A 115,343-nucleotide genomic window follows, 5' to 3' on the forward strand; every position below is an offset into this window, starting at 1 on the left:
AGGACCAGGTCGCGCAGGGTGCGTCCTGCCAGGTTGGTCCCGGCCACACCATGACCGACATAGCCACCAGCCCAGCCGAGTCCGGTCCTCCGGTCCAAGTGGACGCTCGCGCACCAGTTACGCGGCACCCCCAGCACACCCGACCAGGCATGATCGAGTTCGATCTTTCCCGCGGCCGGGAAATATCGGACAAGCAAGTCACGCAGTTGATGCTGCGTATCCGACGACGTCGCGCCGCGCACGTCGGTCCGAGAACCGAAGCGGTACGGGACACCTCGCCCACCGATGACGATCCGGCCGTCAGCTGTGTGCTGCATGTAGCCGAAGGAATGCGCGCCATCTCCCACCAGTTCGGCTGAGGCCCAGCCAATCTCGTCCCATATGGCCTCGGAGAGCGGCTCGGTGACCACCATGCTGCTGTTCATCGGCAGCCACACTCGCCGGTGCCCCTTGATACCGGCAGTGAATCCCTCTGTGGCGCGGATGACATAGTCCGCGTAAACACTCCCATGCTCGGTGACAGCCTGCTTGGGCCGGATCTCGGTGACCCGTGTCTGCTCGAAAATGTCGACTCCCAGCCCCTCGACAACCGCCGCGAGTCCGACGGCGAGCTTGGCCGGCTGGAGGCGTGCGCAGTGCGGGCTCCAGTGAGCGGCGACTGCACCCTGTATCCGGATGCGGTTCGACAGTTCGGAGCGATCGAGCTCGATTAGGTCCTCGGAACCCCATCCGGCGGCACGTAGCTGGGGAAGGTGGTCGCGCAGCCGGGCCTCCTGAGCGGGGTTGGTGGCGACGTGCAGCACACCCGCTTTGTGGATGTCGGCAGAGATCCCCTCGGTCGAGCAGACCTCAACGACCTCGTCGACGGCTTTGAACATCTGACGCTGGAGATCGGCTGCAGCCGGCCAGCCGCGCGCGGCGGCATACCTGCGGAGCTGGCCCGGGGGCTCGGCGCTGAGCCAGCCGCCGTTGCGGCCGGAAGCGCCAAATCCGGCGAAGTCGCCCTCCAGTACGGCGATCCGCAGGTCCGGCTGATCCCTCTTGAGGTAGTAGGCCGTCCACAACCCCGTATAGCCGGCGCCCACGATAGCGACGTCATACTGCCGGTCGCCTTGCAGTGCCGAACGAGGGGTCGGCATCCCGATCTGACGGTGCCAGAAGGAGACTTCGCCGTTGACGAAACCGCTGGTGGGGGGCGACTCCTCGCGGCGCGAGCCGATCCGAGACAAGAATGAGGACATCGTCAGTCCGCCAGTACCCAGAACTCCCGGAACCTGGTGTGGAAGGTCCAGGTGGACATGTGTCCGGCAGGCAGGAACGCGAAGTCACCTGCCTTGAGGTCCACGCGCGAGCCGTTTTCGATCTCGATGGTGGCCTCGCCCGCGAGCACATAGATGATCTCGTTGAACTCCAGTCGGTAGGTTGTCTTCGACGGCGCGCACTCGAAGATGCCCGTTCCGCGGGCTCCCTCAGCGAAGTCCTCGTGCAGTGTGAAGCCGCGGCCCGAGGGATCGCCTTCGAGTATGGTCACGCCCTCGGGTTGCCAGGTCTCGAGCGTCACTTCGGACGCCGTCGCGGACAGAATTTTTTCCACCATTGATCTGCTCCTTGGTACTGGGTTCGGTCAGGACGTGAGCTGGTCGGCCATCCAGTCGGCCATGCGCAATCGCGGGGCTGGCCCGAGGTTGTGGCAGCAGTGGTCGCCCTCAGGCTCTATGTCGAAAACGAGAGGTGCGTTGACGGCATACTGCTTGAGCTGGTCGATCTCGGACATCGGCAACTCATCCTTGGCGCCGTGCTGGAAGTAGGTCGGGCAGGTAAGTCCCGCGAGGACCGGACGAATGTCGATGGCGTCCCGGACGCGCACTTGCGCCTGCTCGAGAGTGTCGGAATTGGTGACGTACTTCCAGCTCTGCTTGGTCATCGGAGTCTCGAAATCCCAATCGTCCATCTGGACGAAACCGCCCCAGGACAAGCAGGCCCGGAACCGTGGATCGGTCGCTGCTGCCCGCAGCGCGTAGTGACCGCCGAGGCTGCGACCGAGCACGCCGATGCGCGCCGCGTCGATCGACGGCAGGGTCTTCAGGTGGTCCAACACCTTGCTGCTGTAGCGCTCGAAGTCGCCAGCCAATGCGACGTCGGTCAGCATCTCGCCCTGTCCCGGCCCATCGAATGTGATCGTCGCGAGCCCACGCTCCAGTAGCAGGTTCTCGAAGAGGTAGCTCTCTTCCTTGGTGCTTTCCAGGCCGCCTAGTAGTACGACGCATGGCACGGCGCGGCCGTTGGCGCTCTTGGGCAGGCGCAAGTAACTCACGATTGTGGTGTTGTCGATGGGCAGGTCGTATCGCTCGGCGGGCGGGTCAAGCAGCGGTGCGGCCCGGCGGTAGAGCTCTACTTTGCGGTCCTGCCCGATAGGACGGCGCTCGTCGAACCACAAGAACTGCGCGTACTGCGCAGCCATCGAACCCACCCAGAGCCAGTACCCCGCCGTCATCCGGTGACCGGTGGCGAGTGACTCGTCCGCCAGCTTCTCGTAGTGATCTGCGCGGGACATCCAGAAGTCGAACCAGTTCTCTTCCGGCCCGCGGTCCCGGGCTGCCAGCAGGTCGGCATACACGAGTCCGTCCATCAGGAGCCGTCCCCAGTTGAGCATCTCCTGTTCAGACGTGACCGTTTGCTGGCTGTCGGACATCGCTGTCTCCGTTTCGTCGATGGGTTCTCACAGGCATCCTTTCTGCTGAGTCCTTCGGCATCATCTACATGTTCCGCGAATAGTGGCTCAGTCCTTGGCAGAACCACAGCAACGCCTGGCCCGGTCGGCACTCAATACTGAGCGTCATGATTGACGAGAACGCGATGCCAGGCGCGGGTCTAAGCACACCCGGGGCATCCGGTGGCCTCGGGGCTTCAGCGAAGAGGTATGTCGGGCAACCCGTGAAACGCCGCGAGGACGCCAAGCTGCTGCGCGGAGAAGCTCGGTTCGTGGATGACATCGACCTGCACCAGCAGCTGCATCTGGTGGTGGTGCGCTCCAGCGAGGCACACGCGCGACTCGTGTCGGTGAACACCGAGGCAGCGCGCCGAACACCCGGGGTTCGCATGGTCATCACAGCGGCGGATCTGCCGGGCCGCATCCCCCTGGAACAGATCGGCTATCACGACGTCTATCCCTGGATCGAGGACCTCACACACCCGATCTTCGCCGCAGATCGCGTCCGGTACGTCGGCCAGCCAGTGGCGGCCATCGTGGCCGACTCGCCATACCTCGCCGAGGACGCGGCGGCCCGGATCGAGATCGCCTACGACTTGCTGTCGCCGGTTCTCGACCCGCAGGAAGCACTCGCGGACGACACGGTGCGGCTCTTCGACGACCACACCAACGAGGCCCTCAGGATCGAGAAGACGTACGGCGACACCCCCGGCGCGTTCGAAGGCGCCGCCCATGTGGTCACCGGCACCTACACCGTCGGACGGCACTCCGGGGTACCGATGGAAACTCGTGGCTGCGTGGCGCAACCGGAGCCCGGCTGCCGCGGCGTGAACATCTGGGGACCGGTCCACGCGCACGACTGCCAGCGAATCATCGCGAACGTTCTCCAGCTGTCGTTGGCCGACGTGCACATGCGGCATACGGCGATCGGCGGGAACTTCGGCGTCAAGGGCGGCGTGTTCCCCGAACACATCATGACCGCATGGGCAGCCCTGCAACTTGGCCGCCCCGTAAAGTGGACCGAGGATCGCCTTGAGCACATGGTTGCCACCTCACATGCTCGCGAGCAGGTTTACGAGATGTCAGCGGCGTTCGACGCCGACGGCCGATTGCTTGCCCTGACCGATGAGATCTGGGACAACCACGGGGCGTTCCTACGGCAGGCAGAACCGCTGGTAAGTGACATCACGGTCGGCATGGTGCCGGGCCCTTACCGCGTACCTGCCTATTCCGGTGTCCTGCACGTAGTGCTGTCCAACAAGACACCGTCGGCGGCTTACCGTGCGCCGGGGCGATACGAGGGAACGTTCGCCCGCGAACGGCTGCTGGATCAGGCCGCCCACCAAATTGGCCTGTCACCGGTGGAGATCCGCCGCCGCAATTTGCTGACCAGCGCGGACCTGCCGTACGAGCCCGGGATGGAGATCTGTTTCGAGCCGTACCATTTCGATTCCGGTGACGTCGTCGACCATCTAGACAAGGCGCTCGCCGCGGCGGATTTCGACCAGTGGGAGAAGGAAGCCGTCGAGCTGCGCGCCCAGGGCCGGCTCGTCGGAAATGGGGTCGGCATCCTGATGGACAAGGCTGGCCTAGGCCTATACGAGACCGGCGCGGTGGATGTCGACCCGTCCGGCCGCGTCCGCGTGCGCACCGGAGCCTCCTCAGTCGGCCAGGGCATCGAGACCGTGCTCGCCCAGATCGTCGCCGAAGAGTTCCAGGTCGATCCGGAACTCATCGACATCGTGCACGGCGACACCGACCTGATCCCCGACGGCGTCGGCTCCTGGTCCAGCCGGTCTACCGTCCTGGCGGGCGGAGCTGCCCGGCAAGCCGCGCTCGACACGATCGACAAAGCAAAGCGGCTCGCCGCCGACATGCTGGAGGCCAGCATCGACGATCTCGTGGTCAGCGACGGGTCGATCATGGTGGCTGGTAGCGCCGACTCGCGCCTATCGCTCGCCGAGATCGCCGGACGGTGGGACGGGTGGTCCGCCCGGCTCGCGGGTGACGAGCCAGGGCTCGGCGCGCAGGCCGTCTACGTCGACTCGCACATGAATTATCCCTACGGCGTCACCCTGGTACAGCTCGAGGTCGATCCGGCCACCGGCGGGCACACCATTCGCCGGTTTCTGACCACCACCGAAGCAGGCCGGGCGATCAACCCGATGACGACGCGAGGACAGGTGATTGGCGCAGCGATCCAGGGAATCGGCGGCGCCCTCTACGAGGAGTTCTTGTATGACGATTCCGGCCAGCCGATGTGCACGTCCTTCATGGACTACTTGCTGCCCGGCGCCCAGGAAATGCCGGACGTCGACTTCCTCATGACCGAGGACGCGCCGACACCGAACAACCCATTCGGCGCCAAGGGTCTGGGCGAGGTCGGCCTCATCGCCGTCGGTGCGTCGATCGCCAGCGCCGTCGATGACGCCTTCTCCGATGGACAAGTCGTGCGAAAGGTGCCGGTCGCACCGGAAACCCTGTGGCACCGGGCACTCGACCGGCGCCCGAACGTCGGCGTACCGCACCCTCGTGCGCTCGAAGTCGTGGCGGAAGGAAGTCACGGATGAGTCTCAGCCAATCCGACCCATTCCGGGATCCCGCATTGGTCAACCAGGACGACGCGATCGTGACCGTCTGGTCCGACATCGGGTGCCCGTGGGCAACCCTCGCACTGCAGACCTTGTCTGCACGCGCAGGCGAGCGCGGCGTCACCCTGCTGGTCGACCACCGGGCGTTTCCGCTGGAGTTGTTCAACGAACGGCCAACGCCGAAGGCAATCATCGACATGGAGGTGACCGCAATCGCCGGGCTGCGGCCCGAACTCGGCTGGCAGGACTGGTCCGGCCCAGAGTCGGAATATCCTGTGTCGACCACGCCGGCAATGGCCGCCGTGCAGGCGGCGAAGGACCCGTCGGTTGGTGGGCTTCCGGCGAGCGACCAGCTGGACGCGGCGCTGCGGCGCGCGTATTACGAACAGAGCCAATGCATCTCGGTGCACGCGCGAATCCTGCGGGTCGCCCAGACATGTCCATTGGTCGCGGTGTCTGCGTTGGACGCCGCTTTGCAGCGCGGCGCTGGACTCGCTGATGTCTTCAGCCAATGGGGTATGGCGCGTGACCTGCCTGTCCAGGGCAGCCCGCATTTCTTCGTCGGCGGCCGCTACGCCGAGCACAACCCGGGCGTCACCTATCACTGGACGGCGCCGCCGGGCACCGGCTTTCCCCGCCTTGACGAGTATGACCCGGCCTGGGCCGACGAGGTCCTTGACTTGATCGAGACTTCCCAGGTCCATGGAACAACTAAGTGAGCGGCTCCATACGAACTACATTGGCTATGTGGTGATCGAGCATGAGTTGGCGGCACTCGCGGCGGCTGTGCAGCAACGCATCCCCGACCTGGTGGCCCAGATCGAGCGGGAAGTGATCGAACAGGTCCCGGAGTTCCACAGCAGGGACGACCCGGTATTGCTGGAGTCGGAGCGACCCAGCATCGATGCCGCGCTGACCAGCATCGTGGACGGTCTGGCGAGCGGCCGACGGGTGCCTGAAGGCGCCTCGGATGCTGCGCTGCGCGAGGCGCGCGCGGTCGCACAGTCGGGCATCGAGCTGCAGGTCCTGCTGCGGACCTACCGACTGGGTCAGGCGATTACATGGAATGCCATCCTTGAGGAGGCGCTCGCTCTGGTCCCGGAGGAGCACCGGCTGACAGTGCTGCGGCAGGCGTCGGACTACCATTATGCGTGGAACGACGCAGTGATGGAGGGAGTCGTTGCGGCCTATCAGGCCGAGCACAAGGCCTACTTTTTTCGCAGTCAGGACCGCAAACGCCGCGCGATCGTGAACGATCTCTTGCGGGGGGTGCCGACTGAAACCGAAGAACTCGGGTACAACCTGCGGGTGGCACATCTGGGCTTGGTCGCGTGGGGCAGCTCGCCGGAGGCGAACATCCGCGCCATCGCTGCCACTCTGAAGTCGCGGGTCCTCACTGTCAGCGGTACCTCGGGCACCGTGCTCGGCTGGCTGGATGCCTCGGCCCTGCGCAACGCCCAGGAGGCTGAGCCGGAGGTCTTCACGACCCTGCCGAGCACACATGTGGCGGTCGGCGAGATTGCGTCCGGCATCGAAGGCTTTCGGCGCTCGCATCGTCAGGCATGGCAGGCCTACCGGGTCGGGCGTTTCCGACCGCGCGCCGTGGTGCGCTATCCCGATGTCGCGCTCGAGGCTCTGGTGCTGAAGGACCGGCAGATGATGCGTGACTTCGTGGCCCGTGAGCTGCGCGGGCTCGATGAGCCGGAAGCGCGGACCGAACTGCTCCGCGAAACGCTGAAGGCATACTTCGCGTCCGGCCAGAACGCCGCCTCGACTGCTGCGGCGATACACGTCCACGAACGCACCGTCGCCTACCGCCTTCGCTCGATCGAGCAACGCCTCGAGGTCTCGATCACTTCGCGGCGAGATGAGATCGCCGTCGCGCTTCGGTTGGCCGACCTGTTGGCGGCGATAGGGGCCAAGGAACGTGCCGAGAACCAGCCTCACGCACTGGATCTGAGCGACGACGCGTTGTAGTGAGTCCGCGGTCGGCCGCGTCACGTCGCGTCGGGAGTTCAGCCACCTTGCCCAACGCATCGTGGGCACAGGCTCCGAGGCTTTGCGATCAGGACACGTCTGCGTCGTCGGACGGACGATCGGGGCCTTCGCCCGACTCAGCCAGGTCAGCCGCTTCATCAAGCGCCATTTGCACGGACTCCACGATCTGCTGGTAACCGGTGCACCGGCACAGGTTGCCGGAGATGACCTCACGTATTTCTTCTGATTCCAGGCGTTTGCCCTCGTTGTAGACCGGAAGGAGCGTCATCAGGAAGCCAGGCGTACAGAAGCCACATTGCAGCCCGTGGCAGGCGGTGAAGGCGCGCTGCAGCCCGTGCATTTCGCCGTCGTTGCTCAGTCCTTCGACGGTGGTGATGCGGCGGCCGTCGGCCTGGACGGCCAACATGGTGCACGAGCGCACAGGTTCCCCGTCGAGAACGACGGTGCAGCTCCCGCAAACACCGTGCTCACAGCCGACGTTCGTCCCGGTGAGGCCGAGTTCGTGGCGGATGAAGTCCGACATCAGCATCCGTGGTTCCACGTCGCGCTCGTACATCTCACCGTTGACGACGACCCTGGTCTTCACGCTACTTCTCCTAGCTCGAACGCCGACGCTAGCGCGCGGCGCAACATCTCTCCGATGACGTCTTTGCGGTATCCCGCGCTGCCGTGCACGTTCTCGCCCGGTGCCAGCCGCGCAAGCGCTTCGTCGACAACGCCCGCAATCAGCTGACGGTCTACGACCCGCCCGGCAAAGGCATCAGCCAGACCCGGCGCCAGACACGGTGCCGGTCCGGCGGCAAGGAGGCCGGCGCGAACGCTGCGACACGAACCGTCAGCATCACGCTCGGCCTGCACCGCTGCGCCGCCGATTGCGTAATCCCCACGCCGACGCGCGAATTCGGCAAATCCCCATGTGCTACTCGAACGTGCGACAGGCAGCTCCACCGCTGCCAAGATCTCGCCAGGTTCGAGCGCGGTCGTGAAGTACGACAAGAAGAAGTCGGTTGCTGCGACCCGGCGCTCGCCAGCCCGCGATCGGGCGACCATCGTAGCGTCCAGTGCGAGCAATGCTGCTGGGAACTCGGCGGCTGAGTCGCCGTGCGCGACCGAACCGCCGAGGGTGCCTCGATTGCGGATCTGCGGGTGCGCCACCCAAGTGGCCGCTTCTGCCAGAAGTGGAGCAGCCGCACGGATCGCGGCGTTCCGCTCCACCTCACAATGGCGCGTAAGCGCGCCGATCCGCAGGACCGAGTCCGTCAGCTGGACACCCGTGAGTTCGCCGAGAGCGCCGAGATCGACGAGTAGCGACGGTGAGGCGAAGCGAAGACTGAGCAATGGGATCAAGCTCTGTCCACCGGCGATGACTTTCGCGTCCTCATCCGCGTCCAGGGCGTCCCAGACATCATCGAGGTTCGCTGCACGCACATAGTCGAATGGTGGTGGTTTCACGCTGCCCACTATCGTCGCCAACTGAGATGGCGTCCTTGACCTGAACCGTCATTTCGCCGTTCCGATCAACGCATCATGACAACAAACCTCGGCACCTAGCACGATGTGTCCGCCGAGCCCTTTGTGGGCTACCTCACAGTCCGCACCGCGACCTTGTCGACACGGTAGTAACGCTGCCGGCCGCGCCCCTTCTAGCGTCATGGCCGCGTCAACGCGACCCGCGATGACGAGCAGCCCACGACGCGGGCGCAAGCAAGAGAACGGAGTTGCCGTGACGACCACGAGCAATAGCGAAGAAGTTCAGTTGAAATCGGGTGCGCTCGGAGTACCAGGTTTGGTGGCCATCGCCGCAGGAGGTATCGCACCGGAGTATTCGATCCTGCTGACCGGGTCCGTGGTCGCCGGCATTGCCGGGGGGGCGACGCCGGCAGCGTTCGTGATTGCAGCGATCGGCATGTTCGCGTTCGGGATTGTGATGGCCGGACTGTCCCGTCACGTCTCCGCCGCCGGAGGATTGTACAGCTTCGTACGACGCGGGCTGGGCCGCGATGTCGGCTACCTGGTGGGCTGGTTCTACTTGGGCATCGGCGTCGTCGTGACACCGGCCACCTTCATCTCTTCGGCGTTCCTGCTGCAGAACTTCTTCGCCGCCGCCGCACCGGATGTGAACTGGCTTTCGTCGTCGTGGGTTCCGTGGGCGATCGTCCTAACACCTATCGTGCTCTTCGCGGCCTATCGCGGCGTAGAGATTTCGGCTCGACTGCTGCTGGTGCTGGCCGCGCTCGGCGTAAGTTCGGTCGTGTTGTTCGACCTGATCATCCTGATCAAAGGCGGAAAGGACGGCATCGCCTGGTCGTCGCTGTCACCGTTCTCGCTGCACGGAATATCCGTCGGCACGCTACTGCTCGCGGTCGGCCTCGCCATCACCTGCCTCGCGGGATCTGAGGGTGCGGTCTTCATGGCCGAGGAAGCGCATGACCCACGACGCACGGTTCCCCGAGCCATCATGGGCACGATGACACTGGTTGTCGTCTTCTACGTACTAACGTCATTGGCCGTGACCACTGGGCTGGGCACCACGAAGACGTCCGGCTGGGGCCTGCTCGGAGCGGACGTGGTCTCCGGACTTTCCAAGACCTACCTGGTGTCCTGGTACGGCACATACCTCCTCGCGATCGTCGCAATTGCCGGCATCACCGGAGCACTGGCTTTCACTAACTACCTCGCCCGATTGATCTTCGAGTGGGGCCGCGACGGCCATCTGCCTCGGATGCTCGGCCGCACCCATCGGGTCCACCAGACTCCTCACGCTGCGCTCGGTGCGATCGCGGTGATGTCGATAATCGGATACGCGTGCAGCTTCGTGCTCACCGGCGGGACCGCCGCAGACGGACTCGTCGCATTCAGCTGGATGTACACGGTCGACGCGGTCCTGATCGCTCTGGTCTATCCGACCGTCGCGATCGCAGGCGCCGTGGTCGGCCTGCGCGCCAAGGCCGGACTACTCACCAGCATCATTGCCCCTGTCGTCACCGTGGCGCTCATCGGGCTGTCGATCAAGTCACAGTTCTTTCCATTGCCCCCGAGCCCCTACCGCGGTGCCGTCCTTTTCGGACTCGGCTGGATAGTGGCCGGCGTGCTCGTGCGGCTCGCGACACGACGTAACGACACGGGAGATGACCCGACGGGCGAGGAACTTGCTCTCGAGCCCGACGATGGCATCGAACGGCTGCCTGCTTGAGTTCTGAGCAAGCTCAGCACCACCAGCTTCGGAATGCCCGGTCTTTCATATGCGAAGACCGGGCATCCGACGCTCAACGGCGCAGCGGTCACCCTTGCGGCTGGGCCATCTTGAGACACTGGGACGCCTCACAGGACGACAAATCTTCGGCCGTAGGCAAATCAGTGCGTGCCTCGAGGAACTTCGAAACCTCAGTGCTATTCGGCGCCGCGGCCGAGGACTTGCCCTCCAGCGAATCTGCAGCGTCCGAACGCGATGTGCAGGTTACACACCCTGACGAACCACCCACCGCTCTCGCGGGCGACGACTATCCGTAGTTGTCCCCCTGATTACAGGACCGTCAGGGACGACGACCCGGTGCGAATGAGTGATCATCCTTCCTGAATGGGCGTGAGAGAGCGACAGGTTCGAGCCTTCAGCGCGAAGGCCTCTACCCGGAAAGATCGGCCGAGTTCGCAGCCATGCTTGGTGACGGCGGTCAGGTCGAGGTGTGGATTCGATCGACTTGGCCAGTGTCGAGTGAGGTCCGGCGCGCAGTCGAGATGCTCGACGAATATGACGCGCAGTTGCTGCGACTCCCCGAGCAGATCGACGCGTCGTCCGTATGCCGCAGGGCACTCGTGATGCGCCCGAAGGATCCCCCGGTCGCATCCGGTCGTCGACAGTTCGGCGGCGTTCAACCCGGCTTCCGCCTTGAGCGTGGCGTTCCTAACGTCCCGGGTTGCCGTTCACGGACCAGGTCCTCACCACACCAGCCGATCGATGAAATTCATAACGGATGCCCCGGCCTTCGCGTGCGAAAGTCGGGGCATTCAGATCTGGATATCGCTCACACCTCTGGCGCGAGACCCGGCTGGGGTGCGGACATCGTGTAGTCATCGGCACCCGGCACGGCCGGTGCGTCCTCGCGCAAGTTGAGCGGCTGCCGGTCCTGCAACTTCTTGCGGATGACGAATGTGATCGGCCCAAAGGAGAGCAGCACCAGCGCGATGACGATGGAATCCGCATTGCCGTAACCGGTGATCTTCGGATTGAGGAAGCCGACGATGGTCACGACCGCGTCGATGACGACGATCCCGCAGGCGATGCCGACCCAGAAGGTGCGCAACTTCAGCGGCCGGGGCCAATCGGGCCGGTCTTTGCGCAGCAGCACGAAGCCGGCAACTGCGAATGTCGTGCACAACAGGTAGCCGAAGTTGCTGGCGAACAGCACCGCAATGGTGGAGCCCAAGAAGAACACCATCAGCAGGTTGATGACCAGATCGATCGTCATCTGCCGGACCGGCATCCCGTTGCGCTTGCTGACATGATCGAGCTGCTTGAGGGTCATACCTTCGCGCGCCAGGCCGTACAGCGCTCGACCAGCGTCACCGGTGGAAGCGGCCATGGACGCAAACATGGAGGCACAGATAATGACGGTGACCAATCCCGATGCTGGACCGACTATCTTTTCAAAGGCATCGATCGCGTAGCTGACCGGGTTCTTGCTCACATCTGCTTGCCCGACGGTTCCAGCAGCTCCGATCGGCGCCAGTGTGAACGCAACCAGAAGCATGATTCCACTGGAAATTGCTGCCTTCGGTACGTCCCGTCTGGTGTCCTCGAACTCGGGCGAGAAGGTCGCGATTATTTCCGTGGAGTAAACATTCCAGCCGGCGACATAAAGGAGCCCGATCGCCAGCTTCACACCACCCCAGTCGCCGCCGAACTGCATGGTGAAACTTGACGTGCTCCACTGGCCGGCCACGATAGGCGCGAAGATAAAAATGAGAAGCGTGACGACCGCGCCACTATTCAGGACCCACATCAGCCGGACGGTGAGTTTGATACCGAGCACATTCACCAACCACACGAGGATGATGCAGCCCGCGGCGACGAAATGCGGCACCCCCACGTGGACGCTGCCGAGCGTGAAAAACGTACCGGAATCGGGGAACCACTGCGCGGCGACAAGTTCGCCCAGGGTGAGGCCGACCGCGGATAGCGCAAGAGACCACGCCATCCAGTAGCCATAAACACAAAGAGGGCCGATCGGCGCAAAATACTTCCGCCATGCCTCGTGGGCGTACATACCGATGCCACCAGTCTTGTCCGGGAACATCAACGCCATCTCGGAGTACAACACCACTTGCAAAAGGCCGATCAATGCCGCGCCCGCCCAGATGAGCAACATTCCCCACAGCCCTACGGCGCCGATTGTGTAGCCGATGGACGTGAAGATGCCGGTGGTGATGATGCCGAGAGTCATCGCCATACCATCCGTCCACCGCAGCTTCTTCCGGATAAGGTCACTGTCGTCAGCAGAGTCGCTCATTTCCCCTTCTTCCTCTTTTCACGCTGGCCGGATGCACATTGGTCAAGCCACACCGACAACGGGTCGGCTATGAGCCAGGTCACACCGTAGGTTCGCGACTGTTTCCTGCCCACCCGGAACCAGATAAGTTTCCGAAGCAATACTGAAGGTTCCAACAGTTCGGCGGGCGGGCAAGGAAGAACTCAGAAGCTCCGACACCCACAAACAGGCAATACCGGAGCCCGTAGGCGAAATGTGTGATCCGGACAGGTCAGCGGTAGGCAGCCTCTCCTGTCAGTGCCTGCCCGATCATCAAGGTGTGCATCTCTACGGTGCCTTCGTACGTCAGCACCGACTCCAAGTTACTGGCGTGGCGCATGACCGGGAACTCCAGCGAGATGCCGTTGGCGCCGAGCACCGTCCGCGCGGTGCGACAAATTTCGATCGCCTTGCTCACATTGTTGTACTTGCCCAGGCTCACCTGCTCCGGCCGCAGCCCGCCGCGGTCTTTCAGCCGGCCCAGGTGTAGCGCGAGCAGCGTGCCGTTGATCAGCTCGCTGTTCATCGCCACCAGCTTGGCCTGCGTCAGCTGGTATGCCGCAATCGGCTTGCCGAACTGCACACGTTGTGTGCCGTACGTCAGTGCGGACTCGAAGGCCGATCGTGCCGAACCCATTGCTCCCCAAAGGATTCCGTACCGTGCCTCGTTCAGGCACGACAACGGGCCTTTCAGTCCGCGAACCTCCGGTAGCACCGCCGACTCCGGCAGCCGTACGTTGTCCAGCACCAGCTCGCTGGTGACCGAGGCACGCAGCGACAACTTGTGATGGATCTCCGGTGCGGAGAAGCCGGGGGTGTTCGTCGGCACCACGAATCCGCGGACGCCACCATGATCCTCCCCCGCCTGCGCCCAGACGATAGCGACATCGGCGATGGACCCGTTGGTGATCCACATCTTGGTGCCGTTCAGCACCCAGTCCCCGCGGTCCCGGCGGGCCGTGGTTCGCATGCTGCCCGGGTCGGACCCGTGATCCGGCTCGGTCAGCCCGAAGCAGCCGATCGCTTCGCCTGCTGCCAGCTGCGGCAGCCATTCCTGCTTTTGTTCCTCACTGCCCCAGCGCCAGATCGCGAACATTGCCAGCGATCCCTGCACCGACACCATCGATCGGATGCCGGAGTCCGACGCCTCCAGCTCCAGGCACGCCAGTCCGTAGTCGACCGCGCTCATCCCGGCGCAGCCGTAGCCCTCCAAGTGCATACCGAGCAGGCCGACTTCGCCGAGTTCCTTGGCGAGTTCCCGCGCGGCCGGCAACTCACCCTTCTCGAACCAGTCGGCGACGTAGGGGTCGATGCTGTGCTCGCACAGCTGCCGAACGGTGGCGCGGACGGCCAACTCGTCATCAGTCAGCATCGCGTCGATGTCGGCGAGATCGAGCGGGCGGGCAGTGCTGGTCTTCATTCGGTCACCTCGGTCGTGGGGGCGGTCTGTGCAGCGAGCCATGCATGCACCTGCGTGGCGTGGGCATCGTTGCTGGGTGGGGGTGTTGGACTGGTTGTGCGGTAGGCGGTCCACCTGATCGGATGCCGGATCTCACGGGTCCAGCCGTCCCCGACTTCGACCGTGGGATCGAGCCCGAGACTTTCGGCGAACTCGATCGCCTGTGGGATGGTGTTGACCTTGCCGGCCGGCACCCGCGCGGTCCGCAGCAGGTCGACCCAGTGCTCGACGTCGCGCGTCCTCAGCAGGTCCTCGAGCTGGGTCGCCAGCTGCTCACGATGCGCGACCCGGTCGGAGTTGGTGGCGTATTCGGCCCGTGCGGCGAGCCGGGCGTCACCGAGGGCGTCGGTCAGCCGACCGAACTGGGTGTCGTTGCCGCACGCGAGCGCGATTAGCCCGTCGCGACAGTGCAGCGTCTGGTAGGGAGCGATGCTCGGGTGTGCGTTGCCCATCGGATGACCCGGTGCGCCGGTCTCCAGACTGGCCTGACCCTGGTTGGCCAGCGAGCCGAGCAGGCTGGTCAGCAAGGTGACCTCCAAGTGATCGCCGCGGCCCGTGCGCTGCCGGGCGATCACTGCGGCCAATACGCCTATCACGGCATCCTTGCCGGTAAGCACGTCGACCAGGGCGACCCCGGCCTTGGTTGGTTCGCTGTCTGCGTCCCCGGTGATGCTCATGAGTCCGCCGACGGCTTGTACGATGAAGTCATAGCCGAGCAGATCCTTGCCGTCGTTGCCGCCGAAACCGTTAATGGTGCAGAAGATCGACCCTGGATTGACGGTGCTGATCGCGTCATACCCAAGGCCGAGCCGGTCCATCGTGCCGACGGCGAAATTCTCGATCACGATGTCGGCGTGGGTAGCGATGTCGAAAGCGGTGGCCCGGTCAGCCGGATCGGTCAGGTCCAGGGCGATCGACTGTTTGCTCCGGTTGACACTCTCGAAGTAGGTCGCGCCGTGTGCGGAGTATGGCGGACCCCACGCCCGCGTGTCATCGCCGGCCCCACGGCGCTCGATCTTGATCACCCGGGCACCGAGATCGGCCAGAGTCATCGTGGCGAGCGGGCCGGCGAGTACCCGGCTGAAATCCGCTACGACCAGTCCCTCCAATGGTGCCCCCAATTCACCAGTCACCACGACACCTCCCGCTCTGGCAGGAACCAGGGGTTCGCATCCTGCAGCGCCGGGGGCAGCGCTTCCTCGGGTATGTTCTGGAAGCACACCGGCCGGGTGAACCGCTCCAGGGCGGCTGCCCCGACGCTACTGGCGGTCGGGATGCTGGTCGCCGGCCATGGCCCACCGTGCTGTATGACGCTGTTGCACGCCACACCCGTCGGCCACTCGTCGACTGTCACGCGCCCGACCTGTGCCGCGAGCGTTTGCACCAGCCGGAGAACATCCGGATCGTCCGGTCCCCCGCTGAACACCGATCCAGCGAGCGAGGGTTGCAATACCTCCAGCAGCGACACTGCGTCGTCGACGTCCTGGTACGTCACCACGAGGGCCGCCGGGCCGAAACATTCCTCCCGCAGCCGCGAGTCGTTGTCGCGCAACGCCTCGGCCGGCACGGATAGCACGGCAGGCTGCGCGGCGTACCCCGCCGTCGGAAGCCAACCCTGGGCGAGCACCTCGGCTCCGGCCGCCCGCAGCTGCGCCAGCCCGACACGGTAACGGCTCGCGATGTCCTCAGTGAGCATCCACCCCCCGTCCCGCACCCGCACCAGCTCGGCCACCGCGTGCGGGATGGTGCTGCCCGCGGGCACCAGCAGCAGCCCGGGTTTCGTGCAGAACTGCCCGACACCGAGGGTGAACGAGTCGACGAACCCGGCGGCGACGAGCTCAGCTGCGGCCTCCGCTGCTGGTGTGACGACCGCTGGGTTGACAGTGCCCATTTCGGCATAGACCGGGATCGGCACAGGTCGCCGGCGAGCCGCTTCGACCAGCGCCATACCACCGGTCTGCGAGCCGGTGAAGGCGACCGCTGCGATCTGCGGCGAGCGAACCAGCACTGGCCCCGCATCGAAGCCGACCACGTTGCCGAAGATGCCCTTCGGTGCCCCGGCCTCATCCAGTGCCCGCATCACCAGGTTGGCGACCGTCGCGGCGAGCCGTGGGTGAGCGGGGTGCGCCTTGACAACCACGGGGCATCCGGCGGCGAGTGCTGAGCACGTGTCGTGACCGATCGTGCCGAACTGGAAGGGGAAGTTGCTGGCGCCGAAGACCGCCACCGGACCGATCGGCAGCTGGGCGCGGCGCAGTTCAGGTCCGTTCGGGAGGCGTTCGATGCGCGCTCGCAGCCACTCGCCGCGCTGACCAGCGCGTCCATAGAAGCGGGCGTTCTCGGCGGCCTTTGCCAGTTCGCCGGTCAGCCGGGGTACACCGAGCGCAGTCTCCTCGTCCGCAATGCCGACGAGGCGATCTGTCTCTTTCTCAAGGGCGTTCGCGACGGCATCGAGCCATTGTCTACGCTCCTCTGGCGTGGCATCGGCTGTGCGCCGGGCCGCGGCCGCGGCGCTATCCAGGATGGCCGCCAGCTGCGCGTCGGTCGAGTGCTCCGGCCCCGGTGCGGCCCTGCCGGTGCGCGGTGCGTACGTAGTGTCCATGTCGCGCTGCATCGTGCTCACGTTTCGTCCCAGATGGCGTCGGCCAGGACCTGCAGACCGTCGTCCAGCAGCGCCCCGTCGATGACGAGCGGCGGCAGCAGCCGGATTACGTTGCCGAAGGTGCCGCATACGAGAAGGAGCACTCCACGTTTGTGGCACGCCCGCGCGATCCGCACTGCGGCCTCCGGGTCCGGCTCCAACGTGCCCGGCCGGACCAACTCGATGGCCATCATCGCGCCATGTCCACGCAGCTCCGCGACCACACCGCTCGCTTCGATGACGGGCTGGAGGGCGGCGATCACGTGCTGCTCGATCGCCGCGGCACGCTCGACGAGCCCGTCGCGCTCGATGATTTCGAAGACGCCCAGTGCAGCGGCACAGGCGACGGGGTTCCCGGCATACGTTCCGCCAAGTCCGCCGACGCGTGCCGCGGCCATGATGTCGGCGCGACCGGTGACCGCCGCGAGCGGCAGGCCGCCGCCGAGCGCCTTGGCGGTCACCACCAGGTCGGGTTCCAGTCCGTCGTGCTCGCTGGCGAAAAGCCTTCCGGTACGGGCGATTCCGGCCTGTACCTCATCCGCCACGAGCACGATGCCGTGCTGCCGGGCGATGCTCTGGACACCACGCAGGAAACCTGGCGCAGGGACGATGAAGCCACCCTCACCCTGGACAGGCTCGATCACAATCGCAGCAACCGTCTCCGGGCCAACCCGGTTCAGCAGCGACTGCAGTTCGGCCAGTGCGTCCGGCGTCGCCTGTGCGGGGTCACCGGGCCAACGCAGCTGCTGGGCGTAGGGAGCGCGGTGGACGTGCGCGTCGAACGGTCCGAAACCGTCCTTGTAGGGCCTGTCCTTCGCGGTCATCGCCAGGGTGAAGAGGCTCCGACCGTGGTAGGCGTTGTCGAAGACGATCACTGCGGGGCGGCTGGTCGCCGCGCGGGCGATCTTCACGGCGTTCTCGACCGCCTCGGCACCGGTGCTGAACAATGCGGTGGTGGCTTCTCCGGGGACTGGCGCGTGCTCGTTGAGCCAGGTGGCGACGTCGACATACCCCTGGTATTCGGTGACCAGGAAGCACGTGTGCGTGAACTTCGCGACCTGTTCCTGGACCCGGGTCACCACCTCCGGCGCGCTCGCGCCGACACTGGTCACCGCGATACCTGAGGCGAGATCGACCAAGTGGTTGCCATCAACATCCACGATGATCCCGCCACCAGCACGCTCGACGAAGACCGGGACTACGTTGCTGAGCCCCGGTGGCAGCGCTGCGGCACGCTGCTCATGCAACACCCGGGAGCGGGGGCCGGGGATCGGGGTCACCAGCTTCCGCTGCTGATCGGGCAAGCCGGATGTGACCGGCGTGGCGGGCGGAAGTGCAGTCGTCTTCATCTCAGTCCCTTTGTCGTGCGTGCCAAGTCGCTCCAGGCTAGGTGTGAACATCGGATGCCGCATTAGATGTTCTGCTGCATCACTGGCTCTATACTGGATATAATGACCATATGATCAACCTGACCGACCTCACGTCGTCCCTAGGTGACGATCTGCGGCCGGAGGTGCCGCTGCCGGTCACCGCGGTGCAGATCACCGGGGTCCATGTCAGCGAACTCACCGACCCGACGCCTTACCTGGCCGGCGGCGAGTTGCTATTGAGCACCGGTATGAGTCTCACGGGGCACTTCGCTCAGGCACGCGCGTATGCCGCCCGCCTGGTCCGGGCCGAGGTGGCGGCGTTCGGTCTCGGCCTGGGGCCGATCCACGCGCAGGTGCCGGCCTCGCTGCGTCGGGCCTGCGAGATCGTGGGCCTGCCACTGCTGTCGGTGCCTGCGCCGACGCCCTTCCTCACCGTCAGCCGCGCGTTCTGGAATCAGTTGGCGAGCGGCGAGCACGAGCAGCTGAGCAGTTCACTGGGCGCCTACCACGATCTGGTGCGCTCGGCCATGCGCCGTGATCCGATGAGTCAGGTCGTGCGCACCCTCGGAGCCGCGGTGCATGGGTGGGCAGCACGACTGGACGCCACCGGCCGGGTGGTCGAGGTGTGGCCGCGGAACCGCCGCGATGCCGCCCGGGAGACCGCCCGCGAGCTGCGGCGAGTGCACGCCAGCGGCCCGCACTCGTCGGCGACCTTTCCGGTCGGAGACGAAGACGTGGTGGTACAGCCGCTCGCCCGTGGTGAGCGACTGGTCGGCCATATCGCGATGGGCTGTCCCAGGCCCGCGGCGGCGCTGGACCGCCAGCTGCAGCTGGCAGCGTGCTCGCTCCTCGCGCTGCAACTGCATCGGGACCACGAGGTGGTGGTGCAGGCCCGCACTCAACGTTCCTGCATCGCGCAGCTGCTGGTGGATGGCGCCGTCGACGCAGCACGTGCGCTCGGCGACTCGCTACATCAAAGCCGAATCCCGCTGCATGCCAGCTTGATTCGTATCAGGTGCACGGACATCTTCGGAGCTGTCGAGCTGCTGGACCGATGGGAGCAAGGTCGCCTTGACGATTCCCAACTCTGGCTGGCCGACGACAGGGATGAGGTCTGGGTGGTGGCCGACGCGGCGATCGCCGAAGGACTGCTGGACGACGTGCGCACCCTGCGACTGGCCGCCGTCGCTTCGCCTGTGATGCCGGTCGCAGCGATCTCCCGGTACGCCGGGTGGCTGCTTGGCGAGGTGCGACGGGCGCCCGACGGCCAGGTCGTGCAAGATCCGGGAGTTTCGCTCGGGCCTGCCGAAGCACAGCTGGAGCGCTTGCTCGCCGGCCATGACGACACACTCGTCAAGACAGTGGTGTCCTACCTGCAGCACCGCGGACGCTGGGAGGACACCGCACGGGCGCTGCAGGTGCACCGCAATACGGTGCGGCACCGCATCAACACGGTTGCACGGGTCGCCGACGTCGACCTCGATGACCCGGACGACGCGAGTCGCCTCTGGGTCGTGCTGCGGGCTCGCGGCCTGGCCTGACTGCGGATCCCGGTCCGCGGCGAGAAGCCCTTTCCACCTATCCGGCGTTCGTTTCAGGTGTGAAGGACGGTCCGCCTCCGATGCGGATCCGGCGGTCGGCCAGCACCGGGAAGCCGTGCCGGGTCTGCGCGACAAGGTCGAGGTCCAGATCCACCGTCAGGCTCCCTTCGTCGACACCGAGCTCAGCTACCACCTCGCCAGTAGGATCGATCACCTGGCTGTGCCCGCCCATGGTGGTCCCGCTGTGGGTGCCGGCGGTGTTGCACTGCAGCACCCATGCCTGGTTCTCGACGGCGCGCGCGCGGCCCAACAACCGCCAATGCTCGACCCGCGGAAGCGGCCAAGCTGCCGGCACGAGAAGCACCTCGGCGGATGCCTCGGTCAGCTGCCGGAAGAGCTCCGGGAAGCGCAGGTCGTAGCAGGTTGCCAGTCCCAGCCGCGTGTGCCTCGACCTCAGAACGGCATCGGTGGCGGCGATCTCTTGTCCCGCTTCGAGCAGTCGCGGCTCTCCCTCACCGAAGCCGAACCGGTGAATCTTGCGATACGTCAACTGCACGGCCCCAGCAGGATCCAGCAGCACCGAGGTGTTCCAGAGTCCCCGCCCGTCCGGGCCCTGATCTTCGTCGGCCGCAGCCCGCTCGATGATGGACCCGCCGTGCAGCCAAATCCCCTTCTGCGAGGCAACCCGCGACAGGCGCTGAATCGTTGTGCCATCTATGGACTCGGCTTGTGCGGCCCAGGTGCCAGACGCGAATCCGCCGTGTGCCCACAATTCGGGAAGTATCACGAGATCGGTGTCCGGCAGCGATCCGATCCACGCGCAAACCCGGTCGACGCGATCGGCAAGCGACTCGTCATCGCCATACCCCACTTGTAGCAGGGTTGCCCGGAAGAGCGACGTCATGAAGCTTCTCCTGCAGAAGATCCGTTCATCGCGCTGAAGACCTTCTCAGGGGTGAGCGGAAGCTCACGCAGCACGGCCCCGAAGGGGGTGAGCGCATCGTTGACGGCGTTGAGGACAGCGGCGGGCGCCGCGATCAGCCCAGATTCTCCCATGCCTTTCACCCCGGAGGCCGTGTGCGCGGACGGTGTCTCCAGATGACGGATCTCGAATGGCGGCGCCACGTCCATGGTCGGGAGCCCGTAGTCCAGGAACGTCGTGGACAGCAACTGCCCCGACGCGTCGTAGGACAGTTCTTCGAAGACCGCCGCTCCGATGCCCTGCACGACCCCGCCACGAATCTGGCCCTCGACGACGTTGGGGTTGATGACCGTTCCGCAGTCCTCCACCGAGAAGACCTTCTCGAACCGCACGAATCCGGTGTCCGGGTCCAGCTCGACGATCATCGCGTGCCCGCCGTTGCTGAACATTGGGCGTGCCGTGTCGTAGGCCAGCGTCGCCTCGAGGGTCGGATCGAAGCCCTCCGGCCATGCGGTCATGTCGAAGTAGATCGCGGCTGCTACGTCGGCGATCGCGACCTTCGCGTCCGGGGCCCCGGCGACCGAGGCGGTCCCGTCCGCCAGCTCGATATCGTTCTCCGACGCCTCCAGCATGTGCGCGGCCACCGCTCGCACCTTCTCCCGGATGATGCCGCCTGCCCGGGCCACCGCGCCGCTCGCGATCACTGCCCCGCGACTACCGACAGTGCCCGATCCGTAGGCCTGGCTGGTCGAGGTCGCCATGCGGACGGTGATGTCCTCAACGCGGATGCCCAGGGTGTCGGCGGCCATCTGGCCCATTGTGGTGGCCAGACCCTGGCCCTGCGCGGTCAGCCCGACCGTGACGGTCGCTGTGCCGTTCGGGTCCATGCGGACCGTGGCTGTGTCGTGGTAGACATCACCCAGGCCGTGCTCCTTACTGGTTGCGGTGGATTCGCCGCTGCTCTCGACGAAGCAGCTGAGCCCGAGCCCGAGGTACCGTCCCTGAAGCCGTAGCTCAGCCTGCCGCTGCAGGAAGGCCGTGTAGTCGACCATCTCCTCCAGCGCGTCGATCGTTTCCAGCCAGCTGCCCTCGTCGTACACGATGTTCTGTGGGTTGGTCCACGGGAATTCGCGCACAACATTGGACCGGCGAAAGTCGAACGGGGACATGCCGAGCGCCCGAGCCGCGTCGTCGGCCAGGCATTCTCGGGCCAGTGTGCCGGCCATATAGCCGACGCCTCGGTAGGCACCGATCGGCGTCTTGTTGGTCGCGACCGCGGTGTAGGAGTATTCGGCTGCCGGAACGTCGTAGATCCCGGTCGGCGTCATCACCACCGCACACCACGGCTCGACCGCCATCGACCACGGCGGAGCGTGGTAGGCGCCGCCGTCGCCGAGCGCGTCAGTCCGCACCGCGGTGATGCGTCCGGTGTCGTCCAGCGCGTACGCGATGTCGACATACTGCTCGTGAGCGTGAGTGCCGGCCATGAGGTTCTCCCGGCGGTCTTCGACCCATTTGACCGGACGATCCAGCTCCCGCGAAAGCAGCGGAAGAAGCATCTCCTCCACGTAAACATGTGCTTTTTGACCAAACCCACCACCAGTGTCGGGTGCGATGACCTCGACACACTGCTCCGGGAAGCCGAGGTACGCCGTGAGGCAATACCGCACGAAGTGCGGCATCTGCGAGCCGGACCACACCCGCAGCTGACCGGAAGCCCATTCGTAGCTTGCGATGACACCACGAGTCTCCATCGGTGCGGCGGAGACGCGACCGGTGTAGTAGCGCCCGCTCACAACCTGGTCGGCCTGCTCGAAGGCCAGCTCGACGTCGCCGTATGTCGCTCCCCCGGTGATGCCGATGTTGTCGGGCAGTTGACTGTTTGCGACGTCGCCACCTGCGAGGGCGGCATCCGCCGACACGACGACCGGCAATTCCTCGAAGTCCCATTCGATGAGTTCGGCCGCGTCCTCGGCCGCGTAACGGGATTCCGCGACGACAACAGCGACGGGCTCACCGACATACACCACCTCCCCCGTTGCCAACAGCGGCATGGTGGTGGCGTTGCATCCTGGGACGGCGAACTCGCCGACCAGACCCTCGCAATGCGGTAGCACGTCCGTGCCGGTCCACGCGAGAAAGACGCCCGGCAGAGCGAGTGCCGCCGACACGTCAATGCGGGTGATGCGTGCGTGCGCCACTGGGCTGCGGACGAAGGCCGCATGGAGTTCGCCCGGCAGGACCGTGTCGGCGAGAAATACGCCGCGGCCACTCAGGAGCCGGGGATCCTCCGAGCGGAGCACTCGGGTGCCGATGGCGCGCGCCGCGACGACCGGTGTCTTGATGTGTTGCAGCGTTTCGTCCATCAGGAGCGCTCCTCCGCCGGTGCCGCGGCCTCTTCGACTGCGGCGACGATGGTTTCGTAACCGGTGCACCGGCAGAGCGAGCCGGAGACCGTCTCGACGATCTCCGCACGCGTCGGAGTCGGATTCTGCTCCAGCAGCGCGGTCGCGGACATCAGAATTCCCGCCGTGCAGAACCCGCACTGGAGGGAGTGGTTGCGTTGGAACGCTTGCTGCAGGGAATTCAGTTCGGTGCCGTCGGCGAGGTTCTCGACGGTACGGACGTGGCGTCCGTCGGCCTGCACTGCCAGCATCAAGCACGAGCGCATCGGGGCGTCGTCCACCAGCACCGTGCACGCACCACAGACACCGTGCTCACAGCCGAGTTTGGTGCCGGTCAGCACGGCGTCCTCTCGGATGAAGTCCGCGAGCGTTTTTCGTGCGTCTACCTGCGCGCGGTACGTACGGCCGTTCACCGAGACGCTGACGTGCAGCGATTCCTGTGGAGTCGTGGTCATGTCATTGTCCGTTCGTGAGATCTGTGACGGCGCGGCGGACCAAGTTGCCGAGCAGCCGACGGCGATATTCACTGCTGCCGTGTATGTCGGAGATCGGTTGCACGCTGTCCCGGGCGACCGCCTCGGCACGTGCCGCGAGCGTCTCGCCGGGGACTGCTCCATCAATGGCGTCTTCGACGTCTCGCAATCGGGTCGTTGTGCCGACGCAGGCACCGACAGCGACCCGACAACCATGCAGTCGGCCGTCGGCATCGACGCCGGCGGTGACTGCAACGATCGCTAGGCCGTAGTCACCAGCCTTTCGTGCGGCTTCTTGGAATGCCCAGCGTCGGTCGGCGCGTGGGACACGCACTGCCACGAGGACCTCATCGAAGGCCATCGAGGATGTGAACGGTCCGGTGAAGAAGTCGTCCACCGCGATCGACCGGCCGCCCCTCGGGCCTACCACGTCAATCGTCGCGTCCATGGCCAAGAGGACCGTCGGCCACTCCGCCGAAGGATCGGAGTGCGCCACGCTCCCGCCCAGCGTTCCGCGCGACCGGATCTGTGGGTGGGCGATGAATCGTGCCACAAACGGCAACAGTGGCAGCGCGCTTGCCAGTTCGGCGGAACTCTCGATGTCGTGATGGGTGACCCGCGCGCCAATGGTGATCTCGGTTTCGCCAATCCCGATCCGGGCAAGGCCGTTGACCGCCTTGAGATCGACGAGCATGCTGGGACCTGCGAGCCGCATCGCGAGCAGCGGCATGAGGCTCTGCCCCCCGGAGATGATCTTGGCGTCCGGGTCGCTGGCCAGCAGTCGCGTCACTTCCTCGACGCTGCCCGGCGCAACATACGAGAATGTCGGTGGTTTCATCCTGCAACTCCTCTCGGCAGCCGTGGGCTGTCTGGCTCTAGTGCCCGCCCGAGCGGGCTCGCGCGGCGGCATACCCTGCGGCGAACACGCTGATCAGCGCTGCGGCGACCGAGACGACCGTCCCACCGGCGGGCAGCAGCTTCGACCAAGAGGCGCCGCCTGCGAGTGCCAGCACATCCAGCACCTCGTCGTCGCCGCCGATGCGCGGTGCTGGCACGGGGGCGGGCGTGGTGATTGTGGGTCCCGCGACCGGTGCGTCCTGTGGTGCGGCCGGGGCGGTCTGGGGTGCGATCGCGGTGCCCGGACCGCTCTCGGCGGCGACCATCTCCTGCAGTCGCTGCGCGAACAGGCCCATCAGTGCCCCGCTGACATCGGCCAGGACTCCGCGCCCGAACTGCGCCACCTTGCCGGTCAGCGCCAGGTCGGTCTCCACCGTGACCCGAGTGCCGGTCCCTGAAGGGTTCAGGTGCGCGGTCACGGTTGCGGTGGCATCACCTTGACCGCGGGAGTCCTTGCCGCGAGCGAGTAAGACGGCCCGCCGGGCCGACTCGTCGAGTTCGGTGAATTGGGCGACACCTTTGTACTGCGCGGTGATCGGCCCCACCTTGATCTTCGCCTGACCGTGAAACTCGTCGCCGTCAACGGAGGTGATCGACGCGCCGGGTAGGCATGGTGCCACCTTCTCCACGTCGGTCAGCAGGGTCCACGCCTGCTCCGGGGGGAGTTCGACCTCGAACTCATTCACCAGTTGCATTATTCACTCCTTGATCACACTCGGTCGCCGGTCGGCGACCCAAGCCCACACTCACAGTCCGGCCCGCGACACGTCGGGCAGCCCGAATCGGAACCGGCTGGCGCCGGGCGGGAAGTCGCCGCCGTGTTGCAGCGCCTGCCCCATTGCCTGAACCTTCGCAAGGTAGGCCCGCCCGACAGCGAGCCGCTCCGGCTCCCAGGCTCTCAGTGCGGCCGCGACGTCGCCATCGGCTTCGGTCAGGTGATCGGCGAGACGCCAGGCATCATCGGCAGCCTTGGCTGCTCCTGCCGCCGCGTGCGGTCGCGGTGTGAAGGCCGCATCGCCGATGAGCGCAACGTTGCCCACCGCCATCGTGTCGACCTGCGCGTCGGTCACGCTGGTCAAGAACGGCTCAGGCACCCGCTCAATTAGTTCGCGGAAGGGGCCCGATAGCTGCGCCCGGGCACGACCGCGCAGCTCTTGGAGAGTCTCGGCGGCCAGGTCCGTGTAGCGCACCGACACCGGTCGGCGGTGCCCGGAGGAATCGGTCATCAATGTGTCCAATTCCGGCCCGGCGGGCACGTTCCAGTACCACTGGAAATTCAACCGCGGTCGGCCGGTGAGCCGCCCCTCGGCCGTGACCTGCGGGATCGGGTAGGCGATGAGGTGGCTGTCGGGCAGCAGCCCGTAGGTGAACGCGTCGCTGAAGAATTCCCACGTGGCCTCGGACACGTCATTGTGGTCGACCATGCCGCGCCAGGTCAGGTAGCCGGCATACTCCGTTTGGACACCGAGCAGCTGGCTGCGTGCGACCGAGCCGCCTCCGTCCGCGCACACGATGAGGTCCGCGGTGACGCTGCTGCCGTCGGCGAACTGGCACCGGGTTTTGCCGGACTCGTCGGTGAGTCGGGTCAGCGCGTGACCCAGGTGGTAACGCTCGGATCCGAAAGCGTCGAGCAGCTTCTGGTAGATCGCGTTGTATGCGGTGAAGCGCCACGACGCATCGACTTGCCCGCGCAAGTGCGCGGTCGTCGCGTCGTAGTAATGCATGGCCGAACTCGGCACGCTCACATCGTCCAGCGTCCCGTCAGTGCGCTCCAGTAGGTAGCGCACCAGTTCGGGCTGCACCACGATGCCGGTGCCGAAGCCGGACAACGGCTGCGGCGTGCGTTCGTAGACGTTGACGTTACACCCGATGTCGCGCAGGACGTTGGCGGCGGTGAGGCCAGCGATCGATCCACCGACAACCGCGACGGTCGGCATACTCATGACACCCTCCTTCCGGGAGAATTCTGTTTTCAGTTGGTCCGCAGGGGCATCGCGAGCGGCCGGATCGGCGCACCGGAAGCACCCCGCAACCGGATCGGCGCCGCGACGAGGCAGAACTCGGTGACGCCGTCGCGTGCCAGCTCCTCCAGGTTCGCCAGCTCCAGCATGGGCACACCCGCCTCTGCCAGGAAGTGGCAATGTCCCGGTAGCCAGTTGTCGTCGTGCTCTGACGGGCCGACCTCGATGCATTCCTGGTCGGAGGCGATGATCGCGATGCCCTGGTCGGTGATCCAGCGGGCCGTGTCGAGGCTCAGCCCGGGAGGGTTCCCGAGCACCTTGGCGCCATCCGGCCAGTAACGCATCCGGCCAGTGCGGACGAACGCGACGTCTCCGTCGCCGAGGGTCAGCCCCGCCGCATCCAGCGCCCGCTGGCAGTCTTCGACGGTGATGGCGTAGGAGTCTGGCAAGCAGTCCACGCCCTTCAGCCCGGCGATGTCGAGCAACACCCCGCGGGTGATGATCGGCGGGATGACTTCCACCCCAGCCTTGGTCCAGGCACGTGAACCGAGGTTCTCCTCGACGGTGAAGTTGTTGTAGATCTTCCCGTCTACGCCGAAATGGTTGAGCGCGTCAATGTGCGTGCCGGTGTGCGTGTACATGAAGATGACGTCGCCCGAATAACACACGTGCCGGTTAGTCTCGTCGGGTTGTCCGTTGAGGTTGTCGACCGCCGTGCCCTGCGGCGTGTGGCTCATGTAGATCTGGTAAGAGGGATCACCGGCGGCCTGGAAGCTCGGCATACCGACGAAGTAGTCGATGCTCAGGTCATAGACAGTGGAGGCGTCAGCGCGGGCCAGCAGCGCGGCGCCGCGCACCGGGTCGAGCTTGTTCAGCGCGCCCTTCTCGTCATCCGGGCCGTATGGGCTCGTCGCGACCTCGATGCCGGCTCGCCGCGCCACCTGGGTCATCACGCCTCCCGCACGAAGTCGACGACAGCGCGCTCGGACAGCAGCGGCAGCAGGTCCCCCAGCAGTTCGACGTGCGCGGGATGGTCGGAGTAGGTGTCCAGATCCGCCCAGTCGTCGAAGTCGGTGATCAGCGCGCCGTCCCACGGGTCGCCGTTGTCGCCGGGATCCCCGGTGTGTGCGCCGATCTCGAAAGAGCGCACCACGTCGACTTTGGTGGAGAAGTCTTTCAGCAGCTCGATCGCGCGAGCGTTGTCGGCTCCCTCCGCGACTTTCCAGGCGAACACGTGTCGGATCATGGGGCACTCCTTGCTCGAAGTTCAGGGGACCGCCGCAGCGGTGCTGCCAGTCTCCGGTTCCGGGCTCCGGCACGCCACTTCATGCTCCGACAAGATCCGGCTGGGCTTTGCCGGAATGCTGAGAGTCCCGATCTGCACCCCAGCCCTAGCGTGTGGTTATGAGCACTGACCCCCGCCATGCACCGCTGTTCGAGCCGATCACGGTTGGCCCGAAGACATTTCGGAACCGGTTCTACGTCGCACCGCATTGCTCCGGGCTCGGCGTCGAATACCCGGGCGCGCAGGCCTACCTACGCGGCATGCGCGCCGAAGGTGGCTGGGCAGCCGTCAACACCGAGTATTGCGCCGTCGACGCCGAGAGCGACGACGCACCCTGGGTGCAGGCCCGACTGATCGACCGGCGCGATGAAGCCAACCTGAGTCTGATGGTCGACCGGGTCCACGAATTCGGCGCGTTGGCCGGCGTGCAGTTGGTCTATATGGGCCCTGATCACACTGGGTTCGTCACACGGCTACCCGCGGGGGGCCCTTCGCAAATGACCAGCGCAATGTCCGGTCACTCCTGCTACGCGCTGGACAAGAACGACATCCGGCGGATCCAGCGATCCTACGTCGACGCCGCGATCCGGGCTCGAGACCTCGGCTTCGACCTGGTACAGGTGGCGGCTCGAGAAGGGTTCTCCCTGCCGCTGCAATTCCTGTGGCGTTACTGGAACCATCGCACAGACGAATACGGCGGGTCGATCGAAAACCGCACCCGCTTCTGGCGGGAGACCATCGAGCAGGTCCGGGAGGCGGTAGGTACCGATTGCGCGATCGTCGCCGGGCTCTGCCTTGACCAGTTCAGCGACGATTCCGAGCAGGCGTTCAAGGTTGCCGATGACGGGGTGGCCGTCGTCGAACTGCTCGACGGGCTGGTCGACCTGTGGGACATGCAAGTGGGTCATCTGGAGGACGACGTCAGCTCCTCGCGCTTCTTCGAGCCGTTCTGGCAGCGCAGCTACATAGAACAGGTCCGGCCTTACGCCACCAAACCAATCGCTGCCGTCGGCCGGTTCACCGACCCGGAACTCATGGCCCGGGCTGTCAAGGACGGCGTGATCGACATTATCGGCGCGGCGCGGCCAGCCATCGCGGACCCGTTCATCCCGACCAAGATCCGGGAGGGCCGCGCCGACGACATCCGAGAATGCATCGGCTGCAATATCTGTGTGTCCCGTTTCAACAACGGCGGCGGGCGAATCGTGTGCACCCAGAACGCCACGGTTGGCGAGGAATACCGCCGCGGTTGGCACCCCGAGCGGTTCAACCCGTCGGAGCGCGCTGAGGACGCCATACTCATCGTCGGTGCCGGCCCGGCCGGGATGGAGTGCGCCCGGGTGCTGGGCGAGCGCGGCTTCGCGAACGTCCACCTGGTCGAGCGCGAGACCGGGATAGGCGGCCACGTCAATTGGGTGTCGCAATTGCCCGGCCTTCGCACTTGGCGGCGGCTGGTCGAGTATCGGGAGGCGCAGCTCGCGAAGCTGAACAACGTCACGGTCCTCACCGGCACGTCGATGGGCGTCGATGACGTCTTGGAGTATGGCGCCCAGACCGTGGTCGTCGCCACCGGAGCCGACTGGGACGGCAGCGGGACCAGCCCGGAAACGCACGCCCCGCTTCGAGGCGCGGCCGAGCACCCAGAGTTGGTGTTCACGCCCGAGGACCTGATGGTGCGCGCGTGCGAGGTGCCCGGCGATTCGGTACTGGTGTACGACTGCGACGGCTACTTCATGGGCTCCAGCATCGCCGAGAAGCTCGCAATGGACGGCAAGCAGGTCACGCTCGTGTCTCCCGCCGACCAGATCGGGTCCTACCTGTTCTTCACCGACGAAGGCGGTCACGCAATGCACGCACTGCTCGAGCTCGGAGTAACACTGGTGCCCAGTCACGTCGTCACCTCCGTCCGGCCGGGCATGATCACGGGACACCACAGCTACCACCCGGGTCGCGAGATGAGCTGGTCCGCGGACAGCATCGTCCTGGTCACTCAACGTCGCTCACGCAACGATCTCTACGAACGACTCACAGCGGACCCCGAAGCGCTGCGAGCCCACGACGTCGAGCGTGTACTGCGAATCGGTGACTGCGTCGAGCCGCGGGTGATCGCCGAGTCGGTATTCGACGGTCACCGGCTGGCGCGGGAGATCGACTCACCGAACCCTGCCGAGCCGCTGCCGTTCATCCGCGAGCAGCGGATCCTCGGCTGGCACGAGGAGGACTACGACGGCGAACTGCGTGGCCTCATCCCACTGACCCCGGTGTCACGCCCACGGCCGGAGGTGGCTCCCCGATGACACGACCGACAACGGTCGGGTTCTCCCGGACGCAGGTGCGCCAGCTGACCGCGACCCCCGCTGCCTGTCGGTCCTACTGGCTGCAAGACGCGCTCCGCACCGAACCGCAGCTTCTGGCGCGGCCCACGCTTCGGGGAGACGTCCGCGCAGACGTGTGCATCGTGGGCGGCGGCTACACCGGGCTCTGGACCGCCCTGGAGCTGCTGCGCCGCGACCCGTCGATGAGCGTCGTCCTTCTCGAGGCCTCCGTGTGCGGTGCCGGCGCGAGCGGCACGAACGCCGGCTTCGCCATGAACCTGTGGCCGAAGCTGCCCGCACTGATCGCCCATGGCGGAACTGACGAAGGTCCCACGGTGGCGCGCGCCTCGAAGGAAGCCGTCGACTACCTCGTCAGCTTCTGCGCCGACCACGACATCGACGCGCAGTCGCGTCAGACCGGCTGGCTGTGGGCATCCACGAACTCCAGCCAGGATGCCTCCTGGGACGAATCCGTCGAAGCTGCAACCAAATTCGACGGCTCACCGTTCACGGTCGTCGGCGCGCAGGACGCAACCACAAAGGCTGGCTCCCCCCTGCGGGGCGGCGTGCTGGACGACACCTGTTATCAGGTGCATCCCGGCCGGCTGGTGCGCGGGCTCGCTCGCGTCGCCCAAGAGTTGGGTGTCGTCATACACGAGCAGTCACCGATGGTGGAACTCGAGCGCCGCCCTGGAGGCACCCGGGTGCGCACCGCCTCAGGATCGGTGGATGCCGAGACCGTGGTGCTTGCTGTCAATGCCTGGGCGGCGAGGATGCCGCAGTACCGACCGCACCTGTTGATGACCGCATCGGACAACGTTGTGGTGCGGCCCCGGGCTCCGTGGCCGACGACGACCATGGTTTCCGACTCCGGCCGGCTGCTGAACTACTGGCGCACGATGCACGACGGAAACGTGCTCTTCGGCAAGGGCGGCACTGGCTTGGGATATGGCGTGCGAAGCGCCAGCACACTCTTCGGCCCGGTGCCGCAGCTGAGCCGACTGCGCAGCCAACTGGCCGCAGCCGTGCCCGCGTTGGCCGACGCTGAGATTCTATCGAATTGGCGTGCTCCTGTTGAGTATTCGCTGTCCTCGTTGCCGTTCTTCACACAGGTGGACGACCACCCGGGAGTCTATTGCGGCACGGGCTATTCCGGCGACGGCGTTGGGCCCTCGGTCCTCGGCGGGCGCATCCTGGCCAGCCTTGCCACTGGCACTACCGACGAACTGTCGACGTCGTTCTTGACCCGCCCACCCGCAGGCCGAGGCCTGCCGCCTGAACCAGCCCGTTTTCTCGGTGGTCAACTCGTCAAGACCGCATACCTGCGTCGTGATCGTCTCGAGGCAGCTGACCGCGCCTGCGATCCGTTGACCGGCCTGCTCACGCGCGTGGATCCAACGTCTTTCGTCGGCTGACTGGTCTGCTCATGGACGTCCGCCACTTGCGATATTTCGTCGCCGTCGCCGAGGAACAACACTTCACGCGCGCCGCAAAACGACTGACGATCGCACAGGCCACGCTCTCGGCGGGGATTCAACGACTCGAGACTGAACTCAACGTGCAACTGCTGCAGCGCAGCACCAGGACCGTCACACTCACCCCGGCTGGTCGGTTCTATCTCGAACGGGCGCACCTCATCCTCCGCGACATCGACGATGCCTCTGACAACGCGCGTCGTGTTGCGGCTGGGTCGGTAGGGCGCCTCGTTGTTGGTTGCGTCGAGTCCGTCACGTATGCGCTGTTGCCAACGCTGTCGCGTGCCCTGGCAAGTCAACTGCCTGCAGTGGACTTTGCATACCGGGGTGAAATGCTGGCATCCGACCAGGCCGTAGCGCTGCGCGACGGAGCCATCGACATCGCCGTCCTGCGACCGCCAGTGGATGACTTTGGCCTGACGGTGATCCCCGTCCGACGAGACCGGCTGCTGGTCGCACTCCCCCGCGGGCACCACCTCGCTTCAGCCCCACGCGTGCGCTGGAAGCAGCTCGCCGGGAGTGACCTGATCGTGCACTCCGCCGACCGCCGATCAGTGATCTTCGACGTGGTAACCGGGCTGATGCACGATTCTGGGATCGAGCCGGACATTAGCCACGAAGTTGGCGAGATATCTACCCTCATAACGCTCGTCGCCGGAGGTCTCGGCATTGCTGTGGTGCCCGAGCCCGCCACCACGTTGAAGGTCGACGGCGTCGTCTATCGTCCACTCGTCGCCCCGGCGGCAACGGTTGACCTTGCTATCGCCCATCAGAATGACCGCCGTGAGGCGTACCTCACCCGTGCCGTTGAGACGATTCGCCGCATCGTTTGAACCCGAGTCCAGCCCACACGGTCGTAGGTGAAGACACTCGAGGCCCTTCCTGAGTTGGGGCGCACGACAGCCCGACCATGCGGAGCTCATAAAGCGTACGAACAGCCGGCCCGCGGCCTGCCTATCGACAAGAAGCCGGAGTACTTGTGCGCCCGATGCGGCGTCATCCGTGAAGTCGGTTACGACCAAACCACGACACGAGTTGGCAGACCAGTGCGTTAGGTCATACCCAGTCGACGGACAAGTACTTCGTCTCCAGGAACGCCTCGAGTCCAGCCCGGCCACCCTCTCGCCCAACTCCGCTCTGCTTCGTTCCACCGAACGGCGCAGCCGGGTCGGAGATCATGCCACGGTTGATCGCGACCATGCCGGCATGGATACGTTCGCCAAGTCGTACGGCCTGCCCCAGCTCGCCGAAAACGTATGCGGCCAAACCAAACTCGCTCCCGTTCACGAGACTGAGCACGGCGTCGATGTCACGCCACAGGACGATCGGGGCGACCGGCCCGAAGATCTCCTCCTGCACCAACGCCGCATCCGGCGAAACGCCGGTCACGACTGTCGGCGGGTAGAAGTAGCCACCGCTGCGCAACTCATCGCGGAGTGGTGCACGATGCGCCACACGCGCGCCGTGGCTCAGCGCATCGGCGACCAGGCCCTCGACTTTCTCCACCGCTTCACGTGACACCAACGGTCCGATCTCCGCGCCGTCTGCTGCCGAACCGACGACCAATGCCTCTACCGCCGCACCAAGGCGAGCCGTGAATTCCTCTGCCACTGACTCATGCACAAAGAAGCCGTTGGCAGCGGTGCATGCCTGCCCTCCGTTGCGGAACTTGGCAATCATCGCTCCCTCAACGGCCGCGTCAAGGTTCGCGGACTCGGTGATGACGAACGGTGCGTTGCCGCCGAGCTCCATGGACGTATTCACAACCCTGTCGGCCGCCCGGCGAAGCAACTCGCGTCCCACACGGGTCGAACCCGTGAAGGAGATCTTGCGCACGCGGGGGTCACTCAGCCAGGTCTCGACAACGCCTGCCGCATCCGTACTTGGCACCAGATTCACGACGCCCGCGGGCACGCCAGCCTCAGCGATGAGCCGCGTCACCGCGATCGCAGTCAGCGGCGTCTCGGCGGCGGGCTTCAACACCACCGTGCAGCCAGCCGCAAGAGCCGGTGCAATCTTCCGAGTCGCCATCGCCGCCGGAAAGTTCCACGGCGTCACCAATGCAGCGACCCCGACAGGCTCGTGCGTGACGATCGTCCGTGACCCGCCGGCTGGTGCTGCGCCGAAGCCACCGCCGGGACGAACAGCCTCCTCGGCGTACCAGCGGAAGAACTCCGCTGCATAGCCGACCTCAGCACGAGCGTCCGCACGAGACTTACCATTCTCCAAGCTGATCAGTTCCGCGAGCTGGTCGCTATCGCGCAGCATCAGGTCGCGGACCTTGCTCAGCATCGCGCTGCGCACCCGTGGCGGGGTCGAAGCCCACGATATGAACGATGCTGCGGCGGAATCGACAGCAGCAGTGGCGTCACTCGAGCTACCGTCGGCGACCTGGGCGATCACCTCCGAAGTCGCGGGGTCATCGACCGCGAACGTCCCCGATGCACCAGCAACCCACTCGCCATTGACGAATACTCCCTTCTTCGCGTGTAGTTCTTCTACGACAGGGGACGCGTAACCAGGCGCTGGTTTGCTCACGGGACTCACTCTCAGGCAAGACGGCAGATGGCCTACCGGGTCTTAGGTAGCTCGGACCCTACGACGTCAACTATGTGAAAAGTGATCGATGCTGTCCAACGCCTATATGGCACTATTCTCATGCCCCATGGACATGAAAGAACACGGACAGTCCCGTGACACCTGAGCTGCGCCGCCTTCGTTACTTCGTCGCAACCGTGGATGCCGGCTCGGCCACCCAGGCTGCGCGACTCCTGCACGTCACCCAGCCCGTACTATCCCGGCAGCTCCAACTGCTACAGAAGGAAATCGGGCTACGCCTATTCACTCGAGACGGCCGCAGGTTCCGACTGACGCATGCCGGCGAGACCTACCTGTTCGGCGTTCGCCAGTTGCTTCAGCAGGCAGACCGGCTCGATAGCAGCGCCGCATCACTGGCTTCTGGAAGGCTCCAAGACCTTCATCTCGCCGTTCCGGCGACCACGCTCACGGACGTCATCGCGCCGTTTATCGCAACACTCGACTCCACAGATCCTGTTCCGATGCTGCGCTCCCTCGACCCCCGAGGCGCAACAGCCGCGATCGCTGATGGCGCAGACCTCGCCATCGTGCACAGGCCACCACCACGCAGTCTCGCCTCGCGGCAAATCGCGGCACTACCGATATGGGCACAAGTGCCGTCCCAGGATCCACTCGCAACGCACGAGTCTGTGGATCTTAAGACACTCGCAGAGCGCACGCTTGTGCTCCTGACCGAGGACTTTCGACCGCGCACACTCCTGAACCAAGCCATGGAGTCGGTCGAGATCGCATACTCGGACTTCATCGAATGCACGAATGCCCAAGTTGCACAGGCCCTTTCGGCGGCCGGCCGTGGGGTTGCCGTGGTCTCCGACGATACACGCTTCGAGTTGGTCGCCCGGCCGATCGCAGGCCTACACGGTCCGGTCACCCTCCGGCTCTACGCAGCGTGGGATCGCCGCCACCACGCAGCCGAAACGATCGCTGCGCTGGTGGACCGGATCGCCGAGTTCTGCATCGAACGTTACGACCCGACCACCGGGCCCGCTTGACCATCATTGAGCGTCGGATGGAATGAGGCTTCCACGGTCGGCGGGCTGCCGGTATGTCCTCCTGGTGCGGTGACAGGATCGCATCGATAACGCCGCCCGCGAATTCCCCACTGTCGTGGATCCTGCGGAACGCCAATAGGACTTCGACGCCATCGAGATCGACGACTCGGCCGCTGTAGAGCCCGGGTCCGATTGGGTTGACCGCTACATTGATGCGGATGTCCCGATCTGCCGGGGCGATCCAGGTGCCGGACTTCCCTCCGCCGCCCTGCGTCCGACATGCTGTGAGTGTCGCGACATGGGCCGAGAACATGACGAATTCCTGCCTGTCCAGGACGATGCGCTGGAGCACCTCCAGTTTCCGAACCGCGCACCGGGTGATGTCAGCGGCGGCCGAACCGACCAGTGGAGGTCGCACGGCCAACGACTCCTCGATCGAAGAGTTCACCGGTCTTGGCGCGCGGTGATGAAAATGTGTCAGATGTCGCCGTCGTGGTAGACCCAGGGGTCACACCGGACTTCCACCGGCCAGTCGGAGTCACCGAGCTTCTCGTGCCAGCGGGCGTCGGCACGGATCTCGATCGACGGCTCTTTCCGCCAGGTGAACAAGTCGTCCGTCACCTGCGCCGTGATCACTTCGACATTGGCGACTTCGCCCTCTGCGAGAACCCTGGTGCGGCGTAGAACACTACGATCCGCCCTCTCCCGCTGACAACGGACCCGGTCCACGTCGCCGTCGCGTCAAGAGCGCAATGACCACCGGGCGCCAGCACCGTGCCGTGTTCGGTCCAGTCGCGCAGGTCGCTCGAAGTAGCTGGGCGATGGTCGCAGCCGGTGGCGAAGCTCGGGGTCCCCGAGCGACTTCGGCGTCTGCAGGTAGAAGAGGCTGATGTAGGTCGCTGGCGCGCACGTGCCAGACCCAGCGGCCGGTGGGGTCGCGCATGCTGGTGGCCAGTTGCACGGCCTCGTGCTTCCACTCAACGCCGAGCTGCGCTGGACCGGCCGAGGCGATCATGGCAGCGTCCACGGACCAGCGGTCCGTTGTCCGCATCCAGCACCGAATGACCCATGAAGGGAAAGATGCGCGATGGTCGGGGTAACGGAAGATATCGCCCACATCCGTGGTGCCAGTCCCGGGTCGGCCCCCTAGGAACCGGACATGACCAACCACCAACGGCGCGCCTTCGGCAACCTGATCCTGCTGTGGTAGCGCCCACCACGAGACAGTCGACGGACGCCACGCGCAGAATTTCCTGCGGAGACCCTTCATCCAGTGGAAGAAAACGAACGAACCTTCTGACGGCATCGAGGCGCCAGTTCTAGGCCGGCCCGCGGTGAGGAGCGTCCTCACTCGGTCCGAAGCGATCTCGCACTGCGCGCAGAACTTCTCGAACGCGTAAGCGTCGCCACGATGGTGTCGCCTGACGCTGTCATGAGCACGAGAGGCACAACTCGACCTTCAGATGCTTGGAAGGGGAAACCACCATGTCAACGCATCCCACTGCACGCCGCCAGTACGAGTCACTCGCCGAAGCTGCAGAGCGCACGGGCCTGAGCACTCGGACGCTCCGCCGACGAATCGCCGCGGGCCAACTCCCCGCGTACCACAGCGGCCCACGAGTTCTCCGCGTCGACCCAGCTGACGTCGACCGATTGATGCACCTCGTCCCAACAGTTCAGCAGGTGGCTTTGTAGGTGAGCCCCGAGAGCGTTTGCCGGTCAGTTCTGAGAGCAGTGCACCCCCGGGTCGGCGTGCAAATGTAGATAAGTTTCGGCAGCACCTGTGACCGAGCCACGAGATGGCGGCCAGTGTCCGCGCCACCGCAGCTGTCGGCAAGATTGATCCTGGGTCATCACCGTTTGACGATCCATCACCGGTGACGCCGCAGGTCACAGCTCCATCCAGATGCGAGCTGACGTTCGTCGTCCCGTGGGAGTTGTCCGGCTGCCGCAACCGGGACAGGGACGTCCTACGGCACGCGCGGTGCACATCTCGAAACAGTCCTCGCCGGTCACCTTGCTCTGAGCTTGCGGGGGGAACACCTGGTCAGCGGGAGCCGCCCACTGACATCCAATCGGCGACATACCCAGGTGCTGTCGAAACTCATCGGCAAACGCTCTCAGGTCTCACCTACAAAGCCAAGCAGGTCTAGACCAGATCTAGACCTGGCGCCGACCACGTCGCACATTGCCGGTACTCGCCGAGAACGTAACGCCCACTAGCTCGCATCCGCGAACAAACGACACGCGGTCGAATCGGTCGATCTCGGCGCAGAACCTGACGATGAGTCAGTACGAGGACACAAGCGTGGTCGCCAGCGAGGTCAAAGATATGCGCCGCAGCTACGTCACCCGCGCGACGCAGGATGTACATGTAGGCATCGGCTCCTGACCACGCTCTTAAGTGCGAAGCCGTCGGTAACCACCATGATCTGGTTTCCCGGAGTCAAGTTTCGACTCACACACACCGGCAGGGACGCTTGGTGCTGCATGGCCGCCGCAGGGCCGGCCACACGGGAGCGAAAGGTGACGTACCCAATATCGCCAGACCGGTATGCGATGGCGGGCAGGTTTGTGCCTGCCAGGCGCTCTCAGTTCGACGCCGTGACGTACTCGACGTCGACCCCGCGTTTTAAGCTAGACAAAGCGTGTGTGCGACCGCGAGAGACGTTCGGAGCCGCGTAACGTCCGCGCGTACGGCGGCGTTCTCCCGCCCGGAACTCGTGTCACCCCCGGGACTCGCAACCGAGCTGACGGTCAACTTGGGCGACCCCGTCCCGAAGTCTCCGCCGGCGCGAGTTCATACGAATCGCCGTAGTGTGCTGCCTCTCTCGTTGTCGTCATCAGCTCGCGGGCTGCGGGCCAACGCAGTGCGGCGTCTTCGTGGTGCTTCCTGCGCAAGCTACGGCGAAGGGCTGCCCTGTAATCGGCCGCGGGCCGCCACGTGACCTCACCGCCGCCAGTGACCCCGTGGGTGACCTCGACAGCTATACAAACAGCCCCTGACCTCGCGTTACCGCAGGTCAGAGGCTGTTTCGTGCTGGTGGACGATACTGGGATCGAACCAGTGACCTCTTCCGTGTCAGGGAAGCGCGCTACCGCTGCGCCAATCGTCCAGAGCGATATGACTAACCGCAGAGCGGACAACCGGGCTCGAACCGGCGACCTCAACCTTGGCAAGGTTGCGCTCTACCAACTGAGCTATGTCCGCCTGTAAACCCTGACCTCGTCAGCCGGGGCAACGGATCAAAACTCTATCCGACACCCTCCCCAACAACCAAAACGGCCCTCTCGGAACGCTTCGGCAGCCATGGTTTTGCGAGGTGGAGACGGGATTTGAACCCGTGTAGACGGCTTTGCAGGCCGTTGCCTCGCCTCTCGGCCACTCCACCGCGTGATCGGGATCGGCGGAGCCTCGAATGAGGCCCCGGATCCATCGACCAGAGCGGACAACCGGGCTCGAACCGGCGACCTCAACCTTGGCAAGGTTGCGCTCTACCAACTGAGCTATGTCCGCCTGCTGACGACGTGGAAACCACATCGGCACGCGCCGAAACATTAGCCGATCGCGCGCCGGGAATCCAAACGGGCTTCGTCCGGCGTCGTCTTCCCCGCGCCCGCACCCGGTATGACGCGGACTCGTCGCTTCGGCGCCCGGTCCGGACGTGTCGCCGCAGCCCTCGGCCGGGCGATCTCTCCGGGAGCGGCCACCCGGAGCTTGGTGACGCCGTCACCGATCCACTCGATAGCGCGCTCGCGCACCGGCATACGCTCCGGAGCACGCCACAGCCGCACCGATGCGGCGTTCATCGCCGCTCCGATGAGCACGGCGATGCCGAGGAAGTACAGCCAGGTCATCACCACGATCGCGGCGGCGAGCGGGCCGTAGATGCTCGCGCTGTGGTCGCCGATCGACCGGCCGAGGAACCACCGCAACAGCATCGAGGCGACCACCCAGATGACCAGCGTGAGGACCGCGCCCGGCAGGTGTCGCAGCCAGGGCAGCCGCCCCGGCGTCGCGATGTGGAAGAACGTCGCCAGGGTCAAGATCGTCAGACCACCCACGAGCGGCCAGTAGAGCACCATCACGAAACGCAGCCCGGTCGGCAGCCAGCTGCCCAGAACGTCGGGGCCGATGACGATGAGCGGCACCACCGCGGCGCCGAAGATCAGCCCGCCGAAGTAGAGCGACAGGCTCAGCAGCCGCGCCTTCACGACGCCCCGGTGTCCACCGTGCCCGTAGATGATCGACGCGGTGTCCAGCATCACGTTGAGGGCGCGCGAACCGGACCACAGGGACAGCAGGAAGCCGACGGAGATCACGTCCGGCCGGCCCGCGCTGAGGGCCGACTTGATCGTCGGCATGATGACGTCGCGCAGGCTCTGCTCGGTGAGAAAGCCGGACGCGTAGTGCTCGATATTGGCCGTCACCTGCCGGACGATGTGCGGCCCGAGCCAGTGGCCGAGGTAGCCGACCGCGCCCAGCAGACCGAAGATCAGCGGCGGCAGTGACAGCAGCGCGAAGAAGCCGGCCTCCGCTGCGAGACCGGTGACGCGATATTTCATGCAGACGCGGAACGTGCCGACGACCAATCGAGCCACTGCCAACAGACCTGGCACCCGGGACAATTCGCGCCGTAGCGTGTTTTTCACGCCCATCGGCATCCCTGGGGCGACACGGTCTTTCGGAGCACTTGACCAAGGTAGCTGGGTTGCGCGGAAAAGCCGTGCACCACAATGCCGTGTATGGAAATTTGGCCGGGCAAGCCCTACCCCCTCGGTTCGACGTATGACGGCTCCGGGGTCAACTTCGCACTGTTCTCCGAAATCGCTGACGGCGTCGAGCTGTGCCTGGTCAGCGAAACGCTGGAGGAGACACGCGTTCCGCTGACGGAGGTCGACGGTCACGTCTGGCACGGCTATGTGCCCGGCATACAACCCGGACAGCGGTACGGCTACCGCGTGCACGGGCCCTACAACCCCGCCGAGGGCGACCGGTGCAACCCGGCGAAGCTGCTGCTCGACCCCTACGCCAAGGCGTTCGACGGGCAGGTCGACGGCGACGAGTCGCTCTTCAGCTACCGGTTCGACGACCCGGACGCGTTCAACGAGGAGGACTCCCTCGGCCACACCATGTTGTCCGTGGTCGTCAACCCGTTCTTCGACTGGGGGCACGACCGGCCGCCGCAGCACGAATACCACGAGAGCGTCATCTACGAGACCCACGTCAAGGGGCTCTCCATGACGCACCCGGACGTGCCGGAGGAGATTCGCGGCACGTATGCCGCCCTGGCGCACCCGGCGATCATCGACCACCTGGTGCAGCTCGGTGTGACCGCGGTCGAGCTGCTGCCTGTGCACCAGTTCGTCCAGGACAGCAGCCTCGCCGACAAGGGACTGCGCAACTACTGGGGCTACAACACGATCGGCTTCCTCGCACCGCACAACGAATATGCCGCGGCCGGCACCGACGGCCAGCAGGTCGGCGAGTTCAAGGCGATGGTCAAGGCGCTGCACGAAGCGAACATCGAGGTCATCCTCGACGTCGTCTACAACCACACCGCCGAGGGCAGCGACCTCGGGCCGACGCTCGCCTTCCGCGGCATCGACAACGCGGCCTACTACCGGCTGGTCGACGACGACAAGTCCCATTACTACGACACGACCGGCACCGGCAACAGCCTCTTGATGCGCCATCCGCATGTGCTGCAACTGATCATGGACTCGCTGCGCTACTGGGTGCAGGAGATGCACGTCGACGGATTCCGCTTCGACCTGGCCGCGACCCTCGCCCGGCAGTTCCACGAGGTCGACAAGCTGTCCGCGTTCTTCGACATCATCCAGCAGGACCCGGTGATCTCCCAGGTGAAGCTGATCGCCGAGCCCTGGGACCTCGGCGACGGCGGCTACCAGGTGGGCAACTTCCCGCCGTTGTGGACCGAGTGGAACGGCAAATACCGCGACACCGTGCGCGACTTCTGGCGCGGCGAGCCGTCCACTCTCGGTGAATTTGCCTCTCGCATCACGGGGTCGAGCGATCTCTATGCGCACTCAGGCCGCCGCCCGATCGCGTCGATCAACTTCGTCACCGCCCACGACGGCTTCACACTGTGTGACCTGGTCTCCTACAACGAGAAGCACAACGAGGCCAACGGCGAGGGCAACCAGGACGGCGAGAGCCACAACCGCTCCTGGAACTGCGGGGTCGAGGGCCCGACCGACGACGCCGACGTCAACGCCCTTCGCGCCCGCCAGGAGCGCAACTTCATCGCCACCCTGCTGCTCAGCCAGGGCGTGCCGATGCTCTCGCACGGCGACGAGTTGTGCCGCACCCAGCAGGGCAACAACAACGCCTACTGTCAGGACAACGAGATCTCCTGGATCGACTGGCAATTGGACGAATCCCAACTGTCGCTGCTGGATTTCACCCGCAAGGTGATCGCGCTGCGCGCCGACCACCCGAACTTCCGGCGGCGACGCTTCTTCGAGGGCGACGCACACCACGGCGGCGCGAGCGAGCAGGGCGACATCGGCTGGTACTCCCCCGCCGGCACCGCGATGAACGAGCTGGACTGGCGCAACGGCTACGCGCGGACGCTCATGGTCTTCCTCAACGGGCGAGCGATCAGCGCACCGGACGCGCGGGGCCAGGAGGTCATCGACGACCACTTCCTGCTGCTCTTCAACGGTCACCACGAGCCGGTCGAGTTCACCGTCCCGGCCGAGCTGTATGACGGGAAATGGCAGATCGCCCTTTCGACGGCCGACGACGAGCCGGACGAGGAGGCGTCATACGACTCGGGCGCGACCATCGACGTCCCGAGCCGGGCGATGATCGTGTTGCAGGCGAAGCTGACCGACTGACCTGGAGGCGGCGCTCGGCCGGCGCTCAGGTCGTGGCGAGCCGGCGCTGTTGCTCGGCGACGTCGAAGTCGGCCGGCGGCCACGAGAGGTCCAACTGGCGCAGCGTGTCCAGCAACAGCTGGTGCACGGCCAGTCTGGCATACCACTTGTGGTCGGCCGGCACGACATACCAGGGGTGCTCGGACGTCGACGTCTTGTCGAGCACTGCCTGGTAAGCCGCTTGGTAGTCGTCCCAGAGCCGGCGTTCGTCGATGTCCCCCGGGTTGAACTTCCAGTACTTGTCCGGCCGGTCCAGACGTTCGGCGAGCCGCTGCTTCTGCTCCGCGCCGGAGATGTGCAGCATCACCTTGATCAGCTGAATTCCCTTGTCATGGCACGACTTCTCGAAGTCGTTGAGTTGGGAGTAGCGGCGGCGCCATACCTTCGACGGGACGAGGTCATGGACTCGCACGACGAGCACGTCCTCGTAGTGGGACCGGTCGAAGACCCCGATGTAACCGGGCCTCGGCAGCTGGTTGCGGATGCGCCACAGGAAGGGGTGTTCACGCTCCTCCTTGGTCGGCGCCTTGAACGAGTGGATCGAAACGCCTTGTGGATCAACGCTGCCCACCACGTGCCGCAGAATGCCGCCCTTGCCGGAGGTGTCCATGCCCTGCAGCACGAGCAGCACCGCCGGCCCGTCGCCGTCGCGGCCGTTCGCGAACAACCGCTCCTGCAGGTCGTCGATCTCGTCGCGGGTCGCCTGCATGAGGCGCTTCGCGTCCTTCTTCGAGCCGGAGTATGCCGGGGTCGATCCCGGATCAACCTCTGTGAGAAGGAAGTCCGGTCCCACGCGGAGCGCTTCGCCGATCCCTTCAGCGGACAATTCGGCGTGCTTGCCCTTCGTCTTCTGCTTCGCGCCGTGCTTCTTCGACATCCTGCATGATGGCACGACAGAGCCGCGTTGTCTCGACCTCAGCGAGCGCAGAAATCCCTGACGACGCGCTCCCAGCGAGCCGAGTCGACGTTCCATTCGCGGCAGTGGCGCGCAACGTCCCAGGTCTCCAGCTGCACCAGATCGGGCCGTGCGGCGGCAAGGGCGGCGGACGGCGCGTAGGGCACGAATTCGTCGACAGCGGAATGGATCAGCAACATCGGGCGGGTCAACTCATCTGCCCGGCGCAGCCAGTCGGTGGCCCGGATGTCGACCGGCTCCCCGAGTCCGGCGAGCGCGCGCCGCAATGGGCTCCGGAGCAGCCGGCCCCCGAGCTGGGAGATCAGCCGCGGCAGCCGGTGCTCGCCAGCATGGAAGTCGAGGACGGGCGCCCAGTCGACCACCGGGGAGTCGAGCACCACCCTGCTCACCAGATCGGCGGTACACGAGCGGTCCAGCAGTTGCAGCACGGTCGCGCCGCCCATCGACCAGCCGAAGAGCAGGACCTCACGTGCGCCATGCGCGGCGGCATACACCACCGCGCCCTCGACGTCCTCCCACTCGGTCAGGCCGAGGTGGTAGCGGTGATCGGCGGACCGCGGCGCGCCGATGTCGTTGCGGTAGCTCGGTATGACGCTGTTGATGCCGAGCTCGTGCAGGACCGGCACGGCACGCAGCGCTTCCCCGCGCTGTGCACCGCGGCCGTGGACCAGCACCGCCCAGCGGTCGCCGCCGGGCGCGGCATCGAGCCATGCCGGCGCCGGCCCGAGCGGCGTGTCGAGGGTCATCTCCTCGAGCGGGACGGGCAGCGAGGTGGCCGGCGGCCCGCAGAAGTAGTAGCCGCTCAGCCGTGCCGCACCGCTCTCGAGTGACCCGAAGTCGATGCCCTCCAGGCGTCGCGTCACCCGATCACCGTCGATGTCGAGGACCTCGCCGAGCCGGGCGTGCGTCTGGAAACCGTTCTGCCAGAGGCTGTATCGGCCGGGCGCGATCGACTCGGCATTGCTGTCGAGCACCAGGTGGTCGGTGCCGACCTCGTGCAGCGGGAGGTCGTCGACCGGCGTTTCCGGCGTCACGACCTGCCGGACGAAATAACCGGACACCCCGACCGTGCCGCCGCCCACCGCGGCCGTCAGGCCCGCCGTGACGCCAGTGGTCGGCACGATCGCGCGACGGACGACACGGCTGTTCATGGCTCCATCGTCGCAGGTGGCGGGCACAATGGCGGGATGGACCTGCCGCTGGAGTTGCCCATCACCCCGATGCTCGCAAAGGCGACGCCCGCCGTGCCGCCCGCGGACAGCGTGTCCGGCGGCCTGCTCTACGAGCCGAAGTGGGACGGCTTCCGGTGCATCGTGCTCAAGGACGGTGACGGCATCGAGCTGGCGTCCCGCGGCTCGAAGCCGCTGACCCGCTACTTCCCGGAGCTCGTCGAGGCAGCGCGAGAACAGTTGCCGGACAAGTGCGCGCTCGACGGCGAGGTCGTGGTCCGCGCCGGCGAAAAGGGGGCTGCCAGACTGGACTTCGAGGCTCTGGGCCAGCGCATCCACCCCGCCGAGTCGCGGATCCGCAAGCTGTCGGTGGAGACGCCGGCCGAGGTGATCTTCTTCGACGCGCTGGTGGTCGACGGCGAGTCACTGCTGCAGCGACCCTTCGAGGAGCGACGCCGCGCGCTCGAAGAGGCGATGCGGTCGGTCGGCGCACCGTTCCACTTGACGCGGGTGACCGACGACCCCTCGGTCGCCCAGGACTGGTTCAACCGGTTCGAGGGCGCCGGGCTGGACGGTGTGGTCGCCAAGGCGAAGCGGTCGCCATACGATCCCGGCAAGCGGACCATGCTCAAGATCAAGCACACGCGGACCGCCGACGCAGTGTTGATCGGTTACCGAATCCACAAGAGCGGCAACGGAGTCGGCTCCCTACTGCTCGGCATGTATGACGACAACGGCAACCTGCACAACGTCGGCGGCATCGTCGCGTTCACCGCGAAGCGACGGCTCGAGCTCCTCGACGAGCTCGCGCCGCTCGTCGAACGTGACGACGAGGGCGACGCGGTCCACGGTGAGACCGATCGCTCCCGCTTCAGCAGCAACAAGGACGTGTCGTTCGTGCGGTTGCGACCGGAGCGTGTGGTCGAGGTGAAGTTCGACCAGCTGGAAGGACACCGCTTCCGGCACGGCGTGACGTTTGTGCGCTGGCGTCCCGACCGCGATCCCGAGTCGTGCCTGTTGTCGCAGGTGGACCGGGCCGCGGCATACGACCTCGACGACGTGCTGACGACGATCGACTGACGGTTCGACGCGTGGTCGAGTCCACCGGCTGGCAGGAGCAAGCTCACGCAGTGGCTGGACTGTGCCGACGCTTCCTACCTGACCTCGTCGGTGTCTATGTGCACGGCTCGGCCGCGTTGGGCGGAATGAATCCAGCTTCCGATCTCGACGTTCTTGTCATCGCCGAGTCTGCAGCGGGCGCGGACTCCTTGGCGCCACAGCTGCTGTCCGGCGCCGGTGAGCCACGCGCTCTCGAGTTGTCCGTCGTCACCGGGGCCGCCGCGAGGAAGCCGTAATCTCCCTGGCCTTTCGTGCTGCACGTCAACAGTGGCCAGAACCGCATGCAGTTGGAGACTCGCGGTGGAGATCCGGACCTCCTCGCGCATTACGCCGTCACTCGAGAAGCGGGCATCGCTTTGATCGGTCCAGAGGCGAAACAGGTTATCGGCGTGACCGATTCGGGCTGGCTGCTCCGTTATCTGTGTTCCGAGCTTCAGTGGGGCGTGGATCACGCCGATCAGCGGTATGCCGTGTTGAACGCATGCCGCGCCTGCGCCTATGCGAGCACCGGACGGCTCATGTCAAAGATCGACGGCGCGATCTGGTGGACCCGAATGCGCGGCCCGAGCGAGGTCGTGACGCAGGCACGTGACGCGCAAGCGATGGGACTCGACCTTGGTTTCTCGACACCTGATGCGAGGCACTTCGTGATGGATCGCATCGCCGAGCTGCACTCGGCTCTATAGGACTCGTCAAGCGTTCCGGCGGGCGATGCTGCGTACCACCTTGGCGCGACGTGCTCCGTCGACGAGCAGCTTGGTGGTGGCGCTGATCTGCTCGATGCTGCCGATCCCGTACGGCAGAGCGCGGACCTCGGCATCGGTGATCTCGTCGTGCAGGGCCTGCGGGATGCTTGCCAGACCACGAAAGGGCCGGTCGAAGAATGGGAGCGTGACCGGATCCGCGGAAGGCAGCCCGATTTACGCCTGAAGCCGCCCCAGCACATCCAGGGCGTCGGCCAGTCCGGCTTCCCGCTCCTGCCATGTCTCAGCGGCCAGCGCCGCCCTCAGGCCGTGCGTCGCTGCGGATGCGTGCGGGAGTTGCGCGAAGGCGGTGCCGAACCACTTGCTGTATGGCGGCCAACGACGCTCGAGCAGGAATCCGAGGTGCATCGCAACATGGACCAATCGAGCTGCAGTCACTCGGGATCCGACATCATCACCCCGTGCGCCGGATCGTCCTACAAACGGCAACTCCTCGCCCAATTGCGTCCAGTCGCAGGCGAGGAGATGCAGCCAGAGGTCCCGCGGGTACCAGTCGAGCCGCCGTCGTACGTCGGTCAACAAACCTGCCGTGTCCGCGAAAACGGGGCCCGCAACGACCTCCAGCACGGACTGCCCGGTCAGCGACAACCAATCGGTGATCGAGAGGTCGGTCGTGGCGTCAACCCCCAACCGGGAGCAGGTGAACTCACGGACCGTGCTGACCTCGATGTGTGGCGTCGGTTCGGGTGCCCAGGTCGTGGCAAACCGGGTAGGCCAGCCACGGTATGCGGTCGGTAGCTCGGCATCCAGGAACGTCGTGACTGCGTCGACGTGGTCGGTGTGCACGAGCAGCGTGAGTCGAAGGCCGAAGTCGTGGTCCTGGCTCGTGTCATCGTCCAAGCCCAGAACATCGGACCCGCTGCCGAGTCGCGCAGCCGCGTAGTCAAGCCCCGGGAATCGGCGTGCGAGCAGTGGCTCGACAACATCCTGGAAATACGCACGCGACAACGCCTGCCCGTTCATCTCGTCACGCTAGCAATCCCGCTATCGGGCTGGAGGCGGGCGAGTGGGCATCGACAGAGCGACGGGGCATACCGGCGCCGGTCACGCGGCGTTGATGGTGTGTCCGGGCATGCGGCCGGGGATCAGGTGCCAGGTGACGCCGGTGCTGGAAACCGTTGCCAGGTAACCGCGCCGGTGCACGGTGTGGTGGTGGCGGGTGCACAACAACGCCGAATTGAGCAACGAGGTGTCGCCGCCGGCCCACCACGGAGTGACGTGATGCACTTCGCAAAACCCCGGCGGCCGATCGCAACCGGGGAAGGTGCATCCGCCATCGCGAAGCAGCACCGCGGCCCGCAGCCCACCGGTGACCAAGCGCACCTCCCGTCCGACGTCCAACGGCTCACTCGGTCCGCCTAGGACGACCGGGATCAGGGTGGCGTTGCACGCCAACCGGCGCGCCGCGCCCGCATCCAGCACGTCCCCGGTCGGGCTGGTGGCGCCGCCGACACCGGCGGTCAAGGCGTCCAACCCCATCGTCACCAGCACGGTCGCCGCCCCGGACGGGCAGCCTTTCCCGGTGAGCGCTTTCGCGCCCGCATTGATCAGGTCCAGCAACGCGTCCGCTCGGCGTTTGCCGGGGGTGCGCTGATCACGGGTGCAATCCGGCTCCTCGTCGGCGTCGCGGCTGTGGCGATCGTGGTCGGCGCACCCACCCGTCGACGGCTTCGGCGCCGACCCCGCGCTGATCGCCGCCGTGACGATCGCGGCGTTGGCCGGGGACAGTTCGGCCACCAGCCGCAGCATACCCGCCGGGGTGCGTGACCAGGTCAGCGACTCCACCTCCTCCAACTCCGCGTCCTCATCAGATAACTTCTCCGGGCCGTAGGTGGCCAGGATCTTCCGGGTCAACGCATCCACCCCGGCCGTCCCCAGGGCCGGGTCCAATTGCAGATACCAGCCCAGGATCTCGCCACGGTCCGCGTCCGGCAGCACCGGCGCCACCTTCCTTGCCGCGTTCAGTGCCGTCTTGGCCACCGCCAACGTGTACCCACCATCAGCGACCGCGGCGGCAAGAACCTCGTTACGCCGCTCGCGGCACGCTTCGGCCACCACCGCGATCGTGTGCGCCTCCCGCGGCTCCAACACACACCCCGCCGCGGCCGCCGCACCCAACACCCACTGCTGCGTGCTGGCCGCATCAGACTCAGCCACCGTGCCCCGCTGGACCGCATCACACGTCACCAACGCCGCGACCTGCGCCGACCGCGCATGCACCCGCAGCAAGACCTGCGCCAACTCGGTCAACTCGGACCCGCCGAGCTGATGCACCGTGCCCGGCACCTCCTCCAACAACCCCACCATGGCGCGCAACTGCGCCAGCACCTCCGGCCCCCGACCGGGCACCGGACGCGCGGAATCGTCTACGTCTTCGACCGACACGTTCTGTCTTGGTTGCTCCGGCAACACCATCTTCGAATCGACCGACATAACGCCTCACCTCCTCTCATTACCACTGTTTCGGCTGCCCTCAGCCTAACCGCGACCACCGACAACCGGCCGAGAACGGATTCGGAAGTGTGTATGTATGACAACGCGCCGACGTTCGCCGGCTTGCGCCGCTACGCCGCAGTCTTCGATGAAAAGCGCGTAGCGCTACTTCTCGATCCGGTTGCCGTCGGCGTCCCAGTGCTCGGCCACCTTCTTCGACGGCTGCACGCGCGGCGGCTCGCCCGGCATCTTCGGGTAGTCCGGCGGGAAGTTGAGCTCGCCACCGGGCAGCGTCTCCCACAGCTGCAGCAGCGGCTCGAGCGAGTATGCCGTGTCGTCCATCTCCGCCCACGGATCGCCGTCGCCGAGCAGGTCCGGGACGGTCACCAGGTTGAAGTCGCGCGGGTCGGACACCTCGGCCAGCTGCGACCAGGTCATCGGCGTGCTCACCGGTGCCCCAGGCCGGGCGCGCAACGACCACGCCGACGCGATCGTGCGGTCCCGGTTGTTCTGGTTGAAGTCCACGAAGATCCGCTCGCCGCGCTCCTCCTTCCACCAACTGGTGGTCACTCCCCCATCGCGCCGCTCCAGCTCGCGGCCGAAACCGATTGCGGCGTGGCGCAGTTCCTCGAACGACCAGCGCGGCTGGATGCGCACGTAGATGTGAACGCCGCGGTTGCCGCTCGTCTTCGGGAACCCGCGGATACCCAGCTCCTCGAGCAATTCGCGCGCCACATCGGCGACCCGCTGCGCGTCCGTGAAGCCGGTGCCCGGCTGCGGGTCCAGGTCGATCCGAAGCTCATCCGGCCGGTCGACGTCGGGCCGGCGCACCGGCCACGGATGGAAGGTCAGCGTTCCCATCTGCGCCGCCCAGACGAAGGACGCCGGCTCGGTCGGGCACAACTCCGCCGCGGTCCGCCCACTCGGGAACGTCACGGACACGGTCTCGATGAAACCCGGTGCCCCGCGGGGCAATCGCTTCTGATAGAAACCGTCGCCGTCATCGCCATACCCGGTGGACAGGCGCATGCCCTCGCGGTATCCGTCGGGCCAGCGCTCCATCGCCGTCGGTCGCTCACCCGCCGCGCGCATCAGCGCGTCGCCGACCGTCGCGAAGTATTCGCACACCTGCTGCTTGGTGATCTCCGGTGTGCGGTCGGTCGCCTCGTAGATCAGCCGGTCCGGACTGGAGACGCGCACCTCTCGGTCTCCGGCGGTGACGAAGGCGGCGGGAGTCTTGGCCATGATCCTCAACCTAGGGCTTGGCGACGAATTCAACAGTTCGCCACTCGATTTCCGCACAACAGCCCGGCCGATTCCCTACAGTCCGAAGACCCGTGCATCGCGACGCCGATGCGTGGCACCGTCACCGTTACATCCCCGGAAGGTCCCCATGCCACAACGCCACACCCGCGTGCGTCTGGTCACGCTCCTCGCCACCTCGGCTCTCGCGGCCGGAGGTTCCGTCAGCCTCGCCGCCGCACCCGCCCACGCCGCGTCCAGCTCCGTGCTGATCTCCGCCGTCTACGGCGGAGGCGGCAACAGCGGCGCGCCGTACCAGAACGACTACATCGAGCTCTACAACAGCAGTTCCAGCGCCGTCGACCTCAGCGGCTGGACGCTCACCTACTACTCGTCGACCGGCAACAGCGGAGGTCAGACGACCCTGTCCGGGTCGGTCTCCGCCGGCGGCCACTTCCTGGTTCAGGAGGCGGCGGGCGGCGGCTCCGGCGCACCGCTGCCCACGCCGGACGCGACCGGCGCACTCAACATGTCGGCCACCAAGGGCAGCGTCGTGCTGCGTCAGGGTGACGCCACCGTCGACACCATCGGGTATGGCGCCGTCGACTCCTCGTATGTCGAGGGCTCCGCCGCTCCGGCACCGTCCAACACGATGGCCGACAGCCGCACCACGGGCTGCACCGACACCGACGACAACGCCACGGATTTCGTTGCTGTCGCTCCCAATCCGCTGAACTACACCGCACCGGCCGGCGTGTGCGGGACGAACGGAGGCACCACCCCGCCGCCCACCGGCACACCCGCGACCATCGAGCAGGTCCAGGGCACCAGCTTCGAGTCACCCCTCGCCGGCCAACAGGTCAAGGACGTGCAGGGCATCGTGACGGTGCTCGACGGCACTGCCGGTTTCTGGATCCAGTCCGCTGCCCCCGACGACGACCCACGCACCAGCGAGGGCCTCTACGTCTTCGGCGGAGCAAGCCCCGTCCACGTCGGCGACGCCGTCACGGTCGCCGGCAAGGTGAGCGAATACCGCCCGGGCGGTGTCGACAACGGCAACCTGACCACCACCGAACTCGGCAGCCCCACCATCCAGGTCACGAGCAGCGGCAACCCGCTCCCGGACGCGGTCGTCATCGGCTCCGCCGGACACGTCCCACCGGCGCAGACCGTGGAGACCGGAGACCCGGGCAACGTCGAGACCGCCGGCCTCACCCTCGACCCCAGCACGAACGGTCTGGACTTCTGGGAATCACTGGAAGGCATGCGCGTCCAGGAGAACGACGCCAAGGCGGTCGGCCCCACCGCCACGAAGTATGGCGAGACGCCGATCGTGCCCGGCAATACCACCGATGTCACGTGGACTCCGAACGGCGGTGTGCTCTACCGCAGTTACGACACCCCGAACGCGATGCGGCTGATCCTCTCGGACGCCCTGCTGCCCAAGAACACCGTTGCACCCGCGAACACCGGCGACACCTACCTCGGGGCGACCGTCGGTGTCCTGGACTACAACTTCGGCAACTTCTACCTGATGGCCACCCAGGCCGGTGAGTTGCAGCGGGGTGGCACCGTCCGGGACGTCGCGGCGCCGGCCGGCGAGAAGCAGGCGGCCGTCGCCACCTTCAACGTCGAGAACCTGTCACCCAACGACCCGCAGACGAAGTTCGACCGGCTCGCCGGTCAGATCGTCACCAACCTCGCGGCACCGGATGTCGTGGCGCTGGAGGAGATCCAGGACAACGACGGAGCCACCGACGACGGTGTCGTCGACTCCACCCAGACGACGAACAAGCTGATCGCTGCGATCCAGGCCGCGGGCGGCCCGGCATACCAGGCGGCGTGGATCAACCCGGTCAACGACCAGGACGGCGGGCAGCCGGGCGGCAACATCCGCTCGGTCTTCCTCTACCGGACGGACCGGGGAATGTCGTTCGTCAGCAAGCCGGGCGGCACCTCGACCAACTCGGTCGCGGTGACCGGCACGGGACCGTGGGCGTCGATCAACTACTCCCCCGGACGGATCGACCCGACCAACGCCGCATGGGACGACTCCCGCAAGCCGCTGGTCGGCGAATTCCTCTGGCAGGGAAAGCCGTTGTTCGTCATCGCCAACCACTTCAACTCCAAGGGCGGCGACGACCCGCTGATGGGCCGCTACCAGCAGCCGGAGCGTTCCTCGGAGGTGCAGCGGCACGCGCAGGCCACCGCCGTCCGCAGCTTCGTCGACGACCTGCTCACGGCGAACAAGCACGCCAACATCGTGGTGCTGGGTGACCTGAACGACTTCAACTTCAGCCAGACCGCGAACATCCTCAAGGCATCGGGCAAGACCGCGCTCACCGACCTCATCGACACCCTGCCGGTGAACGAGCGCTACACCTACGACTACGAGGGCAACAGCCAGGTGCTCGACCAGATCCTGGTGAGCGACGCGCTCGCCAAGAACTACGACTACCAGGTCGTGCACACCAACTCGCAGTTCTACGACCAGGACTCCGACCACGACCCGCAGCTGGTCAAGCTCGCCGTCCACTGACGCACGACCACAGCGGCTCCGCGGGAACGTCCCGCGGGGCCGCTGTGTTGTGCTGTATGACGAAAGACCGACTTCGACGGAAGGACCCGCGACGTGAGCGACCAGTCGACCTACAAGGTGACCAAGAGCGACGAGGAGTGGCGGTCGGAGCTGTCCCCGGCGGAGTATGCCGTGCTGCGCGAGGCAGCCACCGAGCGTCCCTTCACCGGCGAATACACCGACACCGAGACCGAGGGTGTCTACTCGTGCCGCGCGTGCGGCGCGGAGCTTTTCCGCAGCGCCACGAAGTTCCACAGCCACTGCGGCTGGCCGTCGTTCTACGCACCGTCCGCCGACGACAACGTCGAGCTGATCCACGACAACTCGATGGGCATGGTGCGCACCGAAGTACGTTGCGCCAGTTGCGGATCCCACCTCGGGCACGTCTTCGAGGGAGAGGGTTATCCGACCCCCACCGACCAGCGCTACTGCATCAACTCGGTGTCGCTGAAGCTCGCTCCGAAGGACGCGTCGGGCTGACCGTTCGTCGTCGCGCCTCCTCGACAGCGACCGGATCCAGTGCCACGCTGGCCCGGTTCGTCACAGGAGGAGGATTGCGATGGCGGTTGAAAGTGGGGTCGGCAAGCCACCCCAGACCACCGGGATCTTTCGGCGGAAGCCGATCGAGGCGGCCGAAGACAGTGGCCTCGAGCGCAGCATCGGTCTCTGGCAGCTGACGGCCATCGGCCTCGGTGCGATCATCGGCGCCGGCATCTTCGCGCTCGCCGGCCCGGTGGCCAAGACCGACGCCGGTCCCGCGGTGTCGATCTCGTTCATCATCGCCGGCATCGCCAGCGCCTGTGCCGCCCTGTCGTATGCCGAGTTCGGTGGCCTGATCCCGCGAGCCGGCTCGGCATACACCTACGGCTATGCCGTCCTCGGCGAGGCTGTCGGCTGGTTCATCGGCTGGGACCTGTTGCTCGAATACACCGCGATCGTGGCGGTCGTCGCGATCGGTGTCTCCCAGTACTTCACCTTCCTGCTCAGCGCCGTCGGCATCCATCTGCCGGCCTGGATGCTCGGCGCTCCGGGCACCGGAAGCGGACACCACATCGACCTGTTCGCGGTGCTGCTGTGCCTGTTCGTCGCCTGGCTGCTCAACCGGGGTATCCACACGAGCGCGAAGGTCGAGACCTGGCTGGTGTTCGTGAAGATCGCCATCGTGCTCGCCGTCATCGTGGTCGGCGCCTTTTACATCAAGTCGGACAACCTCACGCCCTACTTCCCCTACGGCATGTCCGGTGCCGCGACCGGAGCGGCGACCGTGTTCTTCGCGGTCTTCGGGTATGACGCGATGAGCACCGCCGCCGAGGAATCGAAGGACGCCGAGCGCAACCTGCCCAAGGCGATCATCCTGTCGCTGGCGATCGCCATGGTGCTCTACCTGCTCGCCGCGACCGTGCTGACCGGCATGGTCGACTACAAGCACCTCTCCGACACGGCCGCCTTCGCCGAGGCATTCAACGGCGCCGGGCTGACGGTCTTCGCCAAGATCGTCTCGATCGGCGCGATCGTCGGCATCATCACCGTGCTGTTCTCCTTCACCCTGGGTGCGTCGCGCGTCTGGTTCGCGATCAGCCGCGACGGCCTGCTGCCCGGCTGGTTCGCCAAGACCAACAAGCACCAGTCGCCGTCCCGGCCGACCTGGATCGTCGGCATCGTGGCGGCGGGGATCGCCGGGTTCGTCAAGATCGGCGACGCCGCGGAGCTGACCAACATCGGCATCCTGCTGGCTTTTGTCGTCGTCTCCGCCGCGGTCATCGTGCTGCGCTACCGGTCACCGGAGCTGCCGCGCACCTTCCGCACACCCTTCATGCCGGTGACGCCACTGCTCGGCATCGCGTTCTCGATCTGGCTGGTCACCAAACTGCAGGAAGCAACCTGGATCCGGTTCGTGGTGTGGTTCCTCATCGGTGCCGTCGTCTACGCGACCTACGGCTACCGGCACGCCAAGCTCGGCCACGGCGAGGTCGTGCAGACCAAGGACGGGTAGACCTAGCGCAGGCGGCGGGCGAGGTCCCCGATCGGCGTGAGCGGCCCGGTGAAGAACGGGATCTCGACGCGCGTGTGCAGCCGTGCCTCGGCGGCGCGCAGGTCGCGCATCAGGTCGACGATGCGGTGCAGTTCGTTCGCCTCGAACGCGAGGATCCACTCGTAGTCGCCGAGCGCGAACGCGGGCACCGTGTTGGCCCGCACGTCCGGGTAGCCGCGGGCCAGCAGGCCGTGGTCCTTGAGCATGGTCCGCCGCTCGGCGTCCGGCAGGAGATACCACTCGTAGGACCGCACGAACGGGTAGACGCAGACGTACTTCTTCGGCTCCGGGTCGACCAGGAAGTCCGGCACGTGCGACTTGTTGAACTCGGCCGGACGGTGCACCGCGACGCTGGACCAGACCGGGTCGAAACTGCGTCCCAGCTCGGTCAGCTGGAATCGGTGGTAGGCGTCCTGCAGCGGCTCGATGTCCGCGCTGTGCCACCAGATCAGCAGGTCGGCGTCCGCCCGGAGCCCGCCTACGTCATACGTGCCCCGCACCACGACGTCCTGCGACTCGAGCTCCTTGAGGAAGCGCTCCGCCTCGGCGACCGCCTCCTCGCGATCCTTCGGCAGCGGGCGGGTCGCCTTGAACGCGGAGTACATCGTGTAGCGGATGGTGTCGTTGATCTCGTTGATCGTCTTGGCACCGGGTCGCAGTCTGGCGTCGCTCATGCCCTCATTGTCGCGCGCACTGTTCAGTGCTCCGCGAGGAGGGTGAGCGCCCGCGCGGCGGCAGCGCGCCCGGTGCCGATGCAGGCCGGTATGCCGACTCCCTCGTATGCCGCTCCCGCGACCTCCAGCCCCGGCAGCTCGTCGACGGCGGCACGGATCTCAGCGATCCGGGCGACGTGACCCACGGCGTACTGCGGGAGGGCTCCACCCCAGCGCTGCACGTGCGCGGCGACCGGCCTGGGCACGGCGCCGTCCAGGGCGTCTCGCAGGTCGTGCATGCCGGCGGCGGCGAGCTCGGCGTCGCTGCGCTGGAGACTCGCCTCCTCGCCGTGCCGGCCGATCGACACCCGCGCGAAGACGAACTCCGGGGCTGCCTCCGCAAGCCACGGCCACTTGCTGGAGCTGAACGTCGACGCCTTGATGGCGTGCCCGTCGACGGGTGGGACGAGAAAGCCGGAACTGCCGGCGAAGGCACGAGACTCGGACCTCCTGAACGCGAAGGTGACGATGGCCATCGACGCATAGTCGATCTCACCGAGCGCCCGGGCGGCGGCCGCGGCGAAGGGCATGAGCAGCCGGGACGTGGCCCGGGCGGGAGCGGCGATCACCACCGCGTCGGCGTCGACGGACTCGGGCGACCGCGTCTCCCCCACGGTGACCTGCCAACCCGTCGGTATGCGGCGCAGCTCGCGCACCGTCGCCCCGGTACGCACGGTGACCCCACGGTCGAGCAGCAGCCGGACCAGGTGCTTGGGCAGTGCGCCGAGGCCGCCGCGCAGCCCGGCGAAGACCGGTGTGTCCGGCGTCGGTCTCGTCGCCGCGGCGCGGGCCGCCTCACTGAGCAGCCGTCCCTGGCGCGCGGCCGCCAGCAGTGCTGGCGCGGTCACGGCGGCGGAGAGCCGGCGCGCATGCCCGGCATACACACCACCGAGCAGCGGCTCGACCAAGCGGTCGACCACCGCGGAACCCATTGCGGTTTCGACCAGTTGGCCGATCGAGGTGTCCTCGGACACCGTCACGGGCTGCTCCGCACGGACCTTCCGCAGTTCGTCCTCGGTCAGCAGGGACGCGACCGACGACGGGTCACCCGGGACGCCGAGCAGGGTGCCGCGCGGCATCGGGGTCAGCCGGCCGCGCGTCCAGATGGCTGCGGGAACGGCCGCGGGATGGACCGGCGCGACGTCGAGATCGGCCAACAGGTCCAGGCCCTCCGGCCGCCGCGCGAGCATCGACTCCGCGCCCACGTCGACCTGTTGCCCGGCGATGGTGGCCAGCCGCAACTTGCCGCCCACCTGGGGCGAACCCTCCAGCACGACAACCTCGTGGCGTGAGGCGGACGCCTCCAGCGCCGCCGCCAGTCCGCTGATGCCGGCTCCCACGATGACGATCCGTGCCATGAACCCAGCTTCTCAGTCCAGGCAGAATTCGTTGCCCTCCGGGTCCGCCATCACGATGAAGCCCTGGGACATCGGCGGGTCAGGTTCGAAGCGGCGCAGGCGTCGTGCGCCGAGGGCGGTCAGCCGGTGCAACGTCACCTGGAATGCACGACTCATCGTTGCTGCACCTTCCGATCGGCCGACGTCGGGACGACGTCCGCCCAGCTGCGGGCGATGGCGTCGACTGCGCGCCGGAGGGTCACCTCGTCCAGAGCGTATGGCGTGCGGATCCACCGCTCCAGCCCGCGACCGTCGACCGCGAAGAGCGATCCCGGCGCGAGCAGCACGCCGTGGCGTTCGGCGGCGGCGACCAGCGCCGTGGAGCTCTCGCTCGGCAGATGCCACCACAGGCTGAGCCCGCCGGTCGGCACGTCCACCTGCCAGCCGGCGCACCGGTCGGCGAGTGAGAGCAGCGCCCGGCGCGAGGCCCGGATGCGCTCGCGTGACTCGTCGCTCAGCGCGACCTGGGTGCGCAACAGCCGGGCGACGACGAGTTGCTCCAGCACCGGAGCCCCGAGGTCCATCGACAGCCGGGCCCGCGCGATCGCCCCGGTGAGCGCGTGCGGTGCCCGGATCCACCCGATTCGCAGGCCACCCCAGAACGTCTTGGCCGCGCTGCCCACCGTCACGCACTCAGGTGCGTGTGCCGGCATCGGCCGCGCCTCGATCGGCCGGTCCAGCCAGGTGTCGGCCATCGTCTCGTCGACGACACCGACCACGCCGCTCGCCCGCCATTTGCGGGCGACGCGAGCCCGCTGCTCGTCGGACCAGACGCCACCGGTCGGGTTGTGGAAGTCGGGCATCGCCAACATGATTCGGGCATTCGAGCGCCGTATGACGCCGGCGGCCCCGTCCGGGTCGCCTGTGACCAACGGCGCCCCGACCACCCGTGCACCGGCGTGCTGCAGAGCACGCACCGAGTTGGGATAGCTCGGGCTCTCCACCACGGCCACGTCGCCGCGGTTGAGGCAGGCCCGGAACACCGCTGCCAGGCCGGCGAGCGCGCCGGTGGTGACGATGATCTGGTCGGGGTCGGTGGGAACGCCGCGCTCGGTATACCGTTCGGCGATCGCCACCCGCAGCTCCGGCACGCCGAGCGGAAAATAGCCGGCCGCCGCGATGAACGACGGCATTCGTTCGACCGCCCACTCGTAGGCACGGTTGAGTCCCGGCGTCGCGGCGGGCGCGGCGCAGGTCAGATCGACGACGTCGTCACCTGCCGGCTGCAGCGAGGACAACTCCAACGGCTCGCCGCCGCCGGCCACCGGGCCGCCGGGCACCTGCACCACGGTGCCCGAGCCCTGCACGGCCGATGCGTAGCCGCGGTCACGCAGCACGCCATACGCGCGGGTGACGGTGGTCCGGCTCACGCCGAGTTGCGCCACCAGCTCCCGCTCGCTCGGCAACCGGGTGCCGTGGAGCAGCCGGCCGTCGGCGACCAGCCGCCGGATGCCGTCCGCCAGCCACTGATAGGCCGGCACTCCCGGGGCGTGCGGCTCGAGCAGCACCGCCAACCGACGCCCGGACACCCGACTCTCCATCCGGTCATCCTCACGACAATGGCGTCGCCTGGCAAGGCCAGCTTGCCCACGGGTCCGCCAGAACACGCCACTTGCGCTGAAGTGGCTCTTTCTCAGAGCGCCACTCACCGGCATGCTGGACCTCGTGACGCCGACCCTCGCCTCCCTCACGCCTCGCCAACAGCTGCGCGCGGGGCAGCTGCCTGCCCGGCTCGCCCGGCTCTTCGTCGGCCTGAGCCTCTACGGACTCGCGATGGCGCTCTTCGTGCGCGCCGGCCTCGGCCTGGACCCGTGGGACGTCTTCCACTACGGCGTCGCGCAGCACCTCGGACTGGACCTCGGCACGACGGTGATTCTGGTCAGCATCCCGGTGCTGCTGCTGTGGGTCCCGCTGCGTCAGTGGCCGGGCTTCGGCACCGTCTGCAACGCGATCTGGATCGGCGTCGCGATCAACGTCGCGCTGGCGGTCATTCCGACCGCGCACGCCCTGCCGCTGCGGGTGGCCATGCTGGGAATCGCGTTGGTGGTCAACGCACTCGGTGGAGCGCTGTACATCGGCAGTCAGCTGGGGCCGGGACCGCGTGACGGCCTGATGACCGGGCTGCACCGGCGCACCGGATTGAGCCTGCGGCTGGTCCGCACGTCGCTCGAACTCACCGTGCTCGTCGTCGGCTGGCTGCTCGGCGGCGTCGTGGGCATCGGGACCGTGCTGTATGCCGTGTCGATCGGCCCGCTCGTGCAGTTCTTCCTGCGGTTCCTGATCGTGCCGTTGGATGCACCGGTCAGGACGACGCCGAGTGCACCAGGTCCACGACCCGCGTCAGCGCGTCCGGATCCGTGCTCGGCAACACCCCGTGCCCGAGGTTGAAGATGTGTCCGCGCGCAGCCTCTCCCTGGAGCAGGATCTCGCGGACCTTGGCCTCCAACGGCTCCCACGGCGCGAAGAGGAGCGCCGGGTCGAGGTTCCCCTGCAGGCTGTATGACGCCCCGACGCGCCGACTTGCCTCGTCGAGCGGCACGCGGTAGTCGACGCCCACCACATCGGCGCCGGCCTCCCCCATGGCCGCCAGCAGCTCGCCGGTCCCGACCCCGAAGTGGATCCGCGGCACGTCGAGGTCGGCCACCGCCGCGAGCGCGGCCGCCGAATGCTGTTGCACGAAACGCCGGTAATCCGCCAGCGGCAGCGCACCCACCCACGAGTCGAAGAGCTGTACGGCGCTCGCGCCCGCCTCGACCTGCACCCGCAGGAACGTGCCGGAGATCCGAGAGAGCTTTGCACACAACGCATTCCAGACATCGGGCGCGCCATACATGAGCGCCTTGGTGTGCTCGTGGTTCTTGGACGGACCACCTTCGATCAGGTAGCTGGCGAGGGTGAACGGTGCGCCGGCGAAGCCGATCAGCGGCGTCCCGCCGAGCTCGGCGGTGAGCAGGCGCACGGACTGGTCGATGTCCGCCAGTTGCGCCGCGTCCAGCTCGGGCAGGGCCTCGACGTCGGCAGCGGTGCGCACCGGGTGTGCCACGACCGGCCCGATCCCGGGCTTGATCTCCACGTCGATGCCCGCGGCCGCGAGCGGGACGACGATGTCGCTGAAGAAGATGGCTGCATCGACACCGTGCCGGCGGACCGGCTGCATGGTGATCTCGCAGACCAGCTCCGGGGTCCGGCAGGCCTGCAGCATCGGTATGTCGGCACGCGCCGCGCGGTATTCCGGGAGCGACCGCCCCGCCTGACGCATGAACCACACCGGTGTGTGAGTGACGGGCAGGCCGCGGGCGGCACGCACCAGGTTGCTGTCGCGGGGATCAGGGTGGTTCACGGGACAGATCCTCGCACGGAGCGCAGGTCAGGCGACCACGAGCACGACACCGAGCAAGGCGACGGCGACGCCCACGCCCTGCACCGGCCGCATCCGTTCGTGCAACACGAAGCGCGCGAGCAGCAAGGTGGCCACCGGATAGAGCGAGGCCAGCACACTGGCCAGACTCACCTCCGCGTGCTGGGAGGAGAGTGCGAAAAGGGCCGTGGCGCAGAGGTCGCCGCACCCCACGAGGAAGAGTGCCGGTAGGTCACGCCGGTGTGGAGAGGTGCCGGCGGCAAGGCGCGGCACCAGCCGGCAGAGCAGGCCGAGCTCGGCGACGCCGACCAGCCGCATCACCCACAGCGTCGTGACGACACCGCCGTCGGCTGCGCGATGGACGCAGTAGAGCGACGTCCCCAGACCGGCTGCGGCGCACACCGCGAGCAGCACCGGCAGTCTCGACACCACGCCGGAGAACTCCGGCCCGGCGGCGAGCACCGCGCCGCCGAGGGCGAGCAGGAGGCCGACGCCGACGACCACGGTCACCGAGTCACCCGTGAGCAACCCGATGGTCACCGGCAGCACGGCACCGAGGGACGCGATCGGCGACACGACGCCCATGGTGCCGACCGAAAGACCGGCATACAGGCACGTGAGCCCGAGGGCGTTGGCGACACCTGCGGCGACGCCCCAGAGCCACAGCGTGCCGGACGGGCCACCACCGACCACCAGGTGCGCGGCAAAGACGACCGACATGACGAGCAGTGCTCCGACTTGGGAGATGGCGACCACTCGAAGCGGTGCGAGGCGCTTGCTGAACAGCCCGCCGCCGAAGTCCGCGGACCCCCACACTGCGCTCGACGCGATCGCGAGCAGCGCGCCGGTCACCACCTCGCTCCGCCCGCCATCCCGGCATCGTCGCACGCTCGGTCCCCTCTGTCCGGGTCGGTATGGCGACCCGCCGCACGAAGATCCAGCAATCGAAGTCTTGTACGACCTAGGCTTGTCTGCCGTGGGCACACAAGACCTTGGCGGGGCAACCGCACCCGAGTTCCAGCAAGCGGTCCGCGCGTTGCAGAGCGTGCGGCTGCGGCCGGAGATCCGGCTGACCGAGGTGCCTGCACCCGGCCGGATCGCTCCCTATTCGCTGGCGATGACCGCCGACGTCTGCAGCACCATCGAGGCCGACGAGTCCGAGCTGGCCACCGGCCGCTTCGTGGTGCTGCACGACCCGGACTTTCCTGAGCCGTGGGAAGGTTCGTGGCGCGTGGTCACCTTCGCCCGCGCCGAACTCGAGGCGGAGACCGGCGCGGACCCGTTGCTGGGTCAGGTGGGCTGGAGCTGGTTGATGGACTCGCTGCGCGACGGCGGAGCCGAGTTCCGCGCCGAGGCCGGCACGGTGACCCGGGTCCTCTCGGAGGGCTTCGGCTCACTGACCGAGGACGGCGGCACCGTCGAGATCGAGATCCGGGCGTCCTGGACCCCGACCGGCCCCGACCTGGGCACGCATCTCGCGGCGTGGACCGACCTGTTGTCGACGGTCGCCGGCCTGCCGCCGCTGCCGGAGGGCGTGGTGGCCCTGCCGGGTCAGCGCCGATGACCGATATTCCGGAGGAATCGCCCGACTACCCGGTCCTGGCAGCACCGGCCGACGGCATACCCGAGGTCATTGCGGACGAGCGCGCCCTGCAGCGCGCCGCGGACGCCGTCGCCGCCGGCCACGGTCCGGTGGCGCTCGACGCGGAGCGCGCGGCCGGTTATCGGTATGGCGGCCGCGCCTACCTGGTGCAGCTGCGGCGCGCCGACGCGGGCACCTTTCTGATCGACCCCGTCGCGCTGCCCGACCTCACGCCGTTGCAGGACGCGATCGGCGACGCTGAGTGGGTCTTGCACGCCGCCACCCAGGACCTGCCGTGCCTGGCCGAGGTCGGCATGCGGCCGCGGGCGCTGTTCGACACCGAGCTCGGCTCCCGACTGGCCGGACTCCCCCGCGTCGGACTCGCCACGGTCGTCGAGCACTACCTGGGCATCACCCTGGCCAAGGAGCACTCCGCGGTCGACTGGTCGACCCGTCCGCTCCCGGAGCCGTGGCTCACCTATGCCGCCCTCGATGTCGAGGTCCTGGTCGAGGTCCGCGACCGGCTGCGCGCCGACCTCGAACAGCAGGGCAAGCTCGACTGGGCGTTGCAGGACTTCGCGGCCCTCACCGACTTCACCGGCCCGCCGCACCGCACCGATCCGTGGCGCCGCACCTCAGGCATGCACCGCATCAAGGACAAGCGCGCGATCGCGCGGGTCCGCGAGTTGTGGTCGACGCGTGACGCGATCGCGCAGGAGCAGGACATCGCACCGGGGCGGATCCTGCCCGATGCCACGATCGTCGAGCTCGCCAACACCGCTCCCCGCGACGCCGAGGCACTCCGGCGGGCGAGCTCCACGCTGCGCAGCACATCCCGCAGCCGCGCGCGCGTGGCCGAACGCGGCCTGACCCGCTACACCGATCGCTGGCTCGACGCCCTTGGCCGGGTGGCGCAACTGCGCGACACCGAGCTACCGCCGGCGACCGTCCGCAGCGATGCCCCGCCACCGCAGCGCACCTGGGCCGACCGCAACCCCCAGGCGGCCGCGCGGCTCACCTTCGTGCGTGCGGAGCTGACCCGGTTCTCCACCGAGCGGCAGGTGCCGCTCGAAAACCTGGTGACGCCCGACACGTTGCGCCGGGTGCTGTGGGACCCGCCGAAGCCCTTCGAGGAGAAGGGGATTCGTGATCGGCTCGCCGAGCTGGGCGCACGCGACTGGCAGATCGACATCGTCACTCCGCTGATTCTCGAAGCGCCGACCGAACTCCCGGCGGAGGCCGCCGTTACTGACGAGTAACAAACCGGTTAGAGTCGGCGGGTCAACTCGTCTCATCCTCGGGAGGCACCGTGCCCCGCACGCTCTCTGAGGTCGTCTTCGTCGACGGTGTCCGCACACCGTTCGGCAAGGCCGAGGAGAAGGGCATCTACGCCCAGACCCGCGCCGACGACCTGGTCATCAAATGCATTCGTGAACTTCTCCGCCGTCAGCCCGAGCTCGACCCGGCGAAGGTCGAGGAGGTGGCGATCGCGGCCACCACCCAGATCGGCGACCAGGGTCTGACCCTCGGCCGGGTGGCCGGGCTGCTCGCCGGACTGCCGAAGTCCACGCCTGGTTACTCGATCGACCGCATGTGCGCGGGCGCGATGACCGCGGTCACCAACACCGCGTCGAGCATCGCCTTCGGCGCCTACGACATCGCGATCGCCGGCGGCGTGGAGCACATGGGCCGGCACCCGATGGGCGAGGGCGTGGACCCGAACCCCCGGATCATCGCCGAGAAGCTCGTCGATCCGTCCGCGCTCGTCATGGGCGAGACGGCCGAGAACCTGCACGACCGCTTCCCGGAGATCACCAAGGAGCGCTGCGACGCGTTCGCGGTGGGCAGCCAGGAGAAGCTCGCCAAGGCGTATGCCGACGGCAAGATCCAGCCCGACCTGGTGCCCGTCGCGACCCGGCACGCCGAGAAGGGCTGGGGTCTGGCCACGACCGACGAGCCGCCGCGCCCCGGCACCACGGTCGAGGACCTGGCGCAGCTCAAGACGCCGTTCCGTCCGCACGGCAACGTCACCGCCGGCAACGCCGCAGGCCTCAACGACGGCGCGACCGCCTGCCTGCTCGCCTCCGAACGCGCTGCCACCGAGCTCGGGCTGCCGGTTGCCATGCGACTGGTCAACTACGCATTCGTCGGCGTCGAGCCGGAGGTCATGGGCATCGGCCCGGTCCCGGCCACCGAAAAGGCTCTGGACCATGCGGGCTTGGACATCAGCGACATCGGCCTCTTCGAGCTCAACGAGGCGTTCGCGGTCCAGGTGCTCGCCTTCCTGGACCACTTCGGCATCGCCGAAGACGACCCGCGGGTCAACCTGTACGGCGGCGCCATCGCCACTGGCCACCCGCTCGCCTCCTCGGGCGTCCGCCTGATGACGCAGCTGGCCCGGCAGTTCGCCGAGCACCCGGAGGTGCGTTACGGCCTGACTGCGATGTGCATCGGCATCGGCATGGGCGGCGCGGTCATCTGGGAGAACCCGCATCACCAGGACTACGTCAGCAGCGTCAGCGAAGGAGCCGCGTGATGACCGACACCGCAGCACTGCCCCAGGTGGACGAGGTGGTCACCCACGCCCACGTGCAGGACGTGCAACTGCCCGGCGGCGCAGCCACTTTCGCGCTCATCACGCTGGACAACGGGTTCGACCACACCAAGCCCAACTCGTTCGGGCCGGCCGGGTTGGCCGAGCTGAGTGCCGTGCTCGACACGCTGACATCACGTGCTGAGAAGGGCGAGATCGTCGGCGTCGGCATCACCGGCAAGCCGTTCATCTTCGCCGTCGGCGCCGACATCACCGGCATCCCCTCCATCACCAGTCGCGAGCAGGCGCTGCAGATCGCGCGTGCCGGTCACGACACGTTCAGCAAGATCAGCGCGCTTCCGGTGCCTACGTTCGCGTTCATCAACGGCGCGTCGATGGGAGGCGGCGTCGAGATCGCCTTGTATGCCGATTACCGCACCATCTCCTCGGATGTGCCGGCCTACGCGTTGCCGGAGTGCTTCCTCGGGCTGGTCCCGGGCTGGGGCGGCACCTACCTGGTGCCGCACCTGATCGGCACCGAGAAGGCCGCGCAACTGATCATCAAGAACCCGCTGTCGCAGAACCGGATGATCAAGGGCACCAACGCTTTCGAGTTCGGACTGGCCGACCGGCTGCTGCAGCCGGTGACCTTCCTGGAGGACTCGCTGGCCTTCGCCGCCCGCGTCATCACGGGCCAGGAGAAGGTCGAGCGGGCTGCCGTGGACACCTCCGAGGAGGGCTGGAACGGTCCGCTGGACAAGGCCCAGGCGGAAGCCGATGCGAAGACGGGCACGGCGGCGCCGGCGCCATACAAGGCAATCGAGCTGATGCGCGCCGCGCGCACTGCGACCCGCGAGGAAGCGTTCGAGGCCGAGAACCAGGCCCTGGCCGGCCTGATCATGAGTGACGAGCTGCGCGCGGGGCTCTACGCCTTCAACCTGGTGCAGAAGCGTGCCAAGCGGCCTGCCGGGGCACCTGACAAGTCGCTGGCCCGGAAGGTGGCCAAGGTCGGCATTGTCGGCGCGGGACTGATGGCCAGCCAGATGGCGTTGCTGTTCGCGCGCAAGCTGAAGGTGCCGGTGATCCTCACCGACATCGACCAGGAGCGCGTCGACAAGGGAGTCGCCTACACGCACGGCGAGATCGACAAGCTGCTGGGGAAGGGCCGCGTGTCCTCGGACGGCGCCAACAGGCTGAAGGCCCTGGTCACTGGATCCACCGGCAAGGACGGCTTCGCCGACGCCGACTTCGTCATCGAGGCGGTCTTCGAGGAGATGTCGGTCAAGAAGCAGGTCTTCGCCGAGGTGGAAGCCGTCGTCACCGATGAGTGCGTGCTGGCGACCAACACCTCGTCCCTGGACATCACCGAGATGGCGTCGGAGCTGAAGCACCCCGAGCGCGTCGTCGGCTTCCACTTCTTCAACCCGGTCGCGATCATGCCGCTGCTCGAGATCATCCGCGGTGACGAGACCGACGACGCCACTCTGGCAACGGCTTTCGCGACGTCACGGGGACTGGGCAAGACCAGCATCATGGTCAAGAACTCGCCCTCGTTCGTGGTCAACCGGCTGCTCGGCCGGTTCATGGGCGACGCCGGCAGGATGGTCGACGAGGGCACGCCGATCGAGGTGGTGGAGCGGGCGTTCGCCGGATTGACGCCCATGCCGCCGTTCATGCTGATCAGCCTCGTGGGCCCGGCGATCGCACTGCACAACAGCGAGACGCTGGCGGCCGCGTTCCCGGACCGGTTCTACGTCTCCCCCAACCTGGCGAAGATCGTCGACGCCAAGATCGGCAGCTTCTACGGCAGCGACGGTGCTCTGGACCCGAAGGTGCTGGAGCTCTTCGAGCCACCGGCGTCCCCGGTGACGCTCACCGCCGAGCAGGTGCGTGAGCGCGCACTGGAGTCCCTGGCCGACGAGGTGCGCCGGATGCTCGACGAGGGTGTCGTGCAGGCGGCCGAGGACATCGACCTGGCGATGATCAGCGGCGCCGGCTTCCCGTTCTGGAACGGCGGCGTCACCCCGCTGCTGGACCGGACCGGCATCAGCGAGAAAGTCACCGGCAAGCGGTTCCTCGAGCCGGGGGTTGCCTCGGTGCGGTCCACGGACTGAACCCGACATACCACGAGACGTCGTAGATCGACGGAAAACAGGGTTCTGTGACACGCATCGCGTGTCGCAGAACCCTGTTCCATCTCATATGTGAGCTACACTCGCCGCATGACCGATGACTACCTCTCCCGGGTCGGCACGCTGATCCGCGATGCCCGGCGGCACAAGAAGCTCACCCAGAGCGAGCTGGCCGAGGCGCTCCAGACGTCACAGAGCGCGGTCGCTCGCATCGAGCAGGGCAAGCAGAACCTCAGCCTGGAGACCCTGGCGCGCATCAGCGAGGCGCTGGACACCGAGGTCGTGGCGGTCGCGTCCTCCACCCCGCTCAACCTGCGCATCAAGGGCGGCCGCAAGCTGTCCGGCGAGATCGACGTGCGCACCTCCAAGAACGCCGCGGTCGCCTGCCTGTGCGCGGCACTGCTCAACAAGGGCCGGACCACACTCCGCAACCTGGCCCGCATCGAGGAGGTCAACCGCATCACCGAGGTGCTGACCTCGATCGGCGTCAAGACCCGCTGGCTGCCGGACAGCAGTGACCTGGAGATCGTCCCGCCGGCGCAGCTCGACCTCGCCGCGATGGATGAGACGGCGGCGCGGCGCACCCGCACCATCCTGATGTTCCTCGGTCCGCTGCTGCACCAGTTCGACGAGTTCCAGCTGCCCAACGCCGGTGGTTGCGATCTCGGCTCGCGCACGGTCGAGCCGCACCTCTTCGCTCTTCGCGCCTTCGGCCTCGACGTGGTCGCCTCGCACGGCTACTACCACGCCAAGGTCGACCCGTCGGTCCGGCCGCACAAGCCGATCATCCTCACCGAGCGCGGCGACACCGTCACCGAAAACGCTTTGTTCGCAGCGGCTTTGTATGACGGGGAGACCGTCATACACAACGCCAGCCCCAACTACATGGTGCAGGACCTGTGCTTCATGCTGGAGAAGTTCGGCGTGCGCATCGATGGCGTCGGCACCACCACGCTGCGGGTGCACGGCGTCCGCGAGATCAACCAGGACGTCGAATACCACCCGTCGGAGGACCCGATCGAGGCGATGACCCTGGTCGCGGCCGCGGTCGTCACCGAGTCGTCGATCACCATCCGCCGGGTGCCGATCGAGTTCATGGAGATCGAGCTGACCCTGCTCGAGGGCATGGGCATGAAATACGACATCGAGGGCGAGGAATACGTCTCGGCCAACGGCAAGACGCGGTTGGTCGACATCACCACCCGGCCGGGCCCGCTGCGGGCGCCGAAGGACAAGATCCACCCGATGCCGTTCCCGGGCCTCAACATCGACAACCTGCCGTTCTTCGCGGTGATCGCCGCTTACGCGCAGGGCACCACGACGTTGCACGACTGGGTCTACGAGAACCGCGCGATCTACCTCACCGAGCTCAACGCGCTCGGCGGCAAGGTGCACCTGATGGACCCGCACCGGGTCATGATCGAGGGCCCGACCAAGTGGCGTGCCGCCGAGGTCATCTCTCCCCCGGCGCTGCGACCGGCGGTCGTCGTGCTGCTGGCGATGCTCGCCGCGCCCGGCGTCTCGGTGCTGCGCAACATCTACGTCATCGACCGTGGCTACGAGGAGCTCGACACCCGGCTCAACAAGCTGGGTGCCGACATCCAGACTTTCCGCGACATCTGAGCCGATGGCCAGGACGGCCTTCTTCGATCATCCCGGCGTCATCGCGATGGCGCACCGCGGATTCTGCAGCGGTCTCGGGGCGCCCGAAAACTCGCTCGCGGCGTTCGGTGCTGCGGTCGCCCTGGGTTATCGGTATGTCGAGACCGACGTGCACGCGACCCGCGACGGCACGCTGATCGCCTTCCACGACGACCGGCTCGACCGCGTCACCGACCGGACGGGGGTGGTCGCCAAGCTGCCGTGGAGCGTGGTGCGTCAGGCCAGGATCGCTGGCAGTCAAGAGATCCCGACGCTCGACGCGGTGCTGGAATCGTGGCCGCAGCTGCGGCTCAACGTCGACTGCAAGTCGACGGCCGCTGCCGCACCGCTCGCCGAGGTGATCGAACGCCATGCCGCACACGACCGGGTGTGCATCGCCTCGTTCTCGGATGCCCGCCGGCGGGCAGTGCTGCGCCGCTTGACCCGGCCGGTGGCGACCTCCGGCGGCCAGTCGGTGATCGCACGGTTCGTGCTCGGCGGTCACCGCGCGCTTCGCGACGTCGACTGCCTTCAGGTGCCGATGTCCGCGGGCCGCGTGCGGGTGGTGACGGCCGGGTCGCTGGAGCGCGCACACCGGGCCGGCGTGCAGGTCCACGTCTGGACGATCGACGAGGCCGAGCAGATGCATGCATTGCTCGACCTCGGCGTCGACGGCATCATGACCGACCGCGCCGACACGTTGCGGGACGTGCTCGTCGAGCGCGGTCAGTGGATCGGCTGACGATCCTCAGCGACGACCGCTGCTGAACGACGCGGCGGAATGGCCCGCGCTGGCGGCGCGGCTTCCGTTGCGTCGGTTCTGGTTCCGATTGCGCCCGGGCCGGTTGCTGCTGCGAGACTTCCCGCCGGCCGGCTGCCCCGGCTTCGCGGCGGGCTTCGACGCCTTCGCGGCCTTCGCCGGCTGTGGCGCCGCCGGCGCGACGCCATACCCGCCGTCGACCAGCACACGCTCCCCCGGGGCCAGCTCTCGCAACACCGGATGGTCAGTGTCCGGCACCTTCGTGGTCGTGGGCGTGATGCCGGCGGCCTTGGTGAGACTGCGGACGTCGCCGCGCTGCTCGTCCGTCATCAGGGTCACCACGGTGCCTTCGGCACCCGCTCGAGCGGTTCGGCCGGAGCGGTGCAGGTAGGCCTTGTGTTCGGCCGGCGGGTCGGCGTGCACGACCAGTGCCACGTCGTCGACGTGGATGCCGCGAGCGGCGACGTCCGTGGCGACGAGCGTGCTCGCCGCACCGGAGTGGAACGCCGCGAGGTTGCGGGTGCGGGCGTTCTGCCCCAGGTTGCCGTGCAATTCGACCGCGGGCACCCCTCGCTTGTTGAGCTGGCGCGCGAGCGCCTTGGCGCCGTGCTTGGTGCGGGTGAACACCACCGTGCGACCTGGCGCCGCGGCCAGGTCGGCGACCACCGGGATCCGCAGCTCACGGGTCAGATGCAGGACGTGGTGGCTCATCTTCGCCACCGGCGCCTGGACCGAATCGGCTTCATGCGTCACCGGATTGCGCAGGAACTCACGCACGAGGACATCGATGGCCTTGTCGAGCGTGGCGGAGAAGAGCAACCGCTGGCCGCCCTTCGGCGTCTGCTTGAGGAGTCGGCGCACGCCGGGGAGGAAGCCCATGTCGGCCATGTGATCGGCTTCGTCGAGCACAGTGACCTCGACTCCCGCCAGCGAGCAGTGGCCCTGACCGATCAGGTCCTCCAACCGGCCCGGGCAGGCGATGAGAATGTCGACGCCGGCACGTAATCCGCGCACCTGCGGGTTCTGGCCCACGCCACCGATGACGCGCAGCGTGCGCAGGCCGGCGGACTCGGCCAGCGGCTGCAACGCTTCGTCTATCTGCGCGACGAGCTCGCGGGTCGGGGCGAGGATCAACGCACGCGGCCGGTTCGCCGCCCGCTTGCTCGCGCTCTGCTGCAGACGCGCAACAAGAGGCAACGCGAAGGCATAGGTCTTGCCGCTGCCGGTGCGGCCGCGGCCGAGCACGTCCCGACCGGTGAGCGAGTCGGGCAGCGTCGCGGCCTGGATGGGGGTGGGCGTCGAAATGCCTTTGGCCGCAAGGATGTCGACGAGGCGTGCAGGCACGCCGAGATCAGAGAATGAACTGGTCACGGAACTTCGTTCTGTCGGTTGCCCCACCTCATCAGCCGTTCATCCTGGGTTCAGGGGCTGCGCACGGAGCAAACTCGACATGCGGATCAACTCGTGGCGAGGACTGTGACGAGCCGATGGCACCAGGCTATCGGTCCGCGTGCCGATGTGACGAATCGGCGGCGGTGAGTCCCGTCACCTGTCGGTGGTTGCCTCTAGCGTCGCGAGGGTGACGAAAACCATTGACCGCCATCCTGACGACTTGGCTGAAGTTCGCGCCTCGTACGACCGCGTTGCCGACAACTACGCGCGGATGGTCGTCGACGACGGTCTCGGGAACATTCGGCAACAGCCGTGGCTGCGTGCGGCGGTCGACGTGTTCGCCGATGCTGTCGGCGACATCGGTCCAGTGCTCGATGTGGGCTGCGGACCGGGCACGGTCACGGCATACCTCCAGGAGCGTGGTCTCGACGTTGCCGGCGTCGACCTCTCGCCACGAATGATCGCCAACGCGCGCCGGCTGCACCCGGAGTGCAGTTTCGCCGTCGGGTCGTGGACCGAACTGGACCTTTCGCCTGCGTCGCTCGGCGGCATCCTCGGCTGGTGGTCGCTGTTCAACCTGCCACGCGACCTCATACCCTCCGTCTTTCGCACGTGTGCCGCCGCGCTCCGGCGCGGCGGTCAGCTGATCATCGCGACGCATGCCGGTGATGAGGACGTCTCACGCACCGAGGCCTATGGCGGGGTGCCGGTTCAGTGGACGACGCATCGCTGGCGCGCTCCGCAGCTGACGTCCCTCCTGCGTGCCGCCGGACTGCGGGTCACCGCCGAGCTGCGGTTCGCTCCTGATCAAGTGCCCGGCGAGGCGATTGTTGTCGTCGCGCAACGCGACGACTGAATACGTATGGCGGCGGCGATCGCCGTCTCGCGCTGCTGGCCGGCCGTCGCAACGGTCACCGACGCGCTCTGATTCACGACGCCGCCCCGTTGATCTGTCGCCCGCGCCATCTGTTCGGGTGATGCATCGAATCGTCCCCATTACGAACAATTAAGAATGGTGATGGGACTCATCAGGGCCGTGAGTCGCAGCCGACGCGCCGTGATGGATCTCTCTGCGCCACGCGTAGAGCATGCGGAACAGAAGGTTGAGAAATGATCAGTAGATCGTTGAACACCTGGATAGAAGGCGGTATAATCGAACACATGAGCGAGATCTCGGATGCGTCGGCAGCTGGCGGCACAGCTGTCATCGATGTGTCCGTGGTGCGTGCCTTCCAGGACCGCTTGGATGCACCGGTCATCAGCACGGGGGACGACCTGGCCGGCGAGCTCCGCGCCCTCGAGGAGTTGAAGAACGCGATCACCGCCCGGCAAGCCCACGTGGCAGTGGCGATGCACGAGCACCAAACCCGCCTCGATCAGCCGCGAGGCATCAAACGCGCAGTGACCGCTCGGAAGGTCGGCTCCGATGTCGCACTCGCGCGCCGCTGCGCCCAGCACCTGGGGTCTCGACTCCTCGGCTTTGCTCACGCCGTGGTCGAGGAGATGCCGCACACGCACCATGCTCTGGCGGCCGGCGTGATCGGCGAGCTCGAGGCCATGCTGCTGGTGCGCGAGACCGCCTGCCTGTCGCGTGAGGACCGTGGTGTGGTCGACGCCGCTGTCGCCGACCAGCTCGGCACGGTGTCGCGCCGGCAGCTCGAGGCGGCCGCCCAAGCTGCCGCCTACGAAACAGATCCGGCTGCGATTGTGGTCCGCCGAGCCCGGGCCGAAGCCGAGCGACGCGTCAGCCTCCGCCCGGCACCGGACTGCATGACGTGGCTGAGTGCGCTCCTACCGGTGAAGGACGGAGTCGCGTGCTACGCCGCCTTGTCGGCGGTCGCGAACGCCACCGCGACGCCCGACCATCCACGTGGCCAGGTCATGGCCGACACCCTCGTCGAGCGCATCACCGGCCGCGCGCCTGCCGACGGCCCGGATGTCCAGGTCAACCTGATCATGCCGCTGGACACCCTGATCGGCGACAGCCCTGCGCACGTGCCCGACTACGGACCCGTGCCCGCGGACCTGGCGCGCGAGTGGGTCCAACGGGCAGACACCCAAGAAGGCCGCGGCCGAGTGCGCGTGCGGCGACTCTTCAGCTATCCGGGCACCGGGGACCTGATCGGCATGGAGTCCCGTGCTCGCGCCTATCGGGGACTACTCGCCCAGCTGATCGCATTCCGCGACCAGGTGTGCCGCACTCCGTTCTGCGGTGCCCCGATTCGGCATACCGATCACATTCAGTCGCATGCCGAGGGTGGCCAGACCAGCGAACGCAACGCGGAAGGCCTGTGCGAACGCTGCAATTACACGAAAGAACACCCGGATCGCGAGGTCACCGGTGACGCGACGGCCGTCATCACGTGCACGGCCGGCCTGACCGCAGTCAGTCACCCGCCACGACCACCGGGACAACCGCCACCCACCAAGTCCAGCCATGAACGCCGATTCATCGACCTGATCTGGCTCCTCGAGCGGCCGTCGGGCGCCAGCCAGGGCAATTAGGCTGGATCAGTGACGGAGCCGACCTCGTGGACAGTGACTACACATGACTGGTCGCAAGCAGTGGATGCTGTCCATCTGCACAACATTCGTCGACACTCGCACAGCTATGGCGCAGGTGGAATCCGGCATCTAATCCTCGAAGTGCTTGCCTACGCAAATGACGAGGCCGAGGCGCTGGGTCGTGTCGGAAGGGCGTGGGTGCACGTTACCCCGAACGGATGGATCTCCGTCCGTGACGATGGCCGGGGGACCGACACCCGCCTCGATGCCGCGGGGCGTCCGGTTCGTAAGCCTGTCATGGCGACGCGGGACCTGCGATTCTTCGACTCCACCAGTCCCCCACGACTCCCCGATGGTCTTCCTCGCCGAGGGATATCAGTTGTTGCGGCGCTGAGTCGCGTTCTCATCCATGAGAACTGGCGTTCAGGCGCCGCTTGGTCTCAGACCTATCGGCACGGCATACCGGAAGATGAGTTGCGGCGTCCGCACGCGTCGCCGGACGCACACCGTACGGGAACCATCGTGAAGTTCCTCCCCGACGCATCGGTCGCGACGGAGGACAGGCTGACGCCAGAAGACCTGTCAGCATTCGCCTGGCTCGAATTCTCGTCACACCTCGCGCCATGACTGACGGCCGAACCAGCGGCTGACCCCGCAGCTGCGCCGTCAATCAGCGTGCGACCGCCAATCGCGGTGTGCAGCGTCACACAGGGTTTGGACCGTCACTCGGCCGCGCGACCCCGGTCGCTTCAAGCACCTGCCGGACCGTCGGATCGATCACCCGCGGCGACCACTCGGCGCGCTCAGCATGGGTGGCGTGCTCGAGTGCTCGCTCCATGGCGAAGATCCGGGCGAGGGAGGCAATGACCTTCGCATCGGGGAGCAGCGGCAGCAGCCGGCTGCTCGGCGCCACGTCCGACCACACCGACGCATAGGCTCGCACCAGCCGGGCGTCGCGGTCGGGATCGACCGGCAGGCCGAAGTGGAAGGTCGGTCCGGCCAAGGCGATCATCAAGCAACACAAGGGGTTTCCGACATACGCGTCGCCCCAGTCGAAGAACCGGGCGTCGTGCACCGCGCTCGCCGACCCGTCGGCGCAGAAGACGTTGCCGGCGTGCAGGTCGTTGTGCTCGATCGTGCTCGGCAGCCCGGATGCGTCCAGCCGATCAGCTGCCGCTCGCAGCGGACCTTCGGTGCCGGGCCACTGCCGGCCCCGGTCCGCCAGCCACTGCGTGACCAATGTGTGCGGCTCCCACCGCGGGACGCCGGCCGCGACCAGCTCCTCGGCGACCTCGGCCGACGCACGCTGCAGCCGTGCATAGCGGCGCAGCACACCGGACCACAGGCCGACGATGGAGCCGGCGTCGGCCACCTCTCGCAGCTCCGGCCCCTGGTCGGGCATCAGCAGCCAACCGCGTTCCTCGTCCGAGGCCCACACCGGCGGCAGCCGATCCGGCGCGATCCGGGTCAGCAGCCGGTAGATCGCGGGCTCCGGCGAGGTGCTCGGTGAGCACGCCTTGAACCACGCCCGTCCGGCGGAGGTGTCCACCACGAGTTGGGTCGACCACGCACGCACCCGTGGCTGGCGCGGGGTCACCGGCACACGGGACAGGCCCCGCCGTTCGAGCGACTCGTCGATCCACCGCGTCGCGTCCTGGCGCCACGCATCGCTCTGCCAGAGCTGCGAGGTTGAGGAAGAGGTCACGGGTGCGACGACAGCCGCGCGATCAGTTGCGTGCCGATGACGTCCGGCGTCAACCCGATCGCCTCGAGCACCTGCCCGCGCGACGCGTGCTCCAGATATTCCTTCGGTATGCCGAAGGTGTGCACCCGGGCGGACACCTCGGCGGCGGACAGCGCGTGGGCGACCGCCACCCCGATGCCCGAGGTGACCAGGTTGTCCTCGATGACCACCACGTGTCGGACCGAGCGGGCAAGCCGCACGACGTCGTCCGACACGGGCAGGACCCATCGCGGGTCGACGACAAGCGCCGAATGACCTTGAGCTTCCAGCTTTTCGGCGACCTGCAGCGCGGTCGGGCACATGGCTCCGACGCCGACGATCAGCACCTCCGGATCGGAAGCGTCGTGCAGCACGTCGATCGAACCGTCGACCCGCACGGCGGCCAGCGGCTCGGCCACATCGCCCTTCGGGAAGCGGATCACGGTCGGCGCATCGTCGACCCAAACCGCCTCGCGCAGCTGCGTCTTCACCTGCTCACCGTCACGCGGCGCGGCGAGCCGCAGACCCGGCACGATCGAGCAGATGGACATGTCCCACATGCCGTTGTGCGACGGGCCGTCCGAACCCGTGACACCGGCCCGGTCGAGCACGAAAGTCACTCCGGCGTGGTGCAGTCCGGCGTCCATCAGCATCTGGTCGAACGCCCGGTTGAGGAACGTCGCATAGACCGCCACCACCGGGTGCATCCCGCCGTACGCCAGCCCTGACGCCATGGTGACCGCGTGCTGCTCGGCGATGCCCACGTCGATCACCCGCTCGGGGTAGGCCTCGGCGAACTTGTCGAGACCGACCGGGATCATCATCGCCGCGGTGATCGCGACCAGGTCCGGCCGTTCGGCCCCCAACCGGACCATCTCGTCGCTGAACTCGTCGGTCCAGATGCGCCCGGCCACCTCGAAAGGAAGCCCGGTCTCGGGGTTGATCTTGCCGATGCCGTGCATCCGGTCGGCCTCGTCGTCCAGAGCCGGTTGGTAACCGCGGCCCTTCTCGGTGATCACGTGCACGATGCAGGGGCCGCCGAAGGCGCGCGCCCGCCGGAGCGCCTGCTCGACCGCGGGCTCGTCGTGGCCGTCGACCGGCCCGACATACTTGATCCCGAGATCCTCGAACATGCCCTGCTGCGGATAGACGATGTCCTTGATGCCCCGCTTCACGCCGTGCAGCGTCTCGTAGACGATGTCGCCGACGACCGGCGTGCCCTTGATCGTCGTCTTGCCCCAGTCGAGCATCCGCTCGTAGTGGCGGGTGGTGCGCAACGCGGCCAAGTGGTCGGCAAGTCCGCCGATCGTCGGGGCGTAACTGCGCTCGTTGTCGTTGACCACGATCACCAGCGGCAGGTCGCGCTCGACCGCGATGTTGTTGATCGCCTCCCACGACATACCGCCGGTGAGCGCGCCGTCCCCGATGACCGCGACGGTATGACGATGAGGCTCCCCCGACAGCACCCGTGCCTTGGCGATGCCCTCCGCCCAGGACAGCGACGACGACGCATGCGAACTCTCCACGATGTCGTGCTCGGACTCCGCGCGGGACGGGTAACCCGACAGCCCGCCCTGCTTCTTCAACTTGGAGAAGTCGTGCCGTCCGGTCACCAGCTTGTGCACGTAGGACTGGTGGCCGGTGTCGAAAACGATTGCGTCCTTGGGCGACTCGAAGACCCGGTGCAGCGCGATGGTGAGCTCCACGACCCCCAGGTTGGGACCGAGATGTCCGCCGGTGCGGGACACCGAATCCACGAGGAACTCCCGGATCTCCACCGCCAGCTCGTCGAGGCGATCGGCGGGCAGCCGCCGCAGGTCCTCGGGTGACGAGATGGTCTCGAGCAATCCCACGTCGTTGGCGCCTTTCGTCGGGTACGCGTCGATCGAGTCTACGCGTCGGTAGATGGAACCTCTGGCAGGACGCACGCGGCTGCCGGTCGGTTGCCTCGAAAAGGACTGCTACCGTGGAAGGACAACATCACCGACAGGGGAGCGCTTCGGCGCTGAGAGTGCGGCCCCCCGCCGCAGACCCTTGAACCTGCTCCGGTTAGCACCGGCGAAGGGAGTCATCATGGCTACTGTCAGCGCGCCCGGCGAACGGGCGCCCATCGCTTCTTTGCTCCGCTACCGCACCATCGACCTGGTGACGGTGGCAACGCTGGGCGTTGCGTCCGGCGTCATCTTCTGGGCCTGGGACCAGGCGTGGAACGGCATCAGCACACTCGCCCTCTTCACCGCCCCGCCGTTGCTCGGGCTGCTTTCCGGCCCGTGGCTGATCGGGGGCGTGCTCGGCGGACTGATCGTGCGCAAGCCCGGCGCCGCGCTGGCCGCCGAGTTCATCGGCTCGGTCGTCGAGATGCTGATCGGCAACCAGTGGGGATCCAGCACGATGATCTCCGGCCTGCTGCAGGGCCTCGGCGTCGAGGTCGTCCTGGCGCTGGTCCTCTACAAGCGTTTCGGCGTCGTCGTGGCGGCGCTCGGCGGAGCACTCGCCGCGGCCTTCGAGATCTTCTACGAGTGGCACGCCTACTACGCCGCCTGGACCTGGAACTACAAGCTGGCCTACCTCGGCTGCACGATGCTCTCCGGCGCCGTGCTGGCCGGCGTGCTCGGCTGGCTGCTGGTGCGGGCCCTCGCCGGCACCGGTGTGCTGGACGCTTTCGGCGCGGGTCGTGAGCACCACGCCCGCCACGCGGTGTGAGCGCACTCCGCGGCTTCGGCTGGCGCCCGCTGGGGCGGCGCGAGGAGGTCATCAGTGACCTCGACCTGAGCTTCGCCCCCGGCGAGATCACCCTGCTCGCCGGCGGGAGCGGGGCGGGCAAATCGACCGTGTTGCGCGCGCTCGCCGGGCTGCTCGGGGAGGCCGTGCCCGGGGAGCAGCGCGGCTCGGTCGAGGTCGACGGCGCGTGTGGATTGCTGCTGCAGAACCCAGCCGATGCGGTAGTGGCCACGACGATCGGGCGCGAGGTCGCGTTCGGCCCGGAGAATCTGGCGGTCCCCCGCGACGAGATCTGGCGACGCGTGCGCGACGGCCTCGCCCAGGTCGGATTGTCGTATGACGTCAGTCGGCCCATCTCCGCGCTCTCCGGCGGCGAGTTGCAGCGTGTCGCGCTGGCCGGTGTGCTCGCGATCCGGCCCGGCCTGCTGCTGCTCGACGAACCGACCTCGATGCTGGACGACGAGACGGCCGACCAGGTGCGACGCTGCGTGCTCGACGCCGCGCGCACGACCGGCGCAACGACGGTCATCGTGGAGCACCGGATCGGCCCGTGGCTCCCGGACTGTGACCGGGTGGTCGTGCTGGAGCGCGGGCAGATCATCGCCGACACCACCCCCGCAGCATTCGTCACCGAGCACCACGAACGAATGCTCCGCGCCGGCGTCTGGATGCCGGAAGCGCCCGACCCGCAACCGATCTCGCTCGATCCGTCCTGGGTGACACCGGTCTGCCCGGCTCCGACCTTGAAGGCCGATGCGCTGAGCGTCGAGCTGACCCTGCGGACTTTGCAGGGCACGAGGCGTCATACCGCTCTCACCGAGGTGAACGCCCGCCTCGGGGACGGCGAACTCACCGCGCTGGTCGGCCCCTCCGGCGCCGGGAAGTCGACCCTCCTGGCCGCCTTCGCCGGCGTCCTGCAGCCCAGTGCCGGCGTCATCCAGGGCGCGACACCACCGCTGCACCGCCGTCGGTCCAGAGATCTGGCCGCTGTCGCCGGGTTCGTACCGCAGAACCCGGAGCATGGCTTCCTGCGCAGCACGGTGCGTGACGAAGTGGCCTGCACCGCAACCCGACTCGGTCGTACCGTGGCGGTCGACGACCTCCTCGAACTCATGCGGCTGGATCAGCTGTCTGCCGCCAACCCACACCATCTTTCCGGCGGTGAACAGCGGCGGCTCGCGGTCCTGGCAGCGCTGGCGCACCGACCCGGCGTGGTGCTGCTCGACGAGCCGACGGTGGGCCAGGACCGTCATACCTGGGCAGCCGTCGCCGGCTGGGCCACCGCCGCGCGCGACGCCGGCGCCACCGTCGGCGTCGCCACCCATGACGACTCGCTGACCGCGCACTCCTCGTCGATCGTTCGTCTCGAGAACGGACGAGTGGCATGAAAAGCGTCATGTTCCAGGCGAATCCGCTCGCGCTGCTGTGCTTCGGTCTCACCGCTGTCCTCGGTTCGTTCTTCGTGCGTGCCGCATCGACCGCGGTCGTGGTCGTGGCGGCCTACGTCATGCTGGCCGTGTTGTTCGTGCCCAGCTGGCGACGGCTGCTGTGGCGTCTCGTGGCGGTGGGATTCGCGGCCGTCTCGCTCTGGTGGTCCAGCTGGCTGCTCGGCGGGCACGACACCGGCGCCGCGACGATCGCCGGCGGCAAGATCCTCGTGCTCGCCATACCGGGCGTGATCGTGGCAGCGTTCATCGACCCCGCACGATTCGGTGACGCGCTCGCCCAGAACCTCCGATTGCCAGCGCGATTCGTCGGTGCGTTCACCGCATCGCTGACCCGTTTCGACCAGCTCGGCGACACCTGGGGTCAACTGCAGCGCACCCGCCGGATCCGCGGCTTCGGCCCGTCCCGCGACCCGCTCGCCCGCGCGGCGTCGGTGGCGCCTCTCACCTTCGGGCTGCTCGTCACCGCCATGCGCGGTGCCACCCAGCTGTCGCTCGCAATGGACTCACGGGGCTTCGCCACCGCACGGCACCGCACCTGGGCGATGCCGTCGACCTGGCGGCGCAGCGACACGGCGATCGTGGTCGTGGCGCTGCTGGTGACGATCGTGCTTCCGCTGGCGCTGCAGTCGGCCTGAGGGGCTTACCAGTTGGCCTCGCGCGGGGGCCGTGGCAGCCGGACGGACGCCGGGTGGTTGACGTAGACCGTCCCACCGCTGTGCGGTACCCAGACGTTCTCGAACTGCTCGCGCTGGTAGGTGACGCGTACCTGCTTGTCGTCCGGGATCAGGTGCGACGCGGGGTCGTTCATCACCGGGTCGCCGTCGGCGGTGAAGCCGACCAGCACCATGAGGTGGCCGTTGGTGGAGTAGCCGGCGCCGTCCAGCTCGGAACTCTTGAACGAGACGGACGTGATCACCGGCATCCCTGCGGCGATGAACGGCTCCGCCTCGGCGAGGTTGCGCAGCCGGGTGACGAAGCCTCCCAGCCCGAACCGCGAGGTGTATGCCGTGTTGAACGGCCAGTTGCCGCACCCCTCGTAGACGTAGTCGTAGGTGTTGCGCGCCGCGTAGTCCACCTGCGGGTCGCTGTATGACGGATCGACCCAGGACAGGTCGGCCGCGCTCGGCCCCCGCTTCCACCAGGCCAGCACCATCGCCGAGGACGTCGGCGAGCACCACGCCTCTCCCCCGTTGTCCCACTGCGGGTACTGCCCGACATGGGTCTCCTGGGAGAAGGTCGGCACGTCCAGGATCACTTCCCGACCGAGGGTGAAGGCGCTCACCGGCACCTTCGGGTCGTCCGGGAGCGCCGACGAAACCGCGCCGAGGAACCGCACGGTCGGGGTCGACGAGGTGCCGTGCAACCGCAGCAGCTGCACCCGCAACTGGAAGTCGGTGAAGGTGTGGTCGCCGTACAGGTGCAGCGTGTCGGTCCACACGGTCGCGTAGTCCGTGCCCTGCCCGTCCAGGGACTGCCGCTGGATGGCGCCACCCTGCGCGACGTCGTTGCTGCACCACCGGCCGAGCACGAACCAGTCGGTGAGCGTGCCGTCCTCGGCGTGGCCGCGGACGTTGACCTCGATCCAGGTGCCGTTCGGCGTGTCGGCGTTCCAGGACGAGATGAGCTCGGTCAGCCCGAAGCCGTTGGTCCGCCAGGGAGCGGTCCACGTGCTGACGTCATACAGCTTGGTCGGGGCGTTTTCGATGGTGGGATCTGCGAATGCGCGGGTGCCGGCCGGTCGTAAGATCCGCAGCCCGTGCTCATCGAAGTGGATGCCCTCGCCGTGACCGTGCGCCCACGCCCGCGCGCCGGAGAAGCGGTGGTAGCGGATGTGCCGGTCGGCCGCGTCCGCGGCTCCGGCGGTGGCCGCGGACGCAACCGGTGCCCCGAAGAGCAGCGTGCCGCTCACCGCCGCACTACCCAGCAGCACCTGGCGACGGTTCGGCGTTGGCAGATGTTCGGTGCTGATCAACCCGGAACGGTCGGACATGGGACGGACTCCTTCGAGCCGCGGGTGGACGGATGGGTCCTTACCAGTGTGGCGTAAACGAAGTGCGTAGTTGGCGAATCCGCGCGAATTGTTTTCATCGGCGGTGGCAACGGAAGAGCCCCACGCACCGGAAGTGCGTGGGGCTCTTCGTCAGAGGCGAACCGTCAGTCCACCAGGGACCGCAGGACGTACTGCAGGATGCCGCCGTTGCGGTAGTAGTCGGCCTCACCGGGTGTGTCGATGCGGACCACCGCGTCGAACTCCGCCTTCGTGCCGTCCTCCTTGGTGGCGGTGACGTGAATCGTCGACGGGATGCCCTCGTTGAGGGCCGTGACGCCGTCGAAGTCGAACGTCTCGGTGCCGTCCAGCCCGAGCGACTCGACGCTCTCCCCCTCGGGGAACTGCAGCGGGAGCACGCCCATGCCGATCAGGTTGGAGCGGTGGATCCGCTCGAACGACTCGGCGATCACCGCACGCACGCCGAGCAGCACGGTGCCCTTGGCGGCCCAGTCACGCGAGCTGCCGGTGCCGTATTCCTTGCCGGCGAGCACGACCAGCGGGATGCCGGCCTTCTCGTAGTTCTGCGCGGCATCGAAGATCGTCGTCTGCTCGCCACCGCGCGTGAAGTCGCGGGTGAAGCCGCCCTCGACGTCGTCCAGCAGCTGGTTGCGCAGCCTGATGTTGGCGAAGGTGCCGCGCACCATCACCTCGTGGTTGCCACGGCGCGACCCGTAGGAGTTGAAGTCCTTGCGCTCGATGCCGTGCTCGCCGAGGTACTTGCCTGCCGGGCTGTCCGCCTTGATCGACCCCGCGGGGCTGATGTGGTCGGTCGTGACCGAGTCGCCGAGCTTGGCGAGCACGCGGGCACCGTGGATGTCCTCGACCGGCTCGGGAGTCTTGCCCATGCCCTCGAAGTACGGAGGCTTGCGGACGTATGTCGACTCGGCGTCCCACTCGAAGATGTCTCCCTCGGGTGTCGGCAGTGACTGCCACCGCTCGTCACCGGCGAAGACGTCCGCGTAGTCCTTGATGAACATGTCGCGATCCATCGAGGTGGCGATCGTCGCCTCGACGTCCGCCGCGTTGGGCCAGATGTCCCGGAGGAAGACGTCGTTGCCCTCCTGATCCTGACCGAGCGGGTCGCTCTCGAAGTCGAAGTCCATCGTGCCCGCGAGCGCGTAGGCGATGACGAGCGGCGGCGACGCGAGGTAGTTCATCTTCACGTCGGGGCTGATCCGGCCCTCGAAGTTGCGGTTGCCCGACAACACCGCGGTGACCGCCAGATCGTTGTCCTGCACGGCCTGCGAGATCTCCTCGTCCAGCGGGCCGGAGTTGCCGATGCAGGTGGTGCAGCCGTAACCGACCAGGTAGAAGCCGAGCTTCTCCAGGTAGGGCCACACCCCGGCCTTGTCGAAGTAGCCGGTCACGACCTGCGAACCGGGCGCCACCGAGGTCTTGACCCACGGCGGCACCGTCAGGCCCTTCTCGACGGCGTTCTTGGCCAGCAGGCCCGCGGCCATCATCACCGAAGGGTTCGAGGTGTTGGTGCAGCTGGTGATGGAGGCGATCGCCACGATGCCGTGGTCGATCTCGAAAGTGCGCCCGTCGGCCAGGGTGACCGGCACCTTCCGGCTCGGGCGGTCGATACCCGTGCCCTCGTCCGCCGGCCGGCTGCCACCGTTCTGCCCCTCGCGGGTGCCCTCGGGGGTCGGGTCGCTGGCCGGGAAGCTGGAGGCGGTGCCGGCGTCGCCCTCGTGATGAGACACGTAAGTGGGCAGCACCTTGCGGAACGAGTCCTTGGACGCCGACAACGCGATGCGGTCCTGCGGCCGCTTCGGCCCGGCTATCGACGGCACGACGGTGGAGAGGTCCAGCTCGAGCTTCTCGGAGAAGCGCGGCTCGACGCTCGGGTCGTGCCAGAGGCCCTGCTCCTTGGCGTAGGCCTCGACGAGCGCGACTTGATCGTCCGGGCGACCGGTGAGGCGCAGGTAGTCGAGCGTCACGTCGTCGACCGGGAAGATCGCGCAGGTGGAGCCGAACTCCGGGCTCATGTTGCCGATGGTCGCGCGGTTCGCGAGCGGCACGGATGCGACGCCGTCGCCGTAGAACTCCACGAACTTGCCGACCACACCGTGCTCACGCAGCATCTCGGTGATGGTCAGCACGACGTCGGTTGCCGTCGCGCCCGAGGGGATTTCGCCGGTCAGCTTGAAGCCGACGACGCGTGGGATGAGCATCGAGACCGGCTGACCGAGCATCGCGGCCTCGGCCTCGATGCCGCCCACGCCCCAGCCGAGCACGCCCAGGCCGTTGACCATGGTGGTGTGGCTGTCGGTGCCGACACAGCTGTCCGGGTAGGCCTGCACGACGCCGTCCGCCGTCTCGCGCGTCATCACGCCGCGCGCCAGGTGCTCGATGTTGACCTGGTGCACGATGCCGGTGCCCGGCGGCACGACCTTGAAGTCGTCGAACGCCGTCTGGCCCCAGCGCAGGAACTGGTAGCGCTCGCGGTTGCGGCCGTATTCGATCTCGACGTTCTTCTGGAACGCGTCCGGACGGCCGAACACGTCGATGATGACCGAGTGGTCGATGACCAGCTCGGCGGGTGCCAGCGGGTTGATCTTGCTGGCGTCGCCGCCCAGGTCTCGCACGGCTTCGCGCATGGTCGCCAGGTCGACGACGCACGGCACACCGGTGAAGTCCTGCATGATCACGCGCGCGGGGGTGAACTGGATCTCGGTGCTCGGCGTCGCGGTCTCGTCCCACTGGCCGAGTGCGTTGATGTGGTCCTGGGTGATGTTGGCGCCGTCCTCGGTGCGCAGGAGGCACTCGAGCAGCACCTTCAGGCTGAACGGCAGGTTCTGACTGCCCTCGACCGTGTCCAGACGGTAGATCTCGTAGGACTTCTCGCCCACGGCGAGCGTGTCCTTCGCTCCGAAACTATTGCTGCTGCCCACGCCGACTCCTTCGTCTCTGTTCACTCACGGACGGCTTTATCTTGACGTCAAGATAAGCTAACCACAGCCGTCGCCGCCGTGACAGCGAAGGTGCGCCTAACCCGGTCCGCTCGCAGGTTCCAGTATCGCCACGCACTCCACGTGGTGGGTCATCGGGAAAGCGTCGAACGCGCGGATCGACGCCGGACGGTACCCCGCCTTGGCCGCGTAGGAGAGGTCACGCGCCAGCGCCGCCGGGTCACACGCGATGTATGCCGCCTGCCGCGGCTGCCGGGCCAGCACCTGGCCGATCACCGCACGCCCGGCTCCGGACCGTGGCGGGTCGAGCACGACGAGATCGACGCGATCCAGCTGCTCGTCCACCACGGCGGTCCAATCGCCGCGCCCGATGGCGGAGCGTACGAGCGACGCCGGCGGGAGGTCGGCGAGATTGGCCTGGCCGTCGGCGACGGCACGGGCGTCACCCTCCAGCCCGAGAACCCGCCCGGTCGGACCGACCGCATCGGCGAGGAAGGCGGTGAAGACGCCGACCCCGGCATACAGATCCAGCACCTGCTCCCCGGGCCGCGGCTGCAGACCGTCCAGCGCCGCGCCCACGAATGTCGCCGCGGCGCCCGGGTGCACCTGCCAGAAACCGCGTGCCGACACCTCGAAATCGCGCGCGCCGTACGCCGCAACCGCCACCCGTTCCACGACATTCGGCACCTCGGGACCGGCGGGGAGGTCCACCGCGAGCACCTCCGCGTCGCTCCCGACCGCGACGTCCACGCCTCTGACGCCGGCATCGACCCGCTCGGTCAGCAGACCGGTCGCAGCCACCTCGGGCACGGCGATCAGGCAGTCGTCGATCGGGACGACGTCGTGCGAGCGGTGCTTGCGCAACCCGAGCCGTCCGTCGGGCGTGACGGAGAACTCCACTCGGGTGCGCCACCGGAGCCCCTCCTCGTCGCCCGGCACCGGCTCGACCACGCCGGACCAATCGAGCCCGGCGAGCCGACGCAGCTGCTCGCGCACCACGCGGCCCTTCAGCTCCCGGCCGAACGCTGCCGACGTGTGCTGCCAGTCGCACCCACCGCACGCACCGGGACCGGCGAATCGGCACGGCGCAGAATGGCGTTCGGGGGAAGGCTGCAGGACCTTGATCGCGTCCGCGCGCAGGAAGCGCGAGTCGGTGCCGCCGTCGGTCACTCGGACCACGACCCGCTCCCCCGGCAGCGCATGCCGGACGAACACGACCCGGCCCTCGTGCCGGGCCACGCAGTGCCCGCCGTGCGCGACGTCGCCGACGGTGACCTCGAACTCGTCGCCGACCAGCGAGTCGCCGCGCTGCTTGCGGTCGGCGCTCATTGACCCCGCCGCACAGAGCCGGGCGCCGGCCCTTCGTACCGCAGCTCGTGACCCTCACTGGACCGCAGTTGCCACGGGACGCTGGCGACCATGACGCCGGGCGTGAACAGCAGACGCGACTTCAGCCGGAGCGCCGACTGGTTGTGCAGCAGCTGCTCGTACCACTTGCCGACGACGTATTCGGGGATGTAGACCATCACCACGTCGCGCGGGCTGTCCCGCCGGATCGTCTTGACGTACTTGATGATCGGCCGGGTGATCTCCCGGTAGGGCGAGGCGATGATCTTCAGCGTCACCGGGATCTCGCGTCGGTCCCACTCCGCCTGGAGGGCCTTCGTCTCCTCCGGGTCGACCTCGACCGTGACGGCCTCGAGCACCGACGGCCGGGTGGCACGCGCGTAGGCGAGCGCCCGCATCGCCGGTTTGTGCAGCTTGGACACCAGCACGATCGCATGAACCCGCGACGGCAGCAGCTGGTCGTCGTCCGTCTCCGCGATCCGCAGCTCCTCGCTGACCCGGCTGTAGTGCCGCCGGATCTGCACCATCAGCGCGAAGAGCACCACCATGGCGGCGACGGCATACCCGGCGCCGTGGAGGAACTTGGTCAGCAGCACCACCACGAGCACCGTGCCGGACATCGCCGCGCCGATCGCGTTGATGACACGAGCGCGCTTCATCCGGGCCGGCGTGGTGGACGGGTCGTCCGACTTCAGGTTGCGGTTCCAGTGCCGGATCATGCCGATCTGACTGGTGGTGAAGGACACGAAGACGCCGACGATGTAGAGCTGGATCAGCCGGGTCGGCTCCGCCTTGTACACGACGACCAGCAGGACGGCGACCCCGGCGAGAATGATGATGCCGTTGGAGTAGGCCAGCCGGTCACCACGGGTGTGCAGCTGACGGGGCAGCCAGCCGTCGCGCGCGAGGATCGACGCGAGCACGGGGAAACCGTTGAACGCGGTGTTGGCCGCCAGCACCAGGATGATGCCGGTGACGATCGAGACGAAGACGATGCCGGGCAGGAAGCCGTGGAAGACGGCGTGCGCGAGTTGCCCGAGCACGGTGTCCTCGTTGTAGCCGGTCACCGGTCTGCCGTGCAGCAACAGGTTGCCCGGATGGTCGGGGTCCTGGATGTGTATGCCGGTCCAGTTGGCCAGCGTCACGATCGACACGAGCATGACCACCGAGATCGAGCCCATCAGCAGCAGCGTCGTCGCGGCGTTCTTGCTCTTCGGCTTCTTGAAGGCCGGCACGCCGTTGGAGATCGCCTCCACACCGGTGAGGGCCGCACAGCCGCTGGAGAACGCGCGCAGCAACAGGAAGATGAGCGCGATCTGGGACAGCGTGTCCATGTGCGGCTGCGGCGCGAGCGTGAATTTCGCGCTCTCCGACATCGGCAGGTCACCGGCGAGCTTGCGGGCCACGCCGACGATGGCGAGCCCGATGACGCCGAGCATGAAGAGATAGACGGGTATGGCGAAGAACGTGCCCGACTCCCGCACGCCGCGCAGGTTCATGGCGGTGAGGGCAACGATCAGCGCCACGGCCACGATCACCTCGTGGCCGTGCAGGAACGGGATGGCGGAGGCGGCGTTCTGCACACCGGACGAGATCGACACCGCCACGGTCAGCGTGTAGTCGACGAGCAATGCGGACGCCACCGTGAGTCCGGCCTTGGGGCCGAGGTTGGTGGTGGCGACCTCGTAGTCGCCGCCGCCGGACGGGTAGGCGTGCACGTTCTGCCGGTATGACGCGACGACCACCGCCATCACACAAACGACGGCGAGGGTGATCTGCCAGGAATGGGTGAAGGCGAAGGAGCCGCCCGCCGTGCCGAGCGTCAGCAGGATCTCGTCGGGCGCGTAGGCGACGGACGACAGCGCGTCGCTGGCAAAGATCGGGAGCGCCAGCTTCTTGGGCAACAACGTCTCGCCCAGTTTGTCGCTGCGCATGGCGCGACCCACGACGAGGCGCTTGACTGCGCGACCGGTCCCAGACACAACGCGCAAGTGTAGGGGCGCGTAGCACGGTCCCGAACCTCCGGTAGCGTTTCGCCTTGTGTACTTCGTGATCATGGGTTGTGGTCGAGTCGGCGCCATGCTCGCGCTGAGCCTGGAGAAGCACGGCCAGGAGGTCGCGGTCATCGACCAGGACGAGGCCGCCTTCCGGCGGCTCGGGCCGACCTTCGAGGGGCGCCGGGTCTCGGGCATCGGTTTCGACCGCGAAACCCTGATCCGCGCCGGCATCAAGGGCGCGGATGCGTTCGCCGCCGTGAGCAGCGGTGACAACTCCAACATCCTGGCCGCTCGGGTCGCGCGGGAGACGTTCGACATACAGAACGTCGTGGCGCGCATCTACGACCCGGGCCGCGCGGAGGTCTACGAGCGGCTCGGCATACCGACCGTGGCCACGGTGCGCTGGACCAGCGACCAGATCCTGCGCAAGATCCTGCCGATGGGCGCGCTCCCGGTGCACACGGACAGCAGCGGCAAGGTGGTCATCGCCGAGATCCCGCCGCACCCGACGTGGATCGGCACGCCGTTGCGCCGGATCGAGGAGGAGACCGGTGCCCGCGTCGCCTACCTCACGCGGCTCGGTGACGGCATGATGCCGGAGACCGACTCGGTCTATCAGGAGGGCGATCTGCTGCACCTCACCATGCCGAGTGAGCGAGTGCAGCGGATCGAGGCACTCCTCAAATCCGCCAAGCCGGCCGACTGACCTTCGAAACAACTGCAGCCACAAGGAGATTCGTCAGATGCGAGTTGTTGTCGTCGGTGCGGGAAGTGTCGGCCGCTCGATCGCGCGGGAGCTGATCCTGCGCGATCATCAGGTGCTGATCATCGACAAGTATGCCGAGGAGTCCCGCTCCAGCTCGGTCCCGGAGGCGTCCTGGCTGCTGGCCGACGCGTGCGAGATGGCGACCCTGCGCGAGGCCGACCTGCAGTCCTGCGAGGTGGTCGTGTGCGCGACCGGCGACGACAAGGTGAACCTGGTCGTGTCGCTGCTCGCCAAGACCGAGTTCGGCATCAACCGCACCGTCGCCCGGGTCAACAACCCCAAGAACGAGTGGATGTTCGACGAGGCGTGGGGCGTCGACGTCGCGGTGTCGACGCCTCGGCTGATGACGGCACTGGTCGAGGAGGCGGTGAGCGTCGGCGACCTGGTGCGTCTCTTCCAGTTCCAGCAGGGCAAGGCGACGATGGTCGAGATCACGGTGCCGGTCGACAGCCCCAACGTCGGCGTCGCGGTCAGCCAGCTCCAGCTGCCCGCTGAGTGTGTCCTGGTCGGCATCATCCGCGACAATGTCCCGATCCCTCCCACGCCGTACGACGCGATCGAGGCGCTCGACGAGCTGCTGCTGCTCGCGACCCCGGAGGCCGAGCAGCAGCTCGGCGCCGTGCTGACCGGGCGCCCGGCGGAGGAGATCCGCACGCACTCCCCCGCCGGAGAATGAGGTAGCTCTCCTCGGACGGGACCGCCTCTTCGTCATTGCCACCCTCCCGCCCGGATCCGGGGACGCTGCTGAGCTGAGTTTGTCCTCCGACCGAACTGGCTATAACAACTCCCGTCGGGGGACGTGCTTACATTCCACGAGTTGCCGGAGGCGGCCATGTCCCTGACGGACTTAGACGACGTGGTCGTCACGATCGTCGTCTTCCTTGTGGTGATCGGAGGCCTGCCGTTTCTGATGGCATGGCTCGAGAGCACTTTGGACACGCCCCGCGACACCCCTCAGTGGCGAAAGCGGAGGCACCACCGCGCCAAGCCACCGTCCGGTGACCACCTCGTCAAGCGAGGGTGAGGAAGAGCTTCTCCATGGTCGCCTGGTCATCGGCACTGATGCCACCGGGCGATGCGAGGCACTCGCGCATACCGGAAGAGACGATGGCGAAACCCGCCCGGTCCAGTGCGCGGTTGACGGCAGCGAGCTGCGTGACGACGTCCTTACAGTCGCGTCCTTCCTCGATGAGACGGATGACTCCGCCGAGTTGACCTTGGGCGCGCCGCAGCCGGTTGAGTACCGGGGCCATGTCGGCGTCGTTGAGGTTGACCATGCGTGGTCCTTCGTGGTCAGGCGGGTCGGCGACCCGGGCGGGATGAGGATCCTTGCCTGAGGTGACAGGAATACCCATCAGGGTATATATGTTGAAGCGGTTACGATACCCCCCTGGGTATCCGTCCCGAAGTTGAGACACCGGCTTCCGGCCCCTATCGAGGAAATGATCGCGATGACTGACACCCCGAACCCTGCCACGGTGCTGACCCTGGACACACCGACGCTTGGCAACCGGTCTTACCTGGCTCACGACGGGCAGGTCGCGCTGGTCATCGACCCGCAACGCGACATCGATCGGGTGCTCGACCTCGCCCGCGAGGCCGGCGTTTGGATCACGCACGTGTTCGAGACGCACCTGCACAACGACTACCTGACCGGCGGTCTGGCGCTGGCCGAGGCGACCGGCGCGGCATACCCACGTCAACGCGGCGGACCAGGTGAGCTACGACCGCGTTCCGGTGCGCGACGGCGACCTCATCGAGGTGTCGCCGGTGATGCGCCTGCGGGTCATCGCCACCCCTGGGCCACACGTTCACCCACCTGTCCTACGCCCTGGAGACGGGCAGTGCCGATGCCGCCGAGGTCGTCGGGGTCTTCACCGGCGGATCACTGCTGTATGGCGCAACGGGCCGGCCGGACCTACTCGGCGCCGAGCACACCCACGAGCTGCTGCACCACCAGTTCGATTCCGTGCACCGGCTGGCAGCTGAACTGCCCGACGACACTGCGGTGTTGCCCACGCACGGTTTCGGGTCGTTCTGCTCGTCCGGATCGACCGGTGACGCCACGTCTTCGACGATCGGTGCGGAGAAGAGCGTCAACCCGGCCCTCACCGAGGATGAGCACGAATGGGCCGATGCGACTCTCGCCGGCCTGGACGACTACCCGGCCTACTACGTGCACATGATGCCGGGCAACGCTGGTGGCCCCGACGCTGTCGATCTGGCGACGCCCCAGCAGGCGGACGCGCAGGCCATCGCCTCCCGGATCGCGAACCGTGAGTGGGTCGTCGACCTGCGCACCCGGACCGCGTTCGCGGCAGGTCACGTGACCGGCACCCTGAACTTCGGCCTCGACGGCCAGTTCGCCACCTACCTCGGTTGGTTGATCCCGTGGGGCACGCCACTGACGTTGCTCGGCGACTCCCCCGAGCAGGTCGCCGAGGCGCAACGCGAACTGACCCGGATCGGCATCGACCGCCTCGAGGGCGCCGCCACCGGGGATCCGGCAGGCTGGACCGACCGCGCGCTCGAGTCCTTCCCGCGGGCGGTGTTCGCCGATCTGGCGCAGGTCCGCCACCACCGCAACGTCGCCGTTCTCGACGTCCGTCGGACGAAGGAGTATGCCGCCGCCCACATTGCAGGGTCGGTGAACATCCCGCTGCACGAGTTGCTCGGTCGGCTCGACGATGTCCCGGAGGGCGAGGTCTGGGTGCACTGTGCCGGAGGTTACCGCGCCTCGATCGCAGCTTCCGTGCTGGCGGCGCACCACAAGCCCGTCATCGCCGTCGACGACGGATTCGAGAACGCCGCCGCCAGCGGCTTGCCGATCGCCTGACCCGCACACGCACCACGACCCCCTCCGCCAAAAAAGGAGCATTCACCATGTGTCGTCCGGTTACCTGCAAGAGGTGCGGCAAGACCAGCTGGGCCGGCTGTGGCCGCCACGTCGACCAAGTCATGGAGCGCGTCCCCCGCGCGGATCGGTGCCCCGGTCACGCCGAGCAGGCGCCGGATCTGCAGGGGTCGTTCCTGCGCCGGCTGCTCGGCCGCGGCTGAGCGTCCTCATCTGACGCTGATGCAGATCGCCGCACTGGCACTGGGCCTGCTCATCGGCGCCGGTCTCGGAGCCCTCGGTGGCGGGGGTTCCATTCTGACCGTGCCGGCACTGGTCTACCTGCTGGGTGAACCCGCGCAGGCAGCCACCACCGGCAGCCTGGTCATCGTCGGCCTCACGTCGCTCATCGCCGCGGTCGGGCACGCGCGATCGTCGGAGGCCGCCATCGGGAAGATCTTCCTGCGGGTCGCCAGGTTCGTGGCGGCCGGGCTGCACGACCCGAGTCCCTCACCCCTGTCTTCTGGAGACCCACTGTGACCGCTGAACCCACTACATCCACCGACCCGCACGCGTGGCCCACCACTGCTCACGACGAAACGGCGCCCTCGCGGCACACCGGACTGGCCCGACTGGGCGCCTGGTCGGCGTCCCACCTCCGCATCGTCCTCGCTCTCTGGTTGGTCGTGCTTGCCGGCTTCGGTGCCTTCGCGCCCAAGGTCGAGACCGCACTGTCCGGCGCCGGCTGGCAGGACAGCGGAAGTCAGTCCGTGCAGGCCAGGGACGTCATCCAACGCGACTTCGCGGGCATGGGCTCCACTGCGCTACAGGTCGTGGTCCACGACGGAACTGGCCCGATCACCAAGGATCCCGCCGCCCGTCGTGTCATCGCGCAGGTCGAATCCACGCTCAAGGCAGATCCGCGGGTGAGCACCGTGGTCGCGCCCAGGCCAGGTGTCAGTCTGTCCCGCGACGGGACGACTGCCATAGTGCAGGCCGGTGCAGCGCAGGATGCGAACACCATGGTCCGCGCGGCCGACGACCTGACCGAACCGCTGAGCCGGCTGGCGACCTCCACGGTGTCGGTGGACCTCACGGGATCCAGCGCCCTCTGGTCGGACTTCAACAAGGTCAATCACAGCGCAATGATCAAGTCCGAGGTGTTGTCGTGGCCGGTGACCCCTCATAGTGCTCGTCCTCGCCTTCGGCAGCCTCGTCGCCGCCGGACTCCCGCTCATGCTCACGATGGTCGGTCTGCTCACCGCGGCCGGTGCCCTGGTGATCTCCACGCACCTGGCTCCGGTCAGTGTCTGGGCACTCAACTTCGCGATGATGTTCGCTCTGGCCCTCGGCATCGATTACGCCCTGTTCCTCGTCGTGCGATACCGGTCGGCGCTGCACCATCGACAAGCGCGGCCGGGCGAGCGACGCGCCGCGATCGAAGCCGTCGCCGAAACCATGGGCACTGCCGGAAAGGCCATCGCGTTCTCCGGAATCACCGTCCTGGTGTCTTTGTCCACCGTGCTGCTGGTGCCAAGCCCTGCGTTCCGCTCCATGGCACTGGGCATCATGCTGTCCGTCGTCGCCGTACTCGTTGCGACACTCACCCTGCTCCCGGCCGTTCTGGGCAAGCTCGGGACGAAGATCGACGCCGGTCGTCTGCGCCGACCCGACGCGGGGCGACGTCGCGCCCGGCGTACGACCGCAGCTGAGGCGACCGACCGCCGTGGAGTCGAGCAGTTGATGCACCGCTGGGGCGCCCTGCTGCACCGACGGCCGTGGGCTGCCGGCGCGCTGGCCCTCGCCGTGCTCGCGCTACTGGCTGCGCCAGTGCTGGGACTCCGCACCGGAATGCCGTCCATCTCGATCATCCCCGCCGACCAATCGGCCCGCGCCGGGTACCAGCAGGTGACGGCTGCGTTCGGGCCCGGTACTCCTGGCACGTTGCAAGTCGTCACGCCGACCTCCACAGCCGGAGTCGCACGCACAGCGCTGCTGCACGACCGCGGCATCGCGGCAACCGTTCCGGCAGGCGCACACGACGGACACACCATGCTGCTGGCCATCCCGACCACCGACGCCTCCGCGCCGGCCACCGGCGCCACCATCGACCGGATCCGCACCGAACTGCCACGCGGCACGCTGGTCGGAGGCGCCGCGGCCGAGAACCACGACCTGGAGAAGGCGCTGTCCGCGAAGACCCCGGTCGTCTTCGGGCTGCTGATCGGGCTCGGCTTTCTGCTGCTGCTCATCGCGCTCGGCAGTCCGCTGATCGCATTCGTCGGCACGATCACCAATCTCGCCTCGATCGGCGCGGCATTCGGCGTCGCGAAGCTCACCTTCGGCGACGGCCACCTCTCGGAGCTGCTCGGCTTCCAGCCACAGGGCTTCGTCGACGCCTGGGCGCCGTTGTTCTTCGGCGCGATGCTGACCGGAGTCGCGATGGACTACACGCTCTTCCTGCTGTCGGCCGCACGCGAGCAGTACGACGCCACCGGTGACCCGCAACACGCCGTGCGAGAGGCGCTGCGAACCTCGGGGCGCGTCGTGGTCGCAGCGGCCGGAGTCATGGTCGCCGTGTTCCTGACCTTCGCGTTGTCCGGACCACTGGCCCCCAAGGAGATGGGCATCATCCTGGCCGTCGCGGTCTTCCTGGACGCCCTGTGCATCCGGCTCATCCTGCTCCCGGTCATCCTGCGGCTCACCGGCCACGGAGCCTGGCGTGCTCCGAGCTGGCTGGCGAAAATCCTGCCGGACGTGCGGTTCTCGCACTGACCAGTGTGGCCAGCGTCCAGAGATTGAGCCGGACGAGCACCGGGTAGCTCCGCCGCGTGGACTACTTCCTGGGCATCTACCTGAGGGATCAGCTCGCCGCCGGAGTGCTCTGGCGGGAGCTGGCGCAACGTGCCGAGCGCAACAACCGCGGCAGCGCGCTGGGTGAGGCACTCCATGACGTCGCCACGGGCATCGCCGAGGACGTCGACACGTTCCGGACGATCATGCGCAAGCTCTCGATCCGCGAGGATCCGGTCAAGACGACCATGGCACTCGTCGGGGAGCGCGTGGGCCGGCTGAAGCTCAACGGCCGGCTGACCGGCTACTCCCCACTGAGCCGATTCGAGGAGCTGGAGCTGCTCGTCATGGGCATCGAGGGCAAGAAGGTCCTGTGGACGACACTGCGCGACCTCGCCGGCCTGGCAACACGACTGCCCCAGATCGACTTCGACCACCTGGAGCAGCGAGCCGCGCAGCAGCGAGCCCGGCTGGAACCCTTCCGGGAGCGCGTCGGCCGTGATGTCTTCGGCAACGCCGAAGCGACCGAGTGATCGGACGCCGTCCGATCAGTGGGCGCCGGTCTTGATCTCGTACGACGGGTTGAAGATGGTCGGCGTGCCCTTGAGATAGGTGACCCGCCCGGTGACCTTGAGGTAGGTGCCCGGCTCGATGCCGGCGATCTTCCGGCGGCCCAGCCACACCAGGTTCATCGTGCGGCTGCCGTCGTCCAGGTCGACGACCATGGCGGGCACCGACTCGCCGCGCGGGCGCAGGCTGATGCTGCGGACGGTGCCGCAACAGGACGAGATCGAGCGGTCCGGCGCGTCACAGATCGGCGTCGCGCCGAGCTTACGAGTGGTCGCGCGGAGGTCGTCGCTCTCCAGTTGCTCGTCCGGCTTGGTGAGCCTTTCGGCGACCTTGCCCAACGATGACTTCCAGCTCATCTCAGCGCACCTCGGTGATTTCCGGGCCGCGCTCGAACGGCTTGAAGTCGTCGGCGGTCTCGGTCGCATCCTGCGCGGCCGCTTCGGCCTCTGCGGCCTGCGCCTCCGCCTGGTCCTGGATGTCCTGCGGGATCTGCAGCGGCAGCATCTCGCGCGGAGCTCGCGGCTCCCCTCCGCGAGTCACGACGCTGTGCCGGACGAACTCCAGCAGGTGATCACCCACAGCGTCGTCGATGGCGGCGTTGCCGGAGAGGACGACCCGCAGGAACCAGCGCGGACCGTCGACGCCCACGAACCGGGCCGGCGCGTAGGTCGTTCGGCCGTCCGCTCCGCGGGTGGGCATCCGGGTGTGCAACTCGATGCCGAGCGGGCCGAGCTTCTCCTCGGCGGTCCCGCCACCGGCGAGTAGGTTGTCGGCGATCTCGTCGCGTATGTCGTCCCACACCCCACGACTCTTGGGCGCCGCGAACGCCTGGAGCTGGCAGGCCGCGCCCTCGACGACGGCCGTCAGGCCGGTGATCTCCTGGCCCGCGTCGTCGACGTCGAGCCGTAGCTCCATGCCCGGCTGGGGAATGATCGCGATCGAGCCGAAGTCCAGCAGTCCGTCCAGCGTCTTGACCTCGGTGCGGTCGAACGGCCCCTGCGAGCGGTCGAGGTCGAACGGACGCGGCAGCCGGGACGGGCGGTCGTCGTCCTCGTTCGCCGTAACCGTGTCGGCGGCGTCGGTCACCTCGGCGTCGGCGTCGGTCTGCTCGACCTCGGTGCTGACGTCGGCCTCGTCGGCTTCCTGCTCCTTGGCCTTGCGCCGGAAGAGTGCCACTGCGCTCGTGCCCCTTTGTCTGTTGCTCGTCGGTGAATGCTCGTCGCTCTGATGTCAGTGTTGCGCTGACCGGCTCCGGAAGCGAATCGGCGCTCGCGACTCGCTCCCGGAGTCACCCGGTCAGGCCGCGCACTCGGTGCAGACCAGCAGTCCGCCTTCTTCCGAGGCGAGCTGGCTGCGGTGGTGCACCAGGAAGCACTTGGAGCAGGTGAACTCGTCCGCCTGTCGTGGGATCACCTGCACCGAGAGCTGCTCCCCGGACAGGTCGGCGCCGGGCAGCTCGAAGCCTTCGGCCTGCTCTGCCTCGTCCACGTCGACGTTCGCGGTGCTCTTGTCGTTGCGGCGTGCCTTCAACTCCTCGATCGAGTCGTTCTCGAGGTCGTCGTCGCTTTTCCGCGGAGCGTCGTAATCAGTTGCCATTGCGGTCTTTCCCGTCTTCTTGTCGCTCAGTGTCACAGGCTGAGCGGAATGTTTCGGCGTCTTCGCGCGCAATAACGCTGGACGCCCGCGTTTTGTGCCCGGACCGCGGGGATTTTGCCCTATCGAATCCGGACCCCGGCAGGCGGGGTCGGTTCTCCAGGCTCCGCGGCCGTCAGCGGTCGACGAGAGGGGCCAGTGCCGCGGCCACCGCCGGGCCTCCGGCGACCACCAGCTCGGCACTCGGCGCGGCGCCGCCGGCACCCTGAACGACGCCGCCGGCCTCGGTGACCACCAGCCAGCCGGCCGCCAGATCCCACGGGTTGAGGCCTGACTCGTAGTAGCCGTCCAACCGTCCGGCGGCGACAGAGCACAGGTCGATGGCTGCGCTGCCGGCCCGGCGGATGTCACGGACCTGTGGGATCAGATCGACCACGACGGCCGCCTGCTCGCGGCGCTTGCCGACGTCATACCCGAAGCCGGTGGCGACCAGGCTGAGCGCCAGATCGTCCTGCGCTGTGACGTGCAGCCGGTGGCTACGGCCGCGGTGCTGCAGGAACGCGCCGCCCTCGCTGCGGGCGTGGAACAGCTCGTCGGTCACCGGGTTCATCACGGCGCCGGCCACCGGACGCCACTGGCCGGGTGTGTGCACGTCGCCGACGCACGCGGCAACCGAGACGGCATACGCCGGCAGGTCGTAGAGGTAGTTGACGGTGCCGTCGATGGGATCGACGACCCAGGTGACGCCGGTCTGCGAGGGCCGCGAGGCACCCTCCTCGCCCAGCAGCCCGTCACCGGGCCGCGCGGACTCCAGCCGGCCGCGCAGCAACTCCTCGCTGCGCCGGTCCATCACCGTGACGATGTCGGTCTGCGCGCTCTTGGTGGCCGCGACGCCGAGCTGGTCCGGACGCTCGGTCACGATCAGGTCGCCGGCCTCCCGCGCCAGGGCGCAGGCGATCTCCTCCAGCAGCAGGAGTTCGGCGGGTCGCAGGGTGGGTTCGGTGGCGGTCATCGCGCTCAGTCCCTTCCGCACGCGGCCGGCTTGGCCATCCGCAGGTTGGGACAGCATCCGGGCGCGCAGATCGACGGCATCGCCTCGCCCGGCCAGGCGAGCGGGTCCACCCGCTCGCCACGCGCCTCGGCCGCCCGCTCCTCGACCAGATCGACCAGCCCCATGACGAACTCCGCGTCGGTGCCGACCGTCGGCACGCGCGTCATCCGAAGACCCACCTCCGCGGCGGTCTCCGCCGCCTCGGTGTCGAGGTCGTGCACGACCTCCATGTGGTCGGAGACGAAGCCGATCGGCGCGACAACGACGTCGGTGATCCCGTCGGTCGCGAGCCACCGCAAATGGTCGTTGACGTCCGGCTCCAGCCACGGCTGCTCGGGTCGCCCCGAGCGTGAGCAGTAGACCAGGGCACCGGACAGGTTCCGGTCGAGGGTGATGCCCGCTTCGTCGAGGATGACGTGCGCGATCTCGTCGTGCTGGTGGTCGTAGAGGTTGCCCTCGCCGTCACCGGGGCCGGAAGTGTCGTCCATCGCGGTCGGGATCGAATGGGTCACGAAAACCACGCGCAGCAAGTCGTCGTCGGGCTGTCCGCAGGCGCGGATCGCCTCGGTCACCAGCCGGATGTTCACCCGCGCGAAGCTGGGATGGGTGGCGTACTGCCGGATCTTGTCCACCTGCAGGCTTCGGCCCTCATCGGCGAGTTCGCCGAGCGCTGCAGCGATGTCCTCGCGGTATTGCCGGCACGAGCTGTATGACGCATAGGCGCTCGTCGTCACCACGAGCACCCGCTGCGCGCCGGCCTCCTGCGCACCGCGCAGCACATCGGGCAGGAACGGCTCACTGTTGCGGTTGGCCAGCAGCACCGGGGTCGAATATCCGCGCCGGCGCAGCTCGGCCCGGATCGCCTGCTGCAGCGCGCGCGTCTGGTCGTTGATCGGACTACGGCCACCGCGCGCGTAGTAGTGCTCCGCGACCTCCTCGAGGCGCTCGTCCGGGATGCCGCGGCCGCCGGTCACCCGCCGCAGGAACGGCATCACCTCGTCCATGCCCTCGGGACCACCGAAGGAGAGGACGACCACGGCGTCATACGGCTCGAGCGCGAGCGACTCACCAACGGGTTGGGTGATGGGCAGTGGCGCGGACTCGGTGGACTCGACGGGCGACGGCTCCTCGACGGGCATCTGCTGCGGGGAGGGCGTCTGCTCCGGGGGCTCGGCGATCGGGGACGACATTGCGGTGGGTGTCTCCTGGCGAGATCTGACGGTTGCCGTCCGGTGGGTCCGGCCCCGCCAGCGTACGACTCCTCCGCTGCTGTGACCGGCGCGCCCTGCAGGGTCCGCACAATGCGTCATGGCATGGTTGTCTGCGGCTGAACACAGCGCTGCTGCAGCGACGGACGAAACCGGGCACGGCTCGGCGCACCACGGGCTATTGGGAGACACGCACATGCGGGAGTTGCGACTGATCGGCGTCCACGACGACGGCGAGCACCTGCTACTTGCCGAGAGCGAGGACAGCGAGGAGCGCCTCGTCCTGGCGATCGACGACGCGCTGCGCGCCGCGGTGCGACGCGTGCGGCACCGCCCGTCGGCGGACGTCACGTCCGTGCCCGTCCCCGACGAGTTGCGCCCGCGCGACGTCCAGGCTCTGCTGCGTGCCGGGGTGTCGGTCGACGACGTCGCCGAGCGGGCCGGCTGGACCACCGAGAAGGTGCTGCGCTACGAGGGCCCTATCCGGGCCGAACGCGAGCACATTGCCGGTGCCGCGCGCGGTCTCGCCGTGAGTGGCGCCAGCGCCGGTCGCACTGACTCGACGTTCGGGCAACGGGTCGAGCGACGGCTGGACGGCCGGGGCGTCGCGGCCGAGGACATCGTCTGGGACGCGTGGCGCGGCCACGACGACGGCTGGACGGTCATCTGCAGCTTCCCGGCCGGCGGCCGCCAACGACAGGCGAGCTGGCACTTCGACGTCCGCGGCCGCATCCTGGAGCCGACCGACGACGAGGCACGCTGGCTCGGCGAGGACGAGAACACCCCGGGCCTGCTCTCGTCCGGGCCGGGCCGTGACGCATCGGTCTACGACGTCGAGGCCGAGGGCGGTCTCGAGGACACCCGGAAGACGCCCGTGCGCCGCGTCCGCGGCGGCCGCACCTCCGCCACCGCCATACCGACCCACCCGGCGGGATCGGCGCTCGCTCCCAGCGAACCGGCCGAGCGCCCCGTCGACCTGGTCGCCGCGATGCGGGAGCGGTCCAAGAACCGCAAGCGGAAGAGCCGCCCTGCGGCGGGAGCGGCGTCAGCCGCGGACTTCCCCGAGGACGCCGCCCCCCAGGAGCAGCTCGACACCAGCGGCGAAGCACCGCCCGTCGGGTCGCACCCGCGGCCGGAGGAGATCGCCGAACCGTCCGTGGAGGAGCTGGGTCACGATCCGGTGACCGGCACCGCGGACCTGTTCGCGGACCTCGAACCCGAGACGGAGACGACGGAACCCGCGGTTCCGGAGGAGACCACGCCGGCCGGCGATGTCCAAGACGTCGAGGACGTCGAAGGCGCCGAAGGCGCCGAGGAGGTCGAGGACGTAGCTGGCGAAGAGGTTACGGCGGAATCGGCCCCGGCTCAGGAGACCGAGGACGAGCAACCGGACAACCCGGCGATTCCGGATCGCCCGACCACCGCCCGCAAAGGACGCCCGACGGTGCCCAGCTGGGACGACATCATGTTCGGCCGCCGCCCGGGCCGGGGCTGATTCCTGCACATAACCCGCAACCGTCGCGAGTTATCAGCGGCATCACGCCGATCCCGTGACACAACCCGCGACCGTCGCGAGTTATCAGCGGCATCACGCTGATCCCATGGACACAACCCGCAACCGTCGCGAGTTACGAGCGGCCAGCGTCGTCAGCGCCAGCCTCCCGGGCGATCCTCGCGAGGGGGACGCGGCGGACGGTGTCGCGCCACGTCGCTGCGCCGGACGCTGATCGTCTCCGCTTCGTCAGCGGCTGTGCGTGGCTCCGCCGGGCGCGCCCCTGCAGGACGCGCCTCCGCCTCCGGCGGACGCGGTCGAGTGGCACGCGCTCGGCGCGGCACCGGCAGCGAGTGACCGCTGTTCCAGATCAGTACCACCGTTGCCCACCCCACGAGCACGATTGCGGCGAGGATCATGCCCAGCGAGGCGTCGGTCGGGATCACCACGGCGATGATGCCGCCGATCACCCACGCGAGTTGCAGCAACGTCTCGGAGCGGCCGAAAACGCTGGTGCGCATGTGTTCGGGCACGGTGTCCTGGATCTGCGAGTCGAGCGCGAGCTTGCCCAGCTGTTGACCCAGGCCGGCCACGAAACCGACCGCAACGGCCGTGACGATCGTGAAATGGGCGGCGGCGACCACGACCGCGATCGCGTCGGCGATGAGCGTCGCCAGCACGATCGTCTTGGGTGAGGCGATCTTGAGCACGGCACCGGCCACCGTGCCGACGGAGTTGCCGACGCCGGCGGCACCGAGCACCAGGGCGAGCAGCAGGGTCTCCTTGCCCTGCCAGCCGGGGAACGGGTGGCTTCGGACCAGGAACGCCAGGAAGATCGTGAGAAAACCGGACAGCCAGCGCAGCCCGGTGTTGGCGCGCAGGGCGGTGACGACGGCCGGTCCGACGCCGCGACCGGCCGCCTTGCCCGTGGTCAGTCCGGACGGCGCCGGCTTCTCGCCGACGCTGGAGTCGACACGGGGCGGCAGCAGGATGGCCAGTACGGTGCCGATCGCGAACAGCAGCGCGCCCACGCGCAACGCCCACGAGGCGCCCCCGATCTTCGCGGCGCCGCCGGCGAGCGCACCGGCCATCCCGGCGCCGATGACACCGGCCAGGGACAGCCGGCCATTGGCCTTGACCAGCGTGAGTTGAGGCGGCAGCAGACGTGGCGCCGCCGATGAACGGGTGACGAGATAGGCCCTCGACGCCACCAGCACGCACAACGCCACCGGGAAGAGCCACACCGAGTGGTTGTCAACGGCCCCGGCAAGCACCCAGCACAGGAAAGCGCGGATGGCCAGCGTGAAGCCGATGGCCCACCGGCGGCCGTGCCGGAACCGATCCAGCAGCGGGCCGAGCAGCGGCGCGACGACCGTGAACGGGAGCATTGTCAGACACAGGAAGAGCAGCACCTGGCCTTTGGCCTGGGTCGACGACACCGAGAAGAAGACGGTGCCGGCCAGTCCGATCGTCACCGTGGCGTCGCCGGCCGAGTTGAACGCGTGGACCTGAATCAGCCGGGCGAGACCGGTCTCCCCAGCTCCCTGCGCCTCGCTGGCACGGCGGGCGGCATACATGGTCTTCCTGCTCGCAGTCGCGGTGAAGCGGGCCATCGCTCCGGCACCGCGCACGAAACCGCGTCCGGCCGCGCGCGCCGTGTCGCGCCCGCCGTGCGCAGCGTCCGTCGGCTCCTGCTCCTGATCCTCGGTGTATGCCGGGCCGGGTGTCCTCGGCAGCGGCCGGGTGGGCGACGGCTGTCGCACCGGCTCGGTGAAGGCCCGGTCCCGTTCGGCGCGGCGGCGCTTCCTGCGCGAAAGGCCGTCACCACTCATACGGTCATCATTCCAGGTTCGTGGGCGAATCCGCGGTAGTGGACGGCCCGTTCGGCTGCGCGCCCGGGAGCGGGCAGAGGTCCAGGTCGAAGGGCAGCACCTCGGCCGACAGCGACTGGGCGCGGGCGGCGTGCGACGTCATCCGGCGCATGTAGTGACGGCGGCAGAGCACTTCGTACTCGACGACGGCCGGGCTGTCGTCCGTCGTGTCGCCGACGACGACCTGCTCGCCCTCGACGACCATGTGGCCGTCGACGACGCGGGCGTTGTGGGTGGCCCGCTTGCCGCACCAGCACAGGGCCTCGACCTGTGGCACCTGCGTCCGGTCGGCCAGCTCGATGAGGCGGCGGGACCCGGGGAACAGCTGTGCCCGGAAGTCGGCGGTGATGCCGAAGGTGAAGACGTCGATGCCCATCTCGTCGACGAGCCGGGCGAGCTGCTCCACCTGCGTCGGTGTGTAGAACTGCGCCTCGTCGCAGATGAGGTAGTCGATCACCCGTCCGGCGGTCGCCTGCTCCACCACGACCTCCCAGAAGTCGAGGTCGTCGTGGACCTCGATCGCTTCCTGCGACAGGCCGAGCCGTGAGGACAGCACGGCCGCACCGGCACGGTCGAACTTGGTGAAGACCAGCCCGTGGCGGCCGCGGGCACGGTGGTTGTGGTTCATCTGCAGGGCAAGGGTGGATTTGCCGCAGTCCATCGTGCCGGAGAAGAAGAGGAGTTCAGCCACGCTGGAACACCCTAGGGTCGCTCCTCACCGGGGCGGCAGGTGGATGAAGGGAACCTGCTGCTCGGCGTCGGTGAGCGACCCGTGCTGGCCGATGAGGGCGACGATGCGGGAATTCATGACGCGGGTGTCGGTGAAGCCGATCGCGGACCGCACCGCGACCAGGACGTCGCCGAAGCGGGGCAGCACCTCGGGCGTCATGTCACCGAGCAACCCGGCGGCCACCGCCTGCTCCCGGCTCATCACCCAGCCGTCCTCGCCGAGGCGCGCGGTCCAGGTGGCGAGCACGTCGGCTGCGGCGCCGGGCCGGCAGTAGAGCTGCGGCCCGCGGAGCTCGCCGCCGACCAGTTCGACGCCGTCGCGCAACTCGGGGTCGGTCGCGACGTCGGTCTTCGCGGAGTCGGGCACGTCGACCATTCCGTGATCGGCGGTGACGGTCAGCGAGGTGTCGCCCGGGAGGATCGCGCGCAGCCGGCGCAGCTCGGCGTCCAGGTGCTCGACGGCCTCGCCCCACTGCCAGGACTCGCAACCGTGCTGGTGCCCGGCCCGGTCCACGTCGCCCCAGTAGAGATAGACCAGGGAACGACGCGTTCCCGCACTCGCCGCAACTGCCGCGTCGACCGCCGACGGCAGGTCCTTGGCGGCGGCGAACAACGCGCCGCGCAGAGCAGAGGAGGTGAGTCCGGAGCCGTCGAACTTCGCCGGGCCGACCATCGTCACCGGGATGCCCGCAGCGACGGCGCGTTCGAAGATCGTCGGATGCGGTTGCCAGTGCACCGGATCGGGGCCGCCGATCCAGTCCAGCTCGTTGAAGAGGTGATCGGTGCCGGGCGCGCGGACCTGATAGCCGGCCAGGCCGTGCGTTCCGGGCGGCAACCCCGTGCCGAAGGTGCCCATGCTCGTCGCCGTGGTCGACGGGAAGCCCGCCGTGAGCACGTCCGGGATGCCCGCGTCCTGGCCGGCCAGGGCGCTCCGGAGGAAGGGCGCGTGACCGGATCGGGTTCGCAGCAACTGGGCGCCGAGACCATCGGCCAGCACGACGACGGCGCGCGCCGCGGGCGGCAGCGGCGCCTGCGCGGCGGCCGGCGCGAGCTCAGGCCCGCCGAGCGAGGCCACCACCCGTGGCAGCACACCGGCGAGGCCGCCTGCGTCGTATGACGGGGGCGTCTCGAACGTCACCGGCCGATCGCTGCCGACAGTGCAGTCGAAAACGCCTGCGCCTGCAGCAGGTTGGCATCGCCGTCGGCGTCAGCGCTCACCCGCACCGTCACATCGTCACCGGTGATGGTGCCCTCGTAACCGTGGTCCGCGTCGCACGTCGGGTCGGCACAGTTGGCCGGAAGCAGGTCCACCCGGGACACCGCACCCCAGGAGATGGTCAGCGTCACCTCACGTCCGAACGACCCCTCGACATACTGCTCGGGATCGCTGACCACCCGGCCGAGCATCACCCCGCGCACACAGGAGAGCGGCACGGTCTCGCTCGTGGCGGTGGCGACCATGCCGAGATGCTGCACCGGCGAATCCGGCTCGGGCGCGTGGTCGTCGGCGTGGGCGAGGATCAGCCGCGTGCCGGTGAGCACGAACACGGTGACGTGCCGCCGCACCGTCTCGTTGTCGATCGTCGTCTCCGCGTGCACGAGGTGCGAATCGATGCTCTCCGCGCCGACCGCTGCCGCCACCACGTCCGCGACGAGCAACGGGAAGTAGCCCGCTTGCTCGATGTCGGCGAGGAGCCCCGTCGGCAGGGTCGACGCGGTGATGTGCTTGCTGGTCGAAGACATGCCGACCATTGTCGCAGGTTCACGGAGAGATCCGCCGCGCCCTGTGGACTACGCGGTCGGCAGCGACCGGCGCCCGGAATCGGTGCGTAGCTGAGGCGGTGCGACGGTGATCGAGGCACCGAGCACCTCCAGCCCGCCCGCGTGTGTGTTGACCGGGTCGAGCTCGAGCGAGGCGATGTCCGGCAGGTCCTCGGCCAGCACGGACACCCGGGCGATCAGGTCCTCGAGTGCCGCCCGGTCGATCGCCAGCCCGCCGCCCTGGCCGTGCAGCAGCGGGGCCGCGCGTACGGAGTCGATCAGCTCGCGCACGTCGGTCTGGGTGAGCGGCGGGATCCGGTAGGCCAGGTCGCCCATCACCTCGGTCGGCGCGCCCGCCACGCTGAAGCGCACCACCGGCCCGAAGAGCGGGTCCTCCCCCGTCGCCACGATGCACGGGATGCCGGGAGTCGCCATACGCTGCACGACAAGGCGATTGGCGTGCAACGGCGCCAGTCGCTCGTGGAGCACTTTGTAGGCGTCACGTACGGCGCCGGCGTGCGAGAGGTCGGCGCGCACCGCGGTGACCGGTTGGGTCCGCACCAGCCGGGACATCGACTTCACCACCACCGGGTAGCCGATCCGGTCGGCGACCTCGGCGGCCTGCTCGGCGGAGTGCACCGGCGTGTACGGCCACACCTCGATGCCGTATGCCGCAAGGAGTTCCTGCGCCTCCGGTGCCGTGAGCGGGCGTCCGTCCGGGGAAGCCGCCAGCACCCGGCCGACCAGTCGCTCCGCGGCGTCGCGGTCGATGCCGTCGGGCAGCACCGGAGCGCCACGGTCGGTGGCGCGCCACTCGCCGTACCGGGTCGCGGCGGCGAGGGCGCGCACCGAGTCCTCGGGCACGGCATACGACGGGACGAACCGCTCGACGCCCGTCTCCGGGTTGACGGCGGAGAGCACTTCGTTCAGTCCACTGATCCCCAGAAACGTGGTGAGACAGGGCTTGTCGTGCCGTGCGGCCACCGTGGCGAGCGACTTGGCGAGCCAGATGCCCTGCATGATCACCGGTTGCATGAAGGCGGTGACGACACTGTCGACGTCCTCGTCGGTGAGGGCTGCCTCCACGGCCGCCTCGAGCTCCTCCGGGGTGCACTCGGCCGGCAGGTTGACCGGTCCGTGGGTGATCTGCAGTCCCCAGCTGACCGCGTTGTCGGCCGCGAGCGCGCCGAGCGCGTCGGAGTTGCCCACGATGGCCACCCGCGGACCGCGCGGGATCGGCTGGTTGACCACGAGTTGGGCGACGTCGAAGAGCTGGTGCAGGTTCTGGACGCGTATGACGCCCGCCTGGCGCAGCATCGACTTGAACGCCTCCGGGGAGGTGTGCGTCGGCCGCACCCGGTGGCCGGGCGGCACACCGTAGGAGGAGACGCCGGACTTCACCACGATGACCGGCTTCTGTGCCGACAGGTGGCGCGCGATGCGGGAGAACTTGCGCGGGTTGCCCATCGACTCCAGGTAGAGTCCGACGGCCGCGGTGTCCTCGTCGTCGATCCAGCCCTGCATCACGTCGTTGCCCGACACGTCGGCCCGGTTGCCGGTCGACACGAAGTCGGTCAGGCCGAGCCCGCGCCGCTCGGCGAAGTCCAGCACCGCGATGCCGAGGGCACCGCTCTGCGCGAAGAGGCCGAATCGGCCGCGGCTCGGCATCTCCGGCGCCAGCGAGGCGTTCATCCGCACCTCGTCGCTGGTGTTGATGACGCCGAACGAGTTGGGGCCTGCAACGCGCATGCCGTGCCGTCGCGCCGTCCGTACGAGCTCGGCCTGCCGCCGCTCACCTTCCGGCCCTGCTTCGGCGAACCCGGCCGACACGACGACCAATGCCTTGACCTCGTGGGCGGCGCAGTCGCGGACGACGCTCAGCACCTCGGCCGCGGGCACCGCGATGACGGCGAGCTCCACCGGCCCGGGGACCGATGTGACGCTGGAGTGGACTGCCACTCCTGGGATCTCGTCGTGCTGGTTGCGGTTCACGGCATACAGCTCACCGGTGAAGCCGCCCGCCTGCAGGTGCTCGAACACTCCGCGGCCGAGGCCGGTGGGGCTCGCCCCGACGCCGACGACGGCGATCGAGGACGGTGCCAGCAGCGAGCGCATGCTGCGTGCTTCGGCGCGTTGCTCCCGCGCCATCCGGACCGCCTGGGACTGCTCGGTCGGCTCGATCCGGAATGACAGGGAGATGACGCCGTCGTCGAAGCGGCGGTGCACGGCATACCCGGCGTCGGTGAACACCGACATCATCTTGTGGTTCTGCGGGAGGACGTCGGCGACGAACTCCTGCACGCCGGCCTCCGCGCCGATCGCCGCGAGGTGTTCCAGCAGCACCGAGCCGACGCCGCGTCCCTGGAAGTCGTCGGCGATGTTGAACGCGACCTCGGCGCGGGGCCCGTCCGGTCCGGTGAGCCGGTCGTAGCGCGCCACCCCGACCATCCGGCCGCCGGCCTCGACGATGAGGGCGACCCGCTCGCGGTAGTCGACGTTCGCGAAGCGCTGCGCCTCACGGTCCGACAGGTGCTTCAGCGGGGCGAAGAAGCGTAGGTAGATCGACTCGGCGGACTGTCGCTCGTGGAACTCCTGCAACAGCTTCACGTCGTCCGGCCGGATCGGCCGGACCTGGGCGACCGACCCGTCGCGCAGCACGACGTCAGCCTCCCAGTCGCGCGGGTAGCCCTCCGGGAGTGCCTGATCCGCGTCTTCGTTCATGCTTGCAGCATGCCAGGTCAGTGGCGGGGGTCGACCACTGTCCAGCTGCCGCCGAAGTCCTTCGTCATCCAGAATCCATGGGTGGTGCGCGGTATGGCGTAGAGGTAGTCCGCGCCCGGGCTCGCCAGCCAGTCGAACCCGTACCGCGGGAGTGCGGTGCCCTTCGGGGCGTGCGCCGGGCCGAAACCCTGACCACCGTTCACCGACACGACGAGGCTGCCCGCGCCACTGGAGGCGGGCACGCCGTTGGTGTCCCGCGGGCCGCCGGCCGACGCCGCGATGTGGTCGGCGTCCGCCGCCGCGAGCCACACGTCGCCGAGTCGCGGCAGGATCAGGGCGCCGACCGAGACGCTGCGCCAGCTGTTCCCGGCGTCGTCGCTGCGCACCAGCGTGTAGAAGATGCGGTTGCCGGGCAACGCCTTCGGGGCGCAGACGGCATACAACAACCTGCTCCCAGGGCTGGTGGCGGCGGCAATCGCCTGGAGCTGGGAGCCGTTGCACGCCGCGGGCGCGCGCAGGGTGTGGAGCGAGGAGCCGTCCAGCCGCATCGGCGGCAGCGGGCCGCCGGAGGTGGCGCTGGTGAGTTGCACGATCACCTGGCCGTTCTGGACCACCAGACGTCCGCCGCTGATCGACGTGCTCGGCGTCATCGCGGCCCCGGAGTCGCCCACGGCGCCGCTGGTCGCATCGAACCGGGTGACATGGATCGGGCCGTTGCACTCACCCTGCGCGCAGTTGTCGGCGCTGAGCAGCACGGCCTGCTGGTTGTTGATCTCGAGGTCCAGCACCGTCGTCCCGGGATGGGTCAGCTTGGTGAACGTGGTTCCGCTGTCGGTCGTCGCCCAGAGGTCGCCGCCGAAGACGAAGCCGACCTGCGGTGTGACGAACCGTGTCTGGGTGATCGCGCGAGTGGGCTGGACCTCCGGCACGTCGCTGGTGCCGGTGGCTGCGGAGACGTCGGTGCCGGTGAACTTGTGCACCGCCGCCCAGGTGCTGCCGTCAGTGCCGGACTTGAGCAGCACCGGGCACACGTCCGAGCCACAGGTCTGCGAGCCGAGCGCGTAGACGGTGCCCTGCCCGGCGTTGCTCAGCGACCAGGCCTGGAAACTCTTGGGCACCGCGGTCGGGTTCTGTGCGGCGGAGACGGAGGTCTGGATCGCGGTCGGCTCGCCGGTGCGCAGCACCGTGTTGCTCCCGTCGATGGCCTGGCCGCGCCGGACCCCGCCGGTGATGCCCTGCTGCTGCCACACCAGCACCGCGACGATCGCGACGACGGCGACCGCGGCACTGCTCAGCCACGCTGTCCGGCTGCGCCGGCGTGCGGTGCGACGCGACTCCTGGACAATGCGGTGCCACTGCAGGTCGGTCGCCTGCTCGTCGTGCACCTGCGCGCGCGCCTCGGCGAAAAAGCGCGCCACCGGGTCGTCCTGCTCGTCCGTCATCGGGTCACCTCCAACCGTTGCGCCAGCAGCTTCCGGGCGTCGTGCAGGTCACGCTTCACCGTTCCCTCGCTCTTGCCGGTCTGCAGGGCGACCTGGGCCACCGACAGGTCACCGAAGTAGTGCAACAGCACCACCAGCCGGAAGCGCTCCGGCAGGGACTCGACGGCGTCACGGACCGTCATCCGGGTGGCCGGGTCCAGACCTGGCTCGGCCATCTCGGTCGACCGGCCGTTGCCGGACATGTAGGTCTGGTATGCCGCAGCCTCGCGGCCCCGCTTGCGCCAGTGATCGCGCACCTGATTGGCGGCGGCCGTGTAGAGCCACGCACGCGGGTCCTGCACCGAGTGCCAGTGCGTGATCAGCTTCACGAATGCCTCCGTGGCCACATCGTGTGCCAGATCCCGATCGCCGATCAGCGTCGTGGTCCAGCCGACCAGGCGTCCGAAGTGCGCGTCATACACCTCGCGGACGGCAAGCTCGACGGCTGCTTCCCCCGAAGCCACCCATCGCCACCTTTCCCGTGGGACGCGGGCAGCCGCGCGCCGGCCGGAGATCGTCGCCGTCATACCCGAGGGGACGCCGGAAGGGGCCGCACGGTTGGTTGTCCGCTGCTGTCACCAGTCGTGCACCGGTGGACATCGCCACCACCGGCCCGCACAGCCTATCCCGGCGGCCTCCGTAGGCTGCGTGGTCATGGAGTTGCGTGACGCGGTGCTGCGGCGACGGATGGTGCGACGGTTCGACCCGGCCCGGGAGGTCGACGCCGAGACGGTGCGGCGGTTGCTCGAGCTCGCGGTGCGCGCGCCGAGTGCCGGTTTCAGCCAGGGCTGGGACTTCGTGGTGCTGCGCGACGCCGAGCGTGACGCGTTCTGGGCGGCGACGACCGACGACGGCATACCGGACTCGTGGCTGGAGGGTGTCAGCACGGCACCGGTGCTGATCGTGTGCTGCTCGGACAAGAGCACCTATCTGCGCCGCTACGCCCGGGACGACAAACCGTGGCAGGACGAGTCGGAGGAGCACTGGCCGGTGCCCTACTGGGACGTGGACACCGGTATGGCGGCACTGCTCGTGCTGCTGGGCGCCGTCGACGAAGGCCTGGGTGGGCTCTTCTTCGGCGTGCCGGTCGAGCGATTGGACGCGGTGCGGGAAGCGTTCGGCATACCGGAGGACCGTGGCCTGGTCGGCGTGATCGCGCTGGGCTATGCCGCCGACCCGCACCCGTCGGGCAGCACGCGCTCGGTGCGCCGGCGTCCGCTGGACGAGGTCACGCATTTCGGAAGGTTCGGCAGCTCAGCGCACGACGACCAGTGAGGCGTCGAGTTCGCCGAGCCGGGCGGCGCCGGCGAGGCCCATCGCGTGCCGCAGTTCGGCGGTGAGCTCGTCGAGCATCGTGGCGACGCCGTCCGCTCCTTCCGCGGCGAGCGCCCACATCACCGGTCTCCCGAGCATCACGGCGCTGGCACCGAGCGCGAGCGCGACCAGTGCGTCGAAGCCGTCGCGCACTCCCCCGTCGACGAGCACCGGAACCGAGTCGCTTACTGCTGCAACCACTTCCGGCAGCGCGCGGCCGGTCGCGACGGCCCGGTCCAGCTGCCGGCCGCCGTGGTTGCTGACCCACACCCCGTCCGCGCCGGCGTCGACGCACGCGACCGCCTCGTCAGCGCGGAGCACGCCTTTGACGATCACCGGCAGGTCGGCGATGTCTGCCACCCAGGAGATGTCGCTCAGGCTCAGGTCGGCGCGCTGGTCGATCAGCTGCCAATAGTCGCCGACATCGACCGGGAAGTGCTCCCGCACGTTGATCAGCGCCTGGTCGTCGCCGAGGGGCAGCGGCCGGCTCAGCGCTGGGGTCCGAGCCCGGTGGCCCACGTATGGCGTGTCGGCGGTCAGCACCATCGCCGTCGCCCCGGCCGCGGCCGCTCGCTCGATCAGCGCGGCGGTGATGTCCCGCTCGCGCATCAGGTAGACCTGGAACCACCACGGCCCGTCGATCGCCGCCGCGACGTCCTCGATGCGCCGGGTCGACCGGCTGGAGAGGACCATCGGGGCACCCGCCGCGGCTGCCCCCGTCGCCGTGGCGACTTCGCCGTCGGTGTGCAGCACGGCGTGAAACGCCGTCGGGGCTATGCCGATCGGCGTCCGCCATACGCCTCCGAAGAGCGACAGGTCGGTCGAGACGTGCGACACATCGCGCAGCACGCGTGGCCGGAGGCGATAACCGTCCCAGGCGTCGTGCGCCTCCTGCACCGTCCGCTGGTCGCCGGAGCCGCGGCTCAGATAGCTCCACATCTCCGGGTCGACGGCCCGCTCCGCCTCGTCGCGCAGCCGCTGGAGTTGCTCGTGCACCCTGGGTCCTTCCTGCTCGATAGGACTGCCGACGACCTTAGTGTTGCGGGATGACGTCTCGCCCGGTTCGCATCGCCGTCCAGATCCAGCAGCAGCACGCGTCGTACGAGCAGGTGCGCGACGCGGTCCGACGCGCCGAGGACCTCGGCGTCGACGTCATCTTCAACTGGGATCACTTCTTTCCGCTCAACGGGGACCCTGACGGCAGACATTTCGAGTGCTGGACGACGCTCGCGGCCTGGGCGGAGCAGACCTCGCGGGTCCAGCTCGGTGCCCTGGTCACCTGCAACGCCTACCGCAACCCGGATCTGCTCGCCGACATGGCACGGACGGTCGACCACATCTCGGGCGGCCGGCTGATCCTCGGCCTGGGCTCCGGGTGGTTCGAAAAGGACTTCAGCAGCTACGGATTCGACTTCGGCACGGCCGGTCGGCGCCTCGACGAGCTGGCCGCGGCGTTACCGCGGATCAAGTCCCGACTGGCGGCGCTCAATCCTCCGCCGGTGGGCGCGGTGCCGATCCTTGTCGGCGGCGGCGGGGAGAAGAAGACGCTACGGCTGGTGGCCGAGCACGCGACGATCTGGCACAGCTTCTCCGGTCCGGAGCAGCTGGTGCACAAGCTCCAGGTGTTGCGCGGCCATTGCGCGGCCGCCGGGCGCTCCCTCGACGACATCGAGGTGTCCGTCGGCGTCGGCGGCCGCGGGCGGGACGGCGGTGTCGCCGGCGACCCGGAAGTCGAGGGACAGCCGCTCCTCGAGCTGGGCGCCCGGCTGTTCACCCTGGGTGCGAGCGGTCCGGACTACGACCTCACGGTGCTCGAGAAGTGGCTGGCGTGGCGGGACCGGCTGAACGCCTGACCACGACTCTGAGTGTCGGTGCAGCCGCTTTCTGCGCTGTGAGAGAGGATGATCGGCGCGAACCCGCACGACGAGCAGGACACCCGAAGGGCAGTAATGGCGCGCAAGAAACGCGACGAGACGGAATTCATCGACGACGCGCAGCAGAACATCATCGACATCGACGTCGACGACGAGATGCAGTCGGCATACCTCGAATACGCCTACTCGGTCATCTACTCCCGCGCCATCCCGGACGCCCGTGACGGCCTGAAGCCGGTGCAGCGTCGCATCCTCTTCGCGATGGACGAGATGCGGCTCTACCCCGAGCGAAACCACGTCAAGTCCTCCCGCGTCGTCGGCGAGGTCATGGGTAAATACCACCCGCACGGTGACGCCGCGATCTACGACGCGATCGTGCGGCAGGCACAGGACTTCACCATGCGGCTGCCGCTCGTCGACGGCCACGGCAACTTCGGGTCGCTCGACAACGGGCCGGCCGCGTCGCGATACACCGAGGTCCGGCTCGCCGGCGCGGCGCTCGAGCTGACCAGGTCGCTGAACGAGGACACGGTCGACTTCGTCCCCAACTACGACGAGAGCGAGCAGCAGCCGGACGTGCTGCCGGCCGCGTTCCCCAACCTCCTCGTCAACGGCGCGAGCGGCATCGCGGTCGGTATGGCGACCAACATGGCGCCGCACAACCTGGGCGAAGTGGTGGCCGCCGCCCGCTACCTCATCGACCGCCCGGACTGCTCATTGGACGACCTGATGAAGTTCGTCCCCGGCCCCGACTTTCCCTGTGGTGGCCGGATCGTCGGCCTGGAGGGGATTCGCGACGCCTACCTGACCGGACGCGGATCGTTCCGCACGCGCGCCACCGCCACGATCGAAAACCTCACTCCGCGCAGGAAATCCATCGTGGTGACCGAGCTGCCCTACATGGTCGGGGCGGAGAAGGTCATCGAGCGGATGAAGGACCTGGTCCAGGGCAAGAAGCTGCAGGGCATCTCCGACGTCAACGACCTGTCCGACATGAACGGCATGCGGTTGGTCATCGACGTCAAGAACGGCTTCAACCCCGAGGCGGTGCTTGAGTCGCTCTACCGGCAGACGCCGATGGAGGAGTCGTTCGGCATCAACAACGTCGCGCTCGTCGACGGCCAGCCGCGCACCCTGGGGCTCAAGGAACTGCTCTCGGTGTATGTCGGCTTCCGCATCGACGTCGTGCGGCGGCGCACGGCGTTCCGGCTGCAGAAGGCCACCGATCGGCTGCACCTGGTCGACGGCCTGCTCACCGCGATCCTCGACATCGACGAGGTCATCCAGGTGATCCGCAGCTCCGACGACGCCGACACGGCTCGCGGCCGGCTGATGCAGGTCTTCGACCTCGATCAGGTGCAGGCCGACTACATCCTGGAGCTGCGGCTGCGCCGGCTCACGAAGTTCAGCCGGATCGAGCTGGAGAAGGAACAGGCCGAGCTGCGCGAGCAGATCGCCGCACTGCGGGCGATCCTCGACGACGAAAAACTCTTGCGCAAAACGGTTTCCAGCGAGCTGGCCGACGTCGTCAAGACGCACGGCACGCCTCGCCGGACCGTGCTGCTGGAAGGCAACGGAGCGCAGACGACTGCAGCGACGGCGACTCCGCTCGAGGTCTCCGACGACCCGTGCTGGGTGCTGTTGTCATCCACCGGCCTCCTCGCGCGCACCACCGACGACTCACCGATCTCGAGCGAGGGCACCCGCCGCAAGCACGACGTCGTGGTGTCTCGGGTGCGGACCACCGCACGCGGCGAGTTCGGTGTGGTCACCTCGGCGGGCCGCATGGTGCGGCTCAGCGCGCTCGACCTCCCGACGCTGCCGCCGACCAACGACGCGCCGGTGCTGGCCGGTGGGGCGCCGCTCGCGGCATACGTCGATCTCGCCAAGGGTGAGGAACCGCTGGCCATCGCGTCGCTGTCACCCGAGTCCAAGGGGCTCGCGCTCGGCACGGAACAGGGCGTCGTCAAGCGCGTCAATCCGGACTATCCAGGCAAGGACTCCTTCGAGGTGATCTCGCTGAAGGACGGTGACAAGGTCGTCGGCGCGGCGGAGGTCGTGACCGGTGCCGAGGATCTGGTGTTCATCACCTCCGATGCCCAGTTGCTCCGCTTCTCGACAGATCTGGTTCGTCCCCAAGGGCGTTCGGGAGGCGGCATGGCGGGCATCAAGCTCGGCAAGGGAGCGCGCTCGGTGTGGTTCGGCGTTGTCGACACGACCGCGCCGGCCGTGGTGGTGACCGGCGCCGGGGCCTCCGGGGCGCTGCCCGGCACGGGACCGGAGTCGATCAAGGTGGCGCCGTACGACGAGTTCCCCAGCAAGGGGCGAGCGACCGGTGGCGTGCGCTGCCAGCGCTTCCTGCGCGGCGAGGACCAGCTGGTGATCGCCTGGGCGGGCACCGCGCCCGCCCGCGCAGCGACTCCCACGGGCGCGGCGGTCGAACTGCCGACCGCCGACGGCAAGCGGGACGGCAGCGGTGTGCCGCCCGCCGGTCAGGTGGCTGTCGTCGGCGGCGCGTTCCCGGGCGCGGCAACCGAGTAAGGCTTTGCGGTTGTCGGTTTCATGGGCGTCGATATTGGGATTCGACCGGGTGCGATCGCTATCCCGGCAGTCGTGCGACGAACGGATGTGAGGTTGTAGCCGGTTGCGCCACTCGCGGCGGTGTGACGCAGGTCAGGGCTCGGCCCATGCCGACGGCGGATCGCACTTAAGGCGCTCGGACGGGCAGAGTCATCCGGTCCTTCAGCGGGCCCGTAACCACTATCGGCGAGACAATCAGGCATGGATGAGCCCCGGTTCGTCGTTGCCCGCTGGCTGGCCGCGGGTGACTGCGGTGACGTGGAGGCCTTCGATGACCTGCTGCATCGCGACGTTGTGGTCCACGCCCCGCGGGGGGGCTCTCCACTGAAGATCTCGAGTCAGAGAAGCAGGTGTGGCGGGACGCCGTGGCAGCCATGCCCAACCTTCGCCACGAGGTACAGGAAGTCGTGGCCCAAGGAGACCCGGAAATGGCACGGGACACTTGGCCACGATTTCGCAGGGGTACTAGGGAGGGGCCAATCCATCCGTGTGAATCAGGCGGTCACCTGCCACCTCAAGGACGGCAAGATCGCTGAAGCATGGGAGATTGCCGACGTCGGCTCGTTCGACGACCAGTAATTCACCGACGGGCATCTTCCTTGTCCCCGCGCGGCACGCGAAGTGACGCAAGTCCGAGCCGCTGGGCTATCCAGATCGGAGGGCTGATCGTCGAACCCAGAGCCTGCAGACCATTCGCGACCTCCTTGATTTGATCACTGGGGTACCACGGTTAGCTGCCGAGGTGCCGGACGTGGCGGGAAGATCGGCGGGTGCAATCGGCGCTCGTTGCCGACTGACAGAGCAGCGACTCGAGCACCTCCCGATCAAAGAGAACAGGTGATTGATCATAATGGTCATCTATGACACACTTGGCCCATGACGGACGAGAGCCGGATCCGATACCGCGTACTGGAGCTACCCTGGCGGTTGAACGAGGTGATGGCGCGTCGCGGCGTGCGGAGCGCCGCCGAACTGCACTCACTACTCGAGCAAGCCCTCGGCCCAGAGGCGCCGTCGCGTGTTCAGGTGAATCGGTGGGTCCGCGAGCGCCCCGACCGCATCGGCTCGAAGACCCTCGACGCCATCTGTGCAGTCCTCGCCTGCAGCCCGGCCGACCTCTTTCGCCCTCACTCATGGTGGGCCCTCGGCTCGACCGAGGAGGACGTCGTAAACCTAGGGCCTGCTGGCTTTAAGCGCTATCAGCCTGCGGGTGTGCTCCACGCCGTCAATCCCGACAAAGTGGACATCTCCGGCCGCGAAAGGCCTTTGGCCCCGTGCGGCGCGGAGGTGATCCGCTGGCAGGGGTCCTCTTTTGCCGATGCCCCTGCGGGACTTCCACGCTGCCCCGAATGCCTTGCAGTCACCATCCGTCAGGGCGACGACTATTCCTGACTCCGGAACTTGAACTCGCACCGGTGGGTGCCAGGGCTTCTGCACATCGCCCACCGTAGTCTCGGCTGGCTACGCGGCGCTAAAGCACAGGGACACTCGTGATGCCGGTTCCGGTCCCGGCGGGAGCTCTCGGGGCTAGGCTCGCGCACATAGTTCTGCGAGAGGGGGGCATTCATGAGCCGCAAAGGGTGGCGCGACCAGACATCAATTCTGAGGAAGACCTGCTTGCCGCGATCGACGCGACCCCCAAAAACTTCAGTGACGGTGACATCGTTGAGGCTCGCATCGTCAGGGTTGGCCGGGAGGAGGTTCTGCTCGACATCGGCTACAGAACTGAGGCGTCATTCCATCGAGAGAGTTGTCCATGACGCAGGACGGCGACCCGCACGAGGTCGTGAAGGTGGGCGATCAGGTGGAGGCCGTCCAGAAGAAGGACGAGGAGGTCGCCTAATTCCTCTCCAAGAAGCGTGCAGGGTACGAGCGCGCTTGGCCCACCATTGAGAGCATCAAGGAGCAGGACGGCTTCGTCACGGGCACCGTCATCGACAGCCTGGCGGATGCCCTCCTCATCGACATTGGCGTGCCTGGCCTGATCCCACATTCCCTCGTCGAGATGCATCCCGTGTCCAACCCTCGGCGATACGTGGGGAAGAGGGTCGAGGCGAAGATCATGGAAGTCGACAGAAACCGCAACAACGTTATTCTCTCTCGTTGGGCGTGGCTGGAGCACCGCGACCCGGCCACCTGCTCAAGCAGCTCACGATCAAGGACCAAGAGATCAAGGCA

At 67.7% G+C, this 115,343-nt stretch carries 96 protein-coding genes, 4 tRNA genes, 3 pseudogenes and 1 riboswitch (2 of these 104 cut by a window edge); of the genes and pseudogenes, 46 read left to right on the top strand and 57 right to left on the bottom strand.

Annotated elements, in window-relative coordinates; all coding sequences use genetic code 11:
• The 3 genes from ACN8HC_RS06345 to ACN8HC_RS06355 form a co-directional block, all read right to left on the bottom strand.
• On the bottom strand, positions 1-1,229 hold the 5' portion of the coding sequence (locus tag ACN8HC_RS06345; RefSeq protein WP_490074006.1) for an NAD(P)/FAD-dependent oxidoreductase. The gene continues 193 nt to the left of window position 1, outside the view; only the first 1,229 of its 1,422 coding nucleotides appear in the window; its start codon is at positions 1,227-1,229; its stop codon lies off the left edge, out of view.
• A 14-nt stretch (positions 1,230-1,243) separates the two neighbouring features.
• The gene (locus ACN8HC_RS06350; protein WP_490074007.1) at positions 1,244-1,561 is read right to left on the bottom strand and encodes a cupin domain-containing protein; all 318 of its coding nucleotides are present in this window, start codon (positions 1,559-1,561) and stop codon (positions 1,244-1,246) included.
• 63 nt (positions 1,562-1,624) lie between these two features.
• Positions 1,625-2,692: an alpha/beta hydrolase gene (locus tag ACN8HC_RS06355; RefSeq protein ID WP_188835742.1), complete on the bottom strand. Its 1,068-nt coding sequence runs from the start codon at positions 2,690-2,692 to the stop codon at positions 1,625-1,627.
• A 164-nt stretch (positions 2,693-2,856) separates the two neighbouring features.
• Between ACN8HC_RS06355 and ACN8HC_RS06360 the strand changes: the two are divergent.
• The 4 genes and pseudogenes from ACN8HC_RS06360 to ACN8HC_RS06375 all read left to right on the top strand — a co-directional run.
• A pseudogene (locus ACN8HC_RS06360) lies at positions 2,857-3,246 on the top strand (xanthine dehydrogenase family protein molybdopterin-binding subunit); the annotation flags it as partial.
• Between the two features lie 108 nt (positions 3,247-3,354).
• Complete coding sequence (locus tag ACN8HC_RS06365; protein ID WP_229749484.1) at positions 3,355-5,280, top strand: xanthine dehydrogenase family protein molybdopterin-binding subunit; 1,926 nt, start codon at positions 3,355-3,357, stop codon at positions 5,278-5,280.
• A gap of 35 nt (positions 5,281-5,315) precedes the next feature.
• Entirely contained in the window at positions 5,316-6,020 is a 705-nt protein-coding gene (locus ACN8HC_RS06370; protein ID WP_229749458.1) for a DsbA family oxidoreductase, read from the top strand.
• A gap of 28 nt (positions 6,021-6,048) precedes the next feature.
• Positions 6,049-7,278, top strand: coding sequence for a PucR family transcriptional regulator (locus tag ACN8HC_RS06375; RefSeq protein ID WP_188835740.1), 1,230 nt, complete (start codon positions 6,049-6,051; stop codon positions 7,276-7,278).
• A gap of 88 nt (positions 7,279-7,366) precedes the next feature.
• Here the strand turns inward: ACN8HC_RS06375 and ACN8HC_RS06380 are convergent, their stop codons facing one another.
• Positions 7,367-7,855 carry a (2Fe-2S)-binding protein gene (locus tag ACN8HC_RS06380; RefSeq protein WP_188835739.1) on the bottom strand — a complete coding sequence of 163 codons (489 nt, stop codon included), beginning with the start codon at positions 7,853-7,855 and terminating at the stop codon, positions 7,367-7,369.
• Positions 7,856-7,881: 26 nt separating this feature from the next.
• Positions 7,882-8,751 (bottom strand): FAD binding domain-containing protein, encoded by an 870-nt coding sequence (locus ACN8HC_RS06385; RefSeq protein WP_188835738.1) that lies wholly within the window; start codon positions 8,749-8,751, stop codon positions 7,882-7,884.
• 271 nt (positions 8,752-9,022) lie between these two features.
• Here ACN8HC_RS06385 and ACN8HC_RS06390 point away from each other — a divergent pair, with 271 nt between their 5' ends.
• Entirely contained in the window at positions 9,023-10,492 is a 1,470-nt protein-coding gene (locus ACN8HC_RS06390) for an APC family permease (RefSeq protein WP_188835737.1), read from the top strand.
• Between the two features lie 829 nt (positions 10,493-11,321).
• On the opposite strand, the gene ACN8HC_RS06395 is transcribed toward ACN8HC_RS06390, so the two are convergent.
• The 5 genes from ACN8HC_RS06395 to gabT form a co-directional block, all read right to left on the bottom strand.
• Positions 11,322-12,806 carry an APC family permease gene (locus tag ACN8HC_RS06395; RefSeq protein WP_188835736.1) on the bottom strand — a complete coding sequence of 495 codons (1,485 nt, stop codon included), beginning with the start codon at positions 12,804-12,806 and terminating at the stop codon, positions 11,322-11,324.
• A gap of 250 nt (positions 12,807-13,056) precedes the next feature.
• A complete protein-coding gene (locus tag ACN8HC_RS06400; protein ID WP_188835735.1) occupies positions 13,057-14,244 on the bottom strand; it encodes an acyl-CoA dehydrogenase family protein in 1,188 nt (395 codons plus the stop codon).
• Positions 14,241-15,416 carry a CaiB/BaiF CoA transferase family protein gene (locus ACN8HC_RS06405; RefSeq protein WP_229749457.1) on the bottom strand — a complete coding sequence of 392 codons (1,176 nt, stop codon included), beginning with the start codon at positions 15,414-15,416 and terminating at the stop codon, positions 14,241-14,243. Before ACN8HC_RS06405 ends, ACN8HC_RS06400 begins: the two co-directional genes overlap by 4 nt.
• On the bottom strand, positions 15,413-16,885 hold the full coding sequence (locus tag ACN8HC_RS06410; RefSeq protein ID WP_188835734.1) for an aldehyde dehydrogenase family protein: 1,473 nt from the start codon (positions 16,883-16,885) through the stop codon (positions 15,413-15,415). Before ACN8HC_RS06410 ends, ACN8HC_RS06405 begins: the two co-directional genes overlap by 4 nt.
• 17 nt (positions 16,886-16,902) lie before the next feature.
• The gene (gene gabT, locus ACN8HC_RS06415; RefSeq protein ID WP_188835733.1) at positions 16,903-18,273 is read right to left on the bottom strand and encodes a 4-aminobutyrate--2-oxoglutarate transaminase; all 1,371 of its coding nucleotides are present in this window, start codon (positions 18,271-18,273) and stop codon (positions 16,903-16,905) included.
• A gap of 110 nt (positions 18,274-18,383) precedes the next feature.
• On the opposite strand from gabT, the gene ACN8HC_RS06420 reads away from it, so the two are divergent.
• Complete coding sequence (locus ACN8HC_RS06420) at positions 18,384-19,835, top strand: PucR family transcriptional regulator (protein WP_188835732.1); 1,452 nt, start codon at positions 18,384-18,386, stop codon at positions 19,833-19,835.
• A gap of 37 nt (positions 19,836-19,872) precedes the next feature.
• Here the strand turns inward: ACN8HC_RS06420 and ACN8HC_RS06425 are convergent, their stop codons facing one another.
• From ACN8HC_RS06425 to ACN8HC_RS06460, 8 genes are read right to left on the bottom strand one after another with little or no spacing between them, the layout of a single operon-like run.
• Positions 19,873-20,739, bottom strand: coding sequence for a carbon-nitrogen family hydrolase (locus ACN8HC_RS06425; protein ID WP_188835731.1), 867 nt, complete (start codon positions 20,737-20,739; stop codon positions 19,873-19,875).
• Complete coding sequence (locus ACN8HC_RS06430) at positions 20,736-23,123, bottom strand: xanthine dehydrogenase family protein molybdopterin-binding subunit (RefSeq protein ID WP_188835730.1); 2,388 nt, start codon at positions 23,121-23,123, stop codon at positions 20,736-20,738. The genes ACN8HC_RS06425 and ACN8HC_RS06430 overlap by 4 nt, the downstream gene beginning before the upstream one ends.
• Positions 23,123-23,617: a (2Fe-2S)-binding protein gene (locus ACN8HC_RS06435; RefSeq protein WP_188835729.1), complete on the bottom strand. Its 495-nt coding sequence runs from the start codon at positions 23,615-23,617 to the stop codon at positions 23,123-23,125. Before ACN8HC_RS06435 ends, ACN8HC_RS06430 begins: the two co-directional genes overlap by 1 nt.
• A gap of 1 nt (position 23,618) precedes the next feature.
• On the bottom strand, positions 23,619-24,545 hold the full coding sequence (locus ACN8HC_RS06440; RefSeq protein WP_490074008.1) for an FAD binding domain-containing protein: 927 nt from the start codon (positions 24,543-24,545) through the stop codon (positions 23,619-23,621).
• Entirely contained in the window at positions 24,511-25,227 is a 717-nt protein-coding gene (locus ACN8HC_RS06445) for an SRPBCC family protein (protein WP_188835727.1), read from the bottom strand. The genes ACN8HC_RS06440 and ACN8HC_RS06445 overlap by 35 nt, the downstream gene beginning before the upstream one ends.
• A gap of 51 nt (positions 25,228-25,278) precedes the next feature.
• Positions 25,279-26,475: an FAD binding domain-containing protein gene (locus tag ACN8HC_RS06450; RefSeq protein WP_188835726.1), complete on the bottom strand. Its 1,197-nt coding sequence runs from the start codon at positions 26,473-26,475 to the stop codon at positions 25,279-25,281.
• Between the two features lie 29 nt (positions 26,476-26,504).
• The gene (locus ACN8HC_RS06455; RefSeq protein WP_188835725.1) at positions 26,505-27,443 is read right to left on the bottom strand and encodes a cyclase family protein; all 939 of its coding nucleotides are present in this window, start codon (positions 27,441-27,443) and stop codon (positions 26,505-26,507) included.
• Positions 27,443-27,739 carry a Dabb family protein gene (locus ACN8HC_RS06460; RefSeq protein ID WP_188835724.1) on the bottom strand — a complete coding sequence of 99 codons (297 nt, stop codon included), beginning with the start codon at positions 27,737-27,739 and terminating at the stop codon, positions 27,443-27,445. Before ACN8HC_RS06460 ends, ACN8HC_RS06455 begins: the two co-directional genes overlap by 1 nt.
• Positions 27,740-27,897: 158 nt before the next feature.
• On the opposite strand from ACN8HC_RS06460, the gene ACN8HC_RS06465 reads away from it, so the two are divergent.
• From ACN8HC_RS06465 to ACN8HC_RS06475, 3 genes are read left to right on the top strand one after another with little or no spacing between them, the layout of a single operon-like run.
• The gene (locus tag ACN8HC_RS06465) at positions 27,898-30,075 is read left to right on the top strand and encodes an oxidoreductase (RefSeq protein WP_188835723.1); all 2,178 of its coding nucleotides are present in this window, start codon (positions 27,898-27,900) and stop codon (positions 30,073-30,075) included.
• Positions 30,072-31,508 carry an NAD(P)/FAD-dependent oxidoreductase gene (locus tag ACN8HC_RS06470; protein ID WP_188835722.1) on the top strand — a complete coding sequence of 479 codons (1,437 nt, stop codon included), beginning with the start codon at positions 30,072-30,074 and terminating at the stop codon, positions 31,506-31,508. The genes ACN8HC_RS06465 and ACN8HC_RS06470 overlap by 4 nt, the downstream gene beginning before the upstream one ends.
• Positions 31,509-31,519: 11 nt before the next feature.
• Positions 31,520-32,401, top strand: coding sequence for a LysR family transcriptional regulator (locus ACN8HC_RS06475; RefSeq protein WP_188835721.1), 882 nt, complete (start codon positions 31,520-31,522; stop codon positions 32,399-32,401).
• Positions 32,402-32,624: 223 nt separating this feature from the next.
• Here ACN8HC_RS06475 and ACN8HC_RS06480 read toward each other — a convergent pair whose 3' ends face one another.
• A complete protein-coding gene (locus ACN8HC_RS06480; protein ID WP_188835720.1) occupies positions 32,625-34,106 on the bottom strand; it encodes an NAD-dependent succinate-semialdehyde dehydrogenase in 1,482 nt (493 codons plus the stop codon).
• 155 nt (positions 34,107-34,261) lie between these two features.
• Here ACN8HC_RS06480 and ACN8HC_RS06485 point away from each other — a divergent pair, with 155 nt between their 5' ends.
• A complete protein-coding gene (locus ACN8HC_RS06485) occupies positions 34,262-35,158 on the top strand; it encodes a LysR family transcriptional regulator (RefSeq protein ID WP_188835719.1) in 897 nt (298 codons plus the stop codon).
• A gap of 477 nt (positions 35,159-35,635) precedes the next feature.
• On the opposite strand, the gene ACN8HC_RS06490 is transcribed toward ACN8HC_RS06485, so the two are convergent.
• Positions 35,636-35,779 carry a hypothetical protein gene (locus tag ACN8HC_RS06490; protein ID WP_490074009.1) on the bottom strand — a complete coding sequence of 48 codons (144 nt, stop codon included), beginning with the start codon at positions 35,777-35,779 and terminating at the stop codon, positions 35,636-35,638.
• Between the two features lie 864 nt (positions 35,780-36,643).
• On the opposite strand from ACN8HC_RS06490, the gene ACN8HC_RS06495 reads away from it, so the two are divergent.
• Entirely contained in the window at positions 36,644-36,853 is a 210-nt protein-coding gene (locus ACN8HC_RS06495; protein ID WP_188835717.1) for a helix-turn-helix domain-containing protein, read from the top strand.
• Positions 36,854-38,199: 1,346 nt separating this feature from the next.
• On the opposite strand, the gene ACN8HC_RS06500 is transcribed toward ACN8HC_RS06495, so the two are convergent.
• The 5 genes from ACN8HC_RS06500 to ACN8HC_RS06520 form a co-directional block, all read right to left on the bottom strand.
• Positions 38,200-38,274: transfer RNA gene (locus ACN8HC_RS06500), tRNA-Val, on the bottom strand.
• A gap of 22 nt (positions 38,275-38,296) precedes the next feature.
• Positions 38,297-38,369, bottom strand: a tRNA-Gly gene (locus ACN8HC_RS06505).
• Between the two features lie 110 nt (positions 38,370-38,479).
• Positions 38,480-38,550, bottom strand: a tRNA-Cys gene (locus tag ACN8HC_RS06510).
• Between the two features lie 52 nt (positions 38,551-38,602).
• Positions 38,603-38,675 (bottom strand) — tRNA-Gly (locus tag ACN8HC_RS06515).
• 41 nt (positions 38,676-38,716) lie between these two features.
• A complete protein-coding gene (locus ACN8HC_RS06520; protein WP_490074010.1) occupies positions 38,717-39,760 on the bottom strand; it encodes a YihY/virulence factor BrkB family protein in 1,044 nt (347 codons plus the stop codon).
• Between the two features lie 144 nt (positions 39,761-39,904).
• Between ACN8HC_RS06520 and glgX the strand changes: the two genes are divergently transcribed.
• Positions 39,905-42,022 (top strand): glycogen debranching protein GlgX, encoded by a 2,118-nt coding sequence (glgX, locus tag ACN8HC_RS06525; protein WP_490074011.1) that lies wholly within the window; start codon positions 39,905-39,907, stop codon positions 42,020-42,022.
• 25 nt (positions 42,023-42,047) lie between these two features.
• Here the strand turns inward: glgX and ACN8HC_RS06530 are convergent, their stop codons facing one another.
• Both ACN8HC_RS06530 and ACN8HC_RS06535 read right to left on the bottom strand, forming a co-directional pair.
• Positions 42,048-42,938 carry a polyphosphate kinase 2 family protein gene (locus ACN8HC_RS06530; RefSeq protein WP_490074012.1) on the bottom strand — a complete coding sequence of 297 codons (891 nt, stop codon included), beginning with the start codon at positions 42,936-42,938 and terminating at the stop codon, positions 42,048-42,050.
• 38 nt (positions 42,939-42,976) lie between these two features.
• Complete coding sequence (locus ACN8HC_RS06535; RefSeq protein WP_490074013.1) at positions 42,977-44,128, bottom strand: alpha/beta hydrolase family protein; 1,152 nt, start codon at positions 44,126-44,128, stop codon at positions 42,977-42,979.
• 36 nt (positions 44,129-44,164) lie between these two features.
• Here ACN8HC_RS06535 and ACN8HC_RS06540 point away from each other — a divergent pair, with 36 nt between their 5' ends.
• Genes ACN8HC_RS06540 through ACN8HC_RS06550 form a run of 3 tightly spaced genes read left to right on the top strand, consistent with a single transcriptional unit; the run spans position 44,165 to position 45,951 of the window.
• A complete protein-coding gene (locus ACN8HC_RS06540) occupies positions 44,165-45,226 on the top strand; it encodes an ATP-dependent DNA ligase (RefSeq protein WP_490074014.1) in 1,062 nt (353 codons plus the stop codon).
• A gap of 50 nt (positions 45,227-45,276) precedes the next feature.
• Positions 45,277-45,501, top strand: coding sequence for a nucleotidyltransferase domain-containing protein (locus ACN8HC_RS06545; RefSeq protein ID WP_490074210.1), 225 nt, complete (start codon positions 45,277-45,279; stop codon positions 45,499-45,501).
• 15 nt (positions 45,502-45,516) lie between these two features.
• Entirely contained in the window at positions 45,517-45,951 is a 435-nt protein-coding gene (locus ACN8HC_RS06550; protein ID WP_490074015.1) for an aminoglycoside adenylyltransferase domain-containing protein, read from the top strand.
• Between the two features lie 234 nt (positions 45,952-46,185).
• On the opposite strand, the gene ACN8HC_RS06555 is transcribed toward ACN8HC_RS06550, so the two are convergent.
• The 3 genes from ACN8HC_RS06555 to ACN8HC_RS06565 all read right to left on the bottom strand — a co-directional run bounded on the left by ACN8HC_RS06555 (position 46,186) and on the right by ACN8HC_RS06565 (position 49,707).
• Positions 46,186-46,869 (bottom strand): DUF4037 domain-containing protein, encoded by a 684-nt coding sequence (locus ACN8HC_RS06555; RefSeq protein WP_490074016.1) that lies wholly within the window; start codon positions 46,867-46,869, stop codon positions 46,186-46,188.
• Between the two features lie 204 nt (positions 46,870-47,073).
• Entirely contained in the window at positions 47,074-48,462 is a 1,389-nt protein-coding gene (locus tag ACN8HC_RS06560) for an HNH endonuclease signature motif containing protein (protein WP_490074017.1), read from the bottom strand.
• A 165-nt stretch (positions 48,463-48,627) separates the two neighbouring features.
• Positions 48,628-49,707 carry a DNA polymerase domain-containing protein gene (locus tag ACN8HC_RS06565; RefSeq protein ID WP_490074018.1) on the bottom strand — a complete coding sequence of 360 codons (1,080 nt, stop codon included), beginning with the start codon at positions 49,705-49,707 and terminating at the stop codon, positions 48,628-48,630.
• Between the two features lie 148 nt (positions 49,708-49,855).
• Between ACN8HC_RS06565 and ACN8HC_RS06570 the strand changes: the two genes are divergently transcribed.
• From ACN8HC_RS06570 to ACN8HC_RS06580, 3 genes are all read left to right on the top strand, one after another.
• Entirely contained in the window at positions 49,856-52,243 is a 2,388-nt protein-coding gene (locus tag ACN8HC_RS06570) for a DUF8508 domain-containing protein (RefSeq protein WP_490074019.1), read from the top strand.
• 93 nt (positions 52,244-52,336) lie between these two features.
• Positions 52,337-52,762, top strand: coding sequence for a peptide-methionine (R)-S-oxide reductase MsrB (gene msrB / locus ACN8HC_RS06575; RefSeq protein ID WP_490074020.1), 426 nt, complete (start codon positions 52,337-52,339; stop codon positions 52,760-52,762).
• Positions 52,763-52,841: 79 nt separating this feature from the next.
• Entirely contained in the window at positions 52,842-54,275 is a 1,434-nt protein-coding gene (locus ACN8HC_RS06580; protein WP_490074021.1) for an amino acid permease, read from the top strand.
• Between the two features lie 2 nt (positions 54,276-54,277).
• Here the strand turns inward: ACN8HC_RS06580 and hemQ are convergent, their stop codons facing one another.
• The 4 genes from hemQ to yczR are packed head-to-tail and all read right to left on the bottom strand — an operon-like array spanning position 54,278 to position 57,965.
• Positions 54,278-54,988, bottom strand: coding sequence for a hydrogen peroxide-dependent heme synthase (gene hemQ, locus ACN8HC_RS06585; RefSeq protein ID WP_490074022.1), 711 nt, complete (start codon positions 54,986-54,988; stop codon positions 54,278-54,280).
• A gap of 23 nt (positions 54,989-55,011) precedes the next feature.
• On the bottom strand, positions 55,012-56,385 hold the full coding sequence (gene hemG / locus ACN8HC_RS06590; RefSeq protein ID WP_490074023.1) for a protoporphyrinogen oxidase: 1,374 nt from the start codon (positions 56,383-56,385) through the stop codon (positions 55,012-55,014).
• 12 nt (positions 56,386-56,397) lie between these two features.
• A complete protein-coding gene (locus tag ACN8HC_RS06595; protein WP_490074024.1) occupies positions 56,398-56,541 on the bottom strand; it encodes a VOC family protein in 144 nt (47 codons plus the stop codon).
• Positions 56,538-57,965: a MocR-like transcription factor YczR gene (gene yczR / locus ACN8HC_RS06600; RefSeq protein ID WP_490074025.1), complete on the bottom strand. Its 1,428-nt coding sequence runs from the start codon at positions 57,963-57,965 to the stop codon at positions 56,538-56,540. The genes ACN8HC_RS06595 and yczR overlap by 4 nt, the downstream gene beginning before the upstream one ends.
• Positions 57,966-58,089: 124 nt before the next feature.
• On the opposite strand from yczR, the gene yczE reads away from it, so the two are divergent.
• Positions 58,090-58,812: a membrane protein YczE gene (yczE, locus tag ACN8HC_RS06605; protein WP_490074026.1), complete on the top strand. Its 723-nt coding sequence runs from the start codon at positions 58,090-58,092 to the stop codon at positions 58,810-58,812.
• On the opposite strand, the gene hemE is transcribed toward yczE, so the two are convergent.
• On the bottom strand, positions 58,727-59,764 hold the full coding sequence (hemE, locus tag ACN8HC_RS06610) for a uroporphyrinogen decarboxylase (RefSeq protein ID WP_490074027.1): 1,038 nt from the start codon (positions 59,762-59,764) through the stop codon (positions 58,727-58,729). The two genes, yczE and hemE, sit on opposite strands and share 86 nt — an antisense overlap.
• Positions 59,765-59,791: 27 nt before the next feature.
• Positions 59,792-60,634 carry an EamA family transporter gene (locus tag ACN8HC_RS06615; RefSeq protein ID WP_490074028.1) on the bottom strand — a complete coding sequence of 281 codons (843 nt, stop codon included), beginning with the start codon at positions 60,632-60,634 and terminating at the stop codon, positions 59,792-59,794.
• A gap of 124 nt (positions 60,635-60,758) precedes the next feature.
• Here ACN8HC_RS06615 and ACN8HC_RS06620 point away from each other — a divergent pair, with 124 nt between their 5' ends.
• The 6 genes from ACN8HC_RS06620 (at position 60,759) to ACN8HC_RS06645 (ending at position 68,412) form a co-directional block, all read left to right on the top strand.
• On the top strand, positions 60,759-61,346 hold the full coding sequence (locus ACN8HC_RS06620) for a DUF3000 domain-containing protein (protein ID WP_490074029.1): 588 nt from the start codon (positions 60,759-60,761) through the stop codon (positions 61,344-61,346).
• On the top strand, positions 61,343-62,623 hold the full coding sequence (locus tag ACN8HC_RS06625) for an HRDC domain-containing protein (RefSeq protein WP_490074030.1): 1,281 nt from the start codon (positions 61,343-61,345) through the stop codon (positions 62,621-62,623). Before ACN8HC_RS06620 ends, ACN8HC_RS06625 begins: the two co-directional genes overlap by 4 nt.
• A 50-nt stretch (positions 62,624-62,673) precedes the next feature.
• Positions 62,674-63,900 (top strand): thiolase family protein, encoded by a 1,227-nt coding sequence (locus ACN8HC_RS06630; RefSeq protein ID WP_490074031.1) that lies wholly within the window; start codon positions 62,674-62,676, stop codon positions 63,898-63,900.
• Positions 63,900-66,011, top strand: a complete 2,112-nt coding sequence (locus ACN8HC_RS06635; protein WP_490074032.1) for a 3-hydroxyacyl-CoA dehydrogenase NAD-binding domain-containing protein — start codon at positions 63,900-63,902, stop codon at positions 66,009-66,011. Before ACN8HC_RS06630 ends, ACN8HC_RS06635 begins: the two co-directional genes overlap by 1 nt.
• A gap of 108 nt (positions 66,012-66,119) precedes the next feature.
• On the top strand, positions 66,120-67,652 hold the full coding sequence (locus ACN8HC_RS06640) for a helix-turn-helix domain-containing protein (RefSeq protein ID WP_490074033.1): 1,533 nt from the start codon (positions 66,120-66,122) through the stop codon (positions 67,650-67,652).
• 4 nt (positions 67,653-67,656) lie between these two features.
• Positions 67,657-68,412 (top strand): glycerophosphodiester phosphodiesterase family protein, encoded by a 756-nt coding sequence (locus ACN8HC_RS06645; protein ID WP_490074034.1) that lies wholly within the window; start codon positions 67,657-67,659, stop codon positions 68,410-68,412.
• A 6-nt stretch (positions 68,413-68,418) separates the two neighbouring features.
• Here ACN8HC_RS06645 and ACN8HC_RS06650 read toward each other — a convergent pair whose 3' ends face one another.
• Entirely contained in the window at positions 68,419-69,801 is a 1,383-nt protein-coding gene (locus tag ACN8HC_RS06650) for a DEAD/DEAH box helicase (protein WP_490074035.1), read from the bottom strand.
• A 241-nt stretch (positions 69,802-70,042) separates the two neighbouring features.
• On the opposite strand from ACN8HC_RS06650, the gene ACN8HC_RS06655 reads away from it, so the two are divergent.
• Both ACN8HC_RS06655 and ACN8HC_RS06660 read left to right on the top strand, forming a co-directional pair.
• The gene (locus ACN8HC_RS06655) at positions 70,043-70,678 is read left to right on the top strand and encodes a class I SAM-dependent DNA methyltransferase (RefSeq protein WP_490074036.1); all 636 of its coding nucleotides are present in this window, start codon (positions 70,043-70,045) and stop codon (positions 70,676-70,678) included.
• Between the two features lie 305 nt (positions 70,679-70,983).
• Positions 70,984-72,327, top strand: a complete 1,344-nt coding sequence (locus ACN8HC_RS06660) for an HNH endonuclease (protein ID WP_490074037.1) — start codon at positions 70,984-70,986, stop codon at positions 72,325-72,327.
• A gap of 703 nt (positions 72,328-73,030) precedes the next feature.
• On the opposite strand, the gene ACN8HC_RS06665 is transcribed toward ACN8HC_RS06660, so the two are convergent.
• Positions 73,031-74,032 (bottom strand): aminoglycoside phosphotransferase family protein, encoded by a 1,002-nt coding sequence (locus ACN8HC_RS06665; protein ID WP_490074038.1) that lies wholly within the window; start codon positions 74,030-74,032, stop codon positions 73,031-73,033.
• On the bottom strand, positions 74,029-75,903 hold the full coding sequence (dxs, locus tag ACN8HC_RS06670; RefSeq protein WP_490074039.1) for a 1-deoxy-D-xylulose-5-phosphate synthase: 1,875 nt from the start codon (positions 75,901-75,903) through the stop codon (positions 74,029-74,031). Before dxs ends, ACN8HC_RS06665 begins: the two co-directional genes overlap by 4 nt.
• 125 nt (positions 75,904-76,028) lie before the next feature.
• Positions 76,029-76,134: riboswitch (TPP riboswitch) on the top strand.
• Here dxs and ACN8HC_RS06675 point away from each other — a divergent pair.
• The 3 genes from ACN8HC_RS06675 to ACN8HC_RS06685 all read left to right on the top strand — a co-directional run bounded on the left by ACN8HC_RS06675 (position 76,124) and on the right by ACN8HC_RS06685 (position 78,854).
• The gene (locus ACN8HC_RS06675) at positions 76,124-76,753 is read left to right on the top strand and encodes an ECF transporter S component (protein WP_490074040.1); all 630 of its coding nucleotides are present in this window, start codon (positions 76,124-76,126) and stop codon (positions 76,751-76,753) included. It overlaps the preceding riboswitch by 11 nt.
• On the top strand, positions 76,750-78,159 hold the full coding sequence (locus ACN8HC_RS06680) for an ABC transporter ATP-binding protein (protein ID WP_490074041.1): 1,410 nt from the start codon (positions 76,750-76,752) through the stop codon (positions 78,157-78,159). Before ACN8HC_RS06675 ends, ACN8HC_RS06680 begins: the two co-directional genes overlap by 4 nt.
• Positions 78,156-78,854, top strand: coding sequence for an energy-coupling factor transporter transmembrane component T (locus ACN8HC_RS06685; protein ID WP_490074042.1), 699 nt, complete (start codon positions 78,156-78,158; stop codon positions 78,852-78,854). The genes ACN8HC_RS06680 and ACN8HC_RS06685 overlap by 4 nt, the downstream gene beginning before the upstream one ends.
• A 5-nt stretch (positions 78,855-78,859) precedes the next feature.
• Here the strand turns inward: ACN8HC_RS06685 and ACN8HC_RS06690 are convergent, their stop codons facing one another.
• The 4 genes from ACN8HC_RS06690 to ACN8HC_RS06705 all read right to left on the bottom strand — a co-directional run bounded on the left by ACN8HC_RS06690 (position 78,860) and on the right by ACN8HC_RS06705 (position 86,513).
• Positions 78,860-80,209: a C39 family peptidase gene (locus ACN8HC_RS06690; protein WP_490074043.1), complete on the bottom strand. Its 1,350-nt coding sequence runs from the start codon at positions 80,207-80,209 to the stop codon at positions 78,860-78,862.
• A 164-nt stretch (positions 80,210-80,373) separates the two neighbouring features.
• Positions 80,374-83,166 (bottom strand): aconitate hydratase, encoded by a 2,793-nt coding sequence (locus ACN8HC_RS06695; RefSeq protein ID WP_490074044.1) that lies wholly within the window; start codon positions 83,164-83,166, stop codon positions 80,374-80,376.
• A 96-nt stretch (positions 83,167-83,262) separates the two neighbouring features.
• Entirely contained in the window at positions 83,263-84,513 is a 1,251-nt protein-coding gene (locus tag ACN8HC_RS06700; RefSeq protein WP_490074045.1) for a class I SAM-dependent RNA methyltransferase, read from the bottom strand.
• The gene (locus tag ACN8HC_RS06705) at positions 84,510-86,513 is read right to left on the bottom strand and encodes an APC family permease (protein ID WP_490074046.1); all 2,004 of its coding nucleotides are present in this window, start codon (positions 86,511-86,513) and stop codon (positions 84,510-84,512) included. The genes ACN8HC_RS06700 and ACN8HC_RS06705 overlap by 4 nt, the downstream gene beginning before the upstream one ends.
• Before the next feature lie 58 nt (positions 86,514-86,571).
• Here ACN8HC_RS06705 and ACN8HC_RS06710 point away from each other — a divergent pair, with 58 nt between their 5' ends.
• The gene (locus ACN8HC_RS06710) at positions 86,572-87,234 is read left to right on the top strand and encodes a potassium channel family protein (protein WP_490074047.1); all 663 of its coding nucleotides are present in this window, start codon (positions 86,572-86,574) and stop codon (positions 87,232-87,234) included.
• A 37-nt stretch (positions 87,235-87,271) separates the two neighbouring features.
• On the top strand, positions 87,272-87,970 hold the full coding sequence (locus ACN8HC_RS06715) for a potassium channel family protein (RefSeq protein ID WP_490074048.1): 699 nt from the start codon (positions 87,272-87,274) through the stop codon (positions 87,968-87,970).
• 334 nt (positions 87,971-88,304) lie between these two features.
• On the opposite strand, the gene ACN8HC_RS06720 is transcribed toward ACN8HC_RS06715, so the two are convergent.
• Positions 88,305-88,571: a metal-sensitive transcriptional regulator gene (locus ACN8HC_RS06720; protein WP_490074049.1), complete on the bottom strand. Its 267-nt coding sequence runs from the start codon at positions 88,569-88,571 to the stop codon at positions 88,305-88,307.
• 734 nt (positions 88,572-89,305) lie between these two features.
• Between ACN8HC_RS06720 and ACN8HC_RS06725 the strand changes: the two genes are divergently transcribed.
• The 6 genes and pseudogenes from ACN8HC_RS06725 (at position 89,306) to ACN8HC_RS06750 (ending at position 93,453) form a co-directional block, all read left to right on the top strand.
• Positions 89,306-90,130, top strand: a complete 825-nt coding sequence (locus tag ACN8HC_RS06725; protein ID WP_490074050.1) for a rhodanese-like domain-containing protein — start codon at positions 89,306-89,308, stop codon at positions 90,128-90,130.
• 47 nt (positions 90,131-90,177) lie between these two features.
• A complete protein-coding gene (locus ACN8HC_RS06730) occupies positions 90,178-90,351 on the top strand; it encodes a DUF8730 family Cys-rich protein (protein WP_490074051.1) in 174 nt (57 codons plus the stop codon).
• A gap of 19 nt (positions 90,352-90,370) precedes the next feature.
• On the top strand, positions 90,371-90,667 hold the full coding sequence (locus ACN8HC_RS06735; protein ID WP_490074052.1) for a TSUP family transporter: 297 nt from the start codon (positions 90,371-90,373) through the stop codon (positions 90,665-90,667).
• Positions 90,668-90,813: 146 nt separating this feature from the next.
• Positions 90,814-91,281: pseudogene (locus tag ACN8HC_RS06740) on the top strand (hypothetical protein); the annotation flags it as partial.
• A 34-nt stretch (positions 91,282-91,315) separates the two neighbouring features.
• Positions 91,316-92,902: an MMPL family transporter gene (locus ACN8HC_RS06745; protein ID WP_490074053.1), complete on the top strand. Its 1,587-nt coding sequence runs from the start codon at positions 91,316-91,318 to the stop codon at positions 92,900-92,902.
• Between the two features lie 56 nt (positions 92,903-92,958).
• Entirely contained in the window at positions 92,959-93,453 is a 495-nt protein-coding gene (locus ACN8HC_RS06750; protein ID WP_490074054.1) for a hypothetical protein, read from the top strand.
• A gap of 15 nt (positions 93,454-93,468) precedes the next feature.
• Here ACN8HC_RS06750 and ACN8HC_RS06755 read toward each other — a convergent pair whose 3' ends face one another.
• The 5 genes from ACN8HC_RS06755 to ACN8HC_RS06775 all read right to left on the bottom strand — a co-directional run bounded on the left by ACN8HC_RS06755 (position 93,469) and on the right by ACN8HC_RS06775 (position 97,324).
• The gene (locus tag ACN8HC_RS06755; RefSeq protein ID WP_490074055.1) at positions 93,469-93,846 is read right to left on the bottom strand and encodes an OB-fold nucleic acid binding domain-containing protein; all 378 of its coding nucleotides are present in this window, start codon (positions 93,844-93,846) and stop codon (positions 93,469-93,471) included.
• 1 nt (position 93,847) lies between these two features.
• A complete protein-coding gene (locus tag ACN8HC_RS06760) occupies positions 93,848-94,666 on the bottom strand; it encodes a DUF3710 domain-containing protein (RefSeq protein WP_490074056.1) in 819 nt (272 codons plus the stop codon).
• A 120-nt stretch (positions 94,667-94,786) separates the two neighbouring features.
• Entirely contained in the window at positions 94,787-95,086 is a 300-nt protein-coding gene (locus tag ACN8HC_RS06765; RefSeq protein WP_490074057.1) for a DUF4193 domain-containing protein, read from the bottom strand.
• A 172-nt stretch (positions 95,087-95,258) separates the two neighbouring features.
• Positions 95,259-96,095, bottom strand: coding sequence for an inositol monophosphatase family protein (locus tag ACN8HC_RS06770; protein ID WP_490074058.1), 837 nt, complete (start codon positions 96,093-96,095; stop codon positions 95,259-95,261).
• Positions 96,096-96,100: 5 nt separating this feature from the next.
• Positions 96,101-97,324, bottom strand: a complete 1,224-nt coding sequence (locus ACN8HC_RS06775) for a ferrochelatase (RefSeq protein WP_490074059.1) — start codon at positions 97,322-97,324, stop codon at positions 96,101-96,103.
• Positions 97,325-97,442: 118 nt separating this feature from the next.
• Here ACN8HC_RS06775 and sepH point away from each other — a divergent pair, with 118 nt between their 5' ends.
• On the top strand, positions 97,443-98,837 hold the full coding sequence (sepH, locus tag ACN8HC_RS06780) for a septation protein SepH (RefSeq protein ID WP_490074060.1): 1,395 nt from the start codon (positions 97,443-97,445) through the stop codon (positions 98,835-98,837).
• A gap of 152 nt (positions 98,838-98,989) precedes the next feature.
• On the opposite strand, the gene ACN8HC_RS06785 is transcribed toward sepH, so the two are convergent.
• From ACN8HC_RS06785 to ACN8HC_RS06815, 7 genes are read right to left on the bottom strand one after another with little or no spacing between them, the layout of a single operon-like run.
• Positions 98,990-100,666 (bottom strand): MFS transporter, encoded by a 1,677-nt coding sequence (locus tag ACN8HC_RS06785; RefSeq protein WP_490074061.1) that lies wholly within the window; start codon positions 100,664-100,666, stop codon positions 98,990-98,992.
• Between the two features lie 7 nt (positions 100,667-100,673).
• Positions 100,674-101,396: a thymidine kinase gene (locus ACN8HC_RS06790; protein WP_490074062.1), complete on the bottom strand. Its 723-nt coding sequence runs from the start codon at positions 101,394-101,396 to the stop codon at positions 100,674-100,676.
• A gap of 24 nt (positions 101,397-101,420) precedes the next feature.
• A complete protein-coding gene (locus ACN8HC_RS06795; RefSeq protein ID WP_490074063.1) occupies positions 101,421-102,572 on the bottom strand; it encodes an alkaline phosphatase family protein in 1,152 nt (383 codons plus the stop codon).
• Positions 102,569-103,177, bottom strand: coding sequence for a DUF5998 family protein (locus ACN8HC_RS06800; protein WP_490074064.1), 609 nt, complete (start codon positions 103,175-103,177; stop codon positions 102,569-102,571). The genes ACN8HC_RS06795 and ACN8HC_RS06800 overlap by 4 nt, the downstream gene beginning before the upstream one ends.
• Before the next feature lie 48 nt (positions 103,178-103,225).
• A complete protein-coding gene (locus ACN8HC_RS06805) occupies positions 103,226-105,916 on the bottom strand; it encodes a bifunctional acetate--CoA ligase family protein/GNAT family N-acetyltransferase (protein WP_490074065.1) in 2,691 nt (896 codons plus the stop codon).
• 17 nt (positions 105,917-105,933) lie between these two features.
• Positions 105,934-107,358, bottom strand: coding sequence for a beta propeller repeat protein (locus ACN8HC_RS06810; RefSeq protein ID WP_490074066.1), 1,425 nt, complete (start codon positions 107,356-107,358; stop codon positions 105,934-105,936).
• Entirely contained in the window at positions 107,355-107,861 is a 507-nt protein-coding gene (locus ACN8HC_RS06815; RefSeq protein ID WP_490074067.1) for an RNA polymerase sigma factor, read from the bottom strand. The genes ACN8HC_RS06810 and ACN8HC_RS06815 overlap by 4 nt, the downstream gene beginning before the upstream one ends.
• Positions 107,862-108,051: 190 nt before the next feature.
• Here ACN8HC_RS06815 and ACN8HC_RS06820 point away from each other — a divergent pair, with 190 nt between their 5' ends.
• Positions 108,052-108,672 carry a nitroreductase family protein gene (locus ACN8HC_RS06820; protein ID WP_490074068.1) on the top strand — a complete coding sequence of 207 codons (621 nt, stop codon included), beginning with the start codon at positions 108,052-108,054 and terminating at the stop codon, positions 108,670-108,672.
• Here the strand turns inward: ACN8HC_RS06820 and ACN8HC_RS06825 are convergent.
• Positions 108,652-109,707, bottom strand: a complete 1,056-nt coding sequence (locus tag ACN8HC_RS06825; protein WP_490074069.1) for an alpha-hydroxy acid oxidase — start codon at positions 109,705-109,707, stop codon at positions 108,652-108,654. The two genes, ACN8HC_RS06820 and ACN8HC_RS06825, sit on opposite strands and share 21 nt — an antisense overlap.
• Positions 109,708-109,757: 50 nt before the next feature.
• Between ACN8HC_RS06825 and ACN8HC_RS06830 the strand changes: the two genes are divergently transcribed.
• The 6 genes and pseudogenes from ACN8HC_RS06830 to ACN8HC_RS06855 all read left to right on the top strand — a co-directional run.
• The gene (locus ACN8HC_RS06830) at positions 109,758-110,564 is read left to right on the top strand and encodes an LLM class F420-dependent oxidoreductase (RefSeq protein WP_490074070.1); all 807 of its coding nucleotides are present in this window, start codon (positions 109,758-109,760) and stop codon (positions 110,562-110,564) included.
• 96 nt (positions 110,565-110,660) lie between these two features.
• A complete protein-coding gene (locus ACN8HC_RS06835) occupies positions 110,661-113,126 on the top strand; it encodes a DNA gyrase/topoisomerase IV subunit A (protein WP_490074211.1) in 2,466 nt (821 codons plus the stop codon).
• A gap of 240 nt (positions 113,127-113,366) precedes the next feature.
• Complete coding sequence (locus tag ACN8HC_RS06840; protein WP_490074071.1) at positions 113,367-113,744, top strand: ester cyclase; 378 nt, start codon at positions 113,367-113,369, stop codon at positions 113,742-113,744.
• 297 nt (positions 113,745-114,041) lie between these two features.
• Complete coding sequence (locus tag ACN8HC_RS06845; RefSeq protein WP_490074072.1) at positions 114,042-114,557, top strand: helix-turn-helix domain-containing protein; 516 nt, start codon at positions 114,042-114,044, stop codon at positions 114,555-114,557.
• A gap of 155 nt (positions 114,558-114,712) precedes the next feature.
• Positions 114,713-115,284 (top strand): annotated as a pseudogene (locus tag ACN8HC_RS06850) (S1 RNA-binding domain-containing protein); the annotation flags it as partial.
• A protein-coding gene (locus tag ACN8HC_RS06855; protein ID WP_490074218.1) for a hypothetical protein crosses the window boundary here: on the top strand, positions 115,275-115,343 show its 5' portion. Its footprint extends 282 nt past the window's final position; 69 of the gene's 351 nt are visible here — the first part of the coding sequence; the start codon lies at positions 115,275-115,277; the stop codon falls past the right edge of the window. The pseudogene ACN8HC_RS06850 and the gene ACN8HC_RS06855, both read left to right, overlap by 10 nt.

It is taken from the genome of Flexivirga sp. YIM B11880, from assembly GCF_058148645.1.

Bases quoted from the DNA above. Each gene is read 5' to 3' on its own strand.
- ACN8HC_RS06355 (WP_188835742.1), bottom strand. From the start codon at position 2,692: ATGTCCGACAGCCAGCAAACGGTCACGTCTGAACAGGAGATGCTCAAC.
- ACN8HC_RS06380 (WP_188835739.1), bottom strand. From the start codon at position 7,855: ATGTACGAGCGCGACGTGGAACCACGGATGCTGATGTCGGACTTCATC.
- ACN8HC_RS06395 (WP_188835736.1), bottom strand. From the start codon at position 12,806: ATGAGCGACTCTGCTGACGACAGTGACCTTATCCGGAAGAAGCTGCGG.
- ACN8HC_RS06400 (WP_188835735.1), bottom strand. From the start codon at position 14,244: ATGAAGACCAGCACTGCCCGCCCGCTCGATCTCGCCGACATCGACGCG.
- ACN8HC_RS06410 (WP_188835734.1), bottom strand. From the start codon at position 16,885: ATGGACACTACGTACGCACCGCGCACCGGCAGGGCCGCACCGGGGCCG.
- gabT (WP_188835733.1), bottom strand. From the start codon at position 18,273: ATGAAGACGACTGCACTTCCGCCCGCCACGCCGGTCACATCCGGCTTG.
- ACN8HC_RS06420 (WP_188835732.1), top strand. From the start codon at position 18,384: ATGATCAACCTGACCGACCTCACGTCGTCCCTAGGTGACGATCTGCGG.
- ACN8HC_RS06425 (WP_188835731.1), bottom strand. From the start codon at position 20,739: ATGACGTCGCTCTTCCGGGCAACCCTGCTACAAGTGGGGTATGGCGAT.
- ACN8HC_RS06430 (WP_188835730.1), bottom strand. From the start codon at position 23,123: ATGGACGAAACGCTGCAACACATCAAGACACCGGTCGTCGCGGCGCGC.
- ACN8HC_RS06435 (WP_188835729.1), bottom strand. From the start codon at position 23,617: ATGACCACGACTCCACAGGAATCGCTGCACGTCAGCGTCTCGGTGAAC.
- ACN8HC_RS06440 (WP_490074008.1), bottom strand. From the start codon at position 24,545: ATGCCGCCGCGCGAGCCCGCTCGGGCGGGCACTAGAGCCAGACAGCCC.
- ACN8HC_RS06445 (WP_188835727.1), bottom strand. From the start codon at position 25,227: ATGCAACTGGTGAATGAGTTCGAGGTCGAACTCCCCCCGGAGCAGGCG.
- ACN8HC_RS06450 (WP_188835726.1), bottom strand. From the start codon at position 26,475: ATGAGTATGCCGACCGTCGCGGTTGTCGGTGGATCGATCGCTGGCCTC.
- ACN8HC_RS06455 (WP_188835725.1), bottom strand. From the start codon at position 27,443: ATGACCCAGGTGGCGCGGCGAGCCGGCATCGAGGTCGCGACGAGCCCA.
- ACN8HC_RS06460 (WP_188835724.1), bottom strand. From the start codon at position 27,739: ATGATCCGACACGTGTTCGCCTGGAAAGTCGCGGAGGGAGCCGACAAC.
- ACN8HC_RS06465 (WP_188835723.1), top strand. From the start codon at position 27,898: ATGAGCACTGACCCCCGCCATGCACCGCTGTTCGAGCCGATCACGGTT.
- ACN8HC_RS06470 (WP_188835722.1), top strand. From the start codon at position 30,072: ATGACACGACCGACAACGGTCGGGTTCTCCCGGACGCAGGTGCGCCAG.
- ACN8HC_RS06475 (WP_188835721.1), top strand. From the start codon at position 31,520: ATGGACGTCCGCCACTTGCGATATTTCGTCGCCGTCGCCGAGGAACAA.
- ACN8HC_RS06495 (WP_188835717.1), top strand. From the start codon at position 36,644: ATGTCAACGCATCCCACTGCACGCCGCCAGTACGAGTCACTCGCCGAA.
- glgX (WP_490074011.1), top strand. From the start codon at position 39,905: ATGGAAATTTGGCCGGGCAAGCCCTACCCCCTCGGTTCGACGTATGAC.
- ACN8HC_RS06530 (WP_490074012.1), bottom strand. From the start codon at position 42,938: ATGTCGAAGAAGCACGGCGCGAAGCAGAAGACGAAGGGCAAGCACGCC.
- ACN8HC_RS06535 (WP_490074013.1), bottom strand. From the start codon at position 44,128: ATGAACAGCCGTGTCGTCCGTCGCGCGATCGTGCCGACCACTGGCGTC.
- ACN8HC_RS06540 (WP_490074014.1), top strand. From the start codon at position 44,165: ATGGACCTGCCGCTGGAGTTGCCCATCACCCCGATGCTCGCAAAGGCG.
- ACN8HC_RS06560 (WP_490074017.1), bottom strand. From the start codon at position 48,462: ATGTCGGTCGATTCGAAGATGGTGTTGCCGGAGCAACCAAGACAGAAC.
- ACN8HC_RS06565 (WP_490074018.1), bottom strand. From the start codon at position 49,707: ATGGCCAAGACTCCCGCCGCCTTCGTCACCGCCGGAGACCGAGAGGTG.
- ACN8HC_RS06570 (WP_490074019.1), top strand. From the start codon at position 49,856: ATGCCACAACGCCACACCCGCGTGCGTCTGGTCACGCTCCTCGCCACC.
- ACN8HC_RS06580 (WP_490074021.1), top strand. From the start codon at position 52,842: ATGGCGGTTGAAAGTGGGGTCGGCAAGCCACCCCAGACCACCGGGATC.
- hemQ (WP_490074022.1), bottom strand. From the start codon at position 54,988: ATGAGCGACGCCAGACTGCGACCCGGTGCCAAGACGATCAACGAGATC.
- hemG (WP_490074023.1), bottom strand. From the start codon at position 56,385: ATGGCACGGATCGTCATCGTGGGAGCCGGCATCAGCGGACTGGCGGCG.
- ACN8HC_RS06595 (WP_490074024.1), bottom strand. From the start codon at position 56,541: ATGAGTCGTGCATTCCAGGTGACGTTGCACCGGCTGACCGCCCTCGGC.
- yczR (WP_490074025.1), bottom strand. From the start codon at position 57,965: ATGGAGAGTCGGGTGTCCGGGCGTCGGTTGGCGGTGCTGCTCGAGCCG.
- ACN8HC_RS06625 (WP_490074030.1), top strand. From the start codon at position 61,343: ATGACCGATATTCCGGAGGAATCGCCCGACTACCCGGTCCTGGCAGCA.
- ACN8HC_RS06635 (WP_490074032.1), top strand. From the start codon at position 63,900: ATGACCGACACCGCAGCACTGCCCCAGGTGGACGAGGTGGTCACCCAC.
- ACN8HC_RS06640 (WP_490074033.1), top strand. From the start codon at position 66,120: ATGACCGATGACTACCTCTCCCGGGTCGGCACGCTGATCCGCGATGCC.
- ACN8HC_RS06645 (WP_490074034.1), top strand. From the start codon at position 67,657: ATGGCCAGGACGGCCTTCTTCGATCATCCCGGCGTCATCGCGATGGCG.
- ACN8HC_RS06660 (WP_490074037.1), top strand. From the start codon at position 70,984: ATGAGCGAGATCTCGGATGCGTCGGCAGCTGGCGGCACAGCTGTCATC.
- ACN8HC_RS06675 (WP_490074040.1), top strand. From the start codon at position 76,124: ATGGCTACTGTCAGCGCGCCCGGCGAACGGGCGCCCATCGCTTCTTTG.
- ACN8HC_RS06685 (WP_490074042.1), top strand. From the start codon at position 78,156: ATGAAAAGCGTCATGTTCCAGGCGAATCCGCTCGCGCTGCTGTGCTTC.
- ACN8HC_RS06690 (WP_490074043.1), bottom strand. From the start codon at position 80,209: ATGTCCGACCGTTCCGGGTTGATCAGCACCGAACATCTGCCAACGCCG.
- ACN8HC_RS06700 (WP_490074045.1), bottom strand. From the start codon at position 84,513: ATGAGCGCCGACCGCAAGCAGCGCGGCGACTCGCTGGTCGGCGACGAG.
- ACN8HC_RS06715 (WP_490074048.1), top strand. From the start codon at position 87,272: ATGCGAGTTGTTGTCGTCGGTGCGGGAAGTGTCGGCCGCTCGATCGCG.
- ACN8HC_RS06720 (WP_490074049.1), bottom strand. From the start codon at position 88,571: ATGGTCAACCTCAACGACGCCGACATGGCCCCGGTACTCAACCGGCTG.
- ACN8HC_RS06730 (WP_490074051.1), top strand. From the start codon at position 90,178: ATGTGTCGTCCGGTTACCTGCAAGAGGTGCGGCAAGACCAGCTGGGCC.
- ACN8HC_RS06735 (WP_490074052.1), top strand. From the start codon at position 90,371: ATGCAGATCGCCGCACTGGCACTGGGCCTGCTCATCGGCGCCGGTCTC.
- ACN8HC_RS06755 (WP_490074055.1), bottom strand. From the start codon at position 93,846: ATGAGCTGGAAGTCATCGTTGGGCAAGGTCGCCGAAAGGCTCACCAAG.
- ACN8HC_RS06765 (WP_490074057.1), bottom strand. From the start codon at position 95,086: ATGGCAACTGATTACGACGCTCCGCGGAAAAGCGACGACGACCTCGAG.
- ACN8HC_RS06770 (WP_490074058.1), bottom strand. From the start codon at position 96,095: ATGACCGCCACCGAACCCACCCTGCGACCCGCCGAACTCCTGCTGCTG.
- ACN8HC_RS06775 (WP_490074059.1), bottom strand. From the start codon at position 97,324: ATGTCGTCCCCGATCGCCGAGCCCCCGGAGCAGACGCCCTCCCCGCAG.
- sepH (WP_490074060.1), top strand. From the start codon at position 97,443: ATGGCATGGTTGTCTGCGGCTGAACACAGCGCTGCTGCAGCGACGGAC.
- ACN8HC_RS06785 (WP_490074061.1), bottom strand. From the start codon at position 100,666: ATGAGTGGTGACGGCCTTTCGCGCAGGAAGCGCCGCCGCGCCGAACGG.
- ACN8HC_RS06800 (WP_490074064.1), bottom strand. From the start codon at position 103,177: ATGTCTTCGACCAGCAAGCACATCACCGCGTCGACCCTGCCGACGGGG.
- ACN8HC_RS06805 (WP_490074065.1), bottom strand. From the start codon at position 105,916: ATGAACGAAGACGCGGATCAGGCACTCCCGGAGGGCTACCCGCGCGAC.
- ACN8HC_RS06810 (WP_490074066.1), bottom strand. From the start codon at position 107,358: ATGACGGACGAGCAGGACGACCCGGTGGCGCGCTTTTTCGCCGAGGCG.
- ACN8HC_RS06820 (WP_490074068.1), top strand. From the start codon at position 108,052: ATGGAGTTGCGTGACGCGGTGCTGCGGCGACGGATGGTGCGACGGTTC.
- ACN8HC_RS06830 (WP_490074070.1), top strand. From the start codon at position 109,758: ATGACGTCTCGCCCGGTTCGCATCGCCGTCCAGATCCAGCAGCAGCAC.
- ACN8HC_RS06835 (WP_490074211.1), top strand. From the start codon at position 110,661: ATGGCGCGCAAGAAACGCGACGAGACGGAATTCATCGACGACGCGCAG.
- ACN8HC_RS06840 (WP_490074071.1), top strand. From the start codon at position 113,367: ATGGATGAGCCCCGGTTCGTCGTTGCCCGCTGGCTGGCCGCGGGTGAC.
- ACN8HC_RS06845 (WP_490074072.1), top strand. From the start codon at position 114,042: ATGACGGACGAGAGCCGGATCCGATACCGCGTACTGGAGCTACCCTGG.